This is a genomic window from Streptomyces sp. NBRC 110035 (assembly GCF_000829695.1).
Classification (GTDB): domain Bacteria; phylum Actinomycetota; class Actinomycetes; order Streptomycetales; family Streptomycetaceae; genus Streptomyces.
Genome location: NZ_BBNN01000019.1, coordinates 174624 through 289966 on the forward strand (window position 1 = coordinate 174624; position 115343 = coordinate 289966).

63 protein-coding genes (2 of these 63 cut by a window edge) are annotated in these 115343 nt (G+C 74.7%); 17 read left to right on the plus strand and 46 right to left on the minus strand.

What is annotated here, in order from left to right:
- The 5 genes in view from TU30_RS09185 to TU30_RS09205 are tightly spaced (at most 4 nt apart) and all read left to right on the plus strand, a layout consistent with a single transcriptional unit that may run on beyond the window.
- A protein-coding gene (locus tag TU30_RS09185; RefSeq protein ID WP_042166954.1) for a carbohydrate ABC transporter permease crosses the window boundary here: on the plus strand, positions 1–754 show its 3' portion. It extends 194 nt beyond the left edge of the window; 754 of the gene's 948 nt are visible here — the last part of the coding sequence; the start codon falls outside the window, past its left edge; the stop codon is at positions 752–754.
- Positions 751–1662 (plus strand): carbohydrate ABC transporter permease, encoded by a 912-nt coding sequence (locus tag TU30_RS09190; protein WP_078878186.1) that lies wholly within the window; start codon positions 751–753, stop codon positions 1660–1662. The genes TU30_RS09185 and TU30_RS09190 overlap by 4 nt, the downstream gene beginning before the upstream one ends.
- Positions 1659–3698 carry a beta-galactosidase gene (locus tag TU30_RS09195; protein ID WP_042166956.1) on the plus strand — a complete coding sequence of 680 codons (2040 nt, stop codon included), beginning with the start codon at positions 1659–1661 and terminating at the stop codon, positions 3696–3698. Before TU30_RS09190 ends, TU30_RS09195 begins: the two co-directional genes overlap by 4 nt.
- A 4-nt stretch (positions 3699–3702) precedes the next feature.
- On the plus strand, positions 3703–4542 hold the full coding sequence (locus TU30_RS09200) for a DeoR/GlpR family DNA-binding transcription regulator (protein ID WP_042166958.1): 840 nt from the start codon (positions 3703–3705) through the stop codon (positions 4540–4542).
- Positions 4539–6704: an alpha-galactosidase gene (locus TU30_RS09205; RefSeq protein ID WP_042166959.1), complete on the plus strand. Its 2166-nt coding sequence runs from the start codon at positions 4539–4541 to the stop codon at positions 6702–6704. The genes TU30_RS09200 and TU30_RS09205 overlap by 4 nt, the downstream gene beginning before the upstream one ends.
- A 255-nt stretch (positions 6705–6959) precedes the next feature.
- Here the strand turns inward: TU30_RS09205 and TU30_RS09210 are convergent, their stop codons facing one another.
- The 4 genes from TU30_RS09210 to TU30_RS09225 are packed head-to-tail and all read right to left on the minus strand — an operon-like array spanning position 6960 to position 12385.
- On the minus strand, positions 6960–9341 hold the full coding sequence (locus TU30_RS09210; protein ID WP_107068406.1) for a glycoside hydrolase family 3 N-terminal domain-containing protein: 2382 nt from the start codon (positions 9339–9341) through the stop codon (positions 6960–6962).
- Positions 9338–10156 carry a carbohydrate ABC transporter permease gene (locus TU30_RS09215; protein ID WP_042166961.1) on the minus strand — a complete coding sequence of 273 codons (819 nt, stop codon included), beginning with the start codon at positions 10154–10156 and terminating at the stop codon, positions 9338–9340. Before TU30_RS09215 ends, TU30_RS09210 begins: the two co-directional genes overlap by 4 nt.
- Positions 10153–11070 (minus strand): carbohydrate ABC transporter permease, encoded by a 918-nt coding sequence (locus tag TU30_RS09220; RefSeq protein WP_042166964.1) that lies wholly within the window; start codon positions 11068–11070, stop codon positions 10153–10155. The genes TU30_RS09215 and TU30_RS09220 overlap by 4 nt, the downstream gene beginning before the upstream one ends.
- A 10-nt stretch (positions 11071–11080) precedes the next feature.
- The gene (locus TU30_RS09225; protein ID WP_042166966.1) at positions 11081–12385 is read right to left on the minus strand and encodes an ABC transporter substrate-binding protein; all 1305 of its coding nucleotides are present in this window, start codon (positions 12383–12385) and stop codon (positions 11081–11083) included.
- Between the two features lie 138 nt (positions 12386–12523).
- Here TU30_RS09225 and TU30_RS09230 point away from each other — a divergent pair, with 138 nt between their 5' ends.
- Positions 12524–13546 (plus strand): LacI family DNA-binding transcriptional regulator, encoded by a 1023-nt coding sequence (locus TU30_RS09230; protein ID WP_078878187.1) that lies wholly within the window; start codon positions 12524–12526, stop codon positions 13544–13546.
- Positions 13547–13685: 139 nt separating this feature from the next.
- Here the strand turns inward: TU30_RS09230 and TU30_RS09235 are convergent, their stop codons facing one another.
- Positions 13686–14201 carry a TspO/MBR family protein gene (locus TU30_RS09235; RefSeq protein ID WP_042166968.1) on the minus strand — a complete coding sequence of 172 codons (516 nt, stop codon included), beginning with the start codon at positions 14199–14201 and terminating at the stop codon, positions 13686–13688.
- Positions 14202–14458: 257 nt separating this feature from the next.
- Here TU30_RS09235 and TU30_RS09240 point away from each other — a divergent pair, with 257 nt between their 5' ends.
- Positions 14459–14791, plus strand: a complete 333-nt coding sequence (locus TU30_RS09240; RefSeq protein WP_063837626.1) for a WhiB family transcriptional regulator — start codon at positions 14459–14461, stop codon at positions 14789–14791.
- A gap of 87 nt (positions 14792–14878) precedes the next feature.
- Here the strand turns inward: TU30_RS09240 and TU30_RS09245 are convergent, their stop codons facing one another.
- Entirely contained in the window at positions 14879–15931 is a 1053-nt protein-coding gene (locus TU30_RS09245) for an AI-2E family transporter (protein ID WP_042166971.1), read from the minus strand.
- 517 nt (positions 15932–16448) lie between these two features.
- Here TU30_RS09245 and TU30_RS09250 point away from each other — a divergent pair.
- Positions 16449–16958, plus strand: a complete 510-nt coding sequence (locus TU30_RS09250) for a copper chaperone PCu(A)C (protein ID WP_234307815.1) — start codon at positions 16449–16451, stop codon at positions 16956–16958.
- 358 nt (positions 16959–17316) lie between these two features.
- Here TU30_RS09250 and TU30_RS09255 read toward each other — a convergent pair whose 3' ends face one another.
- Positions 17317–17814 (minus strand): PepSY domain-containing protein, encoded by a 498-nt coding sequence (locus tag TU30_RS09255; RefSeq protein ID WP_042166976.1) that lies wholly within the window; start codon positions 17812–17814, stop codon positions 17317–17319.
- Between the two features lie 246 nt (positions 17815–18060).
- On the opposite strand from TU30_RS09255, the gene TU30_RS09260 reads away from it, so the two are divergent.
- A complete protein-coding gene (locus TU30_RS09260; protein ID WP_042166978.1) occupies positions 18061–19413 on the plus strand; it encodes a DUF2254 domain-containing protein in 1353 nt (450 codons plus the stop codon).
- A 49-nt stretch (positions 19414–19462) separates the two neighbouring features.
- Here TU30_RS09260 and TU30_RS09265 read toward each other — a convergent pair whose 3' ends face one another.
- The 8 genes from TU30_RS09265 to TU30_RS09300 all read right to left on the minus strand — a co-directional run bounded on the left by TU30_RS09265 (position 19463) and on the right by TU30_RS09300 (position 66425).
- Positions 19463–19975, minus strand: coding sequence for a GNAT family N-acetyltransferase (locus TU30_RS09265; protein ID WP_042166981.1), 513 nt, complete (start codon positions 19973–19975; stop codon positions 19463–19465).
- 107 nt (positions 19976–20082) lie between these two features.
- On the minus strand, positions 20083–20286 hold the full coding sequence (locus TU30_RS09270) for an MbtH family NRPS accessory protein (RefSeq protein ID WP_042166983.1): 204 nt from the start codon (positions 20284–20286) through the stop codon (positions 20083–20085).
- Positions 20287–20381: 95 nt separating this feature from the next.
- Entirely contained in the window at positions 20382–40517 is a 20136-nt protein-coding gene (locus TU30_RS09275) for a non-ribosomal peptide synthase/polyketide synthase (protein WP_042166986.1), read from the minus strand.
- A 13-nt stretch (positions 40518–40530) separates the two neighbouring features.
- Positions 40531–59157 carry a non-ribosomal peptide synthetase gene (locus TU30_RS09280; RefSeq protein WP_042166989.1) on the minus strand — a complete coding sequence of 6209 codons (18627 nt, stop codon included), beginning with the start codon at positions 59155–59157 and terminating at the stop codon, positions 40531–40533.
- Between the two features lie 126 nt (positions 59158–59283).
- Positions 59284–60633 carry a serine hydrolase gene (locus tag TU30_RS09285; protein WP_042166992.1) on the minus strand — a complete coding sequence of 450 codons (1350 nt, stop codon included), beginning with the start codon at positions 60631–60633 and terminating at the stop codon, positions 59284–59286.
- A 91-nt stretch (positions 60634–60724) separates the two neighbouring features.
- A complete protein-coding gene (locus TU30_RS09290; protein ID WP_042166995.1) occupies positions 60725–60922 on the minus strand; it encodes a hypothetical protein in 198 nt (65 codons plus the stop codon).
- An 825-nt stretch (positions 60923–61747) separates the two neighbouring features.
- Entirely contained in the window at positions 61748–62500 is a 753-nt protein-coding gene (locus tag TU30_RS09295) for a thioesterase II family protein (protein ID WP_042166997.1), read from the minus strand.
- 826 nt (positions 62501–63326) lie between these two features.
- Positions 63327–66425 (minus strand): glycosyl hydrolase, encoded by a 3099-nt coding sequence (locus TU30_RS09300; protein ID WP_042167008.1) that lies wholly within the window; start codon positions 66423–66425, stop codon positions 63327–63329.
- 716 nt (positions 66426–67141) lie between these two features.
- On the opposite strand from TU30_RS09300, the gene rpmF reads away from it, so the two are divergent.
- From rpmF to TU30_RS09315, 3 genes are all read left to right on the plus strand, one after another.
- Positions 67142–67312 (plus strand): 50S ribosomal protein L32, encoded by a 171-nt coding sequence (gene rpmF, locus TU30_RS09305; protein WP_042167010.1) that lies wholly within the window; start codon positions 67142–67144, stop codon positions 67310–67312.
- 5 nt (positions 67313–67317) lie between these two features.
- Positions 67318–68487 (plus strand): GTP-binding protein, encoded by a 1170-nt coding sequence (locus tag TU30_RS09310; protein WP_042167013.1) that lies wholly within the window; start codon positions 67318–67320, stop codon positions 68485–68487.
- Between the two features lie 282 nt (positions 68488–68769).
- The gene (locus tag TU30_RS09315; protein WP_042167016.1) at positions 68770–69222 is read left to right on the plus strand and encodes a Fur family transcriptional regulator; all 453 of its coding nucleotides are present in this window, start codon (positions 68770–68772) and stop codon (positions 69220–69222) included.
- A 69-nt stretch (positions 69223–69291) separates the two neighbouring features.
- Here the strand turns inward: TU30_RS09315 and TU30_RS09320 are convergent, their stop codons facing one another.
- Positions 69292–70395, minus strand: a complete 1104-nt coding sequence (locus TU30_RS09320; protein ID WP_042167018.1) for a saccharopine dehydrogenase NADP-binding domain-containing protein — start codon at positions 70393–70395, stop codon at positions 69292–69294.
- A gap of 78 nt (positions 70396–70473) precedes the next feature.
- Between TU30_RS09320 and TU30_RS09325 the strand changes: the two genes are divergently transcribed.
- The gene (locus TU30_RS09325; RefSeq protein WP_042167021.1) at positions 70474–71397 is read left to right on the plus strand and encodes an NAD(P)/FAD-dependent oxidoreductase; all 924 of its coding nucleotides are present in this window, start codon (positions 70474–70476) and stop codon (positions 71395–71397) included.
- Between the two features lie 44 nt (positions 71398–71441).
- On the opposite strand, the gene TU30_RS09330 is transcribed toward TU30_RS09325, so the two are convergent.
- From TU30_RS09330 to rpmG, 14 genes are all read right to left on the minus strand, one after another.
- Entirely contained in the window at positions 71442–73463 is a 2022-nt protein-coding gene (locus TU30_RS09330; protein ID WP_199816835.1) for a condensation domain-containing protein, read from the minus strand.
- Entirely contained in the window at positions 73460–74884 is a 1425-nt protein-coding gene (locus TU30_RS09335; protein WP_042167025.1) for a class I SAM-dependent methyltransferase, read from the minus strand. The genes TU30_RS09330 and TU30_RS09335 overlap by 4 nt, the downstream gene beginning before the upstream one ends.
- Complete coding sequence (locus TU30_RS09340) at positions 74881–76260, minus strand: hypothetical protein (RefSeq protein WP_199816836.1); 1380 nt, start codon at positions 76258–76260, stop codon at positions 74881–74883. The genes TU30_RS09335 and TU30_RS09340 overlap by 4 nt, the downstream gene beginning before the upstream one ends.
- Positions 76238–77863, minus strand: a complete 1626-nt coding sequence (locus TU30_RS09345; RefSeq protein ID WP_042167027.1) for an ABC transporter ATP-binding protein — start codon at positions 77861–77863, stop codon at positions 76238–76240. Before TU30_RS09345 ends, TU30_RS09340 begins: the two co-directional genes overlap by 23 nt.
- Positions 77860–78681, minus strand: coding sequence for an ABC transporter permease (locus TU30_RS09350; protein ID WP_199816837.1), 822 nt, complete (start codon positions 78679–78681; stop codon positions 77860–77862). Before TU30_RS09350 ends, TU30_RS09345 begins: the two co-directional genes overlap by 4 nt.
- On the minus strand, positions 78678–79658 hold the full coding sequence (locus tag TU30_RS09355) for an ABC transporter permease (RefSeq protein WP_199816838.1): 981 nt from the start codon (positions 79656–79658) through the stop codon (positions 78678–78680). Before TU30_RS09355 ends, TU30_RS09350 begins: the two co-directional genes overlap by 4 nt.
- Positions 79655–81229, minus strand: a complete 1575-nt coding sequence (locus TU30_RS09360; protein ID WP_042167028.1) for an ABC transporter substrate-binding protein — start codon at positions 81227–81229, stop codon at positions 79655–79657. The genes TU30_RS09355 and TU30_RS09360 overlap by 4 nt, the downstream gene beginning before the upstream one ends.
- A 47-nt stretch (positions 81230–81276) precedes the next feature.
- On the minus strand, positions 81277–88059 hold the full coding sequence (locus tag TU30_RS37965) for a type I polyketide synthase (RefSeq protein WP_078878188.1): 6783 nt from the start codon (positions 88057–88059) through the stop codon (positions 81277–81279).
- Positions 88056–92270 (minus strand): non-ribosomal peptide synthetase, encoded by a 4215-nt coding sequence (locus TU30_RS09370; RefSeq protein WP_052479764.1) that lies wholly within the window; start codon positions 92268–92270, stop codon positions 88056–88058. Before TU30_RS09370 ends, TU30_RS37965 begins: the two co-directional genes overlap by 4 nt.
- A gap of 100 nt (positions 92271–92370) precedes the next feature.
- Positions 92371–93123 carry a trans-aconitate 2-methyltransferase gene (locus TU30_RS09375; protein ID WP_042167030.1) on the minus strand — a complete coding sequence of 251 codons (753 nt, stop codon included), beginning with the start codon at positions 93121–93123 and terminating at the stop codon, positions 92371–92373.
- 273 nt (positions 93124–93396) lie between these two features.
- Entirely contained in the window at positions 93397–93645 is a 249-nt protein-coding gene (gene rpsR, locus TU30_RS09380; protein ID WP_042167031.1) for a 30S ribosomal protein S18, read from the minus strand.
- Between the two features lie 83 nt (positions 93646–93728).
- A complete protein-coding gene (locus TU30_RS09385; RefSeq protein WP_042167032.1) occupies positions 93729–94904 on the minus strand; it encodes a GTP-binding protein in 1176 nt (391 codons plus the stop codon).
- Positions 94901–95158 carry a type B 50S ribosomal protein L31 gene (locus TU30_RS09390; RefSeq protein ID WP_042167034.1) on the minus strand — a complete coding sequence of 86 codons (258 nt, stop codon included), beginning with the start codon at positions 95156–95158 and terminating at the stop codon, positions 94901–94903. The genes TU30_RS09385 and TU30_RS09390 overlap by 4 nt, the downstream gene beginning before the upstream one ends.
- A gap of 5 nt (positions 95159–95163) precedes the next feature.
- A complete protein-coding gene (gene rpmG, locus TU30_RS09395) occupies positions 95164–95328 on the minus strand; it encodes a 50S ribosomal protein L33 (protein ID WP_017949758.1) in 165 nt (54 codons plus the stop codon).
- Positions 95329–95409: 81 nt separating this feature from the next.
- Here rpmG and rpmB point away from each other — a divergent pair, with 81 nt between their 5' ends.
- Positions 95410–95646 carry a 50S ribosomal protein L28 gene (rpmB, locus tag TU30_RS09400; RefSeq protein ID WP_042167040.1) on the plus strand — a complete coding sequence of 79 codons (237 nt, stop codon included), beginning with the start codon at positions 95410–95412 and terminating at the stop codon, positions 95644–95646.
- Positions 95646–95951 (plus strand): 30S ribosomal protein S14, encoded by a 306-nt coding sequence (gene rpsN / locus TU30_RS09405; RefSeq protein ID WP_042167042.1) that lies wholly within the window; start codon positions 95646–95648, stop codon positions 95949–95951. The genes rpmB and rpsN overlap by 1 nt, the downstream gene beginning before the upstream one ends.
- Before the next feature lie 214 nt (positions 95952–96165).
- On the opposite strand, the gene TU30_RS38255 is transcribed toward rpsN, so the two are convergent.
- A complete protein-coding gene (locus tag TU30_RS38255; RefSeq protein WP_199816842.1) occupies positions 96166–96474 on the minus strand; it encodes a hypothetical protein in 309 nt (102 codons plus the stop codon).
- Between the two features lie 322 nt (positions 96475–96796).
- On the opposite strand from TU30_RS38255, the gene TU30_RS09415 reads away from it, so the two are divergent.
- Positions 96797–97327 carry a GNAT family N-acetyltransferase gene (locus TU30_RS09415; protein ID WP_234307816.1) on the plus strand — a complete coding sequence of 177 codons (531 nt, stop codon included), beginning with the start codon at positions 96797–96799 and terminating at the stop codon, positions 97325–97327.
- A 6-nt stretch (positions 97328–97333) separates the two neighbouring features.
- Here the strand turns inward: TU30_RS09415 and TU30_RS09420 are convergent, their stop codons facing one another.
- The 15 genes from TU30_RS09420 to TU30_RS09485 all read right to left on the minus strand — a co-directional run bounded on the left by TU30_RS09420 (position 97334) and on the right by TU30_RS09485 (position 115120).
- On the minus strand, positions 97334–98146 hold the full coding sequence (locus TU30_RS09420) for a trans-aconitate 2-methyltransferase (RefSeq protein WP_042167049.1): 813 nt from the start codon (positions 98144–98146) through the stop codon (positions 97334–97336).
- A gap of 79 nt (positions 98147–98225) precedes the next feature.
- Positions 98226–99452, minus strand: coding sequence for an aminotransferase class V-fold PLP-dependent enzyme (locus tag TU30_RS09425; RefSeq protein ID WP_042167052.1), 1227 nt, complete (start codon positions 99450–99452; stop codon positions 98226–98228).
- Positions 99449–100789 carry a pyridoxal-phosphate dependent enzyme gene (locus TU30_RS09430; RefSeq protein ID WP_042167054.1) on the minus strand — a complete coding sequence of 447 codons (1341 nt, stop codon included), beginning with the start codon at positions 100787–100789 and terminating at the stop codon, positions 99449–99451. Before TU30_RS09430 ends, TU30_RS09425 begins: the two co-directional genes overlap by 4 nt.
- A complete protein-coding gene (locus tag TU30_RS09435) occupies positions 100786–102312 on the minus strand; it encodes a Y4yA family PLP-dependent enzyme (protein ID WP_042167056.1) in 1527 nt (508 codons plus the stop codon). The genes TU30_RS09430 and TU30_RS09435 overlap by 4 nt, the downstream gene beginning before the upstream one ends.
- Positions 102313–102432: 120 nt before the next feature.
- Entirely contained in the window at positions 102433–104190 is a 1758-nt protein-coding gene (locus TU30_RS09440) for an ABC transporter ATP-binding protein (protein WP_042167059.1), read from the minus strand.
- Positions 104187–105926, minus strand: coding sequence for an ABC transporter ATP-binding protein/permease (locus TU30_RS09445; RefSeq protein ID WP_042167062.1), 1740 nt, complete (start codon positions 105924–105926; stop codon positions 104187–104189). Before TU30_RS09445 ends, TU30_RS09440 begins: the two co-directional genes overlap by 4 nt.
- Positions 105923–107071, minus strand: coding sequence for a SagB/ThcOx family dehydrogenase (locus TU30_RS09450; protein WP_234307818.1), 1149 nt, complete (start codon positions 107069–107071; stop codon positions 105923–105925). Before TU30_RS09450 ends, TU30_RS09445 begins: the two co-directional genes overlap by 4 nt.
- A gap of 11 nt (positions 107072–107082) precedes the next feature.
- Positions 107083–108462: a YcaO-like family protein gene (locus TU30_RS09455; protein WP_042167067.1), complete on the minus strand. Its 1380-nt coding sequence runs from the start codon at positions 108460–108462 to the stop codon at positions 107083–107085.
- Positions 108459–109940 carry a CocE/NonD family hydrolase gene (locus tag TU30_RS09460; RefSeq protein ID WP_042167070.1) on the minus strand — a complete coding sequence of 494 codons (1482 nt, stop codon included), beginning with the start codon at positions 109938–109940 and terminating at the stop codon, positions 108459–108461. Before TU30_RS09460 ends, TU30_RS09455 begins: the two co-directional genes overlap by 4 nt.
- Positions 109937–110791 carry a hypothetical protein gene (locus TU30_RS09465; RefSeq protein WP_042167072.1) on the minus strand — a complete coding sequence of 285 codons (855 nt, stop codon included), beginning with the start codon at positions 110789–110791 and terminating at the stop codon, positions 109937–109939. Before TU30_RS09465 ends, TU30_RS09460 begins: the two co-directional genes overlap by 4 nt.
- A 93-nt stretch (positions 110792–110884) precedes the next feature.
- Positions 110885–110998 carry a streptamidine family RiPP gene (gene amiA, locus TU30_RS37970; protein ID WP_241270818.1) on the minus strand — a complete coding sequence of 38 codons (114 nt, stop codon included), beginning with the start codon at positions 110996–110998 and terminating at the stop codon, positions 110885–110887.
- A gap of 57 nt (positions 110999–111055) precedes the next feature.
- Positions 111056–111877, minus strand: coding sequence for an ABC transporter ATP-binding protein (locus TU30_RS09470; RefSeq protein ID WP_042167075.1), 822 nt, complete (start codon positions 111875–111877; stop codon positions 111056–111058).
- Positions 111878–111897: 20 nt separating this feature from the next.
- Positions 111898–112905 carry an iron ABC transporter permease gene (locus TU30_RS09475; RefSeq protein ID WP_042167078.1) on the minus strand — a complete coding sequence of 336 codons (1008 nt, stop codon included), beginning with the start codon at positions 112903–112905 and terminating at the stop codon, positions 111898–111900.
- Positions 112902–114023, minus strand: a complete 1122-nt coding sequence (locus TU30_RS09480) for an iron ABC transporter permease (protein WP_042167216.1) — start codon at positions 114021–114023, stop codon at positions 112902–112904. The genes TU30_RS09475 and TU30_RS09480 overlap by 4 nt, the downstream gene beginning before the upstream one ends.
- A gap of 119 nt (positions 114024–114142) precedes the next feature.
- A complete protein-coding gene (locus tag TU30_RS09485) occupies positions 114143–115120 on the minus strand; it encodes an ABC transporter substrate-binding protein (protein WP_042167080.1) in 978 nt (325 codons plus the stop codon).
- A gap of 87 nt (positions 115121–115207) precedes the next feature.
- Here TU30_RS09485 and TU30_RS09490 point away from each other — a divergent pair, with 87 nt between their 5' ends.
- Positions 115208–115343, plus strand: partial view of a hypothetical protein gene (locus TU30_RS09490; protein ID WP_042167082.1) — the 5' end (the start) only. The gene runs 1064 nt beyond the window's last position; 136 of the gene's 1200 nt are visible here — the first part of the coding sequence; its start codon is at positions 115208–115210; the stop codon falls past the right edge of the window.

Genomic DNA, 115343 nt, shown 5'->3' on the forward strand with positions numbered 1-115343 from the left:
CGGCACCTTCGGCCGCAAGACGACCGTGTTCGCCGGTCTCGAGCAGTACAGGGAAGTGTTCGGCGACGCCGAGTTCCTCGGCAGCGTCGGCCGGGTGCTGCTCTTCGGCCTGGTGCAGATCCCGGTGATGCTGCTGCTGGCCCTGGTGCTCGCGCTGCTGCTGGACTCCACGGTGGCCCGCCTCAAGCGCTTCTTCCGCATCGCCTACTTCGTGCCGTACGGCATCCCCGGCGTGATCGCCGCACTCATGTGGGCCTTCCTGTACGACCCGCGCCTGTCGCCCGTCGTGGACCTGCTCGACAGGGCCGGGTCCGCGCCGGACTTCCTCGGCTCGTCGATGATGCTCTGGTCCATCGGCAACATCGTGACCTGGACCTACACCGGGTACAACATGCTGATCATCTACGCCGCGCTGCAGGCCATCCCGTCCGACATCTACGAGGCGGCACGCATGGACGGAGCGGGCGAGGCGACGATCGCCTGGCGCATCAAGGTCCCCATCCTGCGTCCGGCCCTCATTCTGACGGGGGTCTTCTCGATCATCGGGACCCTGCAGCTGTTCACCGAACCACAGGTGCTGCGCTCCATCTCCACCAGCGTCACCAGCACCTACACACCGAACCTGGCGGCCTACTCGCTCGCCTCGTCGGACAACTACAGCGAGGCCGCCGCCATGTCGGTGACACTGGCCCTGGCCACGTTCGTCCTGTCGTTCGGATTCCTCAAGCTCACGGGTCGAAAGGCTGAATCATGAGCCTCCTCACCGACACCGCGGGCGCCCACGCGCCCGCGCCGGCCTCCGGGACGACACCGCGCGGCCCGCGGGAGAGCCGCCTCTCGGTGATCGTCGCCACCGGTTTCCTGGCCGTGATCGCCCTCTACATGCTGCTTCCGGTGTTCTGGCTGGTCGTCTCGGCCACCAAGAGCCAGGGAGACCTGGTCGGCTCGTTCGGCCTGTGGTTCTCCGACTTCCACCTGATCGACAACCTGCGGGCGCTGTTCGCCAAGCAGGACGGGGTCTATCTGCCCTGGCTGCTCAACAGCCTCCTCTACGCCGGTGCGGGCGCGGCCGTCGGCACGCTGCTGTCCGCCATGGCCGGCTACGCCCTGGCCAAGTACCGTTTCCGCGGGCGGGAGTTCCTGTTCTCCGTCGTGCTCGGCGGTGTGCTGGTCCCGGCCACGGCGCTCGCGCTGCCGCTGTTCCTGCTCTTCGCCAAGGTGGGCGCCACCAACACCTTCTGGGCGGTCTTCCTGCCGAGCATCGTCAGCCCGTTCGGCGTCTACCTCTCGCGCATCTTCGCTGCCGCCTCCGTGCCCGACGAACTCCTGGAGGCGGCCCGCATCGACGGGTCGGGAGAGTTGCGGACCTTCTTCACCATGGCGCTGAGGCTGATGTCGCCCGCCATGGTGACGATCTTCCTGTTCCAGTTCGTGGTCATCTGGAACAACTTCCTGCTGCCCCTGGTGATGCTCCAGGACGACCGGCTCTACCCGGTCACCCTGGGCCTGTTCACCTGGCAGTCCCAGGTCAGCCGCGACCCCTCGCTGCAGATCCTCAGCCTCACCGGGTCGCTCGTGTCGGTCGTCCCGATCGTCATCACCTTCCTGGTGCTCCAGCGCTACTGGAAGGCCGGTCTCGCGGCGGGAGCGGTGAAGTCGTGAACGACGCGCTCAAGCAGCTGTCCGACCGGCTCGGCGGCATCGCCTACGGCGGCGACTACAACCCGGAGCAGTGGCCGCGCGAGGTGTGGGAGGAGGACGTCCGCCTCATGCGCGAGGCCGGCGTCAACCTCGTCACCGTCGGCGTCTTCTCCTGGGCGTTCCTGGAGCCCCGCCCGGGAACGTACGAGTTCGGCCTGCTCGACGAGGTCATGGACCTGCTGCACGCCAACGGCATCGCGGCCGACCTGGCGACGGCCACGGCGTCTCCGCCGCCCTGGTTCTCACTGCGTCACCCCGAGGCGCTGCCGGTGACCGCCGACGGCGTCCGGCTGAGTCACGGCTCGCGGCAGACGTTCTGCCCGAGCAGCCCCGCGTACGCCGAGGCGGCCGGCCGTCTCGCCGAACGGCTCGTGGAGCGGTACCGCGACCACCCCGCGCTCGCGCTGTGGCATCTGCACAACGAGTGGGGCAACCACAACGCGCACTGCTTCTGCGACACCAGTGCCGAGGCGTTCCGGGGCTGGCTCCGGCAGCGGTACGGCGGTCTCGACGGCCTCAACGAGGCCTGGGGCACGGCGTTCTGGAGCCAGCGGTACGGCGACTGGGCGGAGGTCGTGCCGCCGCGCGCCACCGCCGCCGTGCCGAATCCGACCCAGCGGCTCGACTTCTGGCGGTTCTCCTCGGACGCCCTGCTGGGGCTGCACCGGCGCGAGGCCGGGATCGTGCGCAGCCTCTCCCCCGGCGTGCCGCTCACCACCAACCTCCTGGTCACGCTCGAGAAGAAGGTCGACGGATTCTCCTTCGCCGAGGAGTGCGACTTCGTCTCCGTGGACCAGTACCTCACGGCCGCGGACCCCGAGGCGCACGTCGGGCTGTCCCTCGACGCCGACCTCGCACGCGGCATGGGCGGCGGCGCGCCGTGGCTGCTGATGGAGCACTCCACCTCCGCGGTGAACTGGCAGCCCCGCAACGTCGCGAAGACCCCGGGGCAGATGCGCCGCAACAGCCTCGCGCACGTGGCGCGCGGCGCCGACGGCGTCCTGTACTTCCAGTGGCGCCAGTCGAGGGCCGGCGCCGAGAAGTGGCACTCGGCGATGCTGCCGCACGGCGGCACGGACACCAAGACCTGGCGTGAGGTCACCGCTCTCGGCCGGGATCTGGGGGCACTGGCGGAGGTGCGCGGCACCCGCGTGGTGTCGGACGTGGCGCTCCTCTTCGACTGGAACGCCTGGTGGGCCCTCGAGACGGAGGCCACCCCCTCGCAGGACGTGCGCTACCTCGACCTGGTCCGCGCCTGGTACGAGGCCCTGTGGTCGCTGGGCGTCACCTGCGACCTCGTGCACCCCGGGAGCGACCTGAGCGGTTACCGGCTGGTCCTCGTCCCCAGTCTCTGCCTGACGAGCGACACGGACGCGGCGGCGCTGAACGGGTTCGTCGCGCAGGGCGGACACGCGGCCGTCGGTTTCTTCAGCGGTGTGGTGGACGAGAACGACCACGTCCGCCTCGGCGGCCATCCCGGAGCGTACCGGGACATGCTCGGCATCCGGGTCGACGAGTTCTTCCCGCTCCGGGAGGCGGAGACGGTCCGGCTCTCCGACGGCTCACAGGCCACGGTCTGGACCGAACTCGTCGAACCGCGGGGGGCCGGGACGGTCCTGTCGTTCGCGGCGGACCCGTCGTGCGGCGGCCCGGCCCCGGGGCACCCCGCGGTCACCCGTCACCACTACGGCGACGGTGTGTCCTGGTACGTGGCGACGCGCCCGGACTCGGGCACCCTGCGCGAGTTGCTGGCCCGGGTCTGCCGGGAGGCGGGGGTCACCGCCGCGGCCGAGGTCCCGGCCGGGGTCGAGGCGGTCCGCAGGCGCGGCCCGGACGCCACGTACCTGTTCCTGGTCAACCACTCCCCGAGCGACGTGTCCGTCCCGGCCTCGGGCACCGATCTGCTGAGCGGCGCCACCGCCGACGGCGAGGTCGTCGTCCGCGCGGGTGACGTCGTGGTGGTCCGGGAACACGGCGCCCCGACGCCGGGCCGGTGACGGAATGCTCGCCAGGCAACGGCAGGAGAAGATAGCCCAGCTCGTCCGGCAGCACGGCTCGATCCGGGTGAGCGCGCTGACCGAGCGGTTCGACGTGTCCGACATGACGATCCGGCGCGATCTGGAGGCCCTCGAGCGCCGGGGTCGTCTCGACAAGGTCCACGGCGGCGCGGTCACACCGGACCACGGCGGCACCGCCGAGCCGGCGTTCACGGAGAAGCGGCCCCTCCAGACCGCGGCCAAGGAGGCCATCGCGGCCGAGGCCGCCCGGCTCGTCGCTCCGGGCTCGGCGGTCGGCCTGACCGCGGGGACCACCACGTGGACGCTCGCCCGGCACCTGCTCGACGTCCCGGACATCACGGTGGTCACCAACAGCGTCCGGGTGGCGCAGACCCTGCACACCCACCGGCGGCAGAAGCAGACGGTCGTGCTCACCGGCGGCGTGCGCACCCCCTCCGACGCGCTGGTGGGGCCGGTCGCGGTCACCGCGCTGAGGACGCTCCACGTCGACGTGCTGTTCATGGGGGTGCACGGCATGGCCGCGCTGACCGGCTTCACCACGCCGAACCCGCAGGAGGCGGAGACGAACCGGGCGATGTGCCGCTCGGCACGACGGATCGTGGTCCTCGCCGACCACACCAAGTGGAACACGACCGGCACGGCGGCCATCGTCGCGCTGGAGACGGCCGACATACTCATCACCGACTCGGGCGTCGACGGGCACTGCCGCGAGGTGCTGGCACGCGGCGTCGGTGACCTGACCGTGGTCGAACCGACCCGGCTTTCACAGCGGGCGGCTCCTGCCCACTCCCCTCCCGGACCGACCGAAAGCGTACGCACGTGACCGCCGACCGTTCTTCCCGTCTCGTCCATTTCCGTGCCGGGGGCACGAGCCTGGTCCTCGACTGCTCGGGACCCCGCCTCCCACGGGTGCTGCACTGGGGGGCCGACCTCGGAGACCTGGGAGACGGCACCTCGGGCGGCACGGACGACCTCGCCTCCCTCGCCGCGGCGAGCGTCGCCGAGCTGGGCACCAGCGTTCCCGACGTCCCGGTCCCCGTGAGCGTGCTGCCCGAGCAGTCGGCCGGCTGGCTGGGCACGCCGGGACTGTCCGGCCACCGCGGGGGCGCCGACTTCTCCTGCGCGTTCACCGTCCGCGAGCTGCGGCTGACGGCCCCCCGCTCGCTGACGGTCGAGGCCACGGACGAACAGGCCCGGCTCGGCCTGCGGTGGGAGCTGGAGCTGACCTCCTCCGGTCTCGTCCGCCACCGCGCGTTCCTCACCAACCGGGGTGAGGGCCCCTACACGCTGGAGGCGCTGCAGCTCGCCCTGCCGGTACCGGCCCACGCCGCCGAAGTGCTCGACCTGACCGGCCGCCACCTGCGGGAACGTTCTCCGCAGCGGCACGGGTTCACCCTCGGCACGCACCTTCGGGAGAACCGTCGCGGCCGCACCGGCGTCGATGCGACCCTCGTCCACACCGTGGGTGAGCGGGGTTTCGGCTTCCGCGGCGGTGAGGTGTGGGGTCTGCACGTGGCATGGAGCGGCAACCACCGCACGTTCGCCGAGCGGACGAACTCCGGCGTCTCGCTCCTGGGCGGCGGTGAGCTGCTCCTGCCGGGCGAGGTCCGTCTGGGGCCCGGCGCCACGTACGGGACTCCGTGGATGTACGGCGCGTACGGCCGGGGCCTGGACGACATGGCGGCCCGCTTCCACGCCCACCTGCGGCAGCGCCCGCATCACCCCGCCACACCGCGGCCCGTCACGCTCAACACCTGGGAGGCGGTCTACTTCCGACAGGACCTGGAGACCCTCACGGCCCTGGCGGACGCGGCGGCGGAGGTCGGCGCCGAACGGTTCGTACTCGACGACGGCTGGTTCCGCGGACGCCGCGACGACCGGGCCGGGCTGGGCGACTGGTACGTGGACCCCGAGGTCTGGCCGCAGGGGCTGCACCCGCTCGTCGCACACGTGCGTTCCCGGGGGCTCCAGTTCGGCCTCTGGGTCGAACCCGAGATGATCAACCCGGACTCGGACCTGGCCAGGGCCCGTCCGGAGTGGATCCTGTCCGCGGCCGGGCGCATGCCACCGGAGGCCCGGCACCAGCAGGTGCTCGATCTGGGCCGTCCGGAAGCGTACGCGTACGTGCTCGACCGGCTGGACGCCCTGGTCACCGAGTACGCCGTCGACTACCTCAAGTGGGATCACAACCGCGACCTCGTCGACGCGGGCGGCGGTGGGCGGGGCACCGGCGGGGTGCACGCCCAGACCACCTCGGTGTACGCGCTGATGGACGAACTGCGCCGACGCCACCCGGCGCTGGAGATCGAGTCCTGCTCCTCGGGCGGCGCCCGGGTGGACCTCGGCATCCTCGAACGCAGCGACCGGGTGTGGACGAGCGACTGCATCGACGCCCTGGAGCGGCAGCAGATCCAGTGCTGGACGGGCCTGTTGCTGCCTCCGGAGCTGATGGGCGCACACGTCGGCGCGCCCGTCTCGCACACCACGGGCCGCACGCACGGTCTCGACTTCCGCGCCGGTACCGCGCTCTTCGGCCACATGGGCATCGAGTGGGACCTCACCCGGGCGACGCCCGGGGAACGCCGTCGGCTCGCCGACTGGATCGAGGCCCACAAGCGCCTCCGGCCGCTGCTGCACGGCGGGACGGTCGTCCACGCCGACCACCACGATCCCGCGCTGCTGGTGCACGGCGTCGTGGCTCCCGACCTGTCCCGTGCCGTCTACGCCGTGGTGCAGACGGCGACGAGCGTGCAGGCTCCGGCGGGCCGCGTGCGCCTGCCCGGCCTGGCGCCGGACGCGCGCTACGCCCTCGCCCCGCTGCCGCCGGGGGACGAGTTCCGGGGGCCGACGACAAGCCCTCTGCCCTGGTGGACACCGGAGGGTATTACGCTGTCGGGCCGTGCCCTGTCCGTCCTCGGCGTCCAGGCGCCCACCCTCCACCCGGAGAGCCTGGTACTGATCGAGGCCCGGCGGCTCGCGCCCTGACCGTCGGCCGTCGGCTTCCCGCCGGGCCGGCCCACGGCAGGATCTGCTCTGTGCGGGGCTCTGCCGCGGAGCCGGCGGAACCGGGGGAAGCCGGCGCAACCGGCATCACCCACACCGTTCCCGGGCGGGCCGGCCGGGCTCACCCGGGCGAAGTCGCCGTGGTGGGCGAGGGCGTAGTCGGAGGGCCCCACCGAGGTGACGGGGCCGAGACAGCCCCGGCGGGTGCGGACCGGCGGGGCTGTCTCGGAGAACGGTTCAGTCCTGCGCCGCCGGCTCCTGGGTGAAGGCCGCGTGGAAGCGGCGGGTGTGGTCCACCTGGCGTTCCGGGCCGGTCAGGGTGACCGTCGCCGTCAGGCGCGCGTCGGTGCTCGATGCGGCCAGGCGGAGGTGCAGGTCGCCGGGTTCGACGATCCGGTGGCCCTCGCGGCCGGTGAAGGAGGCCACGTCGGCCGGAACCGTGACGTGGATCCTGCGTGTCTCGCCCGGCTCCAGCTCCACCCGGGTGTAACCGACGAGCCGCTGCACCGGCTGGACGACGGAGGCGACCGGGTCGTGGAGATAGAGCTGGACGACTTCGGTGCCGGACCGCTCACCGGTGTTGCGGACGGTGAGGGAGAGGATGAACTCGCCGTCCGTCGAAACCTGTTCGGTGTCCACGGCGAGGTCGTTCCAGGCGAACGCCGTGTACGTCAGGCCGTGTCCGAAGCCGAACGCCGGCGTCGGGTCGATGTTGGACACCTCGCTGACCTGGGCGAGCCGTGCGCCGAGGTAGGTGGTCGGCTGGGACCCCGGGCCGCGCGGCACGCCGACCGGGAGCCGTCCGGAAGGGCTGGTACGTCCGCTCAGTACCCCGGCGATCGCCTGGGTGCCCGCGACGCCGGGGAAGAAGGACTGCACGATCGCCGCGGACTCGGCGACGGCGCGGCCGAGCGCGTACGGCCGCCCGGCGAGCAGGACGGTCACCACCGGCCTGCCGGAGTCGAGCAGCGCGTCCAGCAGACGCTGCTGGACGCCGGGCAGGGCCAGGGACTCCGCGTCGCAGCCCTCTCCGCTGGTGCCGCGGCCGAACAGACCCGCGCGGTCACCGAGTACGGCGATGACGACGTCCGCGTCCCGTGCCGCGTCGACCGCTTCGCCGATGCCGGAGAGGTCCCCGTCGTCGACGCCGGTGCCGCGGGCGACGGTGATGTCCGCGTCGGGAAACTCCGCGGCCAGGGTGTCCCGCAGGGTGGGCAGGTCGATCCCGACCGGGACGTCCGGGTGCCGCACGCCCACGTGCTGGGGGAAGGAGTAGCAGCCCAGTACGGCGGTGGCCTCGGCCGCGTTGGGGCCGACCAGGGCGATACGGCGGGGCCGGGCGAGCGGCAGGGTGCCGTCGTTGGCGAGCAGGACGATCGCCTTCTCGGCGATCTCGCGGGCCAGTTCCCGGTTCTCGGGCCGGTCCAGGTCGATCGTGCCGCGCAGGGCGTCCGGATCGTCCAGGTCCGCGCCGTCGAGCGCGGGCGGCACCGGGCTCCAGTCCGGATCGAGCAGGCCGAGCATCGCCTTCTGGCCGAGGACGCGGCGCAGGGCGCGGTCGATGACCGACTCCGGTACCCGGCCGTCGGCGACGGCCTCGGCGAGCGGTGCGCCGAACGTCTTGACGGTGGGCAGTTCGACGTCGACGCCGGCCTTCAGCGCGGCGCCCGCGGCCTGCGCCCAGTCGCCCGCGACGCCGTGCAGGGTCTTGAGGAAGGCGATGCCGAAGTAGTCGGCGACGACGGTGCCGTCGAAGCCCCAGGTGTCGCGGAGCAGTCCGGTCAGCAGGCTCTCGTCGGCCGCGGCGGGGACGCCGTCGGTGTCCGTGTAGGAGTGCATCACGGAGCGGGCGCCGCCCTCGCGGATCGCCATCTCGAACGGTGGCAGCAGGACGTCGGCCTGTTCGCGGGCGCCCATGGGCGCGGGGGCGAGGTTGCGTCCGGCGCGGGAGGCCGAGTAGCCGACGAAGTGCTTGAGGGTGGCGACGATCCCGGCGGACTCCAGGCCCTGGACGTACGCGGTGCCGATGGTGCCGACGAGGTAGGGGTCCTCGCCGATGGTCTCCTCCACCCGGCCCCAGCGGGCGTCGCGCACCACGTCGAGGACGGGCGCGAGACCCTGGTGGACACCGACGGACCGCATGTCGCGGCCGATGGCGGTGGCCATCCGGCGCACCACGTCCGGGTCGAAGGTGGCGCCCCAGGAGAGCGGGACGGGGTAGGCGGTGGCGCCCCAGGCTGCGAAGCCCGCCAGGCATTCCTCGTGCGCGACGGCGGGAATCCCGAAGCGGCCCGCCGAGGTGATACGGGACTGGGTGCGCAGCAGGGAGAGCGCGCCGAGTGCCGGGTCGACGGGTGCGGTGCCGAAGGGGCGGGTCAACTGGCCCAGTCCAGCGGGCAGAAGCGCGTCGAGGTCGACGGCCTCCTCCATGTCGTGCTGGTGCGGGGCCACTTCGCCGCCGTCGGCGGACGCGCCGACCCACACGCCGTACAGCTGGGCGATCTTCTCGTCCAGGGTCATCGCGCCGATCAGCGCGTCGACCCTGTCGGCGACGGGGCGGTCGGGGTCGTTCCAGAGGGGGATTTCGGGGGTGGTCTCTACGGCCACGTCGGCAGTCACTTTCCTCCGGCACCCATCAGCCCCTGGACCAGGGCACGACGGGCGAACAGATAGACGAGCAGGATGGGCACCATGGACAGCACCACGGCTCCCAGCAGACCGGGGATGTCGATACCGTGTTCGGTCTGGAAGTTGTACAGACCCAGGGTGACGACCTTGCTGGAGTCGGACTGGGTCAGGACGAGCGGGAACAGGAAGCCGTTCCATGCCTGGAGCGCGGAGAAGACCACGATCGTGGACAGTCCGCCCCTCGACAGCGGCAGTACGAGCTGGAAGAACATGCGCCGCGGGGAGGCGCCGTCCATGGCCATGGCCTCGTACAGTTCCGTGGAGATGTCGCGCATCGCGCCGCTGAGGATCAGCGCCGACATCGGCAGGCAGAACGCGGCCGTGGGCAGGATGACGCCCAGCAGGTTGTCGTACAGTCCGGCCTCGCTGATCAGGTAGAACATCGGCACGATGACGGCCTGGGCGGGGATGGCGAGACCGAGCAGGAACAGCCGGAAGATCGCCGACGTGGTCCGGCCCCGGCTGCGCACGATCGCGTAGGCGAGTGGCGGGACCAGCAGCAGCACGATCCCGATCACGCAGCCGGTGACGACGAGCGTGTTGAAGAAGTACTGGCCGAAGCCCGAGTCGAAGGCTCCGGTGTAGTTGTCCAGGGTGAAGCTGTCCGGGATCGAGACCGGGCCGTTCTCGGCGTAGTCCTGTCGGGTGCGCAGGGTCGCGGCGAGCATCACGTACAGCGGCAGGCCGACCAGGAACAGCCAGAGGATCGAGCCGGCGCCGGCCAGGTAGTGGGGACGGCGCCTCATGACACACCCTCCATGGTGCTGCGCATCTTGTCGTAGCCGGAGACCCGGACGACGACCAGCGAGATGACGGTGGCCGCGACGACCAGGGCCAGGGCGATGGCGGAGCCGGCGCCGAAGTCGAATCCCTTGAACGCCTTGTCGTACATGTAGTAGGCGCTGATGGTGGTGTCGGTGCCGGGGCCGCCCTGGGTCAGGATGAGGACCGTCTCGAAGGTGGTCAGACCGCCGACGATCATCAGGATCATCGAGGTGATCATCGAGTTGCGCAGCTGCGGCAGTGTGATGTGGAAGAACTGCCGGTAGCGGCCCGCCCCGTCGATTTCGGCCGCCTGGTAGAGCACCTGCGGGACGGCCCGGGCGGCGCCCTGGTAGATCAGCGTGTGGAACGGGGTGAACTGCCAGGTACTGACGAACGCCAGCACCCCGATGGCGGTGGCCTGTTCACCGAACAGGTTGCCGTCGCCGAACAGCCAGGCGGCCTCGGCCGGGATGCCGAAGTTCGGGTCGAGCAGCGCCCGCCACAGCACGGAGACGGCAGTGGCGGACAGCAGCAGCGGGACGAAGTAGATGACGGACAGCACGGCGCGGTTGCGCTGGTGGCCGGCGGCCCAGACGCCGAGCAGGATGCTCAGCGGCGTCTGGATGACCACGCCGAGCACGGTCAGGAGCAGGGTCAGCCAGACGCTCTTGAGCATCACCGGGTCGTCCATCAGGCGCGACCAGTTGTCCATGCCGGCGAATTCGGGCGAGCCGATCCCGTCCCAGCTCGTGAAGGACAGCACCGCCACCATGATCAGCGGGGTGACCGCGAAGAGGGCGAAGAACACTGCGGCGGGCAGCGCCCAGGCGAAGCCGGGACGCCCCACCTTCGTTGCGGACGAGGCGGACGGAGCGCTCGTGGTCTTTGTCGTCATGAGCCGTTCGTCACTCGGTCGGGAGGGCCTGCATGGCCTTGATGAAGCCGTCCGCGTCGAGCTGTCCGTTGAAGAACTGCTGGACGGCCTTGTGCATGGACGAGCTCGCCTTCTGCGGGTACGCCTGGTCCCAGGACAGCTGGAACGACGGGGCGTCGGCGACGAGGTCGTACTGGAAGCGCGAGTACTCGGGGGTGGACGAGGTGTCGATGAACTTGTCGGTGTTGGTCGTGGTCGGCAGGTTGCCGATGTCCAGCTGCGCCTTGACGAAGTCGTCGGAGTACATGAGCTCCAGGAACTCGGCGACGGCCTCGGGGTGCTTCGTCTTCTTCATCACCGAGTAGTAGTTGTTCGTGTTGCCGGCGACGTTGGCCGGGTCGCCCTTGCCGCCCTCGACGGTCGGGAAGGGGGTGTAGCCGAGGTCCTTCTCGGCGAACGCCTCGTGGTCCGTGAGCTGCTGGGAGTAGTACCAGGAGCCCATCAGCTCGAAGCCGGCCTTGCCGGAGGACACCAGCTGGACCGAGCCGCCGTTGGTGTACTTGACGGAGTCGTAGTTCTTGCCGAAGGCGCCGGCGTCGACGAGCTCCCTGATCATGCTCAGGGCCTTCTTGCTGTCCGCGCTCTCCCAGGCGCTCTTGTCGCCGCCCACGGCCTTCTCGAACAGTCCGGGGCCGGCCACGCGGTCGAAGAGGTACTGGAACCACATCTGCGTCGGCCAGATGTCGCCGCCGCCGAGCGCGATCGGCGTCACGCCCTCGTCCTTGAGCTTCCCGACCGCGTCGAGCAGTTCGTCCCAGGTCTTCGGCGGCGTGACGCCCGCCTGGTCGAGGACCTTCTTGTTGTGGAAGAGCAGGACCGGCTGGGTGCCGCGCATCGGGATGCCGTACGGCTTGCCGTCGACGACGGCGTTGTTGAAGACGGACGGAAGGAACTTGTCCTCCAGGTCCGGGTTCTTCTCGATGAAGTCGTCGAGCGGCATCAGCAGGTCGGCCTTGACGAACGGCTTGATGCTGCCGCCGCCCCAGTTGAAGAAGACGTCCGGTGCCTGCGGGGTGCTGATGATCGTCTGAAGTTTCTTCTGGTAGTCCGCACCGGGGATGGTGTCGAGGACGACCTTGACGTCGGACGTTTTGTTGAACGTGTCGACGAGTTTCTTCTCGACCTTGTTGGTGGCGTCCCCGTAGACCAGGACATGGATCTTGCCGTCGTCCGCCGACGCCCCGCCGTCCCCGACGCCGCAGGCCGAAAGGGTCAGCGCCAGGGTGAGCGTCGCACCACCGGCGACCAGTCTGGGCAAGCGCGCACGTGTCTTCATCGTTCGCCTCTCGAAAGTTTCGGCCTCATCGCCGAAAGTCCATGCCGTGGGACAGTAGGTCAGACGGAAGTCTCGGTCAACGGTCGAGTCGGCACTCACTCAAACCGTTACCGACACGCGGTGCCGTATCCTGCGGCTATGCACGATGAAGGCGAGACGAGCGGCAGAATCACCCTGGCCACGGTGGCGAAGGAGGCCGGCGTTTCGATGCCGACAGTTTCGAAGGTCCTCAACGGCCGATCGGACGTCTCCCGCACGACCCGCGCCAAGGTGGAACGGCTGCTGGACGTCCACGGTTACCGCCGTCGCGCCCAGCCGGCGTCCCGCTCCCCGCTCATCGAGATCGTCTTCCACGAGCTGGAGAGCATCTGGGCGATGGAGCTGATCCGGGGCGTGGAGAGCGTCGCCAGGGAGAACCGCGCGACGGTGGCGCTCACCGAGAGCGGCACCCGGCACACCCCCGCTCCGGAGTGGCTCCCGGGCGTGCTGCAACGCAGGCCGCTCGGCGTCGTGCTGGTCTTCTCCACCCTCCCGGAGGACATCAAACGCCAGCTCAGAGCGGCGGCCATCCCCCTCGTCGTCATCGACCCGGCGGGCGACCCCGCCCCCGACGTCCCCTCGGTCGGGTCCGCGAACTGGGCCGGTGGCCTCGCCGCCACCCGCCATCTCACCGACCTCGGTCACGAGCGGGCCGCGATCATCACCGGTCCCGAGGACATGCTCTGCTCGCTCGCCCGCCTCGACGGCTACCGCTCCGCCATGGCGATGGCGGGCCTGGAGACCGACCCGCGCCTGATGCGCTTCGGCGACTTCCACGTACAGAGCGGCTTCGAGCACGCCATGGACCTGCTGAACGGCACCGACCGGCCGACGGCGATCTTCGCGGGCAGCGACCTCCAGGCACTCGGCGTCCTGGAGGCGGCCAGGGTCAGGGGCCTGCGTGTACCGGAGGACCTGTCGGTGGTGGGCTACGACGACGTACCACTGGCCCAGTGGTCGAGCCCGCCCCTCACCACAGTCCACCAGCCCTTGCGGCACATGGCCGAGGAGGCCACCCGCATGCTCCTGCGCCCGGACGCCCCCGGCACGGCGGCACAGCGCATCGAACTGGCGACGCACCTGGTGGTACGGCAGAGCACGGCTCGGTTGCGGAAGGCTTGAGACATGGCCTGCGGCCCCCTCGCCGCCCGCGCGTGGAGCTGCTGGGACGGCCGCCCCGGCCGTGCGCCGGACCCGCCGGCTTCGCTCGCACCGGGCAAAGGGTCGGGCCTCCGGGCGGCGCGACGGCCGCTCCTCACGGTCAGGCGTTGAGCTGCCAGACGGCGAGGTTGAGGGCCGCGGCGTACAGCGTCCACAGCGCGTAGGGGACGAGGACGAGCGAGGCCGCCGGGCTCGTGCGCCGGAAGAGCAGCATGGTGGCACCGAGAGCGGCCAGGAGCAGGCAGATGTCGAGGAACGCGAGGCCGTACCGGCCGGCTGTGAAGAACAACGGCGTCCAGGCCAGGTTGAAGGCGAGCTGCGCGCCCCAGAAGACGATCTCCGCCTTCACCTGCGCCAGGGGCCGGCGGCGCAGTACGAGCCAGGCGGAGACGGCGATGGTCGCGTACAGCACCGTCCAGACCGGCCCGAACAGCCAGGAGGGCGGGGCCCACGCGGGGCGCTCGAGTGAGCGGTACGTGCTGCCCGCGTCCGTGGCCGCGACACCGCCCAGAGCGGCGACCGCGTAGCAGATCGCGAGAAGCAGGAGCAGCAGCAGGAGCGACCGGCGCGAGGCGGAGCGGGATCGCGGGTCCTTCCCCGGCGGGACTCCCGTCATCTGCTGTCTCCTTCCGTTGCACCGGTGGTGTCGTGGCCGGGTGCCCGGAATCCGCTGCCTGATGCGACACGTGGCACGCGGCGCCCGCTCACGCCTGCCCCGTGCGTGGCCGTGCCGAGGCGTCCCTGGTGCTGTCCGATGCCCAGCCATACCGGCCGTACCGGGCGTACAGTGGAAGGCGCAACCTCTGCCGATCCTGCGGCACGCCCGTGCCGCAGCCATCTGCCGGTTCAGCCGGCATCTGGCGGAGGTGTGCCGTGCCCGACGACCGTCGGCCTTCTCTTTTCAGCGCCGCCCTGTTCCCCGCCGAACGCGGATGGATCCGCGATGCCGCGTGCGCGGGCGAGGACCCAGAGTTGTTCTTCCCTCTGACCGAGCGGGAGAGCGAGTCCCAGGTTGCTCGCGCCCGTGCGGTCTGCCGTCGCTGCCGCGTCCTGCTCGCCTGCCGCCGGTGGGCCGTCGAGCAGGGCGAGGACGCCGGTATCCGGGGCGCGACCACCGCCGCGCAGCGTCGCGCCATCCGACGGGAGCTGTTCGACAGCCGCGAGGGACGAACGACGTGGAAGACGGTTCGCGCGCGTCGGGAATGACTTCGGCCACCGCGTCGCCGGCCACGACGAGGGCAAAGCCTCGGTGGCCGAGACGGACGAACAAGTGCTCGGCATTCGGCCTGAACCCTACGGGTCCGCGGACGGCACGCCGGACCATGCGTAACGCGTGCGCAGCTCGCGGACGACGCCGAAGGCGGCGGCGGTGACCGGGACCGCGAGGAGCACTCCGACGATCCCGGCCACGGACGCGCCCGCGGTGAGCGCCACGAGGACCAGCGCCGGGTGGATCCGCACGGTCCGGCTCTGGACCATCGGCTGGAAGACGTTCCCCTCCAGCGCCTGCACCACGAGCACCACCCCGAGCACCCACAGCGCGACGACGAACCCCCGGTCGGCGAGCGCGACCAGCACGGCCGCAGCCCCGGAGACGAAGGCGCCGATGTAGGGGACGTAGGCGCCGATGAAGACGATCGCCCCGAGCCCGAGGGCACCCGGCACGCGCAGGATCAGCAGACCGGCGGTGATGCAGACGGCGTCGGTGAGCGCGACCACGGTGGTGCCCCGCATGAACCCCTCCACGCCTTCGAAGGCCCGCCGGGCCATCGCCTCGACGGTGTCGGCGCTGCCGCGCGGGACGAGCGAGCGCAGCGTGCCGGCGGCATGAGGGGAGTCGCGCAGGAAGAAGAAGACCAGCAGCAGCGCGAGCACGGCCATGCCCAGGGCCTGCGCGACGAAACCGGCCCCGGTCACGACGCCGGAGGCGGCCGTTCCCCCGGACCTGCCCAGCAGGTCCAGGGCGTCGTCGGCAAGGTCCCCCAGCGAGGTGCCGTCCGCCCCGAAGTGGTCGGCCAGCCCGCGCACCCCCTTGCGCAGCGAGGCGACGATCTGGTCCCAGGTGTCGACCAGCGTGGCCGTGACGACGTACACGGCGCCACCTACCACGGCGAGGACGGCGGTGCAGGTGAGCCCGGCGGCGACGGACCGGTTGACCTTCGCCTTCACCATCCACCGGTGCAGAGGGAGGAGCAGCGCGGTGCCGAGCAGAGCGAGCAGCACGGGAACGACGGCCGGCCGCAGCGCCACGCACACCTGGATCCCGACATAGCCGACCCCGACGGCCAACAGGATCACGGCGCACCAGGCTGCGAGCCGGCGAACGGGCTCCGGGAGCAATTGCACATGTGCACCGTACGTACCGGCCGCGCCGTCCTGGGTGAACGGCCCGCCCGCTTCGCATGTCGTCGGTTTCCCGAGTCGTTGATCCGGAGGAGGGATTCACCCGAACGCCTCCGGGAGGCGGCGTCACCCGGGGGTGGGCGGGGAGGCCGGGGACGTGCGCGCCCATGCCACCAGCGTGGTGGAACGGATGACCGGCCTGGAAGTAGTGGAGGTGGACTTCACCGCGGACGGCATTCACTTGCCGGACGAGGGGGCCGGAGCAGGGCGAGAGACGGGTGACGTGACCGGACGTCCGGGGCCGGACCGTCCGGCGGTCCGCGTCCCGCGACCGGAGAGCGGACGGCCTGAGCACACGCCACCGAACACCTCCGGCAGTTCCCCCACCTGACCCAAGGAGTGGTGCCACACCGCGGTGGGCGTGGCATGCCTGTCAGCGGCGGCCTGCAGTCCGCCGGAACTCCGGGAGAGAGGCGGCACAGGGATGTACACGAGAATGGCGGGGGCGTGGCGAAGGGCGGTGACCCTCCTCGTGGCAGGCTGTCTGGCCGCCGCGGGTACGACGGGATGCGGCAACGACGAGGGCGAGTACAACCCACCGGGCGCCAACGCCCGTGTCGGACCGGTCCTGATCCGCTACGCGCACATCGCCGAACCCCCCGACGGCCCGTGGGATCCGGGGGACGACGCCCCCTTCTATCTCTGGCTGTTCAACCAGGGGCAGAGCGCCGACAGACTGCTCGGCGCCGAGACGACGGTCGCACGGTCCGTGGACGTCGTGAGCGCGGACGGCACCGTTTGGGGCCCGGTCGAGGTACCCACCGGGAAACTGGTCGAACTGGAGGAGGGGCGCGTCCACCTGCTGCTTCGGGACCTGCGCCAGCAGATCCGCGGCGGAGACTACGCGTGGATCACCCTGCGTTTCGAACGAGCGGGCGAAGTCGCCCTGCAGGTGCACTCCCAGGTCCCCACCTACGTCGAGGACGCCACCGACGCGCCGGGACTGACGTCCCCCTCGCCGGATGAGTGACGTCCACTGACCCGTCCCGCGCCGGAGGGACGGGAGGAAGAGCGGTGAGGCCGCGGGTGGGGCGGAACCGGGCGGCACCTCGGAAACCTGGTGACGTACGGCATCGGGTGGCGGTCGGGGGACGGCCGGACGGTGCGGGTGGGCGCCGCACCGTCGGGGTGGAGTCCGACCGGTCCTGTACGGAGCCCGGGAGACCGTGGTGGCCGCCGGGCTGGTGCTGCTTCCCCCCGGCCGTCTGGACGGGCATGCGCTCGGCGTGACCGGACTTCACAGCAGACGGGCCGTGAGCGCACCACCGTGCGTACGGGGCCCGCGGAGCACTGGCCGCCGGCCGTCCTGCGCCGGGCTCCTGTCCGTGTCACGCCGGGCGGCGCTCCAGGATCTCGCCGGTCTTCGCGTCCACCACATGGAGCGTCGCCGACTCGTCTGCCACGCCGAGGGCATCGACCCACCAGACCGGATCGCCTTCACGCCCCTGCAGTTCGAGGGCGGTGACGAGCTCACCGTTCGCCGTGTCGGCCGCTTCACGAGCCGCCTCGTCCGGCAGGAGCTGAGCCTCGTCCAGGTGCCGCATCAGCTCCTGGCGCCCGGAGTCCGCCAGGTCGGGGCCGGGGCTCGTCCCCAGCACCTCGCCCCGGGTGGCACCGAGCCGGACCGTCGTGAGCTGTCCGTCCTGGTCCGCGATCCGGCTCTCCCACACGGGCGAGTTCGACTCGGGCTCCTTGAGCTCCAGAGCAACCAGTTCACCGGCGGTCACCTCGGCCGCGGAGAGGCGAATGGCGCGCTCGTAGTCGATGTCGACCATCTCGAACCGCTCGGCGGGCTCGTTCAGCGGATCCTCCCGGCCACAGGCCACAGGCCACGAGCAGCGACAACGCGACGACCGGCGCACAAAGGGCCACCGCGAGCCGCCTCAAGACCCGTCCGACCTCTTGCCGGCAGGTGATTCCCGTCATTCCCATGCGAGTCGACTATCCACCCTGGAGGAAATGAATAACACATATGAAGAAAATCAACCGCGATGCACCAATGCCGCATCCACCCTCGGCACCGTTCTGCAATTTGTCCCGTTCACGGCGTTATGTAGTCTGAGTTCGTGCTGATGCGTGACACGCTCCGGGTCCAGCTGTGGCCCGTGCCGATGCTGGGTGTCGTACTCGCCGTCGCCGCGGGCGTGGCACTGCCTCGGCTGGACGAGCGGCTTCAGCACGAGCTCCCGTCCTGGCTGAGTGACTACTTCTTCGGCGGCAGCTCGGATGCCGCACGCGCGGTGCTGGAAGCCATCGCCGGCTCCCTGATCACGGTCACGGCGCTGACCTTCTCGCTCACCGTGCTGACGCTTCAGCTGGCGAGCAGCCAGTTCTCCCCCCGTGTGCTGCGGACCTTCAACTCGGACCGGTACGTCCAGACGACCCTGGCGCTCTTCCTCGCGACGTTCACCTACGCCCTGACCGTGCTGCGCACCGTACGCACCGGCGAGGACGAGCAGGCCAGGTTCGTCCCCGAGCTGTCGGTCACGGTCGCCTTCCTGCTCACCCTGGCCAGCCTGCTCGCCCTCGTCCTGTTCCTGTCCCACCTGGCGCGCGAGATCCGGGTCGAGACGATGATGAGCAGCATCCACTCCGCCGCCGGCCGCTCCCTCGGTCGGCTCCTCCCGAAAGAAGAGGACACGGACCGCGGGGACTCCGGCGGCGCGCACCCCTCCGACGCCCCGCCAAAACCGCCCGCGGGCGCGCTGCCCCTGAGCGTCGGCTCTTCCGGCTTCTTCACCTCCGTCGACGAGGCGGCCCTTCTGAGGGCAGCCGTCGAAGCCGACGCCGTCCTGCTCATCGACCGCCTCCCCGGGAGCTCCCTGATCGCCGCCACGCCCGTGGGAGCCGCCTGGCCGCGCGCCGGGGAGCCGTTCTCCCCCGACGCATGGACCCGTCTGGCCGAACGAGCCGCCAAAGCGGTGAGGACCGGCCCTGAACGCACCGGCCTCCAGGACATCGCCTTCGGGCTCCGGCAGCTCACCGACATCGCCACCAAGGCGCTCTCCCCCGGGATCAACGACCCGACGACCGCTGTGCACGCCCTGTCCCACTCCGCCGCGCTGCTGTGCGAGCTGGCCCGGCACGATCTGGGCCCCCGGCTGCTGCGCGACGACGGCCGGCAGGTCAGAGTCGTGCTGCGGCGCCCCGGCCTGGAGGACCTCCTGGACCTGGCCATGACCCAGCCCCTGCGCTACGGCGCCGCCGAGCCCGCCGTCCTGGCTCGCCTCGCGATGCTGCTGCGTGAACTCGCCTGGAACAGCGCACCCGACCGGCACCCGCCCGTCGTCGCCGCTCTCGCCCTGCTGCGCTCCACCATCGGCGCCCAGAACCTCCACTCCACCGAGTACGGCCGGCTCACCGAGCTGACCGGCCTCGTCGACGAGGCCCTGGCCGGGCGGTGGACACACGGCCGCACCCGCTGACCGGCGACGGGCCGCGAGCAGGCTCAACGGGGCGGACCGGTTCCCGGTGTCAGTCCGGGTCCGTCGTCGGGATCACCACCAGCCTGGTCACGGTGCCGTCGTCGCCGACCACGTCGCGCACGTGCCGGAAGCCCAGTCGGCGGCACATGGCCAGGCTGGCGGTGTTGTCGGCGCCGACCATGCCGTAGGCCTCCTTCAGGCCCAGGTTGTCGGCGGCGTGGCGGAGCAGGCCGCCGACCACTTCCGTGCCCAGGCCCCGGCCCCAGTACTGGGGGGCGAGAGCGGTGATCAGTTCGTGGCCGTCGGCGTTGCCGGTCTTCTTCACCTCCGCGTGGCCGACGTAGACCTCCTCGCGCCACAGTCCCCACACGTCGAACCTGTGCTGCGGGTAGACGTCGGTGAGGATGGCGCGGAACAGCGTGCGCAGGTCGGCCTCCGGCACGCGTTCCTGGCCCATCCAGCGGCAGACCTCCTCGTCGCGCAGCAGGGCCACGAAGACGTCCTCGTCCTCGGGGCGGTAGGGCCGGAACGTGAGGCGTTCGGTGTGCAGGACCGGTGTCATGACGGCTCCTCGGGATGAGGCAGGGCGGGTGCAGGGCGGGCGGGGCACGGGCCGGGGTGCGGTTGCGGACGCGCCCCGGCCCGTCCTGCGCGGCTGCGCGGGACGCGTCAGGCCTCGGCGTTCTCCATGCGCTCCCGCAGGCTGCGCGGGCGCATGTCGGTCCAGACCTCGTCGACGTAGGCGGAGCACTCCGCCTCCGTGCCTTCCTTGCCGACGGGCTGCCAGCCGGCGGGCACCTCGACGTCGACGGGCCACAGCGAGTACTGCTCCTCGTCGTTGCGCAGCACCTGGTAGCGGGTGTTCTCGTCCATGTCTGTCGGTCTCGCTCTCTTGGGTCGGACAGGTGGCGGGCAAAGGGCTGGTGAGGGGGTGTCCGGCGGTGGGGCGCGGATCGCGGGGCGGGGGCTCACCGGCTGTTTTGGGCGTGGCGGGCGATGTGGCGCAGGGCCTCGGCGAAGTCGTCCGCGACACGTCGCACGGTGTCCGTGGGGTGGAGGGCGGGCCGGTGGTGCCAGGTGAAGGACAGCCGGCCGCCCTGCACCGCGCCGACGACCTCCAGCGGGTGGGAGCCGCTGTCGCGCGGGTCGTGGTGCCGGCCGAACGACCCGTGCTCGGCGCGCACCAGGCCGTCGCCGGGGCTCTCCGGGCGGGCGTCCCACTGGCCGAGGTAGTTGAAGACGACCTGTCCGTGCGCGGCCCGTCCGAGCCGCTCGCGTACCTCGGGCGGTCCGAAGGTGCGCAACGCGCCGAAGCCCAGGCCGTTGCCGGGCACGGCGCGCAGCTGGCGGCGCACCGACTTCACCAGGGTCCGCCAGTCCCGGGTGGGGCCGGGGCCGGCGGGTTCGGGCACCTGGAGGGCGATGGGGTGGACGGTGGTGAACCAGCCGACCGTGCGGGAGAGGTCCACGTCGTCGAGGACGTCCTCGCGGCCGTGTCCCTCCAGGTCCAGACGGACCTCCTCGCGGCCGGTCCAGCGGGCCAGGGCCAGGGCGAGGGCTGCGAGCAGCACGTCGTTGACGCGGGTGCGGTAGGCGGTCGGCGCGGCGCGCAGCAGTGCCTCGGTGTCCGCCTCGTCCAGTTCGACGGTGAGCGTGTCGACGAGGCCCGTCGGTGGCCCGGCCGGTGTCCCGGCCGGCAGCGACCCGGCGTCGACCGCCCGCTCCCAGTAGGGCAGTTCGTCGTCGAGGGCTCCGGCCGCGACGTGTGCGGCGAGGCCTCGGGCCCAGTCGCGGAAGGAGGTGGTGCGTTCGCCCGGCGTGACGGGCTCCCCCTGGGCGGCCTGCCGGTAGGCGGCTTCCAGGTCGTCGCGCAGGATGCGCCAGGACACGGCGTCCACCACGAGGTGGTGCGCGACCAGGAGGAGGAAGGCGGGCCGGCCGGCGTCCCCGGTGAACAGGGCCGCCCGCAGCAGCGGGCCGCGCGCCAGGTCGAAGCCGGTGTGCAGGTCGTCGGCGGCCTCCGCCATCGCCGCGTCGGCCTCGGCGGGAGTCAGCCCGCTCAGGTCGTGGCGGTCCAGGAGCCGGGTGCGGTCGGTGTCGGACGGCGGCGGGTTGAACTGACGCCAGCCGGCTTCGTCCTCGGTGAAGCGCATGCGCAAGGCGTCGTGGTGGTCGAGCAGGGCGTTCAGGGCCGTTTCCAGGGCGGCGGCGTCCAGGGGGGCGCCGAGTTCCAGCAGCAGCGACTGGTTGAAGTGGCCGTGGCGGGCGCGCGGGCTGCTGAGGAACCACTCCTGGATGGGGGTGAGCGGCACGTCTCCGCTCACCGGACCCTCCCCGGAGTGCTGGGGAGCGTCGGTGACGACGGTGGCCAGTTCGGCGACCGTCTGGTGGGTGAACAGGTCGCGGGTGGCCAGGTGCAGTCCGTCCCGCCGCAGCCGTGAGACGACCTGCATGCTGAGGATGGAGTCGCCGCCGAGGTGGAAGAAGTTGTCGTGCGCGCCGACGTCCGCCACGCCGAGGACGTCGGCCCAGATGCGGGCGATGCGGCGTTCGGTGTCGGTGCGCGGTGCCGTGCGCGGCCCGGCGGCGGTGTGCGCGGGGCCGGGTTCGGGCAGGGCGGCACGGTCGGTCTTGCCGTTCGGGGTGAGCGGCAGGCGTTCCAGCGGCACGAACGCCGACGGGACCATGTGCGGCGGGAGCAGCCCGGCGAGGTGGTCGCGCAGCTCGGGCACCGGCAGTTCCCCCGTGGCGCCCCCGGCGGGCACGACGTGCGCCACCAGCCGTCCGCCGGAGCGGCCGTCCGGGCCGCTGCCGCCGCCGCGGACGGTGACCACCGCGTCGCGCACCCGCGGGCTGCGGCGCAGCGCGCTCTCGATCTCCCCGGGTTCGATGCGGAAGCCGCGCAGTTTGACCTGGTCGTCGGCGCGTCCGGCGAAGCGCAGTTCGCCGGACGCGTCCCAGCGGGCCAGGTCGCCGGTGCGGTACATCCGCTCCCCCGGCGCGCCGAACGGGTCGGCGACGAAACGCGAGGCGGTCGGGCCGGGCCGGTTCAGATAGCCGCGGGCCAGTCCCGGTCCGGCCACGTACAGGTCGCCGGTGACGCCGGGCGGGACGGGGCGCAGGGCCGCGTCGAGGACGTGGACACGGGTGGCGCCCGCCGGGCGGCCGATCGGCGGTGCGCCCGTGCCGGGGGTGAGGGGGCCGGTCCAGGTGGCGACGACGGTGGCCTCGGTCGGACCGTAGGAGTTGATCATGCGTCGGCCGGGTGCCCACCGTTCGACGAGGTGGGCCGGGCACGCCTCGGCGCCGACGATGAGGGTGCGCAGGTGCGGCAGTGCGCCGGCGGCCCGGGGGTCGACCGTGGCCAGGGCGGCGGGCGGGATCAGCGTGTGGCTGACGCGCCGCTCGGCGAGGGCCTGGGCGAGCCGCTCGCCGACGAGGGGGCCTTCCTCCCCGGTGACGAGGGTGGCTCCGCCGAGCAGGGACACGCACAGCTCGAGCACGGAGGCGTCGAAGCTGGGCGAGGCGAACTGCAGGACCCGGTCGCCGGGGCCCGCGTCGTAGCGGTCGGCGGCGGCCGCGGCGAAGGCGGCCAGGCCGCGGTGCGTCACCGTCACGCCCTTGGGTGTGCCGGTGGAACCGGACGTGTGGATCACGTACGCCGGGTGGGCGACGGTCAGCGGGGCCGTGCGGTCGGCGTCCGTGGGCGCGGTGTCCGGCCCGTCCGCGTCCCGTACGGCGGCGGGGTCGTCCAGCACGAGCCAGGCGTCCGCGTCGCGCAGCATGAACTCCCGCCGCTGCTCGGGGTAGTCCGGGTCGACGGGCAGGAAGGCACCGCCGGCCTTGGCCACGGCGAGCTGGGCCACCACCGTCTCCGCGCCGCGGGGCAGGGCCAGCGCCACGACCCGTTCGGGTCCCACGCCCCGGGCGATGAGCCGGTGCGCCAGCCGGTTGGCGGCGCGCTCGACCTGCGCGTACGTCAGCTCGCGGCCGTCGGCGTCGGCCAGGGCCACGGCGTCGGGCGTGCGGGCCGCCTGCTGTTCGAACAGGTCCGGCAGCGTCGCCGCCGGTACCGGGCGGGCGGTGCCCCGTCCCTGGTCGAGGACGGCCTTGAGCGTCTCGTCGGTGGCGAGGGGCAGGGCGCCCACGGGCCGGTCGGGGTCGTCGGCGACGGCGGTCAGGAGCGTGCCGAGCTGGTCGGCCATCCGTTCGGCGGTGGCCGCGTCGAACAGGTCGGTGTTGTAGGTGAGCAGGCCGTGCAGTTCTCCGGCGGAGGTCTCGGCGAACTCCAGGGTGAGGTCGAACGCCGCGTGCCGCAGTTCCGTGTCGACGTCGGTGACCTCGATGCCGGGCAGGTCGAGGTCGGCGCCCGGGGCGTTCTGCAGCACCACCATGACCTGGAACAGGGGGGTGCGGCTGGTGTCGCGGACCGGCTGCACCTCGTCCACCACCCGCTCGAACGGCGCCTCCTGGTGGGCGAAGGCGTCCAGTACGGTGGCGCGCACCTCGGTGAGGAACTCGGGGAAGGGACGGTCGGGTTCGACGCGGGAGCGCAGGACGAGGGTGTTGACGAAGAACCCGACGAGGTTCTGGGTCTCGGCGCGGTCGCGGCCGGAGGTGACCGTGCCGACGGTGATGTCACGGCCGCCGGTCAGGCGGGCCAGGTAGGTCTGTGCGGCGGCGACCAGCGTGGTGAACAGGGTGGTCTGCCGGTCCCGGCCCACCTGGACGAGACGGCGGGCCGTGCCGCGCGGCAGGACGAGGGGCACGGTGGCGCCGTCGTGGGTGCGCACCGCCGGACGCGGCCGGTCGGTGGACAGGTCCAGCGTCTCCAGACCGGTCAGGTGCTCCTTCCAGTACGCGAGGTGTTCGTCCGTGCCGCTGCCGCGCTGCCAGTGGGCGTAGTCGGCGTACTGCACCGAAAGCGGCGGCAACTGCCCGGCTCCCCGACCCCGTGCGGCCCGGTAGAAGTGGGCGAGGTCGCCGGTGAGCACTCCGGTGGACCAGCCGTCGGTGACGATGTGGTGCAGGGTCAGCGTCAGGACGTGCTCGTCGTCCGAGAGCCTGATCAGCCCCGCGTGCAGCAGCGGACCGCGCCGCAGGTCGAACGTGCGGGCACGCTCGGCCTCCAGCAGCTCCTCCAGCCGGGCCGCGCGGTCGGTTTCCGCCGTCTGCGACAGGTCGTGCAGCGGCAGCGGCACGTCCGGTGCCGGGTGGACGATCTGCACGCCGTGGCCGTCCACCGTGTCGAAGGTGGTGCGCAGCGCCTCGTGCCGCTCGACCAGGGCGCGCAGGGCGGCGGTCAGGGCGGGCACGTCGAGCCGGCCGCGCAGGCGCAGGGCCGACGCGGTGACGTACTCGCCGCTGCCCGGCGCGAACTCCTCGAGGAACCAGAGGCGTTGCTGGGCGTACGACATCGGGGCGGGCGTGTCGCGGGGGACCGGGACGATCGCGGTGGGCGCGGCGTCGCCGGACGGCTCCTCGGTGAGCAGGGCGGCGAGGGCAGCGGGGGTGGGGTGGGTGAACACCGCCCGCGGTGACAGGTCGGTGCCGAACGCCTCGGACAGGCGGGCGGCCAGCCGGATACTGAGGATGGAGTCGCCGCCCAGCTGGAAGAAGTCGTCCTCCACGCCGGGCCGCCGCACGGCCAGGACCTCCGCGAAGACGTCGGCGGTGCGCCGCTCGGCGTCGGTGCGCGGCGCGGTCGGCGCGCCCCGCCGGTCGCCGCTCGCGGGCTCTGGCGCCGGGAGCGCCGCCCGGTCGACCTTTCCGTTGCCGCTGAGCGGCAGCGCGGGCAGGACGACGAACGCCGAGGGCACGAGGTGGTCGGGGAGCGAGCGCCGGGCGAACTCCCGGACGTCCGTGAGGTCTTCGGGGCCGACCAGGTAGGCCACCAGGCGCCGGCTGCCGGGCCGGTCCTCGCGGGCCAGCACCGCCACGTCCGCGACGCCGGGATGCGCCGCGAGGGCCGCCTCCACCTCGCCGGGCTCGACGCGGAAGCCGCGTATCTTCACCTGGTCGTCGGCGCGGCCCAGGAACTCGACAGTGCCGTCGGGGCGGCGGCGGGCCAGGTCGCCGGTGCGGTACATGCGGGTGCCGGGCGGGCCGGCGGGGTCGGCGAGGAAGCGGGCGGCGGTGTCGCCGGGACGGTTCAGGTAGCCGCGTGCCACGCCCTCGCCGGCGAGGTACAGCTCGCCGGCGCAGCCCGGCGGCACGGGCCGCAGACGGCCGTCGAGGACGTGGACCCGCATGTCGTCGAGCGGGTGGCCGACGGGCACGGTGTCGGGGACGGCCGTCGCGTCGGTGAGCGCGAAGGAGGTCGCGAACGTCGTCGCCTCGGTGGGTCCGTAGCCGTCCACGACGGTCAGGCCGGGGCAGGCGGACAGCACCCGGCGTACGGCCGCGGCGGGCACCACGTCGCCGCCGGTCCACACCTGGCGCAGGCCGGCGAAGCAGTCCGGCGCGTCCTGCGCCAGCAGCCGGAAGAGGCCGGCGGTCAGCCACAGCGCGCTCAGGCCCCCGTCGCGGACCAGGTTCCGCAGCAGCGCCGCGTCCACGGGCCGGGGCGGTGCCACGACCACGCAGCCGCCGTTCAGCAGGGGCGCCCACACCTCGAAGGTGGCGGCGTCGAAGGCCACCGGGGAGTGCAGCAGCACCCGGTCGCACACCCCGCCGGTGAAGCGGCTGTCGGTGGCGAGGGCGGCCACGTCGCGGTGGCGTACCGCGACCGCCTTGGGCTCGCCGGTCGACCCGGAGGTGAACATCACGTACGCCGGGCGGTCCGCGTCCGCGGGCACGGCGGCGGGCGCGCCCGCCGCGGGGGTGCGTACGGCGGCGACGTCCGCGGCGGTCAGCCGGGCCGTCGCGCCCGCCCGCCCGATCAGGGTGCGGCGCCGCTCCTCGGGGGCCCGGACGTCCACCGGCAGGTAGGCGCCGCCCGCCTTGAGGACGGCGAGCTGGGCCACGACGAGTTCGGGGCAGCGGTCCATCAGCAGCGCCACCCGGTCCTCGGCCCGCAGGCCGCCGGCGAGGAGCCGGGACGCCACGGCGTCGGACCAGTCGTCGAGGCGGCGGTACGTCAGCTCCGTGCCGGCGTCGCGCAGGGCGGGCGCGTCGGGGGTGCGGCGGGCCTGCTCGGCGAACAGCTCGACGGGGCTGCGCGGTGCCGCCTGCCGGGTGGTGGCGTCCCACCGCTGGAGCAGGGCGCGGTCGTCCTCGGTCAGCGGCTCGAGGCCGGCGACGTCCGCGTCGTCCCCGACGGCGTCGGCGAGGGCGGTCAGGACGACCGCGAGCCTGGCCGCGAGGCGTTCGGCCGTGTCCGCGTCGAACAGGTCGGCGTCGTAGGCGAGGTCGATGCCGAGCCGGTCGCCGAGGTGGGCGCGCAGGCACAGCGGGAAGGTCGGCGCGTCGTCGGCCCGCACCTCCTCGACGCGCACGCCCGTGCGGGCCGTGGCGGACGCGTCGACGGGGTAGTTCTCGAACACCACCATGCTGTCGAACAGCGCCTCGCCGGCCGGGACCTCGCTCAGCGCCTGGATGCGGGGCAGCGCAAGGAAGTCGAAGCGGCGGGCGTCGCTCTGCCGCTCCTGCACGTCCCGCAGCCAGGAGGCCGCTCCCCCGCCCGTGACGCGGATCCGGGTGGGCACGGTGTTGATGAACATGCCGGTCATCGCCTCCACGCCGGGCAGTTCGGCCGGACGCCCGGAGACGGTCGTGCCGAACACGACGTCGTCGCATCCGCCGTGGCGGGCCAGCAGCAGCGTCCAGGCGCCCTCGATCACGGTGTTCACCGTCAGCCCGGCCCGTGCCGCCGCCTCCCGCAGCCGCGCCGAGACCCGCTCGTCCAGCTGCCGGTGTGCCGTGGCGGCGGCGCGGGCGCGGTGTGCCTCGGCCGGTGTGCGGTCGTACGGCAGCGGGGTGCGGGCCGGGAAGCCGGCGAGGGTGCCGGCCCAGTACGCCTCGGCCGCGCCCTCGTCCTGGTCGTGCAGCCAGCGCAGGAAGTCGGAGAACGGGCGCCTGACCGGCGCGGGGGCTTCGCGGCCGCCGGTGAGCGCGGCGTAGCGCTCGCACACCTCGGTGAGCAGCTGCCCGGTGCTCCAGCCGTCCAGGATCAGGTGGTGGGAGGACCACAGCAGCAGGATCTCGTCGCCGGGCAGCGCGGCCAGGGTGATGCGGGTGAGGGGCGCGGTGGTGAGATCCATGCCCGCCGCACGGTCGGCGGCCAGCAGTTCCCCGGTCTCCCTCCCGCGCTGCCCGGGCGTCAGGTGCCGCCGGTCCAGGTGGGTGACGGGCAGCTCCACGCGGTGGTGGACGACCTGGACCGGGTGCGGCAGGCCCTGCCAGTGGACGCTGGTGCGCAGGGCCTCGGTGCGGTCGGCCACCTGCTGCCAGGCCGCGGCGAAGGCGTGCGGGTCGGCCACCCCGGACAGCCGGACGGCCGTCCGGTCGAAGTAGGCGCCCGCCGTGTCGACCAGACCGTGGAAGAGCATGCCGGCCTGCAGGGGTGTCAGCGGCAGGACGTCGGCCACGTGCCGGCCGTCGCCCACCAGGCGGTCCAGCTCCCTCTGGTCGAGCCCGGCGAGCGGGAAGTCCGACGGGGTGCGGCCGCCCGCGTCCGGGCGGGCGCAGTGGGCCGCGATGTCGCGCAGCGCCGCGCACATCCCCTCGGCGAGTTCGCGGACGGTGGACTCGTCGTAGACGGCCGGCGGATAGGTCCAGCCGAGTTCCAGACGGCCGCCCTGGACCACGCCGGTGACGTCCAGCAGGTAGGGGCGGGGTTCGTCGGGGTCGGTGTCGGAGCCGGCCGGGGGCAGGGCGGCTCCGTAGAGGCCGCTCCGGCTCCCGTCGGCGTCCCACCGGCCGTGGTAGTTGAAGCCGACCCGCGGTGCCGGGGCGGCGGCCAGCGGGCTGTCGGGCAGCAGGTGGCGCAGCGCGCCGTGGCTCAGGCCGTGCAGCGGCACCGCGCGCAGCTGCTCCTTGACCGAGCGCAGGGTGTCGTGCCAGCCGGCGTCGGGGTCGACGCTCAGCGCGAGGGGGAACTCGGCGGTGAACCAGCCGACCGTCCGGGAGAGGTCCACGTCGTCGAAGAGGTCCTCGCGGCCGTGGCCCTCCACGCCGACCAGCACGGTGTCGCGCCCGCACCAGCGGGCCAGGGTGCGGCCGAGGGCGCTGAGCAGGACGTCGTTGACCTGGGTGCGGTAGACCTCCGGGACCCGGCGCAGCAGGGCCTCGGTCGTCTCCGGCTCGAGCTCCACGGTGACCGTGGCGGCGGTGCCGTGGGTGTGCGGGCCGGGCCGGCCCGCGGGCAGGCCGGCGGGGGCCGCCGCGGTGCGCTCCCAGTGGGCGAGGTCGCCGTCCAGGGCGCCGGACCGGGTGTGCGCCTCCAGTCGGGCCGCCCAGTGGCCGAACGGGGTTCCGGCCGGGGGCAGCTCGACGGGGCGTCCGTCCGCGACGCAGCGGTGGGCGGTCTCCAGATCGGCCAGCAGGATCCGCCAGGAGACGCCGTCGACGGCCAGGTGGTGGACGATGACGAGGAGTTGCGCGGGCAGGTCCGGGCCGCGGTCGAGGAGCAGGACGCGCACCATCCGGCCCTCGGCCGGGTCGAGGGACGCCCGGGCCGCGTCCGCCGCGCGCCGCACCTCGGCCTCCAGCGCGGGGCCGTCCAGGCCGGTCACGTCGTGGTGGGTGAGGATGCCGTCCGGGACGTCCGGCAGGACCTCCTGGCGCCGGCCGTCGTCGGTGCGGCGGAAGCGGGTGCGCAGGGCCGGGTGGTGGCCCACGAGGGCGTCCACGGCGGGACGCAGGGCGGACATGCCGGTGCCGGGGGCCAGTTCGATCCGCTGCGACATGGTGAAGCGCAGCGGGTCTCCGGGGCGGCGGCCGTCGAGGTACCAGCGCTGGATCGGGGTGAGCGGTGCGTCGGCGGGCACGGCCGCGTCCGCCGCGGCGGGGGCCGCCTCGGTGACGCGCAGGGCGAGTTCGGCGACGGTCTGGTGGCGGAAGACGTCCTTGGTGGTCAGCGCCAGTCCGGCCCGGCGGGCCCGGGAGACGATCTGGATGCTGAGGATGGAGTCGCCGCCGAGCGCGAAGAAGTTGTCCCGCGCGCCCACCCGTTCGACCCGCAGGACGTCCGCCCAGATCGCGGCCAGCGTCTCCTCGGTGCCGGGGCGCGGTGCCACGTAGGTCGTGGCGGGGTCGGGCTGCGCGGGCGGGGCGGGCAGGGCGCGCCGGTCGGTCTTGCCGCTGCTGGTGCGCGGGATCCGCGCCAGCGGGACGAACGCCGCCGGCACCATGTGGTCCGGCAGGGTGCGCCGGAGCGCGAGGCGCAGTTCGTCGGCGGTCGGGGCGGTGTCCCCGGCGGGCACCAGGTGGGCCACGAGCATGAGCCGGCCCGCGTGCTCACGTGCCGTCACCACGGCCTCGGACACGTCCGGGTGGGCGAGCAGCGCGGCCTCGACCTCGCCGGGTTCGACACGGAACCCGCGGATCTTGATCTGCTCGTCGGCGCGGCCCAGGAACTCCAGCAGCCCTCGCTCGTTCCAGCGGGCGCGGTCGCCGGTGCGGTACATCCGCTCCCCCGGCGCGCCGAACGGGTCGGCGACAAAACGCGACGCGGTCGGGCCGGGGCGGCCCAGGTAGCCGCGGGCCACCTGTGCGCCGGCGAGGTACAGCTCGCCGGGCACGCCGGGCGGCACCGGGCGCAGGGCGCCGTCGAGGACGTGGGCGCGCAGGTTGCGGCCGGGGCGCCCGATGACCGGCCGGTCCGGGTGGTCGGTGACACGCCCGTAGGTGGCGTCGACGGTGCACTCGGTGGGTCCGTACATGTTGTACGCGGTGACGCCGAGGCCGGCGGCGGCATCCAGTTCCCGCCAGGTGTCGGGGCCCGTCGCCTCGCCGCCGACCAGCAGGACGCGCGGGTGGTGGCGGCCGGGTGCGAGGAGTCCGGCGGCGGTGAGTTCGCGCAGGAAGGACGGGGTGACGTTCACCAGGTCCAGGCCGCGTGCGGCGACCTGTGCGCAGAACGCGTCCGGATCCAGTCGCACGTCCTCGTCGACGAGGTGGACCTCCTGCCCGAGGGCGAGCAGCAGCGGCCCCTCCCAGGAGGTGTCGAAGGAGAACGAGGCGCTCAGCGCGGCGCGCAGCCGCCGCCCGTCCGCGGTGTGCGGTGCGACGAGCCCTTCGCGGTGGTCGTGGCAGAGGTTGACCAGGTGGCGGTGTTCGACGACGACGCCCTTGGGGCGGCCGGTGGAACCGGAGGTGTAGACGATGTAGGCGGCGTGGTCCGGGCGCAGCGGGGCCGGTCGGTCGCGGTCGGTGGGGTCGTGGGCGGGCAGCCGGTCCCACGGCACCTCGCGCAGGGCGTCCTCGGTGAGCACGGTGTGCGGGGCGGCGTCCGCGAGGAGGTGGGTGACGCGTCCGGCGGGCAGATCGGGGTCGAGGCAGAGCAGGGTGCCGCCCGCCTTGGCGACGGCGAGCACCGCAGCCACCAGGCCGGAGGTGCGCGGCAGTCGTACGGCGACCACCCGCTCGGGGGCGACGCCCCGGGCGAGGAGGTGGTGGGCGAGCCGGTTGGCGCGCTCGTTGAGGGCGGCGAAGTCGAGCGTGGCGTCCCGTGCCACCAGGGCGGTGTCGTGCGGGGTGCGGGCGGCCTGTGCCTCGAACAGGGCGGGGAAGGTGGTGTCGGGGACCGCGAGCCGCGGCCCCTGCCAGTCGTGGAGCACGTGGCGCCGCTCGGCGGGGGTCATCAGCTCCAGCGCCCGCACGTCCCGGCCGGGGTCCTGCGCGGCGGCCTCCAGGAGCAGCCGCAGGCGGGCGGCCAGGCGCCGGACGGTGTCCTCGTCGAACAGGGCGGTGTCGTACTCCAGGTGGCCGGTGACGCCGCCGTCGCCCTCCACGAAGTCGAAGGCCAGGTCGAACGTGGCGTGCCGGACCGGCGGGGTGAGCGGCTCGACGTCCAGGTCCAGGAGCGCGGGGGCCTCGGCGCCCAGGTTGTGCAGGGCGACCATGACCTGGAACAGGGGGGTGCGGCTGGTGTCCCGCTCGGGCCGGAGGGCGTCCACCAGCCGCTCGAAGGGCACGTCCTGGTGGGCGAACGCCTCAAGGACGGTGTCGCGCACCTGCTCCAGCAGCGCGCGGAACGACGTGCCGGGGCGCACCCGGTTGCGCAGCACCAGCGTGTTCACGAACATGCCGACCACGTCGTGCAGTTCGGGGCGCTCACGGCCCGCGGTGACGGTGCCGACGGCGAAGTCGTCCTGGTCGGCCCAGCGGGACAGCAGGGCCGTGCAGGCGGTCAGCAGCGTCATGTACAGGGTGGCGTCGGACTCCCGGCCCCGCTCGCGCAGCCGGTCGGTCAGTCCGGCGGGCAGGGTGAAGGTCACCAGCGCGCCGTCCCGGGTCCGTACGGCGGGACGCGGCCGGTCGGTCGGCGGCTCCAGCGGAGGTACTCCGTCCAGCACCTGCCGCCAGTGGGCGAGTCGACGCTCGACGCGGTCGGTGCGGGCACGCTGCCAGGCGGCGTGGTCGGCGTAGCGGACGGGCAGTGCGGGCAGTTCGGGGCGGCGGCCCTCGTGTGCCGCCGCGTACAGCTCGCCCAGGTCCCGGCCGAGGACGCCGAGCGACCAGCCGTCGGTGACGATGTGGTGGACGGCCAGTACGAGGACGTGCTCGCCGTCGGCCGGGCGGGCCAGCCGGGCGCGCAGGAGCGGCCCGGCCGCCAGGTCGAAGGGCGTGGCGGCCTCGCGCTCCAGCAGCGCGTCCAGCGCCGCCCGCGCGTCCGGGGCCGTGGTGAGGTCGTCCACGGGCAGGTCGACCCGGTGCGGCGGGTGCACCAGCTGCCGGGCCTGTCCGCCCTGTTCGACGAACGTGGTGCGCAGCGCCTCGTGCCGGGCGACCAGGCCGTCCAGCGCGGTGCGCAGGGCGCTCACGTCGAGGGGTCCGCGCAGGCGGAGCACGGAGAGCGTCGTGTACTCGGTGCTGCCGGGCTCGAACCGGTCGAGGAACCACAGGCGTTGCTGGGCGTACGACAGGGGCGCCGGGGTCTGCGGGGCGGTCGCCGGTATCGCGTCGGCCTGCGGGGCGGGCGCGCCGTCGGCCGGTTCGCCGAGCCCGGCGGCCAGGACGGCCACCGTGGGACGGGTGAACAGCAGTCTCGGGGAGACGTCGGGACCGAACGCGGCGCGCAGCCGGGCGGTGACGCGGACGGCGAGGATGGAGTCGCCGCCGAGCGCGAAGAAGTCGTCGCCGGCGTGCACCTCCCCGACTCCCAGCACGTCGGCCCAGGCGGCGGCGACCAGTCGCTCGGCGGGGGTGCGCGGTGGTGTCCGGTCGGTGCCGGCGGCGTAGCCGTCCGGTCCCGGTGCGGGAAGTGCGCGCCGGTCGAGCTTGCCGTTGACGGTGAGCGGCAGGGCGTCCACCGGCACGTGGGCGGCGGGCACCATGTGGGCGGGCAGCAGGCGCTCCAGGTGGGCGCGCAGCACGGCCGCCGAGGGGGCCGGGCCGCCGGAGCCGACGACGTGCGCCACGAGCCGGCGGGTTCCGGAGGCGTCCTCGAACACGCCGACCGCGGCCTCGGCGACGCCGGGGTGGGTGTGCAGGGCCGCCTCGATCTCGCCGGGCTCGATGCGGTAGCCGCGGATCTTCACCTGGGCGTCCGCGCGGCCCAGGTACTCCAGGGTGCCGTCGGCCCGCCACTTCGCCCGGTCGCCCGTGCGGTACATCCGCTCCCCCGACATGCCGAAGGGGTCGGCGAGGAAGCGCGTGGCGGTGAGGCCGGGGCGGCCCAGGTAGCCGCGGGCCAGGCCCTCGCCCGCCACGTACAGCTCGCCGGTCGCGCCGGGCGGCACGGGCGCCAGGTCCGCGTCGAGCACGTACACCCGCAGGTCGTCGATGGCCGTGCCGATGGGACTGGCGGGGCCGTCGGGGGCGGTGGCGGGGTCGAGCGGGGCGTGGGTGACGTGCACGGTGGTCTCGGTGATGCCGTACATGTTGACCAGCCGCGGGGCGGAGGCCGGGTGGCGCGTCCACCAGTCGGCGAGCCGGCCGACGTCCAGGGCCTCTCCGCCGAAGACCACCGTGCGCAGCGCGAGGCGGGCGCCGGTCTCCGGGTGTTCGGCGTCCGCGCGGATCAGCGGGTAGAACGCGGACGGCGTCTGGCTGAGGACGGTGACCCGCTCGTCCGCCAGCAGGCGCAGGAAGTCCTCCGGGGAGCGGGCCGTCTCGTCGGGCACGACGACGAGACGGCCGCCGTGCAGCAGCGGGCCCCACATCTCCCACACCGAGAAGTCGAACGCGTAGGAGTGGAACATCGTCCACACGTCGTCCGCGCCGAAGCCGAACCGGTCACGGGTGCGGGTGAACAGCCGCACCACGTTGGCGTGCGGGATCACCACGCCCTTGGGGCGGCCGGTGGAGCCGGAGGTGTGGATGGCGTAGGCGGGGCTCTCCGGCAGCGGCCGGCGGGCGGGGGCGGGTCCGGTGGCCGGGCGGCGGGCGAGGTCGGCCTCGACCCGCGGGTCGTCGAGGAGCAGCAGGGGTACGTCGGTGCCGTCGACCCGGGCCACCGTGCCGGTCGTGGTCACCAGGGTCACCGGGTCGGCGTCGGCGAGGAGGTGGCCGATGCGGTCGGCGGGCGAGGCCGGGTCGATCGGCAGGTAGGCCGCGCCGGTCTTCAGCACGGCGAGGACCGCGACGACCTGGTCGCAGGAGCGGGGCAGGGCGAGGGCGACGAACTTCTCGGGCGCGGCGCCGAGCCCGGCGAGCCGGTGGGCGAGCCGGCCGGCGCGGGCGTCGAGCGTCGCGTAGTCCAGACGCTCGGTGCCGCAGGTGACGGCGGTGGCGCCGGGTGTGCGGGCGGCCTGTATCTCGAACAGGTCCACCAGGGTCTGGCCGGGGCGGCCCCGTTCGGTGCCGTTCCAGTCGGTGAGCATCCGCCGCCGTTCCCCGGCCGTCGGCCGGGCCAGGTCGCGCAGCGGCCGGTCGGGACCGTCGGCCAGCTCGGTGAGCAGCAGGCACAGCCGGCCGGCGAGCGAACGGACGGTCGCCGCGTCGAACAGGGCGGGGTCGTAGGCGAGGTCGAAGCCGAGGCGTTCGCCGTGGTGGGCGCGCAGCACGAGCGGGTAGTTGGTGGCGTCGCGGGAGGTCACCTGGGCCAGCCGCACCCCGGAGCCGGCCGTGCGGGCCTCGTCGAAGGGGTAGTTCTCGAAGGCGACCATGCTGTGGAAGAGCGGGCTGCCGGACGGCACGTCGCTGAGCCGGGTCAGCTCGGCCAGCGACACGGCCGCGAACCGCCTCGACTCGGCCTGGGCGTCCTGCAGGTCCCGCAGCCACGCGCCGGCCGTGCGTCCGGGGTCGACGCGTATTCGGGTGGGCACGGTGTTGATGAACATGCCCACCATCGACTCGACGCCGGGCAGGTCGTCGGGCCGGCCGGAGACGGTGGTGCCGAACACCACGTCGTCCTCGGCGCCGTACCGGGCCAGCAGCAGCGCCCAGGCGCCCTGCACGACCGTGTTGAGGGTGAGTCCCGCGTCGCGTGCGGTGCGTGCCAGCCGGGCCGACGCCTCGTCGTCCAGGCCGGCCGCATGGACGTCGGCGGAGCGGGCCGAGTGGGCCTCGCGCAGGGGGCGGTCGGCGGGCAGCGGGGTGGGGTCGGTGAAGCCGGCGAGGACGCCCCGCCAGTACGCGCGGGCGGCGCCCGGGTCCTGCTCGGCGAGCCGGCGTACGTAGTCGCCGAAGGGACGCCGTACCGGCGGCCGGGACTCGGCGCCGGCGGTGAGTGCCGCGTACTCCTCGCACACCTCGGTCAGCACCTGGGCCAGGCTCCAGCCGTCCAGGATCAGGTGGTGGGAGGTCCACAGCAGGTGCAGCCGCGCGTCGGGCAGCCGGACCAGGGTCAGCCGCATCAGCGGCGCGGCGGCGAGGTCGACGCCGCGGGCCAGGTCGTCGGCCCGCAGCCGGGCGAGGCGCTCGGCGTGCCCGGCCTCGTCCAGGTCCCGCCAGTCGAGGTGGGTCACCGGCACCCGCACGTCCCGGCGCACGACCTGGAGCGGCACCGGGACGTCCTCCCAGACGACGCAGGTGCGCAGGGCGGGGGTGCGCTCGGTGACGCGCTGCCAGGCCGCGGCGAGGGCGTGCGGGTCGGCGACGCCCTCCAGCAGGAGTGCCGCCTGGTCGACGTAGACGTCGTCGGGGCCGCCGACCAGTCGGTGGAAGAGCATGCCCTCCTGGAGCGGGGTCAGCGGCAGGACGTCCTCCACGTCCCGCCCGTCGCCGACCAGCCGGTCCAGGCGGTCCTGGCCGAGGCGGGCCAGCGGGAAGTCGGACGGGGTGCGGCCGCCCGCGCCGGGGCCGGCGCAGTGCTCGGTGATCGCGGCGAGCGCGCGGGTCATGCCGTCGGCGAGGGTGCGGACGGTGTCCTCGTCGTGCACCTGGTCGCTGTAGTGCCAGGTGATCTCCAGTTCGCCGCCGGCGACCACGGCGGAGACGTCCAGCAGGTGGGCCGGCGGCTGGTCGGCGGCGACGTCACGGCCGGGCACCTCGTCCGCCGGGGCGAAGTCCCGTCCGTCGCCGGCCTCCCACTGGCCGTGGTAGTTGAAGCAGACCTGCGGCAGCGGCAGGTCCCGCAGGGCGCGGGCGGCCGGGTCGGGCGAGCCGAGGCGGGCCAGGGCCTCGTGGCCGAGGCCGTTGCGGGGGACGGCCCGCAGGCGCTCCTTGACCGTCTTGAGGGTCGTGCCCCAGTCGGGGGCGCCGGCCGGTCCGGCGGGGGCGAGGGTGACGGGGTACTGGGTGGTGAACCAGCCCACCGTGCGCGACAGGTCCAGCGTGTCGTCCTCGCGGCCGTGGCCCTCCAGGGTGACGGTCACCCGCTCGGTGCCCGTCCAGTCGGCGAGGACCCGGCTCAGCGCGCTGAGCAGCACGTCGTTGACCTGGGTGCGGTAGACCGCGGGCACCTGGCGCAGGAGCGCCCCGGTGGTGGCGCGGTCCACGCGGGTGCGCAGGGTGCGGACCGAGCCGGCGAGCGGGGTGCCGGGGCGGTCCACGGGCAGCGGGGTACGGGGTTCGGCGGCCTCGGCCGTCCAGTGCGGCAGGTCGGCGTCGAGGTCGCCGGCGCGTACGCGGCGGGCCAGGTGTGCGGCCCAGTCGGCGAACGGCGTGGGGACGGGCTCGAGTCGGACCGGGTCGCCCTGGGCCGCCTGCCGGTAGGCCTGTGCGAGGTCGGCGAGCAGGACGCGCCAGGAGACGCTGTCCACCGCCAGGTGGTGGGCGGTGACGAAGAGCTGGGGGCGTTCGCCGGGAGGGGGCAGCAGCAGGGCGGCGCGCAGCAGGGCGCCGGTGGCCGGGTCGAGGGCGGCGCGGGCGGACTCGGCGGCCTCCTCGCGGGCAGCCGTCGCGTCGTCGGCGCGGGCGAGGTCGTGGCGGGTGAGCAGGCCGGCGGCCGGGCCGTCGCCGGGGTGCTGTTCCCAGGTGTCCGCCGCGCGGACGAAGCGGGTGCGCAGCGCGGGGTGGTGGGCGGCCAGTGCCTCCAGGGCGCGCTCCAGGGCCGGTTCGTCCAGGTCGTGCGGCAGGTCCAGCAGCATCGACATGCTGAAGTGCCGCAGCGGGCCGTGCGTGGCGAAGAACCACTCCTGGACCGGCGTCAGCGGCGCCGGGCCCTCCTCGCGCGGTGGCCGGGGGGCGGACGCGGCGGTGGTGCGCGGGGACGCGGCGGCGGCGAGGTCGGCGACGGTCTGGTGGCGGAAGACGTCCCGCGAGGTGAGGTCGAGGCCCGCCGCCCGGGCGCGGGAGACGGCCTGGATGCTGAGGATGGAGTCGCCGCCCAGCTCGAAGAAGTTGTCCGTCACACCGACCCGGCGCGCGCCCAGCACCTCGGCCCAGATGCGGGCGAGGGTCTCCTCCTCGGGGGTGCGCGGGGCGACGAACTCCTTGTCGCGCCCTCCGCCGTCGAGGTCGGGGGCGGGCAGGGCACGCCGGTCGACCTTGCCGCTGACGGTCATCGGCAGGCCGTCGAGCACGGTGAAGGAGGACGGCACCATGTGGTCGGGCAGCACGCGCCGGCAGGCCGCCCGCACGTCGGCCACGACGAGCCGCGCGTCGCGGCCGGCGGGGGCCGGTGTCCCGGCAGGCGACACCGGCCCGTCGAGGAGCGGCGGCCGGTGCGTGTTCCCGGTGGGCCGGCCGGAGGTCCTCGTGCCGGATGTACGCGTGCGGGACGGGTCCGGGCCTTCGGCCGGTGCGTCGAGGGGGGCCTCTTCCTGCCCGGGCGGAGCCGAGAGTCCGGGGGCGTGTGCCGGGCGTCGCGACGGGGCGGACGCCGCCTGCCGGGGCACCAGGTAGGCGGCGAGCCGGGTGTGGCCGTGCGGGTCGGTGACGGCGACGACCGCGGCGGCGGCGACCTCGGGCAGGTCGGTCAGGGCCGCCTCGACCTCGCCGGGCTCGATGCGGTGGCCGCGCACCTTGACCTGGTCGTCGGCGCGCCCCAGGTGGTCCAGGCGTCCGTCGGCGGTCCGGCGGGCCAGGTCGCCGGTGCGGTACATGCGGGTGCCGGGCGGTCCGAACGGGTCGGGCAGGAACCGTGCGGCGGTGAGCCCCGGCCGGCCCGCGTAGCCGCGCGCCAGTTGCACGCCGGACAGGTACAGCTCGCCGCCGACTCCGGGCGGCACGGGCCGGAGCCGGTCGTCGAGGACGTGGGCGCGCACGTTGGCGAGCGGCCTGCCGACGCTCGGACGGCCGTCGCCCTCGATGCGGCAGGCCAGGGCGTCGACCGTGCACTCGGTGGGCCCGTAGAAGTTGTACGCGGCCACGTCCCGCCGCGCGGCCAGCTCCCGCCACAGGCCGGGCCCGACCGGCTCGCCGCCGAGCATCAGCACCCGGGGGTGGTGGCGCGGGTCGGTGAGCAGTCCGGCGGGCAGCAGCTGGCGCAGGTAGGTGGGGGTCAGGTCCAGGAAGTCGATGCGGTGCTCGACGACGTACTCGACCAGCGCGGCGGCGTCCAGCCGGGTCGTCTCGTCGACCAGGTGCAGCGGGTGGCCGTCGGCCATCAGCAGCACGCCCTCCAGTGAGGTGTCGAAGGAGAACGACGCCGTCAGCGCCACCCGCAGCGGCCCGCCGCCCGCCTCGGCGACGAAGCCCTCGCGGTGGCCCGCCAGCAGGTTCGCCGCGGACCGGTGCGCCACGGCCACGCCCTTGGGGCGGCCGGTGGAGCCGGAGGTGTAGAGGACGTAGGCGGTGGTGTCCGGGTCCGGCGGCGCGAGCGGGCCCGCGTCGGCGGGTCCGGCGCCGGGCAGGTCCCGCAGCGCGGCCTCGTCCAGGACGAGGGCCGGCCGGGCGTCGTCGAGCAGGAACCGTACCCGCTCCTCGGGCAGTGCGGGGTCCAGCGGCAGATAGCCGGCGCCGGCCTTCCAGACGGCGAGGATCGCCACGATCATGTCGGCGGTGCGGGGCAGCCCGAGGGCGACCAGGCGCTCGGGGCCCGCACCGCGCGCGACCAGGTGGCGGGCGAGGCGGTCGGCGCGGGCGTCGAGCGTCGCGTAGTCCAGGCGTACGTCCCCGGCGACCAGGGCGGTGGCGTGCGGGGTGCGGGCGGCCTGCCGCGCGAACAGCTCGGGCAGGGTGTCCTCGGGGACGGGCAGGGCGGTCGCGTTCCAGTCCCGGGTGACCTGCTCCAGCTGCTGCGGCGAGAGCAGCGGCAGGGTGCCCAGCGGCCGGTCCGGCTGCGCGGCGGCGGCGTCCAGCAGGCGCAGCAGCTGGCCGGCCATGCGGGTGGCCGTGTCCGCGTCGAACAGGTCGGTGCGGTACTCCAGCAGACCGGTGAGACCGTCTCCGTCCGGGAGGAACTCCACGCTCAGGTCGAAGGTGGCGGCCCGTCGGGGCACGGCGACCGGGGCGGTGGCCAGGCCGTGCGGATCGGGGGCGGCGGGCGGCGCCGGGTGCAGCAGGACCATCACGTCGAACAGGGGGTTGCGGCCCGCCTCACGGGTCGCGCCGACGGCCTCCACGAGCCGCTCGAACGGCGTGTCGCCGTGCGCGAAGGCGTGGTTGACCGTGTCGGCCGCGGCCGTGAGCAGGTCGCGGAAGGATCCGGCGGTCTCGACGCGGGTACGCAGCACCACGGTGTTGACGAAGAAACCGACGGCCCGTTCGAGGTCGGTGCGGCCGCGCCCCGGGGTCAGTGAGCCGACGGTGATGTCGTCCTGTCCCGACCAGCGGGCCAGCAGAGCCTGGCAGGCGGCGGTCAGGGCGGTGAACAGGGTGGTGTGCCGCTCGGCCGCGAGCTGCTTCAGCCGGGCGGTGGTGGCGGCGGGGACGGTGAAGGTGTGCACCGCGCCCGCGCCGGACTCCTCGCCGCGGCGCGGGCGGTCCAGCGGCAGCTCGGGCGCCACCGCGCCCGCCAGCCGCTCCTTCCAGTGCGCCAGTTCGCGTTCCAGGCGGGGGCCGGAGAGCTGCTCGCGCTGCCAGACGGCGAAGTCCGGGTACTGTGCGGCCACCGGCTCCAGCACGGGCTCCGCGCCCTGGGCGAGGGCGTCGTAGGCCGTGCACAGCTCCTCCAGGAGCACCCCCATCGACCAGCCGTCGGTGACGATGTGGTGGGCCGTCAGCAGCAGTACGTGCGCGTCGGGCGACTCGCGCAGCAGCAGGGCCCGCAGCAGCGGCCCGGTGCGCAGGTCGAAGGGGCGCTCGTACTCGGCCAGCAGGGCCGCTTCCAGAGCCTTTCCGTCCCCGGGAGCGGTGAGGTCCCGGACCGGCAGCGGGAGCGGGCCGGCCGGCCGCACGGTCTGCGCGGGTCTGCCGTCGGTCTCGTCGAACGTGGTGCGCAGCGCCTCGTGCCGGCCCACCACCAGCTCCAGCGCGGCGGTCAGGGCGGTGTGGTCCGGCGCTCCGGTGAGCCGGAGCGCGACCGCACTGTTGTAGCGGGGGTCGCCGGGCCGCAGCCGGTCCAGGAACCACAGCCGCTGCTGGGCGAAGGACAGCGGCAGCGGCCGGGTGCGGTCCGCGCGCGGGAGGGCCCGGCGGGCGGTGGAGGCGGCCCGGCCGGCCAGCCGGCGGCGGAGCTCTTCCTGGAGGTCCTGCGGCAGGGCCTCGGCGCGGTTTCGCTTCGAAGACGTCATGGGGTTCCGGTCCTCACCGTTCGTCGTGGTCGCTGTCGCCGCGTACGGCGCCTTCGAGTTCGCTCAGCACCTGCTCCTCCACCAGCTCCGCCAGGGCGGCGACGGTGCGGGTGACCAGGACGTCCCGCGGCGTCAGGGTCACGCCGAAGGCCTCGCCGGCGCGGGAGGAGATGAGCAGGGCGCGCAGGGAGTCGCCGCCCAGGGCGAAGAAGTCGTCCTCGGCGCCCACGGTGGTCTGCAGGGCCTCCTCCCACAGGGCGGCGACGGCCTCCTCGGTGGGGGTGCGGGGCGGCACGTGCCCGGTGGCCGGCGGCTCCGTCTGCGGGCCGGGCGCGGGCAGCGCGGCCCGGTCGGTCTTGCCGTTCTCCGTGAGCGGGAACCGCTCCAGCGTCACGAACGCCGAGGGCACCATGGGGCCGGGCAGGGTGCGGGCGGCGAAGGCCCGCAGGTCCGCGCCGGCGGGCGGTTCGGCGCCGGGCGCGGCGAGCAGGTGGGCCACCAGGCGCGGCAGCCCCGGTTCGTCCTCCCGCACGCTCACCACGGCGTCCAGCACCGCCGGGTGGCGTACCAGGGCCGCCTCCACCTCGCCGGCCTCGATGCGGTGGCCGCGCAGCTTGAGCTGGTGGTCGGTGCGTCCGAGGTAGTGCAGTTCGCCGTGGGTGTCGCGCCGGACCAGGTCGCCGGTGCGGTACATGCGGGTGCCGGACGGTCCGAACGGGTCGGCGGTGAAGCGGGTCGCGGTCAGACCGGGGCGGCCCAGGTAGCCGCGGGCCAGGGCCGGTCCGGCGAGCCACAGTTCGCCGGGCACGCCGTCGGGGACGGGGCGCAGTCGCGCGTCCAGGACGTAGGCGCCGGTGGCGGGCAGCGCGCGGCCGATGGGCGGCGCGGAGCCGTCCGGTTCCAGCGGGCCGGACCAGGTGGCGACGACGGTCGCCTCGGTGGGCCCGTAGGAGTTGATCATACGGTGGTGCGGTGCCCAGCGGGCGACCAGTTCGGCCCGGCAGGCGTCCGCGCCGACCACCAGGGTGCGCAGGTCCGGCAGGGAGCCGGGGGTGTCCGGCGGGAGGGTGGCGAGCGCGGCGGGCGGCAGCAGGGTGTGGGTGATGCGCGAGGTGCGCAGTACGCCGGCCAGTTCGGCGCCGAGCAGCGGGCCGGGCGGCGGTACCACGAGGGCCGCGCCGCTCGGCAGGGACATGCACAGCTCGAGCACGGAGGCGTCGAAACTGGGCGTGGCGAAGGCCAGGACCCGGTCCTCGGGGCGGACCCGGTAGTGCGCGGCCTCGGCGGCGGCGAAGCAGGCCAGCCCGCGGTGGGTGACGACGACGCCCTTGGGGGTGCCGGTGGAGCCGGAGGTGTGGATGACGTACGCCGGGTCGTCGAGGTCCAGGGGGCGGACACGGTCGGTGTCGGCGGGCCGGTGGCCGGGCGTGCCGTCGGGCGGCGCGGCGAGCAGGCCGGCGACCTCCTCGGCGGTGAGGGTGACGGCGGGGTCCGCGTCGCGCAGCATCAGCGCGACCCGCTCGGCCGGGTAGCCGGGGTCCACCGGGAGGAAGGCCGCGCCCGCCTTGGCCACGGCGAGCTGGGCGAGGACCATGTCCGCCGAGCGCGGCAGGACCAGGGCGACGATGTCGCCCGGCCCGGCTCCGCGCGCGATGAGCCGGTGTGCGAGCCGGTTGGCGTGGTCCTCGGCCTCGGCGAAGGTCAGCGTCGACTCCGGTGCGGCCAGGGCCGGCCGGTCCGGCCACCGGTCGGCCGCGGTCTCGATCAGCGCGGGCAGCGTGGCCGGGGGCACCGGCGGCAGCTGCGGGCGTGCGGGGCCGTGCAGCAGCCGGTCCCGTTCGCCGGGCGGCAGCACGTCCACCGCGTGCAGGGGGGCCGGGTCGCCGGAGCCGGCGAGGGCGGTCAGGGCGTGCAGCAGCCGGCCGGCCAGGGCGTCGGCGGTGGACTCCTCGAAGTAGCGCGGGTCGTAGCCGAGTTCGACGCTCAGTTCGTCGCCGGGTGAGATCACCACGGTGAGCGGGTAGTTGGTGGCCTCCCGGGCGTCGAGGTCCCGGATCCGGACGCCGTGGGCGCCGGCAGTGGCGTCGCCCACGGGATAGTTCTCGAAGACCAGCAGGCTGTCGAACAGGGCTGTACCGGGCGGCAGTTCGCTCCACCGGTGCAGTTCGGACAGCGGGACGTGGTCGAAGCGCCGGTCCTCCGCCCGCGCGGCCTGCACCTCGCGCAGCCACACGGCGCGGGGCGCGTCCTCGTCCACGGTGACCCGGGCGGGCAGCGTGGTGATGAACAGGCCGGTGATGGTGTCGGCGCCCGGCAGGTCGGCGGGCCGCCCGGAGACGGTGGTGCCGAAGCACACCTCCCGCTCGCCGCTGAGGCGCGCCAGCAGCAGCGCCCACGCGCCCTGCACCAGCGTGTTGAGGGTGAGGCGGTGCCGGCGGGCGAACTCCGTCAGCCGGGCCGTGCCGTCCGCGCCGAGCCGCCGCGACAGCCAGGTGCCCGAGCGGGCGGTGGCGCCGGGGGCGGGCCTGCGGTCGTACGGCAGCGGGGTGGGCGCGGCGTAGCCCGCGAGGGCCGTCTTCCAGTGTTCCCCGGCGGCTGCGGTGTCACGGCCGGCGAGCCAGGCGGCGTAGTCCGCGAAGGGCCGGCGTTCCGGCAGGCGGGGCCCGGTGCCGGCAGTGAGCGCGGCGTGCGCGGCCATCACGTCGCCCAGCACGTGGAAGACGCTCCATCCGTCGAGCAGGACGTGGTGGAAGGTCCACACGACGCGCACCTCGTCCGGGCCGAGCCGGATCAGGGTGACGCGCAGCAGCGGGGGCCGGTCGAGGGCGATGCCGCGGGCGCGGTCCTCGTCGAGCAGCCGCCGCAGCCCGGTCTCCCGCTCCGCCGGTGTCAGGGCGCTCCAGTCGAGTTCGGTGACGGGCAGCGTGACGTGGCGGTGCACGGTCTGGAGCGGGACGGGCACCCCGCCGAGCGCCACGGCGGTCCGCAGCACGGGCGTGCGGTCGACGACGTGCTGCCAGGCGGCCGCCAGCAGCCGGGGCTCGCGCACGCCGTCCGCGACGAAGGTGATCTGCTCGGTGTACAGGCCCCCGCCGGGCTCGTCCATGCCGTGCACGACCATGCCGGTCTGGGTGGGGGTGAGGGGGTAGACGTCCGCCACGTCGCACCCGGTGCCGGCGAGCCGGTCGACGGCCTCCTGGTCCAGCCCGGCGAGCGGGAAGTCCGAGGGGGTGCGGCCGCCCGCGCCGGGCTCGGCGCAGTGCCGGACGATCTCCCGCAGTTCCTCGGCCGTCTCGGCCGCCAGCCGGGCGACGGTCTCGTGCCGGTGCACGTTCCGCGAGTACGACCAGGTGAACTCCAGCCGCTTGTCGGTGACCCGGCCGAGGACGTCGATGAGGTGCGGCCGGTCCGCCGAGCGGTCCATGCCGCCGCTCAGTCCGCCGTGGGGCGCGTGCAGCAGGCCGCCCGGGGCGGCGTTCCAGTCCTGCCGGCCCAGGTAGTTGAAGCCCACCTGGGGCAGGCCGGGCAGCTCGCGTCCCGCCGTGGGGTGCAGGTGGCGCAGCGCGCCGTAGCCCACTCCCCCGCGCGGCACGGCCCGCAGGTTCTCCTTGACGGACTTCAGGGCGGTCCCGGGGTCCGCGTCGGGGGGCACGTCGAGGCCGACGGGGAACATGGTGGTGAACCAGCCGACGGTGCGGGCCGGGTCGACGTCGTCGAACAGGTCCTCGCGGCCGTGCCCCTCCAGCGCGACCACCACGCGGTCCTGCCCCGTCCAGCGGGCCAGGACGCGGCCGAGGGCGCACAGCAGGACGTCGTTGACGCGGGTGCGGTAGACGTCGGGGACGTCCTGGAGCAGCCGCCGGGTGTCCTCGCTGCCGAGGCCCACCGTCACCGTCTGTTCGTCGGCGGCGGTGTTCCCGCCGGCGAGATCGGTCGGCAGGGGGCCGGGGCGCAGGGCGCTCCAGTGGGCCGTCTCCTCGTCGAAGCCGCCCGCCGCGGTGTGGGCGGCCAGGCGCCCGGCCCATTCCCGGAAGGAGGTCGTCTTCGGGCCCAGGTCCGGGGTGCCGCCGGTGCGCAGGGCCCGGTAGGCGGTGTCGAGGTCCTCCAGGACCACCCGCCAGGACACGGCGTCCACGACCAGGTGGTGGGCGGCCAGCAGCAGAACGGGCGGCCGGTCCTCGCCCGGCCTGCACAGGGCGGCCTTGAGCAGCGGGCCTCCGGCGAGGTCGAACCCGGAGCACAGGCCGGCGGCCACGGCGTCCGGGGTTTCGGGGGTGTCGTGCACCTCGAGGTGCGGCGCCGCGCCGGGCGGGGTGCCGTACTGGCGCCACCGTCCGTCGCCGACCGGTTCGTAGCGCATGCGCAGCGCGTCGTGCTGCTCCAGCACCTTCGCGAGGGCGGCACGCAGCAGTGTCTCGTCGGTGTCGGAGGCGAGTTGGAAGGAGACCGTCTGGGTGAAGCGGGCCGGGTCGCCGGTGAGGGTGTCGAACAGCCAGTGCTGTACGGGGGTCAGCGGGGCGTCGCCCACGACCGGCCCCTGTTCGGCGGCCGCCGTCGGCGCGGCCGGGAACTCCTCCACGGCGGTGGCCAGTTCGGCGACCGTCTGGTGCTGGAAGAGGTGCCGGGGGGTCAGCGCGAGTCCGGCCCGGCGGGCGGCGGAGACGATCCGGATGCCGAGGATGGAGTCGCCGCCGAGTGCGAAGTAGTTGTCCGCCGCGCCCACTTCGGGTACGCCCAGCACCTCGGACCAGATCGCGGCGAGCGTCCGCTCGGTGGTGGTGCGCGGCGGCCGGGTGCCCTCCGTGGTGGTGGCCGCGGACCACACCGGTTCGGGCAGGGCCCGCCGGTCCAGCTTGCCGGTGGCGCCCAGCGGCAGCCGCTCCAGCGGCACCACGGCCGCCGGCACCAGGTGGTCGGGCAGCGTCCGGGCGAGGAAGGCGCGCAGGCCTGCCGGTGCCGGGGCGTCGCCGTCGCGGGGGACGGCGTAGCCCACGAGGCGCTTGTGGCCGTCGTGTTCCACGACGCGTGCGGCGGCGGCGGCCACCTGCGGGTGCCGGGCCAGTGCGGCCTCCACCTCGCCGAGTTCGATGCGGAAGCCCCGCACCTTCACCTGGTCGTCGGTCCGGCCGAGGTACAGCAGGTCGCCGTCGGCCGTCCAGCGGACCAGGTCGCCGGTGCGGTACATGCGGCTGCCGGGCGGTCCGAACGGGTCGGCGGTGAAGCGGGACGCGGTCAGGCCGGGCCGGTTCAAGTAGCCGCGGGCCACACCGGTTCCGGCGAGGTACAGCTCGCCGGGCGCCCCGACGGGCACGGGGCGCCTGCGGGCGTCGAGGACGTAGGCGCGGGCACCGCCGACGGGCCGGCCGATGGGCGGGACCCGGTCGGGGTCCGCCGGGTCGCAGGTGGAGGCGGTGGCGTAGACGGTGGCCTCGGTGGGGCCGTAGATGTTCATGACGCGGCAGCCCGGTATCGCCTCCCGCACCTGGCGGACGGCACGGGCGGGCAGCGCCTCTCCGGCCAGGACCACGGTGTCGGCCGTGACCCGGACGGCGTCCTCGGCCAGCAGCCGGCCCAGCGCGGAGGGCACCGCGCTGAGCAGTCCCGCACGCCACGGCTCGGACCGCTCGGCCAGGGCGAGCAGGTCGCGGACGACCTCCACGTGGCCACCGGACAGCAGGGGCGAGAGGATCTCGAACACCGACACGTCGAAGGTGAGCGAGGTGGAGGCCATCATGTGGGCGAGTCCACGGCCGGTGAACTCGGCGGCGGCCCAGTCGGTCAGCGCCACCACCGAGGCGTGGGGGACGACGACGCCCTTGGGCCGGCCGGTGGAGCCGGAGGTGTGGATGACGTAGGCGGGGTGCTCCGGCAGCAGCCCGCCGTGCCGCTCGCCGTCACCGACGCCGGCCGCGGACGCGGCGGCCAGGCGGCCGGCGCAGGCCGGGTCGTCCAGGACGATCCGCGGGTACGGGCCGTCCGGCAGCCGCGCGGAGGTCTCCGCACAGGTGATCACCGCGTCGGGCCGCACGTCGTCGAGGAGGAACGCGATGCGTTCGGCCGGATGGCCGGGGTCGACCGGGAGGTAGGCGGCGCCGCTCTTGAGGACGGCGAGGAGCGCGACGATCAGGTCGGCGGTGCGGGGCAGGGCCAGGGCGACGAACCGCTCCGGTCCGGCTCCGGCCCCGATCAGGAGGCGGGCCAGCCGGTTGGCGCGTTCGTCGAGCTGCCGGTACGTGAGGTGCTCGGCGCACGCGGTCACGGCCGGGGCGTCGGGGGTGCGGGCGGCCTGTGCCGCGAAGACCTCCGGGAGGGTGCGGCGCGGCAGCGTCGCCACCGGCCCCGCGAGCCGTTCCAGCAGGCGGCGTCCGTCGGCCGGTTCGAGCGGCGGCAGGTCGGCCAGGTGGCGGTCGGCGTCGGCGGCGATCCGCGTCAGCAGCGTGCGCAGGCTCGCGCCGAGCCCTTCGACGGTGGCGGCGTCGAAGGCCGCCGGGTCGTAGTCCAGGGACACCGTCACGTCGTCGCCGGGGGCGACGACCACGCTGAGCGGGTAGTTGGTCGGCTCCAGGTCGCGTTCCTGCTCGACGGCGAGTCCGTGCCGGGCCAGGGCGCCTTCGTCGAACGGGTAGTTCTCGAAGACGACGATGCTGTCGAACAGGCCGGTGCCGCCGGGCACCTCGCTCCAGGTCTGCAGCTGGGCGAGGGAGACGAAGTCGTGGCGCCGGGCCTCCGACTGGGTGGCCTGCACCTCGCGCAGCCACTCCAGCAGGGGGCGGCTGCCGTCGATCCGCAGCCGGGTGGGCAGGGTGTTGATGAACAGGCCCACCATGGAGGTCACGCCGGGCAGTTCGGCCGGGCGGCCGGACACGGTCGTGCCGAAGACGACGTCGTCACCGCCGCCGTAGTGGTGCAGCAGCAGCCCCCAGGCGCCCTGGAGCACCGTGTTGACGGTCAGGCCGGCCCGCTGCGCGGTGTCCTTCAGCCGCGCCGACACCTCCTGCCCGAGGGCCACCCGGACCGTTCCCGAGGAGGACGCGCGGTGCGCCCCGGCGGGGCGCCGGTCGCACGGCAGTGCGGTGGGGACGGCGAACCCGGCGAGGGTCTCGCGCCAGTGGCGTTCCGCACGGCCGGTGTCCTGGGCGGCCAGCCACCGCAGGTAGCCGGCGAAGGGGACCCGGTCGGGGGTCTGCGGGCGGTGTCCGGCGGTCAGGGCCGCGTACCGCTCGCACACCTCGTCGAACACCTGGGCCGCGCTCCAGCCGTCGAGCAGGACGTGGTGGAAGGTCCACACCATGCGCACCCGGTCCGGTGCCAGACGGATCAGCGCGAGCCGCATGAGCGGGGCCGCGCCGAGGTCGATCCCGGCCCGCCGGTCCGCGTCCAGCAGTGACTCCGTCTCCCGCGCGCACCGCCCGGCGGACCACCCGGACCAGTCGTGGTGGGTGACGGGTACGACGGCCCGCCGCTCCACCACCTGGAGGGGTTCGGCGGTCTCCTGCCACACCAGGCGGGTGCGCAGGATCGGGTTCGCGTCCGCCGTGCGCTGCCACGCCCCGGCGAGCGCGTGCGGGTCGGTGACGCCGCGCAGCACCACCTGCACCTGGTTCACGTAGGTGCGGCCCCGGGGGTCCATGAGGCTGTGGAAGAGCATGCCCGACTGCATCGGCGTCAGCGGGTACACGTCCTCGACCGTGCGCCCGTCCCCCGCCACCCGGTCGACGGCGGCCTGGTCGAGCCGGGCCAGCGGGAAGTCCGAGGGTGTGCGGCCGCCGGCGTCCGGGGCGGCGCAGTGCGCGACGATCTCCTCCAGTGACCGCAGCATGCCCCCGGCGAGCGCGGCCACCGTCTCCTCGCGGTGGCGTCCGCCGCTGTAGTGCCAGGTGATCTCCAGTTCGTCGCCCTCGACGCGGGCCACCACGTCCAGCAGGTGCGGACGCGGCGCCCCGGGGTCCTCTGCGCCGTCCAGGCCGCCGGGGACCGCCCGGACCAGCGCGCCGCCGTCGGCCGACCAGTCGAACCGGCCCAGGTAGTTGAAGCTGATGCCGGGCAGCGGCGCGGCGGCGAGCCGTTCGTCGCCCGCCAGGTGGCGCAGGGCGCCGTAGCCGAGGCCCCGGTCGGGTACGGCCCGCAGCTGTTCCTTCACGGACTTCAGCGCGGCGCCCCAGTCCCCCTCGGGCAGTTCGAGGGCGACCGGGAAGAGGCTGGTGAACCAGCCGACCGTGCGGGACAGGTCGAGGTCGTCGAAGAGCCGGTCCTCGCGGCCGTGTCCCTCCAGTGCGACGGCGACGGTACCGCGGCCGGTCCAGTCGGCCAGTACCCGGCCGAGGGCGGTCAGCAGGACGTCGTCGATGCGGGTGCGGTAGACGCCGGGAACCCTGCGCAGGAGGGCGTCGGTCCGGTGGCGGTCCAGGCGTACGGTCACCGCGCGCAGGTCGGCGACGGTGTCGCCGCCGTCGAGGTCCACCGGCAGCGGGTCGGCGCAGTACCGCGACACGCTCTCCCAGTGGGCGCGCTGCGCGACGAGGTCTCCCTCGCCGGTGCGCCCGGTGAGCCGCCGCACCCATTCCCGCACGGACGTCGTGCGCTGCGGCAGCCGTATCCGCTCGCCGGCCCGGGCCTGCCGGTAGGCGGTCTCCAGGTCCTCCAGCAGGACGCGCCAGGAGACGCCGTCGACGACCAGGTGGTGGGCGGTCAGCAGCAGGCGGGCGGCCCGGTTCTCCGCGGTGAACAGCCGGGCGGCGATCAGCGGGCCGGTGTCCAGCCGGAATCCGGTGTGCGCCTCCTGCGAGAAGCGGGCCTCGGCCTGTGCGGCGGCCCGCCCGTCGAGACCGTTCAGGTCGTGCACCCGCAGCAGCAGGGGGACCCCGGTGTCCGGGGCGGCGTACTCCTGGTGCCAGGTTCCGTCCGCGGCGCGGGTGAAGCGGGCGCGCAGGGCGTCGTGGCGGGCCCACAGCGCGGCCAGGGCGGTACTCAGCGCGTCGGCGTCCACGTCCTCGGCCGTCTCGACCACCACCGACTGGTTGAAGTACTCCGGGCGCGGCGGCTCGGCGTCGAGGAACCAGCGCTGGATCGGGGTGAGCCCGACCTCCCCGGTCACCGGGCCGGTGCCCGCGACGGTCGGGGCGGCGCCGGTCGCGGCGGTGGCCAGGGCGGTGAGCGTGGGGTGCCGGAACAGGTCCCTCGGGGTCAGCGCGAGCCCGGCGGTGCGGGCGCGGGAGACGACCTGGATGCTGACGATCGAGTCGCCGCCCAGCGTGAAGAAGTTGTCGTCGACGCCGACCCGTTCCACACCGAGGAGTTCGGCCCAGATACCGGCGAGCACCCGCTCGGCGTCGGTGCGCGGCGCGCGGTGGGCGGTGTCGGCCGCCGCCGACGGGCCGGGTTCGGGCAGGCGTCGCCGGTCGACCTTGCCGTTCGCGGTCAGGGGCAGCTCCGCCACGGTGACGAACGCGGCCGGGACCATGTAGTCGGGCAGTCCGCCGGACAGGTGCTCGCGCAGTTCGGCCGCCGGCGGCGCGGCCGCGCCGGGGGCGGGTACCAGGTGGGCGACCAGGCGTGTGCGGCCCGCGTGCCGCGACAGGGACACCACCGCCTCGGCGACCGCCGGGTGCGCGGTGAGCCGGGCCTCGATCTCGGCGGGTTCGACGCGGAAGCCCCGGATCTTGATCTGGTCGTCGGCGCGTCCCACGAAGTGCAGTTCGCCGTCGGCGCTCCAGCGCACGATGTCGCCGGTGCGGTACATCCGGGTGCCGGGCGGGCCGAACGGGTCGGCCGTGTAGCGGGCCGCCGTCGCACCGGGGCGCCCGGTGTAGCCACGGGCGAGACCGGCGCCCGCGAGGTACAACTCCCCAGGTATTCCCGGTGGTTGAGGCTGGAGCGCGTCGTCGAGGACGTAGGCGCGGGTGTCGTCCAGGGGGCGGCCGATGGGCAGCGTCGCGGGCAGCGCGTCACCGGCGCGGAAGGCCCGCCGGGTGGCGAAGGCGGTGGTCTCGGTCGGGCCGTAGACGTCGACGACGGTGAGGTCCGGGCAGACGTCCAGTACGCGCCGTACGGCGGGGCCGGGCACGGCCTCGCCGCCGGTCCACACCTCGCGCGCGCCGCGCAGGCAGGCGGGGTCCTCCTGGGCGAGGAGACGGAACAGACCTGTCGTCAGGAAGAGGCAGCTCACCCCCTGCCCGGTGATCGCGTGGCGGACGGTGGCGGCTTCGAGGTCGCCCGGCGGGGCGAGCACGGCCGTGCCGCCGCGCAGCAGCGGTACCCACAGCTCGTAGGTGGAGGCGTCGAAGGCGTGCGGGGAGTGCACGAGGACCCGGTCGTGGCCGGCGAAGGCGCGGTCGAGGGCGAGGGCCGCGACGTCCCGCTGCCGTGCCGCCACGCCCTTGGGGTTGCCGGTGGAACCGGACGTGAACACGAGGTACTGGACGTGGTCCGGGTGCACGCGCGGCACGGCCGCGGGCCGCGGGGCCACGGCGGTGTCGTCCTCCGGCCGCAGTACGCGGCCCTCCGGGAGGAGGGCCGCGGCCGTCTCCTGCCAGGCCCCGTCCGTGAGCAGCAGGCCGGCACCGGCTTCCCCGAGCATCGTGCGCAGCCGCTCCCGCGGTGCCCTGGCGTCGAGCGGGACGTACACGCCGCCGAGGCGGGCGAGGGCGACCTGGGTGACGACGAGGCCGGCGGAGCGGTCCATCAGGACGCCGACGGGAACCTCCGGGCGGACCCCGAGCGCGGCCAGCCGGCCGGCCAGTTGTGCGGCCCGGTCGTCGAGTTCGCGGTAGGTGAGCCGCTCGTCGCCCGCCAGCAGCGCGACGGCGTCGGGGGTGCGCCGCACCTGCGCGGCGAACAGGTCCGCGGTGGTCGCCGCGGGGGCGTGGGTGGCGGTGTCGTTCCACGCGTGGAGCACCTGCTCGCGCCGGGCGGCCGTCAGCAGGGGCAGGCGGGCGGGCACGCTCTGCGGCTCGGTGGCGAAGCCCTCCAGCAGGACGGTGAGGTACTCGGCCATCCGCTCGACGGTGGCGGCGTCGAAGAGGTCCGGGTCGTAGCCGAGGCGCAGGACGAGCTCCGTGCCGGGGTAGGCGACCAGGCCGAGCGGGTAGTTGGTGGTCTCGATGCCCTCCAGGCCGCTGAGCCGCAGCCCGTGCGCGGCGGCGGGAGCGTCGTCGACCGGATAGTTCTCGAACACCACGATGCTGTCGAACAGGGCGACGCGTTCGGGCAGTTCGGTGAACGCCCTCATCCGGTGCAGCGGCACGTGGTCGTGGCGGCGGTCCTCGCTCTGCTCCTGCTGGAGCCGGCCCAGCCAGGTGAGCAGCGTCTCGTCCCGCGGCACGGTCACGCGGGTGGGCAGGGTCGCGATGAACAGGCCGGTCATGGCGTCGGCCCCGGGCAGCTCGGGCGGCCGCCCGGAGACGGTGGTGCCGAAGACCACCTCGTCGCGGGCCGCCTGGCGGCTCAGCAGCAGCGCCCAGGCGCCCTGCACGAGGGTGTTCATGGTCAGGCCCGCCGTCCTGGCCACGCCCTCCAGTGCCCGGGTGGTGGTCCTGGACACCGTGACGCGTACCGCCCGCGTCGACTCCGCGCGGTGGCTCTCGCGGGGTTCGCGGTCGAAGGGCAGCGCGGTGGCCCCCTCCAGGCCGCTCAGGCGGGTCCGCCAGTGCCGTTCCGCCTCGGCCCGGTCGGCGCGGCCGAGCAGCCAGGCGACGTAGTCGCGGAAGGGGCGGCGGTCGGGCAGCGGGACGTCCCCGGCGCCGGACAGGCCGGCGTGGCACGCGAAGACGTCGGCGAGGACCTGGAACAGGCTCCAGCCGTCCAGGATCAGGTGGTCGAAGGACCACACGACACGGACCGCGCGGTCCCCGACCCGGGCCAGCGCCAGGCGCTGGAGCGGCGCGCGCGTCAGGTCGACACCGCGGGCGCGGTCGCCCTCGAGCAGTTCGCGCAGCCGCTCGTCCCGCCCGGTGTCGGACAGGCCGCGCCAGTCCGCCCGCTCCACCGGGACGGCTGCCCGGCGCTGCACCACGAGAAGCGGCTCGGGCACGTCCTGCCACACCACGCGGGCGCGCAGCACCGGCGTACGGTCCGTGACCCGCTGCCAGGCGTCCGCCAGAACGGCCGGGTCCTCCACGCCGTCCAGGACGAACGTCAGCTGCTGGAAGTACACGCCGCGGTCGTCCTGCGAGAGCCGGTGGAAGAGCATGCCGGCCTGGGTGGGCGTGAGGGGGTGGACGTCCTCCACGCCGGCGGGGTCCTCCCCCACGATGCGCTCGACGTGCGTCTGGTCGAGCCGGGCCAGTGGGAAGTCCGAGGGGGTGCGTCCGGCGGCGCCGGGCCGGGCCGCGTGGCGGGCGAGGCCGGCCAGCGCGTCGGCGAACCGTCCGGCGAGGTCCGCGACGGTGTCCCGTCGGTGCAGCTCGTCCGAGTAGAACCAGGTGAACTCCAGACTGTCGCCGTCCAGCCGCCCCACCACCTCCAGGGCGTGCGGGCGTGACGCCGAGGGATCGGCGTCCAGCTCCAGCGGACGGAACAGCCCGCCGTACAGCCCCTCGGAGGTCCCGGACGGCCCGAAGCGGCCCAGGTAGTTGAAGCTGATCTGCGCGGTGGTCGCCGGGAGCGGTGCGGCGTCGCGGCCCGGCAGGGTCAGGACCCCGTGGCCGAGGCCGTGCCGGGGCACCGCGCGCAGCTGCTCCTTGACCTGCTTGAGCACGGCGTCCCAGTGCGCCCCGGGCGAAACGGCGAGGGCGACGGGGTGACGGGTGGTGAACCAGCCGACGGTGCGGCTGGTGTCGACGTCGGCGAACAGTTCCTCGCGGCCGTGGCCCTCGACGTCCACCAGCACCCGGTCGTGCCCCGTCCAGCCGCACAGCACCCGGCCGAGGGCGGCGAGCAGGGCGTCGTTGGCGCGGGTCCGGTAGGTCTCGGGCAGGGTCCGCAGGAGCGCTTCGGTGTCCTGCGCGCCGAGGCGTACCGTCACCGAGCGTTGGGAGGCGTAGGTGTTGGTGCCCGTCCGGTCCGACGGCAGGTCGGCCCGGGCTCCCTCGGCCGCCCGCGCCCAGTAGGCCTTCTCGTCGTCGAAACCGCCGGCGTCGGCGTGCGCGGCGAGGCGCTCGGCCCACTGCCGCAGCGGGGACGACTTCCGGGGCAGCGCCGCCGCTCCGTCCCCGCCGGCGCGGCGGGCACGGTAGGCCCGGTCGAGGTCCTCGAGCAGCAGGTGCCAGGAGACTCCGTCGACGACGAGGTGGTGGACGGCCAGGTGCAGCACGTGCGGCAGTCCGGGGCCCCGGTCGTGCAGTACGGCACGCAGCAGCGGGCCGTGGCGCAGGTCGTGGGGGCCGAGGTGCGGGGTGTCGGTGTCCGGGCCGGTGTGGCGCGCGAGGCGGCAGCGGGCGGCCGGACCGTCGATCAGCCACCGCACGCCCGTGTCGTCGGTGAGGAAGCGGGAGCGCAGGGCGTCGTGGTGGGCGGTCACGTCGTCGAGGGCGTCCTCGAGTGCGGCCGCGTCGACGCCGGCGCGCAGTTCCACCGAGAGTGTCTGGCCGAAGTGCCCGGCTCGTTCGGCGGCACTGCCGAAGAGCCAGTGCTGGATGGGGGTCGGCGGCGCGGTGCCGGTCGCCTCGACGGGTGCGGACGCGGCGGCGGGCCGCCGGCTGCCCGCCTCGTCGGCGCAGCGGGCCAGGGCGGCGACCGTCTGGTGCCGGTAGACGTCCCGCGAGGTGATCGTGAGGTCCGCCTGCCGGGCCCGGGCGACGACCTGGATGCTGAGGATGGAGTCGCCGCCCAGCGCGAAGAAGTTGTCGTCCGCTCCGACCCGCTCCACGTGCAGGACGTCGGCCCAGATGGCGGCGAGGGTCCGTTCGGTGGGGGTGCGGGGGGTGACGTGGCGTGTCACGGGTTCGGCCGGCGCCGGGTCGGGGAGCCGGCCGCGGTCCAGTTTGCCGTTGGGGTTGAGCGGCAGGGCGGGCAGCACGACGACGGCCGGGGGGACCATGTGGTCGGGCAGGGTGCGACCGAGTTCGCGGCGCACCGCCTCCGGTTCCACGCGGGCGCCGGGGGCGGGGACGACGTATCCGGCCAGGCGTCGGTGGCCGTCGTCGTCGCGGACCGTCGCGGCCGCCTCGGCGACGCCCGCGCAGCGGCGCAGGGCCTCCTCGACCTCGCCCAGTTCGATGCGGAAGCCGCGCACCTTGACCTGCTGGTCGATGCGGCCGAGGTACTCGAGCCGGCCGTCGGCGTTCCAGCGCACCAGGTCGCCCGTGCGGTACATGCGGTCGCCGGGGGCCCCGAAGGGGTCGGCGACGAAGCGCGCGGCGGTCAGACCGGGGCGTCGCAGGTAGCCGCGGGCCAGTCCACCGCCACCGAGGTACAGCTCACCCGTGACACCCGGGGGCTGGGGGCGCAGGAGGCGGTCCAGCACGTAGACGCGGGTGCGGGCGACGGGACGGCCGATGGGCGGGGCCTGGTCGGGGACGGTGCCGCCGGCGAACCAGGCGGTGGCGTAGACGGTGGCCTCGGTCGGGCCGTAGAGGTTCGCCACCTCGGCCGAGGGCATGACGTCCCTGATCTCCCGCACGGTCCGGGCGGGCAGGGCCTCGCCGGCCAGGACGACGGTGTCCGCCTCGACGGCGCTGCCGCCGCCGAGCACGCGGGAGAGCACGGACGGGACGCCGCTGAGGAGCCCGGCCCGGCGCGGGCCGGGGCTGTCGGCGAGGGCCGGGAGATCGGCGACCAGCTCGACGCCGCCGCCGGCCAACAGGGGGCACAGCAGCTCGAAGACGGACACGTCGAAGTTGAGGGAGGTGGACGCGACGACGTGCGCCAGCCCGCGCGGGCCGAACGTCTCCCCGGCCCAGGCGGCCAGCGCGGCCACGCTGCGGTGGGTGACGACCACGCCCTTGGGGCGGCCGGTGGATCCGGAGGTGTAGATGACGTAGGCGGGGTGGGACGGGTCGAGCGGCCGGGGCCGGTCGGCGTCGGTCAGGTCGGCACCGGCCGGGTCCGGGGCACCGGCGTCGAGGGGCTCGGCGTCCTCCAGGAACAGCGGCTCGCAGTCGTCGGGGAGCGCATGGGCGGTCCCGCGGGTGGCGACGACGAGGGCGGGGGCCGCGTCGGCGAGCATGAAGCGGATCCGCTCGGCCGGGTAGCCGGGATCGAGGGGCAGGTATCCGGCGCCCGACTTCAGGACCGCCCACAGCACCGGCAGCAGGTCGGCGGAGCGCGGCAGGCACAGCGCCACCAGGGACTCCGGTCCCGCGCCGTGCGCCGTCAGCAGCCGGGCGAGCCGGTTGGCACGCCGGTTCAGCCCGGCGTAGTCCAGCCGGGCCCCGTCGCAGGTCACGGCGGTCCGGTCGGGGGTCCGGGCCGCCTGTGCCTCGAACAGTGCCGGGAGCGTGGCGCCGTCGGCATGCTCGCCGGCCGGCGCGGGCGGGTTCCAGGAGTCGAGGAGCGTGCGCCGCTCGTCGTCCGACAGCAGCGGCAGTTCGGCCAGCGTCCGGTGCGGGCCGTCCGCCATGCCTTCCAGCAGGCGGTGCAGCTGCCGGCTCATCCGGGCCGCGGTCGCCGCCTCGAACAGGTCGGTGTTGTACTCGACCGTCAGCTCGCAGCCGCCGTCGGCGCGCGGCGCGAACTCCAGCACGAGGTCGAAGCGGGCGGCCGGGCGGGGCAGCGGATGTTCCTCGATCCGCACCCCGGCTGCCAGCGGCGGCCGGGCGGGCGCCGTCTGCTGCACCACCAGCACCTGTACCAGCGGGGTGCGGCTGGGGTCCCTCTGCGGGGCCAGTTCCTCGACCACCCGGTCGAACGGCACGCCGTCGTGCGCGAAGGCGTCCAGCACGCTCGCGCGCACGGACTCCACGAACCGGTCGACCGTGACGGCGTCGTCGACCTCCGCGCGCAGCACGACGGTGTTGGCGAAGAAGCCCGTCACGTCCTCCAGTTCGCGGCGGCCCCGCCCGTTGGTGACGGTGCCGAACGCCACGTCCCGCTGCCCGGAGCAGCGGGAGAACAGCACGGCCGCCGCCCCGGCGAACAGGGTGAAGACGGTCGTGCCGCGGCCCTGGGCCAGCTGCCGCAACCGGTCCACCAGGTGTTCCGGGAGGTCGTGGCGGTGTGCCGCGCCCGCGGTGGTGCGCACCGCCGGCCGGGGCCGGTCGGTGGGCAGGTCGAGTTGCTGCATGCCGGCCAGGTGGCGCTTCCAGTAGCCGAGGTCGTCGGCGTCCGCGTCGCCGGTGCGCCGTTCGCGCTCCCACAGCGCGAAGTCCGGGTACTGCACGCCCGGCCGGGCGAGGCCGTCCGGTTCGCCGCAGGCCTCCGCACGGTAGAGCGCCGCCAGGTCCCGGGTCAGGACTCCTACCGACCAGCCGTCGGTGACGATGTGGTGCTGGGCCAGCAGCAGGACGTGGTCCTCTGGTGCGCGGCGGACGAGCAGCGCCCGGGTCAGGGGCCCGGTCGTCAGGTCGTGGGGGCGGCGCAGTTCCTCGGTCAGCAGGCGCTCGACGGCGTCGCCCCGACGGTCGGCGGGCAGGTGAGCGGCGTCGGCGGTGCGCAGGGGGAGGACGGCCTCGGGGGCGACCAGCTGGACGCCCTGGCCGTCGACGGTGGCGAAGGTGGTGCGCAGGGAGTCGTGGCGGGCGGCGAGCCGCTCCAGGGCGCGTCGCAGGGCCGGCGTGTCGAGCGGACCGCGCAGCCGCAGCGCCACGCCGGTGTGGTACTCGCTTCCGCCGTCGGTGAGGTCGTCGAGGAACCACAGGCGTCGTTGGGCGCTGGAGAGCGGGACGGGCTCTCCGCGCGGGGCGCGGGGTATCGGGTCCGGCGGCGCGGCGGCGGACGGCTCGGCGGCCGGCGGGGCGAGCGCGGCGACGGTCCGCGCGGTGAACACGTCGCGCAGGGAGAGCCGGACGCCGAGGACGTCCCGGATCCGCGTCAAAATGCGGGCGGCGAGGATCGAATCGCCGCCCAGGTCGAAGAAGTCGTCGGTGACGCCGACGGCGTCGACGCCGAGGACGTCGGCCCAGATCGCGGCGAGGGCCCGCTCGTCGTCGGTGCGCGGCTCGACGTGCTCCTCGGTCCGCGCGCCGCCGGGGGCGGGCAGGGCCCGCAGGTCGGTCTTGTGCTGCGGGGTGAGCGGCAGCGCGTCCAGGACGACGACGGCAGAGGGCACCATGTGGGCCGGCAGGGCGGCGTCGAGGGCGGCGCGCAGCCGGGCGGGTTCGGGGGTGCGGGCCGGGTCGGCGGGCGTGACGTAGCCGACGAGCCGGCCGCGGGCGGGTTCCTCGTCGCGGACCACGACGACGGCCTCACGGACGCCGGGTTCGCGGGTGAGGGCGGCCTCGATCTCGCCGGGTTCGATGCGGAAGCCGCGCACCTTGACCTGCCGGTCGGCCCGGCCGAGGTACTCCAGCTCGCCGTCCGCCCTGCGGCGCGCCCGGTCGCCGGTGCGGTAGAGGCGGGCGCCGGGCGGTCCGAAGGGGTGGGCGACGAACCGGGTCGAGGTCAGGCCGGGGCGGCCGAGGTAGCCGCGGGCCAGCCCGTCACCGCCCACGTACAGCTCGCCCTCGGTGCCGGGCGGCACCGGGCGCATCGCCGTGTCCAGGAGGTGGGCCTCGGTGCCGGGCAGCGGGCTGCCGATGGCCGGTGTCCCGGTGCCGGCGGTCAGCGGTCCGGTCCAGGTGGCGACGACGGTGGCCTCGGTCGGACCATAGGAGTTGATCATGCGGCGGCCGGGCGCCCACCGGTCGACGAGCGCGGCCGGGCATGCCTCGGCCCCGACGATCAGGGTGCGCGGGTGCGGCGCGCCGCCGGTGTCCGCCGGGTCGGGCAGGGTGGCGAGGGCGGCGGGCGGTATGAGGGCGTGGGTGATGCGGTGCTCGTCCAGGACGGCGGCCAGTTCGTCGCCCAGCCAGGGCCCGTCCGGCGGTACGACCAGCAGGGCGCCGGACAGGACGGAGATGCACAGCTCCAGTACGGAGGCGTCGAAGCTGGATGAGGAGAACTGCAGCACGCGGTCGCCCGGGCCCACCGCGTACCGCTCGGCGGCGGCCGCGGCGAAGGCGCCGATGCCGCGGTGGGTGACGGTGACGCCCTTGGGGGTGCCGGTGGAGCCGGAGGTGAAGATGACGTACGCCGCGTGGTCGGGGAGCACCCGGCTGCCGGGCGGGTCCGCCTCCCGGTCCCCGGCGTCCATCAGCGCGCGGACCCGCTCCGGGTCGTCGAGGACGACGGCCGGTGCGGCGTCGGCGAGCATCAGCGCACGCCGTTCGGCCGGATAGGCGGGGTCCACGGGGAGGAAGGCGGCACCGGACAGGGCCACGGCCAGTTCGGCGGCGATCAGTTCCATCGAGCGCGGCAGGACCAGCGCCACCGTCCGCTCCGGTCCGGCGCCGCTGCCGACGAGGTGGGCGGCGAGGCGGCCGGTGCGCCGCGCGAGTTCGCCGTACGACCAGGTGCGCCGGCCGTCGGTCACCGCGGGGGCGTGCGGGTCGCGCCTCACCTGTCCTGCGAACAGCTCACCGAGCGGAACGTGGCGGGTGGCATGGTCCGTGCGGGCCGGCGGGGTGGTGCCGGCCGGTGCGGAGGCAGGCGCGGCGGAGGCAGGCGCGGCGGAGGCGGGCGCGGCGGAGGCGGGCGCGGCGGGGTGCTGGGCGTGCGGGTCCGTCATCGGGGTGAAGTCCTTCGGGCGCGGGGCGGCGCGCGGACCCGGCCTGCCGGTCTCGGGCAGCCTGCGGGCACACCTGAGCGGTGCGGGGGTCCATGCGTACGGGGCGGGTGCGTGACGCGGGCGCGGTCAGACGGTGCCGGTGCGGCGCGCGGTGCGTCCGGATATCTGCAGGCGGTCGATGGCCCCGGTGGCGGGGTCGCGGTGGAAGCGGCCGCCGGGCTCGTGCCGGCCGGTGGCCGGATCCACCAGATCGCAGGCCAGGTCCGGGTAGCACACCAGCGGGATGGGGCAGTCGCCGTCGACGGACAGGGTCGGCGCGCCGTCCCCGTCGAGCTTGACGGCGTACTCGGTGCCGCCGTTGCGGTAGGTGCCGGCGCATTCCGGCAGCGGTACGGCAAGGCCGCGACGGGCGGTGGCCGGGGCGGCCGGCACGCGTATGCCGGTGATCCGGTCGAGGTCGGCGGCGAGGTCCCGCCACAGGGCGGTGGCACCGCCGGCGTTTCCGGTGAAGGCGACGACGACGCCGCTGTCCGGCTCGGCCCTCAGATGGCAGGAGGTGCCCTGGGCGTTCCCGTCGTGGCCGCACCACACGCGACCGTCCTGCTGGAAGAGGGCGAGGCCCAGGCCCCAGGAGTCCGCCAGGGCGCCGGGGTCGGCGGCCGGTTCGGGACGGCGCATCCGGGCGGCGACGGAGGCGGGCAGGGCGGTGGACCGGCCGGTGACGGCCCTCCCCAGGGCCACCAGGTCCTCGGCGCTCGCCAGCAGGGCTCCGGCCGGAGCCTCCACCGGGGCGAGGTTCTGGTGGGCCGGGCGCACCAGACCCGTGGCCGTGTTGAGGGCGTGACCGGTGGCGACCGGCCGCTCGGGGGTGGTGTCGCCGAGAAAGGCGGGGACAATGCCCAGGGGTTCGAGGAGGAGCGCTCGCAGCGCTTCCTGCCAGGTCATGCCCGTCACTTCGGACACGAGCCGGCCGGCGGCGACGTAGCCGGCGTTGGAATAGGAGAAACCGGTTCCCGGCGGGAACAGGGCGTTCTGCGCGGTGCAGACCGCCGAGAGGTAGCGCGTGGCGGTGGTGCCGGCGGCGCTGTCGGAGTCGGGGCCGGTGGGCAGGCCGGCGGTGTGACTGAGCAGGTGACGCACGGTCACCTGGGGCCATAACCTCAGTTCGGGCAGCAGTCGGGCGGCGGGCTCGTCGAGGTCGAGGTCTCCGTCGTCGGCGAGGAGCAGCACGGCGGCGGCCGTGCCGGGCTTGGTGACGGAGCCCAGGGGTACGGCCGTGTCCGCGGTGAACGGCGCGCCCGTCAGGGCGTCGGCCGTGCCGGTGCGCACGCTGAGGGTGTACGTGCCGGTGTGGACGGCCAGTTGGGCGCCGGGCACGCGGTGGGCGCGCGCGAGGGAGTCGAGGCGGCTCTGCACCTCCTGGCGCAGCGGGGACGACGGCCGGCCGGCGGCCGGAGCGGCGGTGGGGTACGGCATGAGAAGGGGACTCCTGGTGAGAGCGGGTGCGGGGAGAGAACGCGGCCGGCCCGCGGGTGAGCGGTGCGGGAGCTGCGCGCGTCGACGCGCGTCACACTCCGGTGACGGCGGTCGGCGGGTGGTGTACGCCGGCAATGACGGCCGGGTTCTGGTACGCGACGTCGTCACGGGTGGGGACCGCGAGGACGGGGAAACGTTCCATCGGCATATGCGGTGCGGCCTGCGCTGTCAGCCGGGCCGGTGGCGCGCCGAAGGCGCTTTCGGCCCCGGACGGTTGTGCGCTGGTCACCGTTCCTCCTTGGGTGAGGACGCGCCGGTCCGGCGGTGGGTCGCCGACGGCGCTGTGGGTTCTCCGGGCGGGCGGCCGTGGCCCGTCGGCCGTGGCCGCCACGAGCGTGGCCACGGGGCGGGGCACCGTGCGGCAGCCCCTTCTCACGGAATGCGCGTGGCCGCCGGGGACGTCAGCAGACGCGGGGACGGGTTCCGTACGCCGGGGCGGAGGTTCCGAGCGGTGCGGACGCCCGCCGTACGGCCGGCGGGCCCACGCGCCGGCGGCCGGATGGCACACGCCTCGGACACAAAGCAGACATCACTACATCCCCCAGTGATTTTCCTGCGCAGCGGCTCCGCGCAGAGCTCTCCTGCCCCATGATTGAGCGCTTTGCACGCCCAAAAGGCGCTTCGGCACGATCCGTCCGGGACGAACGCGCTCACAGTTTTCACGTCGTGTCACCGGATGGCAACCCCCCGAAACTGAGGGGGAGATGGCTGGCAAGTAACTCAGCGTCAAGGGCGGGTGTCCCCTCGCTGCGCACTCAAACCCCTTGCGTGAAAGGAGAATTGGCTTTCCTCTCGGCGCTTGGGCCACGACCGCGGCCACCTGCACCGTCCGCCCCGGACGCGCGGACGCCCGCCCGTGGGTTTCGGCCAGATCCGGCGACGGCACGTCCGAACGGCGGTTCGGATCGGCCCTCTTGGCCGGCGCACGGTACGGGGGACGATCCGGCGCGCGGGGGGAGCGACCGGCACTGACGGTCACCATGTGTGCGCGGGCGTACACCCACGAGGTCGCAGCAGTACCGCGAGCCCCCGCGCCCCGCGAACGAGCGGCCCGTCACGGCCCGTCGGCGCCGGCGCACCGGGTGACGAGCCGCACGACCGTGTCCGGATGGTCCGTCAGGAAGAAGTGTTCCCCGGGGAGGATTTCCAGCCGGAAACCGCCCGTGGTGTGACTTTTCCAGGCCGCGGCCTGCTCCGGCGCGACCTGCGGGTCCCGGTCCCCGGTCAGACAGAGGACGGGCGTGTCCACCACGGCGTCGGGAACCGGCCGGTACCGGGCGACCGCCCGGTAGTCATTGCGCAGGACGGGCAGGAACAGGTCCATGAGGTCCGGGTTGCGGACGATCGCCGGGTCGGTGCCGCCGAGGCCGGCAAGGTGGTCGAGGATCTCCTGGTCGGAGTCGGGAGCGGGGACCTCGCGCGGTGCCGACGGGGCGGACCGGCCGGAAACGACGAGACGACAGCGCGCCGTCAACCGGTCGCGTCCGAGCCGGAGCACCGACTCGAAGGCGACGGACGCCCCCATGCTGTGGCCGACGAGTACGAGCGGCACGGGCTCCGCCGTCCATCGCCGCAGGGAGGGCGCCAGCCGGTCGGCGAGCCCTTCCACCGTCGCCACGAACGGCTCGCCGAAGCGTTCCTGCCGCCCGGGGTACTGAACGGCCGCGACGTCGTACCCCGCGGGGAACCGCCGCGCGAACGGCGCGTAGAACGAGGCGGCACCACCGGCGTGCGGAAAGAAGAGCACGCGCGCGCGAGGTGGCACGGCGCCGCGCAGTGGCCTGATCCAGGGGTCCTTGTCCTCCATCGGCGTTTCCCGCCCTCCTTTCCTGTGGCCGGGGTCGGGCGCCCGGCCGGCCCGGTGTGGCCACCGCCGACCGTACGGCGCCCGGGCACCGGCCGTCGACGGCACCTCACGGGGCGCGACCGCCGGGCGCCCTGCGGTGGTGTCGTCGGGCAGGAAGAACCCGCCCGCCTTGCGCAGCGCAGGATGCGGCCCCGTTCCCCCTTCGTCGTGCGGAAGAACGCGGCGAGGACGTCGGAGCGGACGTGGCGGCGGTCGCCGGGCATCCGGTTGTTCCTGCTGGAGAAGAAACACAACCGGGAGTCGCTCGCCGAGACGCCGAGGTGTCTCCGGGACCGCCGGGAGGTCCGGGGCACGTCCTGGGGGTGGGCCGGCCGACGGCCGGGCCGTAGTGAGCAGCGCGGGCGGGGCACTGGCGGCAGAGTGCCCTTGCCCTGCCCACCGCCCTGTCCGGGCAGTCCGCCGGGCGCACTCCGCCCACACCGTCTTGCCGCCCGGGCGGCGGGGCTCGCAGCCCCAGGCGCCGGCGAGCGGGGCGACGAGGGGCAGGCCCCGTCCGGATTCGTCGCCGCTGTCGGCATCGGCGGCCAAGGGCGGGACCGGATCTGACCTGCCACGCCCGGGGCCGTGGTGCTCAGGCCTCCTGGCCCCCGGTGGCCTCACGGTTTCGGTCCGTGCCGTCGGGGCGCGTTCCGGCCGGGTGTACGGCAGGCTCTGCGTCACCCCGGGGACGGGCCTGCGGGAGCACGGCGCGGGGCCGGGTGTCGGGTGTTCGGTGCCCGGCCCCGCTCCGGTGGGAGGTCCCACCGGAGCGGGGCCGGGCACCTGATCAGGTGAACGGGATGGTGAGGACGGAGTCCGTGCCCACCCGGAGGGTGGACGGACCGTTGCCCAGCGCGTTCCAGACCTCCACGCGGACGGTGCCGCCGTTCAGGTCGCCCGGGGTGCCCGAGGCGGAGTGCAGCCCCTGCCGGGCGGAGGAGTACTCCTCCCAGCCGGGGACCGGATCGGTGGCGAAGTAGCGGAACGTTTCGACGCGGTCGAACGTGCCGTCACCGGTCAGGTCGTACGACACCCGGGCCTGCTGGGCGTGCCCGACAAAGGTGCCGGCGTCCGTCTTGAGGGTGAAGGCCGTGCCGGAGCCCGGCTTCAGGGTGCCCTTGACGTTCTTCACCTCGTAGACGAGCGGGTTCTTCGGCGTTCCGTCGTTGTTCGTGCCGCCGGCGGACGGGACGGTGTCGAAGGAGCCCGTCGTGGCCGCCCGGGTGGCGAGTTCGCCGCCCGACCGCAGGTAGAAGGTGTCGCCCGTGACCTGCGGCGGAGGAGCGTCACCTGTGGTGGTGACGGTCACGGTGCCGCTCGCCGGACCGACCTGGCCCGCGGTGTCGCGGGCCTTGACGCCGTAGGTGTGCTCGGTGCCGGGGGCCAGCCCGGTGTCGGTGTGCGTGGTCCCGGTGACCGTGGCGACCTTCGTGCCGTCGCGGAGGACGTCGTAGTCCTTGACGCCCTTGTCGTCGGTCGCCGCGTCCCAGGTCAGCTTGACGGAGGTGTCGGTGACGTCGCTCGCGACCGGGGTGCCGGGCGCGGTGGGCCTGTCGTCGGCCGGGGGCGGCTCCTGCCCGCCGCCGTCCGCGGCGCCGCAGAGCGTCCCGAGCCGGGTGTCGTCGCCCGCTCCGGACGCGGCCGACTTCGCCGGGACGTTCAGCACGCCGCCGTCGGAGAACAGCACCGAGCACCGCTCGGCTCCGTAGTTGTGCGCGGCGTACGTCGTGGTGCCGTTCTTGTCGAAGGCGACGGCCGTGGGCGTGTTGGCCGTGACGGTCATGTCCGGCGCACCGATGGAGTTCATCGTGGAGACCCAGTGGTAGGTGTGGGCCTTCGTCTCGCCCTCCTCGGGGACGTAGCCGCCGTTCTCCCGGTCCCAGGCCGCCATGGCCCCGGCCGGGTCGTACAGCGCCTGGACCTGCCAGAAGATGTCGCGCCACTCGACGGCCGGACCGCCGTTCTCCCTCTGCATCTCGGCCACGCTGCGGCGGAGCATGTCCTTCTCCCTGGCCAGGTGCAGCGAACCACCGGTCACGGGGAGGAAGTTGATGCCGTGGATCTCCTCGGGGTTGGCGGTCCACCAGGTGGAGTAGGCGCCGCCGCTGCCCCAGACCATGCCGACGACGTCGTGGGTGAAGTCCTCCGGGTAGACCTGCTGGTCGGCGTCGAACCAGTACTGCGCGATCGACTCCGACTCGGTCATCATCATGTAGACGCCCTGGTCGCGCAGCGCCTCGTCCCCCATGGCCGAGCCCCACATGATCAGGCCGGCGCTCAGGTTGATCGACTCCGAGGACGACTCCTGGTTGTTGCCGGCGGCGAAGGCCTCGTGGCCGGCGGCCCAGCTGTGGCCGGCGTAGACGTCGAAGCCGCGCAGGAACGGGTACTCGGTGTCGTCCCTGGCCGGGTTGGCGGCGTCCTTGATGAGTTCTTCGACCATGCCGCCCCACTCGGAGTCGGCGGCCCACCGCGGGTCGTACTGCGCCACGGTCGCCGCCGCCATCACGTAGTACGAGTAGTGGAAGTGGTGGTCGTTCAGCTCCTGGTCGCTGCCGTAGGAGGCCGGGTAGCCGATGAGGGTGCGCCAGTCCTTGTCGTAGGAGAACTCGGACGGGCCGCCGACGGTGAACCACTCCTCCATGCGGGCCTTGATGAGCTGGAGGAGCCTGTCGCGGCTCGCCGTCTCACCGATCTGCTCGGCGATCGGCACGAGCTGGGCGAGCTTGCCCAGCGCCTTGCCGGTCCAGTAGGTGTCGGTGGCACCGCTGAACGGATCGTCCTGCGCCAGTACGGCGTCGATGTAGGTCCTGAGCTTCGCCTCGTCGACGCCCGGGGCGCCCGGCAGCCCCGGCAGGACCCCGTTCACCTTCTGCGTGGTGGTGAACGACGTGCCCTCGCGGACCTTCATCTCGCCGCGCGACGAGACGTACCTGTGGTCGGTCAGCGGGTCGGAGGTGTGCAGCCACTGGTGGCGGTAGAGCGCCTGGAGGGTGCCGGTCTCCTCGCCCTGCTTCGCCTCGGTGGTCAGCGTGTAGGTCGCCTCGACCTCGCCCTCGCCCTCCCGGTAGTCCCAGTCCACCTCGGAGCCGGTCACGAAGCTGAAGGCGTACTTCTCGTAGTCGGCGAGCGCCTCCCGGTCGGGGAGGACCGCCAGGGAGAAGTAGTCCTCGGCCCCGAGGTCGGCACGGATCTCGTTGCCGGAGACGGTCCAGTCGCTGCCGCTCGGGGCGAACAGCGCGTAGTGGTGGCCCGAGATGGTGACGCCGAGGACGTCGCCCCGGTCGGCGAAGACGGTCGGCGGGGCCGCGGCGCTGATCTGTGCCGCGCCGCCGGTGCCCTCCGCGTACACGTACGGCAGGCCGTGGCCGATGGTCGCCCGCAGGGTGCGCGCGCCGTCGTTCCAGTACGGGGTGACGGTCCAGTCGCTCCACCCGTCCGCCTTGGCGTCCGGGGAGTCGAGGCCCGCCAGGCCGAGGGTCAGGTCGGCCTGGTGCGGCAGCTCGTACTGGCGGCCGTCGCCCACGATCCGGTGGGTGGTCGGGTAGCCGACCTCCAGACCGCCGGACACCGCCTTGTAGGTGAGGGGGTGTCCGTACATGTTCTCCGACCAGGGGTTGCCGGCGAACCGCTGGAAGACCAGCGAGGACCACCAGTCGTTGGTCGGTACCGGCTTGTCCGCCATGGCGGGCGTGACCTTGGGCTCGACGGGCCGGCCGTCGCTGTTGGTCGGGCCCTTGCTCCCGGCCGGACGCCCGTCGCTGTAGCTCCCCTTGCCCACCTCGATGGTGGCGGCGGAGGCTACACCGCCGCCGACGGTGGCCGCCAGCCCCGTGGCGGCCAGGGCGGCCGCCGACAGTAGCGCCAGACGTCTACGGAATCTCATGGGCGACCTTTCTGAGAGCGCTCTCAGGACGCGGTCAACGTAGGCTCGCGGCAACGGGCGGTCAATACTTCAAGCAAGGATCCGTTCGGTCGGGCGGGTGAGAGCCGGGGCGCCCTGACGGCCGGCCCGGTGACCGCCTCCGTGGTCACCCCGCGGTCCTGGCCCGGAGGGCCTCGGCCTGAGCGCGGGCCCCCGGCGGACCCTGACGAGCGCGCTGCCGCGTCCGCGTCCGGCCTGGAGCCCGCGGGTCCGGTTCCGCACCGGCACCGGACGCGGGCAGCTCGTTGCGGGCCCGTGGGCCGCAAACGACCCCGCCCTCGACCGCGACAGCCGTGCCCGGACAAGCCGGGAAGCAGCCGGTACTCGCCGTCACGACCGGCGGGATCCCTCACCGGCGGGGCCGCACGCCTCGAGGGAGCACGCTCTTCCCGAGCGGGAGTTCGCCTCCCGACGGAGCACCGGGCAGCCGCCGGTGCGCGACCGGCTGCCCGCCTCCTGCCGCGCCGGGGGCGGGACGGGGTGCCTCGGCGCGAGGGAGGCGCACGGCCCTCCGGAGGCGGACGACTATCACACATGAAAACCGTTGTCGTATGCTGTCGGTGCCTCCCCGGTGCGGTGTCGTGGCCGACGACCTCCGACCCGGTCGAGCCAGTCCCCCCTGCCCGTCGGCGGCGCGCAGCGCGCCGTACGACCGTCCCGACCGAGAGGAACCGCTCGTGGCCGTGCCCAAGCGCAAGATGTCCCGCAGCAACACCCGTCACCGCCGCGCCCAGTGGAAGGCGAGCACCCCGAATCTGGTGCCGGTCACGGTGGACGGTGCGACCCACCGGGTACCCCAGCACCTCGTGCCCGCCTACCGGCGCGGCCTGCTGCGTCCGGAGGACTGACACCGATGCCCACGCGGCACCTGCCCGTCACCGTGCTGTCGGGCTTCCTCGGCGCCGGCAAGACGACGCTCCTCAACCACGTCCTCACCAACCGCGAGGGCCTGCGCGTCGCCGTGATCGTCAACGACATGAGCGAGGTCAACATCGACGCCGCCCTCGTGCGCGGGGGCGAGGCGGCGCTCTCCCGCACCGAGGAACGCCTGGTGGAGATGACCAACGGCTGCATCTGCTGCACGCTGCGGGACGACCTGCTGGAGGAGGTCGCCCGGCTCGCCCGGGAGGGCCGCTTCGACTACCTGCTCATCGAATCGAGCGGCATCTCCGAGCCGATGCCCGTGGCGGCCACCTTCGCCTTCGCCCGCGACGACGGAGCCACCCTGGACGATGTGGCCCGGCTGGACACCATGGTCACCGTCGTGGACGCCGCCACCTTCCTCGCCGAACTGGGGACCGGGGACGACCTCGCCGAACGGGGGCTCGCCCCCTACGAGGACGACGAGCGCACCGTGAGCGACCTGCTGATCGACCAGGTCGAGTTCGCCGACGTGCTCGTGCTCAACAAGCTGGACCTGGTCGGCGAAGCCGACGCCGACCGGGTGCGCGGGGTGCTGGCGCGGCTGAACCCGACGGCCCGTCTGATTCCCGCGGTGCACGGCCGGGTCGGTGTCCACGACGTGCTGGACACCGGACGGTTCGACCTGGAGCGCGCGCAGCAGGCGCCGGGCTGGGTCCAGGAGCTCAACGGCGACCACGTTCCGGAGACCGAGGAGTACGGCATCTCCTCCCTGGTCTTCCGGTCCTCCGCCCCGTTCCATCCCGGACGCCTGTGGACCTTCGTCACCGAGGACCTGGACAGCGGAGCGTACGGTCAGGTGCTGCGTTCCAAGGGCTTCTTCACACTCGCCGGCCGCGAGGGTGTGACCGGCCTGTGGTCGCAGGCCGGGACCGTGGCCCGCTTCGAGCCGTCCGGGGTCAGGGACGCGGACGCGCCCCACGCCCAGGAGCTGGTGTTCATCGGGGTCGGCCTGCGGGAGCCGGGGCTGCGCGCCGCCCTCGCCGCATGCCTGACGGCCGACGGCGAACAGGTGCCCGCCGACGACCCCTTTCCCGCGTGGGACACCGGAGGGATCTGCGAGCTCGAGCACGACCACAGGGACCGGGCAGCGGCCCTCTGACGCCTGTGGCGAAAACGGCGTCGTCGCCCGGAGGGCTGCCGCACGCCGTCGTGGGGTCCCCCTGGTCGCGCGAAGCCGTGAGTTCGGGAGGGCGGGCACCCGGGTACGCCCGGAAGTCCTCGCACCGGACGCACCCGGGCCTTCGGGCGGTGCGGCGGGGGACGCACGCCGGGCGCAGCGCGGCAGGCGCCACGGCCGCGAGGACCCCGGCCGGATCAACCGGGCCGTCCGGGCACTCGGAGTGCGCCCGGACGGCCCCCAGACGCGACGGGAGACGCACTCGTGCACGGAACGGTCCCCGGTGAGTGGCGCACCACCCCGCAACGGGCCGCGGTCCTCGGGGCCCTGCGCGCCGGTGACGTTTTCGTCTCGGCGCAGACCCTGCACGCCGCCCTGGTCACGGACGGCGCGGCGGTGGGGCTGAGCACCGTCTACCGCACGCTCCGGTTACTGGAGGCGGCCGGACACGTCGACGTGGTGCGTGACAGTGACGGCGAACGCCTCTACCGGCCCAGGCCGGACGACGGCCACCGCCACTACCTCGTCTGCCGGGAGTGCGGGCTCAGCCTGGCGGTCGACTCCGAGGAGGTCGAGCAGTGGGTGGCGAGGGTCGCCCGTGACATCGGGTTCCACGCGGTGGACCACACGGTCGAACTCACGGGGGTGTGCGGCGGTTGCCGCCCCGGGCCGGCGAGCGCAGGACCGGCTCCTGACCGGCCGGTGGTGCACGGGTGATCCGCGGAACCGCCTGCCCGTCGGCGCGCCCCCGGTCCGTCCACCGGCCGGGGGCGCGCCGACGGCCCCTCACCGTGTCGTGAGTTCCGCCGCGCCGTCGGCCGCCAGGTCCTCGGCGACGCGCAGGGGGTCGAGCACGTCCGCGGCGAAGTGCACACCGGGAGCGATCTCGCCGTCGAGCGCCCGGAGAGCGGCCGCGGCGGCGAGGAACCCGCTCAGCTCGTAGGAGTCCTCGGCGCGCAGGACGAGCCTCGTGGTGGGCGGGCCGTCCGCCACTCCGTCCCAGAGGTGGAACTCCTGTCCGTACCAGGCCCCGTGGCGCCGCACGTCCTCGTCGGCCGCCGCGACCAGGTCGGCGGTCTCCGTGCTGTCCAGCGCCCATGCCATGGCCAGTTCCTCGGCCAGGCGCCCGCCGCCGAAGACGGTGTACCAGCGCACCCGGCCGATGCCCGTGGCGCGGGCCAGCCGGACGGCCTCGGTGGACAGGAAGGGGAAGGCGTCGACGGCTGCGGGGAAGGCGTCGAGCCGCACGCCCCGGCGGGGCGCCAGCGCGCGCTCCCGCGGCCGGCCCTCCTGCCAGGCGGCCGCCGGCGTGCCGTGCTCCGGTCCCCGGCCGAGCAGCACGTCACCGGCGGCGGCCGGGGTGAGCGGCGCGACACCCCCGACGTAGGCGTCCAGCGCGACGGCGCCGGTGGCGCGGGCGGCCAGTGCGCGGGGCAGCAGCGACGACAGGCCCGGCAGCGCGCCGGCGGACAGCACGGCCGCGCGTCCGGCCGCCGCCCACCGCCCGGTGCCCCCGTCGGCCGACAGCAGGTGGTGGACCGGGTCGTCACCGGCCGCGTCGACGTAGTCCGCGCCGCCCCGCAGCGCGGCCCGCGCGACCGTGTCGAGGACACGGTACGAGGGGCCCGCGCAGTTGACGACGAGCCGGCAGCCCGCCGCGAAGCGGTCCAGCGAACGGGGGTCGGTCAGGTCGACGGCCAGCGCGCTCACGTCCGGGCCGTCCTCCGGGAGGCCGGCGATCAGCGCTTCCGCCCGGCCCCGATCGCGGCCGGCCACCAGCAGCGGGTGGACACCAGCCCGGTGGAGCCGTCGTACGACCGCGCTGCCGACTGCTCCGTAACCGCCTATGACGCCGACGGCCGCCAGGTGTCGCGCCGGTATTCCCGCCATGTCCCACCGATCCTCTTGATGAAAATGATAATTATTATCGTAGTCATTATTTACTGTGCCGAGAAGGAAGTGACGACGATGTTCGACGTGATCGTGGTGGGCGCGGGACCCGCCGGTCTCAACGCGGCGCTGGTGTCCGGGCGGCAGCGCAGGCAGGTCCTCCTGCTGGACTCGGGCCGCCCCCGCAACGCGGCCGCGGCCCGGATGCACATGTTCCTCAGCCGTGACGGCTTCCCGCCCGCCGAACTGCGCCGCATAGGCCGGGAACAGCTCACCGCCTACCCGAACGTGACCGTACGTGAGGCCACCGTCACCGCCGCCGCGCCCGAGCCGCAGGGGTTCGCCCTGACGCTGGCCGACGGCACCGTGGAGCGGACCCGGAAACTGGTCCTCGCCACGGGGCAGGTCGACGTGCTCGACGAGCAGGTGGAGGGACTGCCCGCGTTGTTCGGCCGGGGGGTGTACCACTGCCCGTTCTGCCACGGCTGGGAGACCAGCGGGATGAGCCTGGCCGTCCTGGGGCACGAACTGCCGCAGGTCATGCAGGCCCTGTACCTCGCCGACCGCTTCAGTCCCGACGTGATCGTGTGCACCAACGGGCATCCGGTGCCCGAGCAGGCCGCGGGCAGGCTCGCCGACGCCGGGATCGCCGTGGAGGAGACGGCCGTGGCCCGCGTCGAGGGCGAGGAGGGCGCCGTCCGCCTGGTCCTCGCCGACGGGCGGGTGCTCGAGCGGCAGGGCGTCTACCATCGGGCGCCCACCCGCCAGCACTCCCCGCTGGCCGAGGAGTTGGGGTGCCGGATACTGCCGGACGGCTGCGTGCGGGTGGACGGGTTCCAGCGCACGTCCGTGCCCGGTGTGTACGCGGCCGGCGACACCGCCCGGCTGGAGGCGCTGCCGGACGCCCTCACCTTCGTGATCACCGGTGCCGCCGACGGCGCCCGTGCCGCGGTCTGGCTCGACCAGGAGCTCTTCCGCGAGGACGCCGAACTGGGCGGCTGACACCGGGGTGCGGCGGGGGCGGATCCGCCCCCGCCGCACCTTCGTCACCGGTCGTCCGGCTCACGCAGGGCGGCGGCGAGTCCGGCCACCGTGGGCTGCCGGAGGAAACGGCGGGGCGCCACCCGCCCCAGTCCCTCCCGCGCGAGCGACCCGAGCATCCGCATCGCGAGCAGCGAGTCGCCACCGAGCGCGAAGAAGTCGGCGGTGCGCTCGTCGACCGGGCAGTCCAGCAGCTTCTGCCAGTGCGCCGCGACGGCTCGTTCCGTGTCGTCCCCGGGCGGTCCCGGCTCCACCGCGCCGACCGCCGCCGCGGGGACGGACAGGCGCCGGCCGGGTGCCCGCCGGGCCGGCTCCGCCTGCTCGCCGTCGACCGCGTCGGGCAGTTCGACCACGGCGGACCAGCCGTCCGGCTCGACCAGTGATTCCACGGTGGCCATGAGATCGCCGAACATCCGGTCGACGTCCTCTGCCGCGAACAGCTCCTCCACCAGCGAGAAGACGACCACCAGCTCACCGCGCAGCTCGAACAGCCGTACCTCCAGGGCCACCTGGGGAGTCCGCAGCTGCTGGTGGTGGCTCAGCAGGTCGATCACGCCCAGCGGTCCGGCCTCCTGGGGCACCTCACTGCCCAGCGCCGCGTCCACGCCCAGGGTGGACTGGAAGACGACCGGCGCCACCGGACGGTGGGTGCCCCGGCGGCGGCCCAGTTCGCGGGAGACCTCCACGCCGGTGATCAGGTTGTGGGCGAGGGCGTCACCGATGTCCTGCTGGGCACGGCCGGCGAGGTCGGCGAAGACGGGGGCCGCCGGCAGGTCGACCGGCAGGAGCATGGTGGAGGAGAAGGCCCCCACCAGGCGGGACACGTCGGGGTGGAGCGGAAGACGGTTCAACTGCAGGGTGTTGAGCAGGAAACGGCGGTGACCGCAGGCCCGGGCGACGGCGGCCGTGAACGCGGCGAACATCGCGGCGGACGGGGTCACACCGTGCCCGGTGCACAAGCGGCGCAGCCGCGACCAGCGCTCCGGATCGAGCACCGCCTGCCGGGTGCCCATCAGCGTGGGGCGCACCTCCCCGGCGTCGGCCACCAGCGGCAGCGCGGGCGGCAGCGGGAAGCCGTCGAGGCGGTCCCACCACCAGTCGCGGTCCTGCTGCCACGCCTCGGTGCCGGGCAGGTCCCGCAGGGTCGTCACGTAGTCGCCGTAGTCGATGTCCAGCGGCGCGAGAACGGCGTTGTAGTCGGAGACCAGGGCGAACAGGTCGCGGTAGAAGACGCCCGAGGACCAGCCGTCGATGATCAGCAGACTGGTCGAGGAGTGCAGCCGGGCGCGGTCGCCGGGCATCAGCGTCAGGCGCATGTCCAGACCGCAGCCCCGGGACGGGTCGGGACCCTCGGTGCTCATCTCGTGGCGTATCTCCGCGAGCCGGGCCGCGGCCGTCCCCTCGTCGGCGTCGCGCAGGTCGGTGACCCGGAGCTGCGGGACCGCCTGCGGATCGTCCAGGGGCAGGATGCGCTGCCGGCCGTCGGGCAGGACCCGGGCCCGCAGGACGGCCTGGTGCTCGGCCAGGCGTTCCAGGGCGTCCTGCAGCGCCTCGGGGGCCTCGTCGGCGTCGATGTCCTCCAGCCCGATGTCCACGTAGTGGTGTGCGGAGCGGTAGGACAGCTCCCAGGCGTCCTGCTGGCCCACGAAGTAGCCCTGCTGGAGCGGGAGGAGCGGGAACGGGGCCTCCGGGTCCTCGCGCCGGCGCAGGTCCAGGGGCAGCGGGCGCAGTGCGCCCGCTGCCGACCCGGTGCTGCGTTCGTGGACGAGGGCGGCGAGCTGGGCCGCGCTCTGCTCGACGCGGACGTCCGCCAGCGCCAGCGGTGTGCCCAGCCGTTTGCGGAGCATCGCGGCCATCCGGACGGCCAGGACGGAGTCGCCTCCCAGGCTCAGGAAGCTGGCGTCCGCCGGTACGGCGGCCAGGTCGGTCTCCAGGGCGTCGGCCCACACGGCGCGGACGGCGTCGACCAGATCGGCGGGGGCCGGCTGGACGGCGGCGGTGTGCCCGGGGGCGGGTGCTGAGGTCAACAGGGTTCTCCAGTCGGGGTGGTGGGGCGGATGACGTCGTCCACGGCATGGATCCGTGGCGGGGGGAGGGAAGGGGACAGGCGGTCGGCGAGTGCGGCGCGGACGCGGGCGGGATCCGGGCGGGCACCGTGGGACCTGACCCGGCCCGCGATGACACGCTGGCCCGCGGCCGCGGCGAGGGGATGCCCCTCGTGCGGCAGGACGGGCAGGGGGTCGAAGCCCGCCGCGTCCAGTTGCCGCGTCCACTCCCCGGCGGTGAGGAAGACCCGGTCCTGGCCGGCTCGCAGGTCCGTGAACCAGCCCTGTTCACCGGGCGCGGGTGACATCAGCAGGTACATGGAGGTGAGCGCCTGGTAGTGCTCCTGGCACGACTCGACCAGGACCAGCAGCCCGTCGGGCGCCAGCAGTTCCCGCAGGGCCGCCAGACAGCGTCCGGCGTGCCGTGCGTTGTGCAGGACGTTCGCCGCCAGGACGACGTCCCGGGATCCCGGCTCCAGGCCCTGCTCGAGCGGGTCGGCCTGGATGTCGAACAGGGCGTGGCGCAGGCCGGGGCGGTCGCCGAAGACGTCCCTGGCCGTCCGCAGGAAGAACGGGGAGACATCCGTGAACAGGTAGTCGACGGGCGTGCCGCCGAGCGCCTCCAGGACGGTGCCGGTGGTGCCGCCCACGCCGGCGCCCGCCTCCAGGACACGCAGGGGGGCCGGTGTCGTCCGGCGGCCGGCCTCATCGCCGATCAGGGACGCCGCGGCGTGGTTGGCCCACCGGCTGGGGACGCTGTCGCGGTAGTTGCCCTGCGCGGTGCTCGTCTCCCCGTCGGGGAAGAGGACCTCCTGCAGTGACGTGCGGTCCTGGAGCAGCAGCGTGAGCCGTTCGGCCGCGGCCCGGAAGAAGCGGGTCATGGCCGCCGGGTAGCCCAGGCCCCGGCAGGCGCCGTCCAGCTCGCGCAGCGCCCGGGCGTGGTCGCGGCGGTCCGGCACCGTGAGGGAGTGGTAGCGGCCCGTCGCCGCGTCCAGCCGGAGCCGGCCCTCCGCGGTCAGGGTGGCCAGCCAGCGCCGTACGATCCACGCGTGCCGGGGTGCGACCGCCAGGGCTTCGAGGATCTCGTCGGTGCCGCGCCGGCCGCCGTCGCGGAACAGCCGGGTCCGGTCGAGCACGCGGGCCGTCGTCAGCAGCGCCGTCTCGTCGAGCTGCCGCATCAGCGCGGGGAGGTCGGCCGGATCGGTACCGCGTACGGCGGTGTCACCGGCGTCCGCGGCCCGGCCCGCGGCGCGGGCGTCGTCGCGGCGGGGGCCGGTCGGCGGCCGCGTGTCCGGTGGCGGGCCCGCCACCAGCAGGGTGTCCTGCCCGCCGTCGCGCACCAGGTGCCAGTCCGTCACGCCCGGCAGCCCGGTGAGGATCTCGTCGGTGAGGGCCCCGTTCACGCGTGGCCGTCCTCGACGACGTCCACCACGGTGATCGCCGGCGGTGTCGTGTCCGGCTCGATCCGGCGCAGGTGGTCGCGCAGGACCTCGGGCAGGCGGCGCCGCACGAACAGGGGGAACGGCTCGTGGGCGGTCGGACCGGGGGGCGCCGGGGCGTCCGCGGCGGCGGGGGCGCAGTCCGCGGGAGCCGCCACGGCCAGCATGCGCGGGTCGGCAACGTCGAGCAGCACGGCGGCGTCCTCTCCCTCCAGGGCCTCGCGCAGGGCGTACGGGGTCACCGCCCCGGGCGCGTCGCGGAGAAGCGCGTTGGGGATCCCGTGGACGACGACGGGACCTTCGCCGAGCGCGTCGCACAGCGCTTCCCGGACGCCGCTCCCCCGGTGTCCGCCCCAGGACGCGCGGCGCACCTGCCGGGTGTCCGGGCCTCCGGTGGGCGGGCCGACGCGCAGGACGACGTCGTAGCGGTAGCGGGTGAGTTCGGTGTCCTCGGCCATGGTGCGGGCGTGCACACTCATGCGGACCGGCCGCGGCTGGGCCGCGACCGCCGCGGCGACGGCCGCGGGGGTGAAGGACAGTTCCTCGTCCGCCTCGGCGGCGGCCGCGGCCCTGGCGGCGACCGTCGTGTCGTCCGCCTCGGGGTCACGGGCCCGTTCCAGCCGCCCGAAGTGGTCGAGCAGCAGGCCGGAGTGCCGGATGTCCCCGACGATCACGGTGCCGCCGTCCTCGACGACGGACAGTGCCCCGTGCAGCACGGCCGTCAGGTAGGCCAGGTCGGGGAAGCACTGGGTGACCGAGTTGAGCAGCAGGCAGTCGGGGAGCGCGTCGGGGCCGAAGACGGCGTCCATGGTCTCCCGCACCCGGGAGGCCGCCGCCTCGTGGGCGGCGGCCCGGACGAACGCGGTGCGGGGCAGGCCGGCGCCGGTGAGGCGGTCCACCGCGACCTGGGCGACGTCGGTGCCGACGTATCCGTCCAGGTGCGGGTGCAGGCGGTGGGCGAGCAGACCGGTGCCGCAGCCGAGTTCCAGCAGCCGCGTCGGGCGCTGGGCCAGGACGAGGTCCACCGTGCGGTCCACCCAGTCGCGCATGTGGGCCTCGGGCAGCGGCGCTCCGGTGTCGGACGCCCGCCACCCGGACAGGTCCAGGTCGTCGGTGTGCCGCCCCTCGGCCGTCTCGTACACCCACTCGTAGACCTCGGCCCACTGTTCGAGGTGCTCGCGCAGCAGGGGGCCCGGCTCGGGTGAGGCGGCCACGGCGTCCGGATGCGGGACGGCCCGGACGCCGCCGTCGGGTGCGGGGCGTGCCCGGGCCACCCAGGGGTGGGCGGCCAGCAGGTCCGCGATCCGGCTGGTGTGTTCAGCCGTCGTGTCGTGGGACACCGGAGTACTCCGTTCTCTCGTCGGGGGGATGCCCGGAAGGCAGGGGCGCGGGGCAGGGGCGGCCGGGGGCCAGGCGGCGCCCGGTCAGGTGGAGGACGCGGTCGGCGCGGGCGGCCGTGTCCGCGTCGTGCGTGACGGTCAGGACGGCAAGGCCGTTCTCCCGCAGCCGGTCCAGCAGGTCGAGGACGCGTCGTGCCGAGTCCGGGTCCAGGCCCGCGGTGGGTTCGTCCAGCAGCAGCACGTCGGGCTCGGCGGCGAGCGCCCGGGCGAGGACGACCCGGCGGCGCTGGCCGCCGGAGAGCGCCACCGGTCTGCGGCCGGCCAGCCCGGCGGGCAGACCCACGGCTTCGAGGAGTTCCCGTACGCGTTCCCGCCCGGCCGCCGCGGTCGTGCCGTGGAACACCTTCAGCGGCCGGGCCACCGCCCGGCCGGCGGTGTGCGCCGGGTTGAGTTCCGCCACCGCGTCCTGTCCGGCCAGTTGGACGGCGCGCAGCGTCCGCCGGTCACGCGAGCGGGTCCCGGCGGGCAGCGGGTGTCCGTGCAGGAGCAGTTGTCCGTCCGCCGGTGGGCGGCGGCCCGCGAGGGCGTGCAGCAGGGTCGTCTTGCCGCTGCCCGACGGCCCCGTGACGGCCAGCCAGCCGCCCGCCGGAAGGTCCAGGTCGCCGGCGTCGAGCAGCGGTGTGCCGTCCGGAGTGAGCAGGGTCAGGCCCCGCGCCGACAGCACGGGGGCCGCAGACGGGGCGGGTCCCGCCGTGCGGGGCGGACGCCCGGCCCGTGGTGGCGCGGGATCGGTGGACGGGCGGAGCGGCTCCTTCCGGGGGGTGCGCGTCGTCCGTCCGCGTACGGCGGTCGCATGCGGCGTGTGCCGCGCGGCGGCGTCCGCGCGGGAGGCCGCCGTACCCGCGTCGGCGGCGAGCACCAGTGTCCGGTCGGCCAGTTCCGCGGCCAGCCGGGCATCGTGCGTGACCAGGACGACGCACCGGCCGGGGACCCCACGGAGGGAGTGCACCGCCTCGGTCACCAGCCCGGCCGTCGCGCGGTCCAGCGCCGAGGTCGGTTCGTCCAGGACCAGCAGCTCCGGCTCGGCACACAGGGCTCGGGCCAGGGCGACCCGTTGGGCCTGTCCGCCGGAGAGTTCCCCCGCCCGCCGGGAGGCGAGCCCCGGGTCGAGGCCCAGTCGGTCCATCAGGGCCTCGACCCGCCGGGCGCGGGCGGCGGCGTCACCGGTGAACTCCTCGCCGATCAGCCGGTCCACGCGCCACAGCGGATGGAGGGCCGCGCCGGGGTCCTGCGCCAGCCAGCCGCACCGGGCACGCCGCCACCGCCTGGCCGCCCGGCCCTGCGGCACCGTCGCACCGCGCCAGCGCACGGTGCCCGCCGCGCGGTGCAGTCCGTCCGGGAGGACGTCGAGCAGGGCCCGCAGCAGCGTGGACTTGCCGGCACCGGACGCGCCGGTGACGGCCAGCACCTCCCCCGGGCCGACGCGGAGGTCGACCGACGGCAGGACGGTGGCCCGGTCCGGGGCACGGCGAACGGTCAGGCCCTCGGCCGCCAGCAGCGGGGCACCGGGAGGAACGGACTCGTCGGGGACGCGGACCGTCATGCCGCCTCCCCCGGAGCCCGGGCGGCCGTCCGGGCCGCCGCGGCGAACACCCAGGCGCAGCCCGCCAGGGGAAGCGCGGGCGCCAGCAGCGCCCAGGGGTTGAGCACGGCGCCGGGCAGGTTCTCGCTGAGCATCAGGGCCCAGTCGGGGTCCGGGGGCTGGGGCCCCAGGCCGAGCACGGCGAGGGCCGCGGCGATCTGCAGTGCCGTGACGAGCCGGAGTCCGGCGTCGGCGGCGACCAGGCGGCGCAGGGCGGGCAGTACCTCGTGGAAGAGGACGGCGGGTGCGCGCTCGCCGCGCTCGACGGCGGCGTGCACGTGCCCGCTGTCACGCAGCTGCGCGCACTGCGTGCCGACGACCCGCGCGGTGAGCGGGGCTCCCGCGAGTACCGACGCCACGACGACCGCCGTCGCCCCCGGCAGGGCGGTGGCCAGGACCAGCGCCAGGACCAGGGCGGGGACGGCCAGCAGCACGTCGCACAGGGCCCGTACGGTGCGGGCGGTGCGGCCGCCCGACCAGCCCGCGGCCAGACCGAGGCCCGTGCCGCAGACGACGGCGGCGACCGCGGCGAGCAGGGACACCGTCAGGAGCTGGGTGCCCCCGGCCAGGACACGGGACAGCACGTCGCGTCCCAGGACGTCGGTGCCGAGCGGATGGCGTCCGCCGGGCGGTGTCCACGGGGCGGCGACCGTTCGCTCCGGTGGGTGCGCGGCGGCGTACCGGCCGAGCGGCACGCACACCAGCAGCGTGAGGGCCGCGGTCACGGACACCGGGGGGCGGACGGCTCCGGACAGGAGCGGCAAGGACCTGGCGGTCACACGGTCCTCCCCGCATCCGGCACCGACGGGCCGGTGTTCCCCGCGGGGCCCGGCACCGCGGTGCGGCGGTCGGCCAGGTCGGCCAGGAGCATGCCCAGCAGCAGGACGAGGGCCGGGAGGAGGGCCGCGGCCTGGATGACGGGCACGTCGCGCACCGCGACGGCGGACACCAGCAGCTGCCCGGTGCCCGGATAGCCGAACAGGGTCTCCGCCAGGGCGGTTCCCGCCACGAGGCCTCCGGTCAGCAGGGCCGTCACCTGGAGCGCCGGCGCGTACAGGAAGGGCAGGACGTGCCGGTGCAGCACGAGCGGGGCGGGCAGTCCGCGCAGGCGTGCGTCGGCGACGTGCGGGCGGCGCAGGGCGTCGCCCAGCGCCCCGCGCAGCAGGGCGGTGGCGAACGCGGCCGAGGGCAGTGCCAGGGTGAGGGCGGGCAGCACCAGGAGCCGGGGGTCCGCCAGGAGCGAGCCGCCCGGCGGCAGCAGGGACACGGGGGGCAGCCAGCCCAGCAGCCCCGCCAGGACCGCGCCGAGCACCGCCGCGTGGACCGGCTGTGGCACGGCGGCCAGCCCGGTGGCGGCCGAGCCGCCCCGGCCGCCGCGCAGGTACGTGACGGTCAGGGCGGTCGCGGTCAGCAGCACGGTGAGCGCCAGCGCCACCGCGACCAGGGCGGCGGTGGCGGGCAGCCGCTCGGCGAACAGCGTCGCCACCGGCCTGCCGCCCGCCAGTGAGCGTCCCAGGTCCCCCCGGGCCAGGCCGTACAGCCAGTCGAGGTAGCGCACCGCGGCCGGCCGGTCCAGCCCGAGACGCTCCCGCTCCGCCGCGACGTCCTCGCGGGTGGCCCTGCCCGTCGTCCTCAGCTCCCCGGCGTCGCCGGGGAGCAGTTCGGTGGCCGTGAAGACCACGGCCGTGGCGGCGACGGCCAGGACCACGGCCCGGCAGACCGGGCGCAGGGCACGGCCGACAGCGCGCAGCGTCACTTGGCCATCCACACCTGGTCGATGAACATGCGCTGGAAGCCGGGCCCGTCGGGCAGTCCGCGCACGCCGGGCGCGGCGAGGTCCAGGCCGTCGCCGGTGCCCCAGACGACGTAGCCGCCGTCCTTCCACAGTTCCCGCTGGATGCCGGAGAGCAGTTCCTCGCGCCGTGCCTCGTCCGCGGTCGACATGGCCCGGGCGAAGCCGTCGTCGAAGGCCTTGCTGCGCCAGGCGGTCTCGTTGGTCGGGGAGTCGGACAGCAGCCCGACGCGGACCAGGTCGGGGAAGGAGATGCCGCCGTAGTAGCCGGTGTAGAACGCCTTTTTGGCGTAGACGGCGGTCCAGTAGGTGTCCGCCGGCTCGACCTTCACCTCGGCGTCGACCCCGATGTCGGCGAGCTGCTGGGCGTAGAGGGTGGCGGCGGTGTCCATGCCGGGGTAGGAGGTGGTGGTGTGCAGGGTGACGGACAGTCCGTCGGCGTGACCCGCCTCGGCCAGCAGCTTCCTGGCCTTCGTCACGTCGCGGGCGCGCTGCGGCAGGTCGTCGGGGGCCGAGGGGTCGTAGGGGGTGGGGAGGTCGTTGGCGACCTTGCCGTAGCCGAGGAACACGGTGTCGACGAGGGCCTTGCGGTCGGCGGCGAGGCGGAACGCCTCACGGACCCTGGGATCGTCGAACGGCTCGGTGTCCAGGCGCATGACGAACGGGTACTCGGTGACTCCGTCGCGCCGGACGACCCGGGTCTTCGCCGAGGAGCCGGCGCTCTTGACCGCGGCGGGGCTGACGCTGCCGGCGACGTCGGCCTGCCCGGAGGCGACGGCGTCGGCACGTGCCTGGGGGTCGGCGACGGCCTGGATCTCGATCCTGTCCAGGTGCGGGCGCTCGCCCCACCACTTCTCGTTGCGGGTCAGGACGGTGCTCTGGGCGCCGGTCCGCTCCACCCGGTACGGACCCGAGCCGGTGACGGGGCGGGAGAAGTCCTTGGTGCCCTCCGGGACGACGAAGGTGACGGATTCCAGGGCCCGGGGCGCGTCGGCCATCGGGGCGCGGGTGGCCAGGACGACGGTGTGCTCGTCGGGGGCGGTGGACTTCGCCATGTCGAAGTCGGCGAGCCGGCCGTAGTTCTCGGCGGCCTTCCCGCCGATGCGCCGCAGGGAGTAGAGCACGTCGGCGGCGCTCACCGGCTCGCCGTCGGTGAAGCGGGCGTCCTCGCGCAGGGTGAGGGTCCAGCGGTCCATGGCGTCGTTGGGCTTCCACGACGTCGCGAGGCGCGGTCGGGTCCTCCCGTCCTCGCCGGGGACGGTCAGGACGTCGTAGGTCAGGGCGAAGCGCAGGACGTCGGACTCGTTGCCGAGGCCGCCGTGCGGGTCGTCGCCGGCGGTGGCGGGTGATCCGGCGACGGCGTAGCGCAGGGTGCCGCCGTCGACGGGGGCGCCCGTGGCGGATGCAGGGGTGTCGGTGGCGGAGGTGTCGGAGGTGTCGGAGCAGGCGCTCAGCAGCAGGGTGCCGACCGCCGCGAGGGCGGTGAGGGCGGATCTGCGGGACAGGGGGGTACGGGGCGACGGGTGCTGGTGCATGGGTGCTTTCCGCGAGAGGTTCGGATGTCGGGGTGGGCGGCCGGGGTTCACCGGCCGGTGGGTACGGCGGCCAGGGCCCGGTCGATCAGGGCGGCGGTCCGCCGGACCGCGGGGTCGTGCAGCAGGGAGTAGTGGTGGCCGTCGACCGTGTGGGCGTCCACCGGGCCGTTGACGTGCGGCAGCCAGCCCAGGGAGGGCAGGTCTCCGGCGTCGTCCACGCCCATGCCGACGCCGGCGTTGTGCGGCGAGGGCCGGGACGCGGCGATCAGCAGCAGGCGGGTGGCCGGGTCGGTGAGGTGTCCGGCCCGGTGGTCCGCCAGCGCCCGCAGGTGGCGTTCGAAGACCTCCAGGCGGGTGTCGGCGGTGTCCCGCGGGCCGAGCAGGCCGGCCTGCCGCAGCCGTTCGGTGACGGTCCGGCGTACCGCCGCCGGGTCCGAAGCCGTGCGGACCGTCTCCGCGTCCGGACCGAGGCCCAGGTCGAGGTCGAGGAACGCCTCCAGCGAACGCAGGTAGCGGACGGCCGCGAAGGCGGTGTCCTGGGCGCGGTCGGTACCGCCCAGCGCCCGGATGCGGTCGGGGGTGTTGGAGTCGATCAGGACCAGCAGGTCGGTCCGTTCACCGCGTCGCTGGAGTTCCACGGCCATCTGGTGGGCGACCGTGCCGCCCATCGACCAGCCGCCCAGCAGGTAGGGGCCCTGCGGCTGGTGGGCGCGCAGCGCGGCGAGGTAGCGGTCGGTCATCCCGGCGATGGTCCGCGGCCCGGTGCCGCCGGTCAGGACGGGGTCGGTGAGGGCCACGACGGGCCGGCCGTCGGTGAGGAGCCGGGCGAGTTCGCCGTAGCACAGCACGTCCCCGCCGGAGGGGTGCATGAGGAACAGGGGGCGGTCGCCGTCGCCGTCGCGCAGCAGCACGGCCGCGTCGGTGTCGGGGCCCGGGACGCGGCCGGCCGGTTTCCGTGCCCGGGCGGCGTCGGCGGGGGCCGCCCGTCGCGGTGCGCGGACCGGGGCGGAGGGCGCGGTGCGGGGCTCGTCGAGGTCCCACGCCCACGGTGCGTCGGCCAGTCGGCGCACCCGCTCGGTGTAGGCGGTGAACGCCGCGTCCGCCGCGTCGGCGGGCAGGGCGTTCTCCAGCACGTCCCACTGGAGCAGCAGTGCCCCGTGCTGCTCGATCACCTGGTGGTCCAGCCAGGTCTGCGGGGTGTTGCTCACGCCGTACACCGGTGTGCCCGCCCAGTCCAGGTCGTGTCCGCCGCCGAGCGGTCCGGACAGGCCCAGGGCGCTGGTGAAGACCACGGGAACGGACTCGGAGCGGCCGGTGCGCGAGGACTTCTCGGCCAGCAGGTCGAGCGCGGAGAACTCCCGGTGGTCCAGGTCCTCGAAGAGGGTGCGCTGGGCCCGTACGGCCGCGTCGGCGAAGCGGCGGGTGTCCGAGCGGTCCACCTCGTGCAGCATCAGCGAGGTGAAGTCGCCGACCACGGCGTCCGCCCCGGGGAGCTGCGCGGGCCGGTCGAAGAGGGTGAGGGTGACGGCGAACCGGTCCTGCCCGGACCAGTCGGCGAGTGCCTCGCCGTAGGCCGCCAGCAGGACGGCCGTGGGGGTCAGCCCGCGGCGGGCGGCCTCGGCCCTGAGGGCGTCCCAGCGGTCCGGCTCCAGACGGGCGGTGCGGCGTGCGAAACGGGGCCGGTCACCGGGGTTCCCCGGCTGGACGGGCAGCGCGGGCGCGCCGGGCAGGTCGTCCAGCCTGGCGCGCCAGTAGGCGGCGGCCCGTGTGTACTCGGGGCTCTCGGCGCGGCGCCGGAGCGCGGCCACACAGTCCGCGAAGGTGGTCTCCAGCGGCGGCAGTCGGGCGGCGGGGTCGTGGTAGAGGGTGCGCAGTTCGCGGTCCCAGACCAGGTAGCTGGCGGTGTCGCACACCAGCACGTCGACGTTGACGAACAGGCGCACGATGTCGCCGGGCAGCCGGGCGGCCCGGATGTCGACCAGGGGCCAGCGGCCCGGGCGGGGTTCGCGGCGCACCATGCGCTCGCGGACGCGCTCCAGCTTCCGGGTCCGCTCGGTGGCGTCGTCCTTCGTCAGGTCCTGGACCCGGATCCGGTAGGGGGGCACCTTGTCGAGCACCCGGTTGCGTCCCTCCGGCGAGACGACCGCGCGCAGCATCGGGTGGCGGGCGACGACCGCGTTCCAGGCCGCCTCGTAGCGGTCGGTGTCCAGTCCGGGGCAGTCGTACTCCAGGTGGAAGGAGCAGGGGACGTCGCCGAGGCGGTAGCCGCCCGACCCGCCGACCCAGTAGGCGTGCTGCACCCGGGTGAGGGGGAACTCCCGCGGACCGTCACCGGGGTGGGGAGAGGGGCCGCCCGTGTCCTTCGGCCCGGCGGGGGCGTTGTGGGGTTCCCCGCCGGGCAGCATCGGGGCCAGGGCCGCGATGGTGGGCCGGGCGAGCAGGTCCTGCAGCCGCAGGTCGGCGCCGTGGTCGTCGCGCAGCCGGGCGAGCATCCGGGTGGCCAGCAGGGAGTGCCCGCCGAGCGCGAAGAAGTCGGCGTCGCGGTCGGTGACGGGGAAGCCCAGCAGGTCCGACCAGACCTCGGCCAGGAGGGTCTCCGTGCCGGTGGTGGATCCCGCACCGGTCTGCGGCTTCGCCGCGGGCGCGCCGGGAGCCGGTACGACCGGGGCGGGTACGGCGGTGGGCGTGCCCGCGGTGCGGGGCGCGAGGTCGGCCGGCGAGACGGCGACGGAGGCCGGGGCACGGCCCCGGGCCGCGAGCGCCAGCAGCCGGTCCACGGTGCGCATGCCGTCCGCCAGACCGATCGAGTGCCGTGAGGCGACGGTGCGTTCGCTGCGGCCGGGGCCCACCCGCCAGCCGTCCCAGGCCACGCTGATCCAGCGGGGCGTCCCGGTGCCGGTGGTGTGCTCGTGCTCGGCGAGGGCGTCCAGGTACCGGTTGACGGCGGCGTACGGGGCGAGTCCGAGGCCGCCGACGAACGCCGTGGCCGAGGACATCAGCAGGACGGTGGCCGGGCGGCGGCCGGGCGGGAGGCCGTGCACGGCGCTGCGCAGCGCGAGGGCCGCGGTGACCTTGGCGTGCGCGTGCGCGTGCACGGCCTGCTCCCCGGTGGCGCGCAGGGGGGCGACGGCGGCGGAGGCGACCACGCCGGCGGCGTGCACGACCAGGTCCAGCGGGCCGTCGCGGTCGGTCAGTTCCCGCAGCAGTTCCGTCGTGGCGGCGGTGTCCGCGGCGTCCGCGGCACGGATCTCGATGTCGGCGCCGGAGTCCCGCAGGAGACGGATCGTCTCCGCCCGTCCGGCTTCGCTGCTGCCGGGTTCGGGGTCCGGGGGGAGCCCGGTGCGGCCGGTCACCACGACCCGTCGTCCGGAGCGGGCCAGGTGTCCGGCCAGGGCCAGGCCCACGTCTCCGAGTCCGCCGAGGACCACCGCCGTGCCCGCCCGGTCGTCGGTGGCGGACGGGCCGTCCGGGTCCGGCGCGGGGGCGGACGGCCGCCAGGGGGCGATGCCGCGCGTCCAGCGGTGTCCGCCGCGCAGAGCGCACTCGATGCCGTTCGGGCCTCCCGACAGCAGGTCGGCGGCCTCCGCCGGCACGGCCCGGACGTCGTCGGCGTCCGGCGGTCCGGCCGGCAGGTCCACCGAGCGCCAGCGCAGGCCGGGGAACTCCTGGGCGAGGACGCGGGGAACGGCGAGGGTGGCGGCGGCGTGGGCCGTGGGCCGGTCGGCGCTCTCCACCTGCTGGGCGTTGTGGCTGAGGTGCAGCAGGCACGTGCGGTGCGCCCAGGACGCGGCGGCCCGCGCCACCTCCGCGTAGTGCAGAACCGACGCGCCGACGGTTCCGGCCGGGTCGTCGCCGGTGTCACCGTACGGGCCGATCACGACGACGCCCTCGCACGGAGTACCGGGGTCCCGGGCCGCCTCGTCGAGGGTGACGGTGCGGGCCCCGGCCGCGGCGAGCGCGGCGCGCACCCGCTCGGCCGGCGGTGAACCGGGCGGGGCGGCCACGAGCCAGCGGCCCCGCAGCACCGGCCGGTCCGCCTCCACGGGAGGCGTGCGCCGCCAGACGGGCAGCTGGAAGGGCTCGGACTCGTCCGGGGCGGCCGGCCCGGCACGGTGGTCCCGGCCGGCTGCCGCACCGGTCGGTGCGGTGGTGTCCGGCGGATCGATCCACAGTCTGCGGCGCTCCAGGGGCAGGCCCGGCAGGAGGACACGGCGTCGCCCCGGACGGTGCAGGGCCGCGGCGTCCAGGGGGACTCCGTGCGTCCACAGCTCTCCGGCGGCCGCGAGCAGCGCGGCGCGTCCCCCGCGGGGCTCGTCGCGGTCGGGGAAGGTGGCCAGGGTGGCCAGGGGCCCCCGGTCCCCCTGCTGACGGGCCAGCTGGAGCAGTGCGCCGCCCGGTCCCGCCTGGACGAGGACGGCCGGCCCGTCGCCCAGGGCGGTGGCCAGTGCGTCGGAGAAGCGCACCGTGGAGCGCAGGTGCGCCACCCAGTGGCCGGCGCCGGGAGCGGTGTCCAGCAGTTTCCCGGTGAGGGTCGTGGCGAGCGGGATGCCCGGGACACGCGGCCGGACGGTTTCGGCGGCCGCGCGCAGTTCGGGCAGGACCGGGTCGACCAGGCGCGAGTGGGCGGCCGCGTCGAGGGAGAGCCGCACGGTGCGTTCACCGCGTGCGGTCAGGGCCCGTTCCGCTTCGGCCACGGCCTGCGCGGGTCCGGACACCACACAGGACCGCGGGCCGTTGACGGCGGCCAGGTCCAGCCCGGGGTGCTCGGCGAGCAGGGTGAGGGTCTGCCGCTCGGTCAGCGGGACCGTCAGCATCGCCCCGCCGCCGGCCGCCCGGGACATGCCGCGTGAGCGGACCGCCACCAGCGTCGCGGCGTCGGGCAGGGACAGGGCTCCGGACAGCACGGCGGCCACGTACTCGCCGAGGCTGTGGCCCACCACCGCGTCCGGTTCGACGCCCCAGGAGCGCAGCGTGCGTGCGGCGGCCAGGGAGACGGTGAACAGGGCGGGCAGTCCGTGGGCGGGGTCGCGCAGCAGCCGGCGCGCGTGCTCGTCGGACGGGGCTGCGGTGATCAGCGCGGTGAGGCCGGTGCCGGTCCCGTCGTCGAAGAGGCCGGCGCACTCGCGCACGGTGCGGTCGAACTCCTCCTCCTCGGCGCACAGTTCGCGTCCCATGCCCGCGTACTGCGCTCCCCCTCCGGGGAAGGCCAGCACGACCCGGGGCGCGGTGGGGCCGGGTCGGCGCCGTGGGGCGGTGCGCAGGGCGCGGCTGTCGGCCTCCGCCGCCCCGGTGATCACCGCGGCGGCACGGTGCGGCAGTGGGGCGCGGCCGGTGTGCAGGGTGTGGGCCGCGTCGGCGGGCGTGACCGCCGTGGTGCGCAGGGCGGTCGCGGTGGCCTCGGCGAGGCGGGTGAGGGCGTCGTCGCGGTGCGCGCTGAGCAGGGCGAGCTGCGGGCGCGGATCGGCGGGGGGTTCGGGGCGGACGGGGGCGCTGCCCAGGACGACGTGGCAGTTGGTGCCGCCGATGCCGAAGGAGCTGACGCCCGCGTACCGGGGCCCGGTCCAGTCGGTGGCCTCGTGGACGACGGTGAAGGGCGAGTCGTCCAGCCGGAGGTCGGGGTTGAGGGGCAGGGCGTCCAGGGTGGGCGGCAGGACGCCGTGGTGCAGGGCGAGCACGGTCTTGGCGAAACCGGCGATGCCGGCGGCCGAGTTGGCGTGCCCGATGTTGCTCTTGACCGAGCCCAGGGCGCACCAGGCCGGTCCGGTGTCGCCGAAGACGCGGCGCAGTGCGGCGACCTCGACGACGTCGCCGAGGCGGGTGGCGGTGCCGTGGGCCTCGACGTAGGTGATGTCCCTGGGCGTGAGACCGGCCACGGCGAGCGCCTCGGAGACGACCCGGGCCTGTCCGCGCGGCGAGGGGGCGGTGAAACCGGTGCGGTCGCCGCCGTCGTTGTTCACGGCGGAGCCGTGCAGGACTGCCAGGACCGGGTCGCCGTCGGCGAGGGCGTCGCGCAGCCGTCGCAGTACGGCCACGCCGACGCCCTGGGTGTGCACGATGCCGGTGCCCTCGGCGGAGAAGGTGCGGACGTGTCCGTCGGCGGAGAAGATCCCGTCGGGGACGTGGAGGTAGCCCCTGCCCTGCGGAACGATCAGGGAGGCGCCGCCTGCGAGGGCGGTGTCGCACTCCCCCGCCAGCAGGGACTGGGCGGCCAGGTGCACGGCGACCAGGGACGTCGAGCAGGCGGTACCGACCGCGACGGCGGGCCCGGTGAGCGCGAGGCGGTGCGCGACGTGCAGGGGAAGGTAGTCGGCCACTCCCGCGAGGGCCGCCTGGAGGCTGCCGACGGGGTCGGTGGCGGAGGCGGCGTACCGGTCGGCGAGGTTGCGGGCGAGGTAGTCGCTGTGGGCGGCGCCGGCGAAGACGCCGACGGCGCCCGCTCCCGCGCCGCCGCCGTGCCCGGCGCTCTCCAGGGCGCGCCGGCACGCTTCGAGGAAGAGCCTCTGCTGAGGGTCCATCACGGCCGCTTCGGCGTCGGTCAGGCCGAACGGCTCGGGGTCGAACCGGTCCTGGCCGTCGATGATCCCGCTGACGGGTATGTGGGCGGGGTTGGCCGACAGCCGTGCCGGGATGCCGCGTTCGGCCGGTTCCCGCTCGCTCTGCCGGGTCAGTCCGCTGCGGCCGCCCGCGAGCAGGTCCCAGTAGGACGCCGTGTCGGGGGCGCCGGGGAACCGGCAGTCCAGGGCGGTGACCGCGATCAGGTCGTCACCGGCCTCGTGCTCGGGCCGGGGGGTGTCCACCCCGCCTCCTCGGGGGGAAGCCTGTTCGGTCATCGCGTGGTCTCCTCGGCCAGGGCGCGTGCGGCGACGCGGGACGTTCTGCGCGTGGGCCGTTCGGACGGCGGGTCGGACGGCGGGTCGGACGGCGGAACGGACGGCGGAACGGACGGCGGAACGGCGCCGGTACCGGCGGCAGCGGCGCCCCGGTCGGTGCCCGGGGTGCTCTGGGCGGTGATGCGGGCTGCCAGGGCCACGACGGTGGGGTGCTCGAACATGTCCGCCAGTGCGAGGCGGGGCGCGATGCTCTCGCGGAGCCTGCGGTGGGTGAGGACCAGGGTGAGGGAGGTGGCTCCCAGCTCCCCGAAGGTGCTGTCGGGCGTCACCGGCACGTCCGTGAAGTCGGCCAGGATGCCGGTCAGAGCCTCCAGTACGGCCGGGGCCACGGGCGTGGCCCCGCCCTGTCCTCGGGGTCGGGGCACCTGACCGGATCCGGTGCCGTACGGGTCCGGGGCCGGAGCGCCGGACGCCGGCCCGGACGGGGAGGGCGCCGGGGAGGGCGCCGGGGAGTCCACGGGCGCCGGTGGCGCCGGGGGGACCACGGGGGCCACGGGTGCCGGGAGGTCCGCGGGGTCCGCGGGCTGGGGGTGACAGACCACCTCCACCAGTCCTCCGGGGCCCAGGCGCGGCGCTGCGGCGCTGCCGTCGGCGGTCCGCGCCACGTGCCGGAGCCATCGGGCGGACGCCTCCAGTGCCTGGTCCGGCAGGAGCCGTCCGGGCCGGACCACGACGGCGGCCTCCAGGCCCAGGGCAGCCGCCTCGGCCAGTGCCGCGGCGATCCAGTCCCCGCCCGGGGCGGCGGCGGACGCGGAGGCGGGGTCGGCGTCGGACCCGGCCGGAGCCGTGCGCGGTGCAGCGGAGGGCCCGTTGGCCGCCGCGGCGGCCGGGCCCGGCTGCACGGCGGCCGGGTCCGGTCCGTCGGCGGTGGCGGGCCGGTCGTCGGTGGGTGCGGCGGTCAGCGCCGCGTGGTCGATCTTGCCGTTCGCCGTGACCGGCAGCTGGTCCAGGATGACGAACCGGCCGGGCACCATGTAGTCGGGCAGCCGTTCGCGCAGCGCGTCCGCGAGTTCCCGGGCGGTCGGCGGCTCGCTCGTGCCCCGGGGCGAGAGGTGCGCCACCAGCCGGGGCCGCCCGTCGGGGCCCCGCACCGACGACACCACGCACTGGCGGACCGCCGGATGGCGGGCCAGCACCGCCTCGACCTCGCCCAGTTCGATGCGGTGCCCGCGGATCTTGACCTGCCGGTCGACGCGGCCGAGGAACTCGATGGTGCCGCCGGCGGTCCACCGGCCGAGGTCGCCGGTGCGGTACAGGCGGCGGCCCAGCACGGGGTGGACGGCGAACCTCTCGGCCGTCTGGACCGGATCGGCGGTGTAGCCGCGGGCCAGCCCGTCACCGCCGATGAACAGTTCCCCCGCCTCACCCACCGGGCAGGGCGCGCCGTCCTCGTCGAGAACGAGGAAGCTCTGGCCGCGCAGCGCCCTGCCGTAGGGGATGCTGCGCCAGTTCGGGTCGGTGCGTTCCACCGGATGGGTGATGGACCAGATGGACGCCTCGGTGGCTCCGCCCAGGCTCATCACCTTCGCCCGGGGCGCGAGCCGTCGCAGCCGGTCGGGCAGGGTCAGGGGGATCCAGTCGCCCGAGAGCATCACCAGGCGCAGGGAGCGCAGCGCCCCGGCCGCCTCCTGCGGTTCCATCTCCGCGTACTCGACCAGCATTTCCAGCAGAGCGGGCGCGGTGTTCCACACGGTGACGCCGTGTCGGCCCGCCTGTTCGAGCCAGTGCTGCGGGTCGCGCTGCCGGGCGGGGTCGGGCAGCACCAGAGCACCGCCGGCGCCGAGGACGCCGTAGACGTCGAACACGGACAGGTCGAAGCTGAGCGCCGACAGCGCCAGCACGCGGTCGTCGGGGCCGAGGGCGAACCGGTCGACGATGTCGTCGATGGTCGTGCGCGCGGCCCGGTGCTCGATCTCCACGCCCTTGGGGCTGCCGGTGGAACCCGAGGTGAAGATGGTGTAGGCGATGTCCTCGGGGCGCGGGACCGCGAGCGGTGCCGCGGGTCCGGTGGGGCCCGCGGCGGTGCGTGCGGGGCGCCCCGCGGCGGTCAGGCGGTGAACGGTGACGCCGTCGGGCCAGTCGGTCCTCACTCCCCGGCCGACCAGCGCGTGCCGGACACCGGCCCGCTCGCAGACCGCGGCGATCCGCGCGGCCGGCCAGGAGGGCTCCACCGGCAGGTAGCCCGCGCCGCTCAGGCTGACGCCGAGTACGGCGGTGATCTGCGCGGTGCCCTTCTCGCAGGCGACGGCGACCATGTCGCCGGGCCGCGCCCCGTGGGCGGCCAGGAGTGCCGCGGTGGCGGCGGCGTTGTCCGCGAGGCGGCCGTGGGTGACGGTGGCGGCGGGGGTGTGCAGGGCGGGCCGCCGCGGATGCCGCCGGGCCGCGTCGGCGGCCGGATCGTGCAGCAGGGGGCCCGCGGTCGGGAAGGGCACGGCGTCCAGGGGCTCTTCGGGACGGAAGGAGGGGTCCCAGCCCAGGGAGGTGTCGTGCCAGGCGTCGGGGTGCGTCAAGGTGTGGAGCAGGCGTACGTGGGCGTCGAGCAGGGCCGGTGTCCAGCCGTCGGGGAACGCCCCGTCGACGGCGTCCCAGGCCAGGCGGAGGCGTCCGCCCTCGTCCCACACGATGTGGTCGAGCAGGACCTGCGGGGTCTGGGAGATGCCGTACACCTCCTGGCCGATCCAGGCGGCCGGGGGCTCCCCGTCGCCCGCGAGACCCACCCCGCTGGTGAAGACCACCGGGTGGCCGGGGGCTCCCACCGACGGCGGGTTCTGCGCCCGCATCTGTCTGAGCACTTCGACGCCGGACACGGACCGGTGGTCCAGGTCCTCCCAGAAGCGGTGGTTGACGGCGGCGGCGTAGTCGGCGAAGCCCTTCCAGTCGGCGGGGGCGAAGCGGGGCGTGCCGACCAGGGCGGTGGTGGTGAAGTCACCGACCACGCCTTCGGCTCCGTCCTCGTCCTCCGGGCGGTCGAACAGGGTGGTGTTGAGGCAGACCCGCTCCCCGGCGCCCCACCGGCCGAGGACGAGGGCGAAGGCCGCGAGCAGGGCGGCGGTCGGCGTGACCCCGTACTCGGCGCACCGGGCGCGCAGTTCCGCCCAGGTCGTGGCGTCGAGTTCGGCGGCGGAACGGACGAAGCGGGGCGGGGTGGTGTCGGCGGGGTCGCGCAGCAGGGGCAGCCGCGGCGACGGCGGCAGTCCGGGGGCGCGTTCGGCCCAGTAGGCGCGGTCGCGGGCGCGCCGGGCCGACCACCGAGGGTCCTCGGAGCGGGCGCGCTGCAGGTCGGCGAACCGGGCCTTCGGCTCGGGAAGCCGGTGGGCCGGGTCCTCGACGAGACGGCCCCACTGGCGCATCAGCAGCATCCAGCCGGCGAGGTCGGTCAGGAGCACGTCCACGCCGACGTGCAGCCGGGTCCGTCCGTCCGGCAGCAGCGTGGTGTGGATGTCGAAGAGCGGCCAGGAACGGGTGGGCCGGTTCTGGTGGGAACGTTCTCGCCGCTGGGCGGACAACGTTTCCCTCATCTGTTCCGCGGACTCGCGGCGCAGGTCGGTGACGCCGATCCGGTAGGGGCCGGGAGAGGCGGCGATGCGCTGGCGGCCCCGGTCGTCCACCGTCATGCGCAGCATCGGGTGGTGTTCGACCAGCCGGTTCCAGGCGGTCTCCAGCCGGGCCACGTCCACGAACGGGTCCGGGTCGCCGGGGGTGCGGTCGTACTCGTGGTAGTAGAAGGTGGCCACCCCGCCCAGCGGCATGCCCTCGGCCCGCCCTGCGAGGTACGAGGCCTGAATGGGCGTCAGGGGAAAGTCCTCCCCCTCCGTTTGTCCGCCGTGCCGTGCGTCCTGGGGTGACGTCCCCTCCTGCTGCTCGGCACCGGGAAGCCCGGAATCAGGGACCTCCTGCGGCGTGCGACCGGCGGACAGGCGGTCCGCCACCGCGCGGGCCGTCGCACCGTCACCGAGGAAGGCGGTCAACGGCAGGTCCTGGCCGGTGCGTTCGCGGATCCGCCGCCTCAGCCGCACCGCGGTGAACGATTCGAGCCCCAGGGCCGCGAGCGGAGTCGTCCGTGCGACCTCCCGCGGTGGTGTGCCGAGGACTTCGGCGATGCAGTCGATGACGCGGGCAAGGATGTCGTCACTCGGCACAGGCTGGTTCATCCGGTCTCCGTCGCAGAGGCTGGCAAGAGAGCGCTTCCCCCGCCCGGAGGGCGCGGGGGAAGCGGAACACCGATGAACCTAGATGAAAATGATTATCAGATCAACTAGCACGGGAGGGCAGATCGCCCGCGCGCTCCAGAACACACAGCCCCAGCCCGGGATCACCCGCCCGGCGCAGCGCGAGCCCCGCCTCGGCGGCCTCGGCCGCCAGCACGCCCTCCGGGGCGACCCACCAGCGGTACTCGACCGACGTCCCGGCCAACGGCCGGCCCTGGCGCAGGACGGCGTACTCCATGCGCCAGGTGATCTCGTCCACCCCCGTGGGGCACGCGCTCGCCCAGCCCTCGTACTCCAGTTCACCGACGACGACCCGGGCCATCCGCACCCGCTCGACCTCCACCGGGGCGAACGGCGGGGTGATGTTGAACACCAGCGCTCCGCCCGGGGCGAGTCGCCGCGCCGCACGGCTCCACAGGGCGCGCCTCTGCCCGGGCGACAGATGGCCGATCATGTTCAGGGCCACCACCGCGCGCACGCCGTCGGGCCAGTCGGCGCTCTCGCAGTCGCCGGGAACCACCGTGACGCGCTTGCGCAGCGCGTCGTCCTCGTGGACCCGGGCGAGCAGGACGGCCCGCATCGCCGCGGAGGGCTCGACGGCGAGGACCGGCACCTGCGGGAGCGCCTCGCAGATGACCCGCACGCCCCGGCCGGACCCGGCCCCGAGGTCCATCACGGCCCCGGCTCCGGCCCGGACGTGCGACAGGACGTCCGCCAGGGCCGGAGCCAGCGGCCCCCACGACTCGGCGATCATGATGTCGAGGTACTCGGCGGACCGCTCGTAGGGGTCACTCATCACTGCTCCAGAAACTCGGTGCCACACGGTTCGTCGAAGAGCGGACGCGCACGTGGGTGCCACGGTCCGCCGACGCGGACACCGCGAGAGTTCCCGACGGCCGCCGGGGCCCGCTTCCGGACCACGTCGCGCGACGCTCACCCCCGTACAGTAATCAGAAATGAATTTCATTACTAGAAGCGAGCGAGGGGATCGGTGTGTGCGCCCCGCCCGCAAGGCGGGGCGCACACACCGATCCCCTCTCCCTGATCCGGCCTGATCCAAACGGAAGACCTAACGCTGTCGGGAGCCGTAGGGGAGCAGGGCCATCTCCCGCGCGTTCTTGACGGCCTGCGCTATCCGCCGCTGTTGCTGACGCGTCACGTGGGTCACCCGGCGGCTGCGGATCTTCCCCCGGTCGGAGATGAACCTGCGCAGCAGATCGGTGTCCTTGTAGTCGACGTAGGTGATACCGGCGGCGTCCAGCGGGTTGACGCGCTGACGCGTCGCGGTGCGCCGGTCGGTGCTTGTGCGTCGGGGCACGGTGAGGTCATTCCTTTCTTCTCTTCGGACGGGGTGCGGTGCATGAACGGGCGACACGGCGGGACGCCGGATGGGACGCGCCGTCAGGTCACCGGGTCGAGCAGGTCGTCGAAGGCGTGCGGGAGGTGCTCCCAGCGGTCCCTGCCCGCCGCGTACTCGTCGTCGGTGAGCAGGCACGAGTCGAGCAGGGTGAGCAGGCCCTCGCGGTCCAGGCCGGGTGCGGTGAAGGTGAGGTACTGGCAGCGGTCGCCGTGTTCGGGGTGCCAGTCCACGGAGGCGGCGAGGCGGCGTTCGACGGGCACCATCTCCCAGGCGGCTTCGGGCAGGGCGGCCAGCCAGGGGCCGGCCGGCTCCACGCACAGCGCGCCGCCCGCGGCGTCCCACGACAGCAGGGTGTCGGGGCGGTCCGCCAGCCAGAACCGTCCACGACTGCGGGCGGCGGCGCAGGTCAGGTCCTCCAGCGCCGCGTAGAGGCGCTGCGGGTGGAAGGGCCGCTCGCGCCGCCAGACGAAGGTGCGCACACCGTGCTCGTCACACTCCTGCGGCAGCAGCGCGCACGCGGGATGCACACGGGCGGCGGCCGCTTCGACGTCGAAGCCCGCCAGCAGTGCGACCCCGAGGGCTCCGCCCCTCGCGGCCACCTTGCGCGCGCCCGGTGTGAGCTGGGCGAGCAGCGCGCGGTCGCCCTCGTCGGCGTCCTCGCCGTCCTCCCCGGGAGGGCCGTCCTCGACGAGGGCGATCACCGTGGGGTACTCCAGTTGCCTGGCGAAGGTGTCGGCCACCGTGCGCCGGTCGGCCGGGGCGGCGGCGAGGCCGGTGTCGGCCAGGTCGTCGCCGTTGGAGAGACACGGCAGGACGAGTGCCGGGTCGACCACGGTGGCCACCCCTGTCAGCGTCAGCGGGGCGCCCTCGGCGGCGATGACCGCGGCCATGCCCTGGGGCTCGACGGAGTCCCACAGCTCCACGACGGCCAGCCGGTGGCCGCCCTGCTCCGCGAGCCGCAGCAGTTCGGGAACGAGGTCCTCGCGCAGCGCGCAGCACGCGCAGTCGTTGACCAGGGGCGCGTCGCCGCTGTCCAGCGGGCCGCCGGCGTCGCGTACGGTCCGGTGCACCGCGCCGGCGACGGCGGACGTCAGGTCGTGGTGCAGCGCGACGGAGCCGGGGACCGTGCGCAGGATCTCGTCGACGGCGGCCCGGCGGGCGTCGGCGTGCAGCCCGGCGACGATCGCGACCGGCAGCAGCGTCCGGTCCCCGCTCACCGGTCGCTCCGCCCGTGTCCGTAGCGCCGCTCGAAGCGCTCGACCCGTCCCGCGGTGCCCAGGACCCGCTGGGTGCCGGTGCAGAAGGGGTGGCTCGCCGAGGAGATCTCGACGTCGACGACCGGATAGGTGGCTCCGTCCTCCCACTCGACGGTCTTGTCGCTCGTGGCCGTCGAGCGGGTCAGGGAGGTGAAGTCGGCGGCCCGGTCGCGGAAGACGACCGGACGGTACTCGGGGTGGATTCCGGGCTTCAAGGCTTTCAGCGCTCCTCACGGAAGTCGACGTGCCGGCCGGCGACCGGGTCGTACTTGCGCAACGTCAGCCGGTCGGGGTCGTTGCGGCGGTTCTTGCGGGTCACGTAGGTGTAGCCGGTACCGGCGGTGGACCTCAGCTTGATGATCGGACGGAGTTCGTTACGGGCCATGGGCCACACTGTACACGCTATTGGTTTTCATTTTCATTAAGCTGCTAGTGTGCCGCCCCTGCCCGCCATCGAGGAGGAACCATGTCCGCCCACTGCCAACTCACCGGCCGACAGCCCGGCTTCGGTCATCACATCTCCCACTCCCACCGGCGGAGCAAGCGCCGGTTCGACCCGAACGTGCAGCGCAAGCGCTACTGGCTGGCGAGCGAGGGGCGTCATGTCCGGCTCACCCTCTCCGCCAAGGGCATCAAGACGGTCGACACGATCGGCATCGAGGCCGCGGTGGCCCGCATCCGCGCCCGGGGAGGGAAGGTCTGATGGCGAAGAAGAGCAAGATCGCGAAGAATGAGCAGCGCCGCCTCGTGGTGGCCCGCCACGCCGCGCGCCGCGCCGAACTGAAGGGGATCATCGCGTCCCCCCGGGCGTCCGACGAGGAACGCGCCGCCGCCCGGCGCGAGCTGCGCCGGCAGCCCCGCGACGCGAGCGCCACCCGTCTGCGCAACCGCGACTCCGTGGACGGCCGCCCCCGCGGCCACCTGCGCGCCTTCGGCCTGTCCCGCATCCGCCTGCGCGAGATGGCCCACGCGGGCGAGCTCCCGGGCGTCACCAAGAGCAGCTGGTGAACCGCACCGGCACGTGATCGTCCAGGGGACCGGTGACCGCTGACGGCGATTGCCGCGCAGCCGCGCACCGGCCCCGCCGCGCGCGCCGCCCGGCGGGTGCACGGCGCGTTCGCCGGTCCCGGCGGGTGCACGGCGCGTTCGCCGGTCCCGGCGGGCACGGCCGCCCGTGTCCGCCGCCGGCAGGTGCGGCGGCGGACACGGGCGGCCGGGTGGCTCAGTGGTCGTCCCAGTGCCCCTCGTGGGCGGCGTGCCGGTGCCCGTCGTGCACGTAGTCGACGTGGTCGGCGTGCGGAACGGCGACGTGCCCGCAGCCGGTTCCGTGCTGGTGTTCGTGCCCCTCGTGCCGGGTGTGGCCCGCGCTCGTGCACTCGTCCACGTGACCGTCGTGCGTGCGGTGGATGTGTCCGTCGTGCACGTAGTCGACGTGGTCGGCGTGCGGAACGGCGACGTGCCCGCAGCCGGTTCCGTGCTGGTGTTCGTGCCCCTCGTGCCGGGTGTGGCCCGCGCTCGTGCACTCGTCCACGTGACCGTCGTGCGTGCGGTGGATGTGTCCGTCGTGCACGTAGTCGACGTGGTCGGCGTGCGGAACGGCGACGTGCCCGCAGCCTTCCCCGTGCCGGTGGTCGTGGACCTCGTGGGTGCGGTGCTCGGCGGCGGACGTCATGACGTGCTCCCGGTGCGAAACGAACGGGCGGCCGTCTGTGCGACGGCCGCTGTCGCGCTACCGGACCACCATAGGACGACGCCTGCGACCGCGCACGCGGAGGAGCGACGTGCGGTACCCGGGGTACCGCACGGCTGGCAGGCTCTGGGCTGTGACAACCCATGAGACAGTGCGCGCTCCCGTGATCACACAGATCAGCCGTTCCCAGGACGTCACCGCGGCCGCCGGGCGGGACCTCGCCGAATGCTGGGCAGGGGTCATCAACGCCGGCGGTGCCGTCGTCCCCGTGGACTGCCCCCTCCCTCCGGTGGCCCCGGCGGCCCTCCGGCCGGCGGTCGAGAGGATCGTTCGGGAACTCTCCTCGGACCGGAGCCGACTCCTCCTGGCGAGCGTGGACGGCACGCTCGCGGGCTGGACGGTCCTGCGCCGCGCGCAGCATCCTCTCGAGGCGCACTGCGGCACGGTCAACCACGTCCAGACACATGTGCGCTTCCGGAACAGGGGCGTCGGCGCCGCGCTGATGCGGCACGTGGCGGCCGTCGCACGCGACGGGATGGGCCTTGAACGGCTGCGGCTCACCGTGCGGTCGGGCCTGGGGCTCGAGGACTTCTACCGCAAGGCGGGCTGGACCGAGGTCGGGAGATGGCCGGGCGCGCTGCGGGTGGCGCCCGGTGACGACCGGGACGAGATCCTGATGAGTCTGGCCCTCTGAAGCCGCTCACCCCTCCCCTGCGGCCCCTGCCGCGACCGGGGACCCGGCCCCGGTCGCGCCGCCCGTGACCGCCACCAGTACAGCGCTGTCGCCGAACTGCCAGACCGGCGCGACGTGCGCGAAGCCGGACCGGCGCAGCAGCTCGGCGTGGCGGCACAGTGTCATCTGCCCACCGCTTTCACCGTGGGCCGGCCGGCGCCGCCCGCGCTCCGTGAACAGGTCGGCCAGTTCCGGGTCCCTGGCCGCCGCCTCCCACCAGGACCGCCAGTCCTCCCGGGGGCGCCCGCCCGTGCGCTCCGACCGGCGACGGCCCACATGGGCGGTGAGGTCCGAGCACGGTGACGTGTCCGGCGGGAAGTGGTCGCCGTTGACGAGGACACCACCGGGGCGGAGCAGGGACGCGAGGCCGCGGTAGGTGCGCAGCAGGACCGGTTCCGGCAGGTAGTGCAGTGCGGTCGTCGAGACGGCGGCGTCCAGGGGACGGTCCAGCCCGAGGGCGTCGGTCCAGCCCTCTTCGCCGATGACGGTGTCGACGTAGCGGGCGGCGTCGGCATAGTGCGTGCGCCCCAGTTCCAGCAGCAGGGGGTCCATGTCGGCGGCGACGATCTCCGCGGCCGGGAAGCGGGCGGCGAGCCTGGCGGCCAGGGAGCCGGGGCCGCAGCCCAGGTCGAGCAGGAGAGGCCGGGGGAGGCCGGCGGTGGTGTGCTCGACGACGTCCGCGATCACGGTGAACCGCTCCTCGCGGTCCACCGCGTACCGTTCCTGCTGCCGTTCCCAGCGCTCCACCCATTCTCCGGCCGTCGCCATGCTCACGCCCATCGCGCGCGCCACCTCATCCGTCTCTCACGTGTTCTGGACGGTGACGAATCTACAGGTGGAAACGGTTATCAGTTGCCATTCACGCCAAGGACGCGAGGACGGTCAGCAGGCGGTCGATCTCCTCCACCGTGTTGTACACGTGCAGGCTCACCCGTACCGATCCCTCCCGCGGGTCCGCGCCGGCCTGGCAGAGGCTGTCGGCCCGCACCATGAAGCCGTGGCTGAAGAGGATGAACCCGAGGTCGTCGGACGGGATGTCCCGGTGCCGGAAGGTCACGATGCCGTGCCGGCGCTGCGAGGCCGCGAGCGCGGAGTCGGCCGCCAGGCTGGCGGGGCAGCCGAGGAGCTCGTACGGGCCGATGTGCCGCAGCCGGTCGGTCAGCCGGGTCGTGAGACCTGCCGTCCAGCGCGCGATCCGGTCGGGGCCGGCCGCGTCGAGCCAGTCGAGCGCGGCCCGCAGCGAGGCGATGCCCACCGTGTTGGGGGTGCCCCGCCAGCCGTCCGGCCGGAACACGGGGCCGCGTGTGTTGCGCGCCCAGACCGCTCCCGTCCCGGGCAGGGCCATCGCCTTGTGCCCGGAGAAGACCACGAAGTCGACGTCCAGCGCCGGATCGTCGAGGCGGACGGGCAGGTGGCCGACGCTCTGGGCCGCGTCGAGGCAGATCGGCACGTCCGGACCGACCGCCGCGCGGATGCGGTGCACGTTCATGTCGCCGCCGTAGACGTGGTGGACGTGGGTGGCGGCCACGAAACGGGTCCGCGGACCGACCACCCCGTCGAGGGCCCGGTGGTCGTAGTCCCCCGAGACCGTCTGGTACGGCAGTGCGCGCACGCGGACGTCGACGCCTCGCCCGGCCAGCAGCCGCTGGGCCTCGAGCCAGGGGTCCAGGTGGGCCCGGTGGTCGGCGAACGGGACGAGGATCTCGTCCCCGTCGCCGAGGTACGGGACGAGCCAGTCGCGGGCGACGGTGCGCAGGCCCTCGGTGGTGCCGCTGGTGAAGTGGACGCCGGATCGGCCCGGTGCGGGATCGTGGAGGAACTCCTTGACCCGCTCCCGGGTCGACTCCACCAGCTCCGTGGTCCGGTTGGCCCAGGGGTAGGTGCCGCGGCCCGCGTTGGCGTTCGACGTCGTGAGGTAGGTCTGCACGGCCTCCAGTACGGCGCGCGGCTTCTGGGACGTCGCCGCGCTGTCGAGATACGCCAGCTCGGGATGGCCGGTGACGATGGGGAACTGTTCCCTCAGCTCCCGCTGCCACAGCAAGTCCTTCTCCCCGTCCGGCCCGGGAGGCGGCTGCGCGGCGCTCACCCGCGCACCAGCGGTGCGCCCGCGTCCCGCCAGGCGACGATCCCGCCGGCCAGGCTGCGGACGTCCGGGTGGCCCATCCGGGTCAGCGCGGCGGCGTGGCGCAGCGACTTCTCGCCGACGGGGCAGGCCAGCAGCACGGAAGTGCGTCTGCTGAACGGGAGCCCGCCGCGGAGCAGTTCCTCGAACAGTTCGTCGACGATGTTGATCGAGCCCTCGATGTGCAGGGCTGCGTAGGCGTGCGGGCTGCGCAGGTCCACGACGAGCGGACGGGGATCGCCCTCGACGGTCCAGCGCCGGGCGTCGTCGACGTCGACGACGCGGGCCTCCGCGCGGGCTTCGGCGTCGGTGAGGTCCGAGGCGGCGTGCCCCCGGCCCGCCGCCCGGCCCAGGAGCTCCGGGCGGCGCTGCCGCACGTAGCTGAGGTAGCTCTCGGCCCGGTCGCACACGATGAAGACCGCCGTCCGGCGCTCCCCCGTGTCGTCCAGCCCGGCGTCGGCGTGCCGCAGGTGCCGGACCGCTCCCTGGTAGGCGGCGCCTCCGGTCGGCCCCGACAGCAGTCCGCAGCGCCGGATCAGGGTGAGCATCCCGTCGAGGGCCTCGCCGGAGGTCACCGACTCGATGGTGTCGTACGTCGACGGGTCGAAGAGGCCGACCTGGTGCACCTCGTCGATGGTGCGGATGCCGGGTATGAAGTCCGACTTGTGGGCGACCAGGCCGAGGACCCGTACCCGCGGGTCGTGCTCGCGCAGAACCCTGGCGACGCCGGTCGACGAACCGGCCGTGCCGACACAGGCGACGAACCAGTCCGGCACCCGCCCGTCCAGGTCCTTGACTATCTCGGGCCCGGTGCCCGCCGCGTGCGCCTCGACGTTGCGCGGGTTGAAGTACTGGTCGGTGTGCAGATAGGTGCTGCCGGGGTCGGAGAGCGCCTGGTGGAAGTGGGTCAGCGGGTCGTCGGTGTCGGTCGGGTCGAGACACTCGCTGCGCCCGGGAAGTTCCTCTATCTCGGCGCCGAGGAGCAGGAGCAGTTCCTTGATCTCGGGGACGCGCATGCGGTTGGTGACGCTCTTGAACCTCAGTCCGTGCATGCCAGCCAGCAGGGCGAGGGCCTTGGCGGTGTTGCCGCTGGAGAGTTCCACGACCGTCCCCTCGCCGTCGGCCGCGGCCTCCAGGTGGGGCCGGGCCATGTGCCAGGCGGGCCGGTCCTTGACGGACCCGAACGGGTTGAGCATCTCCAGCTTGGCGTAGAGATCGATGTTGCGCAGCCCGTGCACGGCGGGGTCGATGCGCACCAGCGGTGTGTTGCCGATGGCGTCCGTGATGCTGTCGTACCTCATGCGGGTGTTCCCCCCGGGGGTGTGATCGGCCAGTAGTCCTCGTCCAGGCACCATTGCCAGGACTCCCCCCGCCGCTCCACCGCGACCGTTCTGGCGAGCGGCTGCCGCTGCGCGCGGTGTGCGTGGAAGTCCATGGCGTATCCGGCGGTGTTGACGAAGGCCAGCAGATCGCCCACGCGCGGCAGCCGGGGAAGGTGGACCAGACGGCGGGTGATGAGATCTGCCTCCAGGCAGAGATTGCCGGTGAGGAAGACGCCGACCGGTTCCCCGTCGCCCTTCTCCGGCTCACCGCGCGAAAGCAGCACGGGGTCCACCAGGACTCCGTGTTCCTCGAGGCTCATGTCTCCCGCGTTCATGCCGAGGCGCACCAGATACTGTCCGGACTCCGGGTCCGCGGGCCGTACGTCGAGTACGCGCGCGAGCGACAGCCCGCACTGGTCGACCAGGGAGCGACCGGGTTCGATGTGGAGGTCGTGGAGGTGCTCCAGCAGGAGGGTGGCCGTCGGCCGGCCCAGCACCGGTGCGGGCAGCGAGAGCAGTTCGTCGAGGTAGCCGGGGCCGGCGGTGGGACGGTGGGCGGGGTACAGCGCGGCGGTTCCGCGCACCGTACCGCCCTCGTTGCGCAGCCCGTAGCCGTGACCGCGCCAGGTCAGCGGCGGGCGGCCGCCGAGCACCGCCTCGCTCAGCGCGGTGGTCCACCGCTCCCACTCCCCGGCCTCGGCGAGGTAGCCGACGCCGAATCCGCCTCCGATGTCGACGGCGCGCGGTGCGAGCCCCCGCGCCCGGCAGTCGTCCATGAAGAGCACGCACTGCTCCAGCGCCCGCGCCTTCTCCTCCACGCCGGTGGTGTCCAGGTGGTAGGCGACACCGGTCAGCTCCACGACGTCCGCGTGATGGTGGAGAGCCGACAGGAGTGTCTGCGCCTCGCGCAGCGGGGTGCCGAAGCGGCTGCGCCGCGAGAGCATCCGGGTGCCCGCTCCCCCGTGGCCGGAGGCCGACTCGAACCCCGACAGACGCACCAGCACGTCGACCCGGCCCGGACCGTGCCGGCGCACCAGGCCGGCGAGCTGTTCCAGCTCGCCGGGCGAGTCCAGGTTCACCGTCGCACCCACACGCGCCGCCAGCCAGAGGAACTCGGCGTCCTTGGGGCCGGTGGCCATGATCCGGCTCCCGGTGAATCCGCAGCTCAAAGCGTGTCGTAGCTCCTCCAGAGAGGCGACGTCGACACCGACGGCGGCCACGTCCTCCGCCGCCAGTCTCCGCACCAGCGCGCTGGACCGGTTCGCCTTGTGCGCGAAGTACACCCGTCCGGCGAGGTGGTGGCGGCGGTAGACGGCACGAAAACGTGCCGCGTTCCCGGCGACGGCCTCGGGGAGCAGGACGTTGAGCGGAGAGCCAAGGGCGTCGACGAGCGCGTGCAGGAACGTCTGGTCCTCCAGGAGTGAGGCGAGCGGCGGATCCGCCCTCGGCCTCAGGTACAAGGGCGTGTCCACGTAAGGCCCCTCCCCGTGTCGATCGGCCATCGCTGCGGCAATCGTTCGGGAGTAGTCGTTTCCCGCTACACCCGCCGCTAAGCCTCACCGGGGTGTGGCCGGGTCGGCGCCGTCGGGGGGCACCGCCGGCGCGGCCGGTGCGCCCGGCCCTCAGGAGGGGGTGCGTGCAAGGCTCCGGTCGAGTGCGCTGCCGGGGCGGCCGGTGAGCTCCTCCCAGGTACCTTCCTCGGTGATGCGGCCGGCTTCCAGGACGGCGATGCGGTCGGCCCGGCGGATGGTGGCCCGGCGGTGTGCGATGACGATCGTGGTGCGTCCCTCCTCGCGGAGTGCGGTGGCCAGTTGGGCGTCGCCGGCGTTGTCCAGGTGGGCGGTGGACTCGTCCAGCACGAGCACTCGCGGCCGTACCAGCAGCGCGCGGGCGAGGGCGATGCGGGCCCGCTGGCCTCCGGAGAGGGTGGAGCCGCGCTCGCCGACCGGGGTGTCCATCGGGGCGATCCGGTCGACACCGCACAGACGCGCCGTCGCCGTGAGCAGGCCGTCGTCCGCCTCGGGCGCGGCGAGCCGCAGGTTCTCGGCGAGCGTGCCGTGGAAGAGGGGGGTGTCCTGGCCCACCACGGCGACGGCGCGCCGCAGTTCCGTGTCGCTCACGTTCCGCACGTCGACGGGCTCACCGTCGGCGGGTATCAGCTGGACCGCTCCCTCGGACGGGTCCCAGAACCGGGCCAGCAGGTGGGCGCAGGTCGACTTGCCGGCCCCCGAGGCCCCGACCAGTGCGAGCGTCTGCCCGGCGGGGACGGTCAGCTCGATGCCGTCCAGCACGGGCCCGTTGCCGTAGCCGAACCTCACCCGGTGCAGCCGGACGCCCAGCGGGCCGGGGGGCAGCGGGCGGGGTGCGGCGGGCGGCGGGGCGAGAGCGGGGGCCTTGACGGCCGCGTCGACCCGGGCGGCGGCGGCGCGCAGTTCCACGGCCCGGCTCAGGGCACGGGCCGACTCGGCGACCGGACCGAGTACCGACAGGGCCAGCGTCATCGCCGCCGGGGCCCACGCCCCGTGCAGCCGTCCGGCGGTCACGGACTGCGCAGCCGCGGTCACCACACCGAGGACCGCGACCACGACGAGGAGGTCCCGGACCGCGGCGGCGACGGCCTCCCGGGCGGCCTCGGCACGCTGGGCGTCGCCCACCTGCCGCCCGCGTTCGGCCAGTCGGCGGCGCCGTTCGGCCAGGGCGCCGAAGGCGAGCAGCTCGCGCAGCCCGTCGACGGTCTCCACCGTGTCGGCCGACAGCCTCGCGACGGCCGTCCGGGTACGGCTCCCGCGTGCCGTGCGTCCGCGCGCGTCGGCGAAGGGAGCCACCGCGAGCAGCGCCGCGACCGGCAGCACGGCCGCCGGCAGCCACGGTTCCACCGTGGCGAGGACCGCGGTGGAGCCGGTGAGGACCGCCCCCGACGCCAGGAGCTGGGCGGTGGTGTGGGCGTAGAAGAACTCCAGGGCCTCCACGTCCGCCATGGCCGTGGCGGCGAGGTCTCCGCTGCGCCGGCCCGCGACACGGGCGGGCGCGCTGCGGGCGAGTCCGTCGAAGACGCGTACCCGCAGTGCGGCCAGCACCCGGTAGGCGAGGTCGTGCGAGAGGTCCATCTCGCGCCAGGTCATCAGGGCGCGTACGAGGACGAGGGCGACGAGTGCGGTGACGGTGGCGGCCGAGGGGGCGCGTCCCTCGACGGCGGCCGTTCCCACGGTGTGCGCGGCCAGCGTCAGCAGGGCGACGAGGGAACCCTGTTCGAGGAGTGCGGCGGCGCAGGTGCGGGCCGTCATGGCCCGGTGTTCGGCGAGGGCGGGGAGCATGGCGCGCAGTGAGCCCCGCGCGGGCACGTCCGCTCCGGTGGCGGCGAGGTCGGTGGCGCTGCTCATGCGGCGAGTTCTCCCCGGTGGGCGTGGCCGGCCTCGACCAGTCGCGCGTAGACGCCCCCGGCCTCGGTCAGGTCGGTGTGCCCACCGACGGCGTCGACCCGCCCCTCGTCGAGGACGACGATGCGGTCGGCGTGCCGGACGGCCGCGAGCCGGTGGGCGACCACCAGGACGGTGCGGCCGCCGGCGGCGGTCAGCAGTTCACGGACGATGTCCGCCTCGCGGCGTTCGTCGACCGAACTCGTGGCCTCGTCGAGGACGAGCACCGGGGCGTCGGCGAGCAGGGCCCGGGCGAGGGCGAGCCGCTGGCGCTGGCCGCCGGACAGGGTGGCGCCGCGTTCGCCGAGGACGGTGGCGTAGCCGTCGGGGAGGGCGTCGATCTCGTCGTGGACGCCGGCGGCCCGTGCCGCGGCCGTCAGTTCGCCGTCTGTCGCGTCCGGCCGGGCCAGGCGCAGGTTGTCGGCGATGGTGGTGGGGAAGAGGTACGTCTCCTGGGAGACCACGGCGATGCCCCGGCGCAGCGAGTCGAGGGCGTAGCGGGTCGTGCAGCACCCGTCGAGGGTGATCCGGCCCTCCTGCGGGTCGTGGTGGCGCAGGAGCAGGGCGACGAGCGTGGACTTGCCCGCGCCGGACGGGCCGACGAGCGCGGTCGTGCGTCCCGCCGGTGCGGTGAAGGAGACACCCCGGAGGGCGGGCGCCCGTGCGTCGCCGTAGGTGAAGCCGACGTTCTCGAAGCGCAGTTCGGGCGGCCCCGGCCAGTGGGCGGGCGCCGTCCCGGTGTCGCGGACGGCGGGCTCGGCGGTGCGCAGCGCCGCGAGCCCGTCCGCGGCCGAGGCCCCCAGGTATCCGGCGTGCCACTCGCGCGCGAGGTCCCGGACGGGACGGAAGCACTCGGAGGCCAGCAGCAGCGCCAGGTAGGTGCCGGTCGCCGTGGTGGATCCGGTGCCGGCCGACCAGCACGCGAGGAGTGCGGCGGCGGCGGTGCCGCCCTGGACGGCGAGGTCGGTGATGCCGGTGTCGACCAGGGAGACGCGCAGTTTCGCCACGGTCGCCCGGTGCAGCGCCGCCGAGCGCTCCTCCAGGCGTGCGCGGGTGCGGCCGACCGCGCCGGCGGCCCGCAGGGCGGGCATGCCCTGCAGTGCCTCCAGGTAGTCGGCGCCCAGCCCTTCGTAGGTGTCCCAGTGCTCCTTGCCGCGGGCGGCGAGGAGCCGGTCCCAGGCGCGCGGGCCGCACAGGGCCAGCAGCAGGGCGGGGACGAGACCGAGGAGGGCCACCGGTTCCACGGCGGCCAGGACGGCGAGTACCAGGGGCGGCACGGTGAGGGTGATCAGGAGCTGGGGAAGGTAGCGCGAGACGTACGCGTCGACACCCTCCACCCCGTCGACGAGGGTGGTGCGTACGGCCCCGGCCCGCGCGGTGGTCAGGTGGGCGGGTCCCAGGCGCCCGAGGTGGGCGAGGAGTTCGTCCCGCAGGGCCACCCGGACCTGGGCTCCGGCGCGGGTGGCGGTGCGCCGCTGCCGGGTGGCGAGCCCGGCGCGGGCGGCGACGACGGCGAGGACCGCGGCGAGCAGCCACGGGAGCCTGCCGGTGTCGCCGCGGGCCAGACCGGCGAGCGTGGCGGCCAGCAGGGCGGCCTGCGCCAGGTGGGTGAGGGTGACGGCGCCCTGCAGGAGGGTGGCCGTGAGCAGGGGGCGCCGGGCGCGCCGGGCGGCGCGGCGCAGCTCGGGGTGGACGATCATGTGGTGTTCTCCTCGTCGGCGTGGCGGGTGCCGAGGGCCAGGGCGTGGACGATCCAGTCACGGGCCGGTGCGGCACCGAGCGCGGCACCGAGGTCCGCCTGCTGCCAGGAGCCGACGGGCCGGGCGGCCAGCCCGTGGCGCAGGGCGGTGACGTGGGCGAGGTGGACGGCGAAGCCGGCCCGCAGGTGGGTGCGGCGGATGTGGGGCGCAGTGGCGTCCGCGGGGCAGCCGTGGGCGAGCAGGACGGCGCCCGCGTCCGCGATCCACGCCTGGCCCGCGGCCCAGGCCGCGAGTGTGCGGCGGGTCTCCCCCGAGGCGCGCCGTCGCAGTGTGGTGCCGTCGGCCGCCGCCCCGACCAGACCGGGGCGCGGTGGTCCGACGGCGGCGGACCAGCGCAGGTCGCCGGTGCCCGCCCGTTCGGCGGTGCAGAGAACCGCCCGCAGCGCGTCCGGGGGCGGGGCGCCGGCAAGCGGCGGCGGTGTGCTGCGGCGGGCCAGCAGTTCGCCGGGAGTGGGCGCGCTCGCCGGCTGCGGGCGGTGGGTGCCGTCCGGCGGGCGTACCGGGCCCTGCCCGCCGGGCGGGACGACGCGCACCACGGCCAGTGGGTTCCCGGCGGGCCCGTCCAGCCGTACCTCGGGCTCGTCCGCGCCCAGTGCGCGGGCCGCGAGGAGGAGTGCCGCGGCGGCGTGCCCGGTGTCCAGCAGCAGCAGGGGCCAGGCGCGGTGGCCGTAGTGGGAGACCGTGCGCCGTGCGGTGACGGAGAGTTCGGCACTCACGCCCGGTGGTGTGCCGTCGGGTTGCCGGCCGAGGCGGTGGACGCGGTGGCGCAGCGGGTCGTAGCCGTACCGGCCGGGTGGCAGGGGGCAGCCGGTGCCCACGACCAGTTCGGTGTCCACCGGGTGCAGGGCTCCGGCCGAGGACGCGGGCCGCAGCCGCCCGGAGTCGTCCGAGGCTGCCAGGGAAAGGCGCAGCAGGGCCTGGAGGTCGAGGTCCGCCGGGCCGGCCGCCGGGATCGGGTGCGACGGTCCCGGCCAGGCCCGGACGGCGGGCCCGGCGGACGTGTCGGGAGCGGGACGCTCCGGGGAGCGGGCGCGGGCCAGCGCGGCGGCGAGGTCCACCGGGTGGTCCCCATGGGCGTGTTCCACGGCAGCGGCCCTCACATGTGCGGCGGGGGCGCCAGCGTGAAGTCCTCCGGCGCGCCCGGCGCGGTCGTACGCCAGCCGCGCCGGACGGCCGCTTCGGCGAGGCGCGGGCAGCCGAAGTAGCCGAAGGCGGCGGGGGCGTTGGGGAGCAGCCCGGAAACGAGGACCCGGGCGACGCGCAGGGACGTCTCGGCCACGTCCTCGGTGGTGAGGTCGAACGTCATGACGCGGTGGCCGCCCGCGTGCAGCGCGCGCTCCAGCCGCTCCCGCCCGCCGGGCTCGACAGCGTCGACGGACACGGTGCCGTGGGCCGGTGCGGTGAAGCGCCGGGCCTCGGCCGCCATCCGTTCGTCCAGCCACACCTGCACATGCGCCCCCAGGTCCCGCACGTGCTCGAACTGTTCGCCGCACACGTCGAGATAGCGGCCGTCGGCACGGTGCTCCAGGTACAGCCCGCGGGCGAGCAGCCCTGCCTCGACGGCCTGGAAGACCCAGCCGTCGGAGTCGGTGAGGCCCTGGGTGAACACCCAGGTGTGGACCGCTTCGAGAACCGCCTTGCGGGCGGCCTCGGCCGGGTCGTCCTTGCACGCGAACCCGGCGGCGTACAGGCCGAGCCGCGGGTCGTGGACGAGCGCGGCCATGCAGGGGGCGAACTCCGAGGGCATCTCCACGAGGTGGACGTCGAGCGCGGATCCGGCGAGGTCGTCGGTGAGGCCGGGCACACTGGCCGGGTCGATGCCGCGGGCCGGCCCGTCGAGGTGCCACCACAGTTCGAGGGCGTCGCGTTCGACGATCTCCAGCAGGGCGCGTTCGACGGCGTCGTCGAGGCCCTGCCCGGTGGCGATGCCCGCGTAGTTGAGGTGGTGGGTCCGGGGCAGCTCACGCAGGTCGCCCTGGCGCCAGTTGAGGTGGGTGAGGGCGACAGGTGCCCAGACCTCTGCCGTTCGTCCGCCGGGCAGCCGCTCGGTGCCGCGTGTCCACAGGGCCGGGGTGTCGTCGGTGAGGGGGCGGTAGGGGAACTTCTCCCGGGCGTACTGCCACGGCGCGTAGGCGGGCAGGTCGTCGGGGCCGTAGAGCCGCAGGCCCTTTCCCGCCAGCTCGGCGGCGGTGGCGCGCAGCGGGGCGTCGGGGTGGCCGGGCGGCGGCACGCGGTTGCCGCAGTACCGCTCCATCCCCTCGGCTATCGCGGCGACCCGGGCTTGCCCGGGGTCGCCGAAGGTGGTGCCGAGGGAGACCCGGTCGGCGGGCCACAGGCCGAGTCTGCGGGCGTCGGAGATCTCGGCGGTGAGCGCGGTGTAGCGGGGCGGAGCGCCCGCGGGGTGCTCGACGGGCTTGACCTTGCGGACGATGCCGCAGACGGGGTCGACGAGAGCTTCCAGCGGCAGCGGCGTCATCGCAGGATCTCCTTGGCGGGATCGGTGGGCGTGGGACGGGACGGGAGCACGGGCAGCATCAGTGCCACGCTCCGGGGGTCGACCTCCCGCCGGGAGGCGAGCAGCCGGCCGGCCGTGACCGGGTCCTCCCCGGTGTGGGGGTTGCGGGCGTGCATCGGAAAGTGGTGCCCGGCGATCTCCAGGCGGAGCCGGGTGCCGGCCCGCAGCCGACGGGCGAGCCGGCCGAGTTCGAGGGTGAGCCCGGTTTCCCGGCCCGCCGGTTCCCCGCGCCTGAGGACACCGACGGCGAGCCGCCCGGCGGTCCCTTCCGGTGTGAGGGCGACGAGCCGGGCGGCCCAGTCGGCGGAGCGTGTGTGGGCGGTGGCCCGCAGCCGTACGCGCACGGGTCCGACCACGTCGAGCGGACGCGGCAGCGGCGGGGTGAGCAGCAGGCAGCGGTCGGGCGGTCCGCCGGTGGGGACGGCGAGGTCGTCGGAGCGGACGGGGCGGTCGGGGTCCGCGGTGAAGGCGCAGCCGTGCACCGGCCGCAGCCGCTGGGCGCGGGGCTCGCCGTCGGTGCCGGAGGGCAGCCACAGGTCGGCGCCGCCGAGCGCCAGTGCGCCGTGGCGGCCGGGGGCGAGCTCGCCGGTCAGGGCGCGGCGGGCCCAACGCACGTACAGGTCGCCGAGATTCACCCGGTGGGCGGGTCCGGCGTCGGGTCCGGCCGCGGTGGTCAGGCCGTGCCCCCACGGGCCCAGCAGCAGTCGTGCCGAGGGCCCGCCCCAGGCGCGCCACAGCGCGACGGTGTCCTCGGTGAAGTGGTCGTGGTGGCCACCGACCGCGAGCAGGGGCATGCCGGCGTGCACCGCCCGCGCCGCGAGCCGGCCGCGTCCGCGGTGGCGCCACAGGCCGGCCCAGGAGGGCAGAGCTCGTCCCAGCCGCTCGGGCAGGCCGGTGAGCGGCAGGTGGGTGAGCAGGTCCGGGGTCGCGGCGAGGGCCCTGTCCAGCGCGCCTTCGTCGGAGTCCCGCCGGTCGCCGTGGGCGGCCCACCATCCGGCGCGGGCCAGCAGCCGTTCCACGCCCGAGGGCTCGCGCGCCGTCTCGGCGGCGCCGAGGGCGGGTACGGCGGCGATGACGGCGTCCGGCCGGGCCTCGCCGGACGCCTCGAGGGCGAGGACGAGAGCGCAGTGGGCGGCGTAGGAGGCGCCGGCGGCGACGAGCCGCCCGTCGCTCCACGGCTGTCGCCTGGTCCACCGGGCCGTCGCCGCCCCGTCGGCTGCCTCGTTCTCGTACGGGTGCCACTTCCCCGCCGACGCGAACCGGCCCCGTACGTCCTGGACGACGGCGGCGAAGCCCCGGCGTGCCCAGCCGCGCGCCTCGGCCCGGTACCGGCCGCGGTCGTAGGGAGTGCGGATGAGGACGGCGGGGAAGGGACCGTCGCCGTCGGGGAGGAGGACGTCCGTGGCGAGGCCTTCGACCCTCGCGCCGAAAGGCGTCATCCGTCCTTCTTCGGCATCGGTGCGACGTCGGGCACCGGAAGGACGGGGCGCTCGGTGACGGTCAGGGTGCGCAGGTCGACGCACCGGAGCCGGCGCCGTGCCGGGAGGCCGGCCGTGTCGGGGGCGCCGGTGGCCCACCGGCTGAGGTCGTCGGCCAGCAGAGCCGCGAGCAGCACGGCGGCCGGAACGGTGAGCCGGACCGGTACCCCGCAGGTACGGGGACCACTCCAGTAGGCGGCCAGTTCGCGGTGGGCGGGGGTGGCGGCGAGCCGGCGGGCCCGGACGTGGGCCGCGGTGACGTCTCCGGGGGTGGCGGCGAGGGGCTCGACGTACGCCTGCCAGCCCTCGCGGTGGCAGCGCAGCCAGGCGACCCCGTGCTCGGGCAGCCGGTCGGCGGCGTCCCACAGTCCGTCGGGTACGGGTCCGTCGAGGCACCACACGACGGCGGCGGGGTTCTCGTCGAGCAGGCCCTCGAGCCCTGCCGGCCACGTGCCGGGAGCGGTCACGGGCGACGTCGTGCGCGGCTCGGCGCCCAGGGCGGTCAGGTGCGCGGCCAGTGGTCCGGTCAGCGCCGGGTCGCCCAGCAGCCGGACGTCCCGGCGGGCGGCGGGCCACTTCGGCCGCTGCGGCCCGTCCGTGAGGTAGCCGGCCTCCTCGAAGGCCCGCACGACACGGTTCACTTCCTCGTCCGCCGGGACCGCGGCAGCGCCGGAGAGCAGGGAGAGCAGGGCGCCCTCGTCCGCGTCCCGCGTCCTGACGCCGAGGAACTCCCCTTCGGTGGTACGGACGGCGAGACCCCGCCCGGGCACGGCGACGATCTCGACACCGGGGACGAGCCGGCTGCGGGACACGGCGGTTCTCCTGACGACGGGGGCCTGGGGTGGGCGTGGGCCCGCCCGGAAGGCATCGGGCGGGCCCACGGTCGAGGGCGGTGGGGCCCTCGCTTACTCCTCGGTGTCCTCGAAGGGGTTCTCGACGAGCGCGTTGGAGTGGGAGGCCGAGTCGTGGGCCAGCTGACCCGGGTCGGCGATGGGCGCGAAGACCTGCTCGTTGTCCATGAACTCTCCTTATGCATAAGGGAGATACGGCGTTCGGGCGAACGCCGTAACGGCACTCTAATGAATCTGATTTTCATATTCCACACTCGAGAGGGGGTGATCTGGGTAACACACCGGCCAGCCTCCCTCGGGATCCCGGCCGACCCGGCCGGCCACCTTCAGCACGTCCGCCAGCAACCCCGGCGTCACCACCTCCCTCGGTGTCCCGTCGGCCGCCACGCGGCCGTCGCGCAGGGCGACGACGCGTTCGGCGAACCGGGCCGCGTGGGCCAGGTCGTGCAGCACCATCACCACGGTGAGCCCGCGTTCTTCGCGCAGGCGGACCACCGTCTGCAGCACGTCGAGCTGGTGGTGCAGGTCCAGGTAGGTGGTCGGCTCGTCGAGCAGCAGGACACGGGTGTCCTGGGCGAGCGCCATCGCGAGCCGTACCCGCTGCCGTTCGCCCCCGGACAGCGCGTCGACGTCACGGTCGGCCCACCGCTCCACACCGACGTCGCGCAGCGCCCGGCGCACGACGGGGTCGTCGCCCTCGCGCAGCATGCCCAGCGGGCCGCGTGCCGCGTACCGCCCCTGCCGCACCAGATGACGCACCGTCATCCCCGGTACGGCAGGCGCGGACTGGTGCAGCAGGGCCACCCTTCGGGCCGTGGTGCGCCGGGAGAGCGCGGCGAGGTCGTCCCCGCCGAGCCGCACGCGCCCCCGGTCCGGCCGCAGCAGCCCGGCGGCCAGCCGCAGCAGGGTCGACTTGCCGCAGCCGTTCAGGCCGATGAGGGCGGTCAGTTCGCCCGGCCCGACGGTCATGTCGACACCCCGCAGCACAGCTCGTGCGGGGTAGCCGAAGTGGACCCCCTCGACGTGGATCCCCACGGACTCGGTCATGCTCTGTCCTTACGTCGACTTCAGAACGTACGGCCCGGCGTGCGGCGCACGACGACCAGCAGCAGCGCGGCGCCGAAGCAGGCGGTGAGCGCCCCGACCGGCAGCGTGAGCCGTCCGGCGTCCAGTGCCACCGCCAGCAGCCGCGAGGACAGCTGCGCCGCCGCGTCCGCCCCGCACACCACGACCGCGCCCGTCAGGGCGGCGCCGGGCAGGCTCACCCGCAGGTCCGCGCCGAAGACGGACACGGCCAGGTGCGGGACGAGCAGCCCCACGAAGCCCAGCGCCCCGACGGCGGCCACCGCGCCCGCCGTCAGCGCCACCGCGCACAGCAGCGCGAGGGTGCGGGCCCGCCGGGCGGAAAGGCCGACGGCGAGGGCGATGTCGTCCCCGCAGCGCAGCAGGGTCAGCGGGCCGGCCAGCAGCCAGGCCGCGGCCCCCCAGACGAGCGCCCACGGCCACAGCAGGTGCCAGTGCTGCCACACCCGGCCCTCCGTGGTGCCCACCAGCCACTGGACGACACTGCCGAGCTCACCCGGCTCCACGAGCAGCACCATGGCGGTGAGCCCGCCGAGCACCGCCGACACCAGCACCCCGTGCACGGCGATCTGCGCGGGGTCGCCACGGCCACGGCCGGCGAGCAGCCACAGCAGCGCCGCTCCGCCGCATCCGCCCGCGCACGCGGCGAGCACCACGGCCAGGGGCGAGTCCCATCCGGCGAGGCCCAGGGCTGTCGCGGTGACGGCCCCGAGGACCGCCCCCGGCGTCACGCCCGTCACCTCGGGCCCGGCGAGGGGGTTGCGCAGCGCGGACTGCAGGACCAGTCCGGCCACGGCGAGGCACGCGCCCGCGCCGAGGGCCACCAGCATTCTGGGCAGGCGCAGCTGGAAGAGAATGTGACGTTCCGTCGCGTCACCCCCGCCCCCCAGGACGTCCCAGACCGCGCCCGGGGACATGCCGCGCCCGGCCAGCAGTTCCACCCCGGCGGATACGACAGCCAGTGCCGCGAGCGCCGCGAAACGCCGGCTCATGGTGTGTCCTCCGTTCCCGTCGTCCCCCTCGTCCCGGAGGAGAGGGGGAGGGCACCGCCGGGTCCGTCCCGGTGGGCGTTCTTCTGCGCCCCGGTGCAAGGGGTTCGGTCCGCCGCGCCGGAGGTCACGGCCCGCGGTCCGTGCAGCAGCGTGCGCACGGCGGCGGAAGCGGCCGGCCGGCGCCGGGGCGTCCGGCCGCGGCCACCCGACCGCATCAGGGCGACCCCGGCCGGCACCCCCAGCAAGGCCGTCCAGGCACCGGCCGGCGTCTCCACGGGCGCCAGCGCCAGCCGGGCCGGGACATCGGCGACCGTCACGACGACGGCACCCCACACGGCGGACCACGGAAGCCAGCGCACCGCTCCCGCCGCGGGGTTGAACCGTCGGGCCAGGTGCGGGGCGAGGAATCCCACCCACGCGACGGGTCCGCACACGGCCGTGACGGGCGCGATCAGCACGACGGCGATGGCCAGCGCGGCCAGCCGCGCCCGCTGGGCGCGCACGCCCAGGGCCGCCGCGTCCTCGTCGCCCAGCCGCATCACCGAGAGCACCGGCGCGCACAGCACGAGGGCGGGGGCCGCGACGAGCAGCCACGGCCACAGTCCGCTCACGTCCTCCCAGGTCCGGGCGGAGAGGGAGCCCAGCAGGTAGCGGTAGACGAGCTGGAGGTCGAGCTGGTCGGCCATGACCATCAGGACGAGCAGTGCGGCCTGCAGGGCGGCAGCGACCGCGGCGCCGGTCAGCAGCACCGCGGACGGGCTGCGCCCCAGCCCGGCGGCGAGCAGTGTGAGCCCGCCGCCGAGCGCGGCTCCGCCGATGGCCAGCAGGGGCTGGACGGCGGCGGGCAGTGACAGGGCCAGCACCAGCGGCGCGGCCACCCCCAGCGCGGCCCCGGACGAGACACCCAGCATCTCCGGCACCGCCAGGGGGTTGCGCAGCGCCTCCTGGAGCACGAGCCCCGCCGCGCCCAGACAGGCTCCGGCGATCAGCGCCAGCACCAGTCGGGGTACGCGCAGTTCGGTGACGACGATCCCGGCGAGCGTGGTGTCCCCGTCCAGCACCGCACCGGCAAGCCGGTGCGGTGGGACGTAGGGGGTGCCGAGGCTCAGTGCGCACATCGACGAGACCGTCAACAGCACGGTCACGAGGAGTGGTTGCCACCCCCGCGCGCGGGGCGAGGGCCACCGGGCCCGTGCCGCCGTGCGGTCCGCCGCGGCGGGCGCCGAGAGGGGCACCCTCACCGCAGCGCGGCCGTGGCCTCGTCGAGGACGATGCCCAGGGAGCGGGTGCCACGCCCCTTGGCCCACACCTCTGGGTTCACCTCGTGGACGTCGCCGTTCCGCACGGCCGGGATCTTGCTCCAGAGAGGGTTCCCGGCCAGCTTCTCCGACAGTTCGCCGTCCGCGTCGCCGAAGCTCATCGTCTCGACGAACAGCACGTCCACGCCTTGGGCGAGGATCTCCTCGAGGCTGTAACTTCCTTCCACACCACGGGACTTCCACGGGTAGTCAGCGATCTTGGGGAACAGGCTGGCGGCCACGTCGCCCTCCGGGGTCGCGACGCCGAAGTTCTCGTCACTGCCGTAGATGATGAGGGCGGTCTTCTCGCTCGGGGCCTTCTCGGCCCCGGCGAGCCTGGTCCGGAAGGTCCTCTCGGCCTTCTCCCCCTCGGCGGTGCGGCCGGTGAGCGCGGCGAGGTCGCGCAGGTACCCCACGCTGTCCTGCCACGTCTCGGGCTGCATGGCCCAGAACGTGGTGGCACCCTTCAGCGCCGGGGCGAGTTTGCCGTGGGTGTCCCCCAGGCCGATCACCAGATCCGGCTTGTGGGAGAGGATCGCCTCCACCTCCGGGGCGATGAACCCGCCGGGTATGACGTCGGCCTCCTTCGCCTTCTCCTCCCCGAGGAAGCCCGGGTGGGCGAGCAACGCGCTGTTGGTGGCCGTCGGGACGATGCCCAGTTCGGTCAGGATGTCGTCGCAGAGCGCGAACAGGCAGACGATCCGCTCCGGCTTTCCGTCCAGGGAGATGTCGACGCCGTTCGTGTCGGTCAGCTCCGTCGTCGCCTTGATGGGTTCGACGGTGACCTCGGTCCTCGCGGCGGTCCTGGCCCGGTCGCCCGCGGGTTCGCCGGACGACGCTCCGCAGCCGACCAGGACGGAACCCACCACCGCTGCGGTGATCCAACTGCGGACGAATCTCGACGGTGAGCGCAGCATCGACGCCCTCGCTTCTTCTCAGGGACCGGGAACGCACCGAAGATACATGATAATCGTTTTCACAAGACCGGTTTTCTGGAGGAACCCATGCGCGCTGCCGCCGCCGTACTGCTCGTCTCCGACCACGTGGACGGCTCCGTGCACGTGCTGACCGTGCCGGACGGCACGTGCACGGGACGCCTGACGGGTCGCCACCTCTCCGAACACGCCGGGTTCCTGGCGC

What these genes read in the sequence shown, in the direction of transcription:
- TU30_RS09275 (WP_042166986.1), bottom strand. Translation starts at nt 40,517, where the DNA reads ATGACGTCTTCGAAGCGAAACCGCGCCGAGGCCCTGCCGCAGGACCTC.
- TU30_RS09230 (WP_078878187.1), top strand. Translation starts at nt 12,524, where the DNA reads ATGCACGATGAAGGCGAGACGAGCGGCAGAATCACCCTGGCCACGGTG.
- amiA (WP_241270818.1), bottom strand. Translation starts at nt 110,998, where the DNA reads ATGGACAACGAGCAGGTCTTCGCGCCCATCGCCGACCCGGGTCAGCTG.
- TU30_RS09430 (WP_042167054.1), bottom strand. Translation starts at nt 100,789, where the DNA reads ATGAGGTACGACAGCATCACGGACGCCATCGGCAACACACCGCTGGTG.
- TU30_RS09375 (WP_042167030.1), bottom strand. Translation starts at nt 93,123, where the DNA reads ATGAGTGACCCCTACGAGCGGTCCGCCGAGTACCTCGACATCATGATC.
- TU30_RS09445 (WP_042167062.1), bottom strand. Translation starts at nt 105,926, where the DNA reads ATGATCGTCCACCCCGAGCTGCGCCGCGCCGCCCGGCGCGCCCGGCGC.
- TU30_RS37965 (WP_078878188.1), bottom strand. Translation starts at nt 88,059, where the DNA reads ATGACCGAACAGGCTTCCCCCCGAGGAGGCGGGGTGGACACCCCCCGG.
- TU30_RS09260 (WP_042166978.1), top strand. Translation starts at nt 18,061, where the DNA reads ATGCGTGACACGCTCCGGGTCCAGCTGTGGCCCGTGCCGATGCTGGGT.
- TU30_RS09200 (WP_042166958.1), top strand. Translation starts at nt 3,703, where the DNA reads ATGCTCGCCAGGCAACGGCAGGAGAAGATAGCCCAGCTCGTCCGGCAG.
- TU30_RS09370 (WP_052479764.1), bottom strand. Translation starts at nt 92,270, where the DNA reads ATGAACCAGCCTGTGCCGAGTGACGACATCCTTGCCCGCGTCATCGAC.
- TU30_RS09480 (WP_042167216.1), bottom strand. Translation starts at nt 114,023, where the DNA reads ATGTGCGCACTGAGCCTCGGCACCCCCTACGTCCCACCGCACCGGCTT.
- TU30_RS09485 (WP_042167080.1), bottom strand. Translation starts at nt 115,120, where the DNA reads ATGCTGCGCTCACCGTCGAGATTCGTCCGCAGTTGGATCACCGCAGCG.
- TU30_RS09455 (WP_042167067.1), bottom strand. Translation starts at nt 108,462, where the DNA reads ATGACGCCGCTGCCGCTGGAAGCTCTCGTCGACCCCGTCTGCGGCATC.
- TU30_RS09285 (WP_042166992.1), bottom strand. Translation starts at nt 60,633, where the DNA reads ATGCCGTACCCCACCGCCGCTCCGGCCGCCGGCCGGCCGTCGTCCCCG.
- TU30_RS09470 (WP_042167075.1), bottom strand. Translation starts at nt 111,877, where the DNA reads ATGACCGAGTCCGTGGGGATCCACGTCGAGGGGGTCCACTTCGGCTAC.
- TU30_RS09420 (WP_042167049.1), bottom strand. Translation starts at nt 98,146, where the DNA reads ATGGGCGTGAGCATGGCGACGGCCGGAGAATGGGTGGAGCGCTGGGAA.
- TU30_RS09460 (WP_042167070.1), bottom strand. Translation starts at nt 109,940, where the DNA reads ATGACGCCTTTCGGCGCGAGGGTCGAAGGCCTCGCCACGGACGTCCTC.
- TU30_RS09310 (WP_042167013.1), top strand. Translation starts at nt 67,318, where the DNA reads ATGCCCACGCGGCACCTGCCCGTCACCGTGCTGTCGGGCTTCCTCGGC.
- TU30_RS09270 (WP_042166983.1), bottom strand. Translation starts at nt 20,286, where the DNA reads ATGGACGAGAACACCCGCTACCAGGTGCTGCGCAACGACGAGGAGCAG.
- TU30_RS09190 (WP_078878186.1), top strand. Translation starts at nt 751, where the DNA reads ATGAGCCTCCTCACCGACACCGCGGGCGCCCACGCGCCCGCGCCGGCC.
- TU30_RS09435 (WP_042167056.1), bottom strand. Translation starts at nt 102,312, where the DNA reads ATGGCCGATCGACACGGGGAGGGGCCTTACGTGGACACGCCCTTGTAC.
- TU30_RS09440 (WP_042167059.1), bottom strand. Translation starts at nt 104,190, where the DNA reads ATGAGCAGCGCCACCGACCTCGCCGCCACCGGAGCGGACGTGCCCGCG.
- TU30_RS09235 (WP_042166968.1), bottom strand. Translation starts at nt 14,201, where the DNA reads ATGACGGGAGTCCCGCCGGGGAAGGACCCGCGATCCCGCTCCGCCTCG.
- TU30_RS09280 (WP_042166989.1), bottom strand. Translation starts at nt 59,157, where the DNA reads ATGACGGACCCGCACGCCCAGCACCCCGCCGCGCCCGCCTCCGCCGCG.
- rpsN (WP_042167042.1), top strand. Translation starts at nt 95,646, where the DNA reads ATGGCGAAGAAGAGCAAGATCGCGAAGAATGAGCAGCGCCGCCTCGTG.
- TU30_RS09295 (WP_042166997.1), bottom strand. Translation starts at nt 62,500, where the DNA reads ATGGAGGACAAGGACCCCTGGATCAGGCCACTGCGCGGCGCCGTGCCA.
- rpmB (WP_042167040.1), top strand. Translation starts at nt 95,410, where the DNA reads ATGTCCGCCCACTGCCAACTCACCGGCCGACAGCCCGGCTTCGGTCAT.
- TU30_RS09475 (WP_042167078.1), bottom strand. Translation starts at nt 112,905, where the DNA reads ATGAGCCGGCGTTTCGCGGCGCTCGCGGCACTGGCTGTCGTATCCGCC.
- TU30_RS09325 (WP_042167021.1), top strand. Translation starts at nt 70,474, where the DNA reads ATGTTCGACGTGATCGTGGTGGGCGCGGGACCCGCCGGTCTCAACGCG.
- TU30_RS09320 (WP_042167018.1), bottom strand. Translation starts at nt 70,395, where the DNA reads ATGGCGGGAATACCGGCGCGACACCTGGCGGCCGTCGGCGTCATAGGC.
- rpmG (WP_017949758.1), bottom strand. Translation starts at nt 95,328, where the DNA reads ATGGCCCGTAACGAACTCCGTCCGATCATCAAGCTGAGGTCCACCGCC.
- TU30_RS09265 (WP_042166981.1), bottom strand. Translation starts at nt 19,975, where the DNA reads ATGACACCGGTCCTGCACACCGAACGCCTCACGTTCCGGCCCTACCGC.
- TU30_RS09360 (WP_042167028.1), bottom strand. Translation starts at nt 81,229, where the DNA reads ATGCACCAGCACCCGTCGCCCCGTACCCCCCTGTCCCGCAGATCCGCC.
- TU30_RS09215 (WP_042166961.1), bottom strand. Translation starts at nt 10,156, where the DNA reads ATGAGGCGCCGTCCCCACTACCTGGCCGGCGCCGGCTCGATCCTCTGG.
- TU30_RS09345 (WP_042167027.1), bottom strand. Translation starts at nt 77,863, where the DNA reads ATGACGGTCCGCGTCCCCGACGAGTCCGTTCCTCCCGGTGCCCCGCTG.
- TU30_RS09220 (WP_042166964.1), bottom strand. Translation starts at nt 11,070, where the DNA reads ATGACGACAAAGACCACGAGCGCTCCGTCCGCCTCGTCCGCAACGAAG.
- TU30_RS09300 (WP_042167008.1), bottom strand. Translation starts at nt 66,425, where the DNA reads ATGAGATTCCGTAGACGTCTGGCGCTACTGTCGGCGGCCGCCCTGGCC.
- TU30_RS09225 (WP_042166966.1), bottom strand. Translation starts at nt 12,385, where the DNA reads ATGAAGACACGTGCGCGCTTGCCCAGACTGGTCGCCGGTGGTGCGACG.